A 109,328-nucleotide genomic window follows, 5' to 3' on the forward strand; every position below is an offset into this window, starting at 1 on the left:
GTTCCCAATGTGCTTGTAGATTTGAGGAGGCAAAACATCCGCGTGCTTCGCGATATTTCTGACTGTTGCACCGCCTATCCCAACCTCGGCAATCAGCTTCGCTGTCGCTTCGATAATTGCGACTGCAAGGGGATGGGAGTGAATATGGGATTGGGACATAGTCGTGGTGCTGATGTGGCTGAGCGCGGGACGGCAGATGATACGTTTCGACGCAGATGTGGGCAAACGCTGATAGGCGTTGTCCTATTCGTCTCGCTAAGAGGGAATGACCCGATAGCCCTGGCGGTCAATGTGTGCGCAGGCATCGTCCGATGACCAGGTGGAGTAGCACCATTGTCGCGAATAGCAGCTTACAGTCTCAGCGGCGATCCCCGCTGGGCCTAGGCTCTATACGAAAAGAGATGCCGCAAGCACCACATGGAACAAGCCAGTGAGGCCATGGCGGCGTAGCTTTTCGCAAGCTTGTCAAACCGCGTTACGATCCGACGGCTCTCCTTCAGCCAGCCAAACATGCGCTCAATGTTGCTGTGCTGCCGGTACTTGGGCCCATCAAACAGGTCTGATGCAGGCAGCGTGAAAATAGTGCTCAACGCCGTTGCACATCATCGTCAACATTCTCAAGAGCTTCCAGTCGATGCCGGTAACCCTGACTATCAAGGCGTTGGCTGATGATTGCATCATCCACCGTTTTTCCACCCATGCCCATCCAGCAGGGTTGCCGCAGGCATTTAGGGAGGGGGCACATTCTGCTTGAGCAACGCTTCTTGAGAGCCCGCTGGGCTCAGCTCTAGGAGATTGACCTTGAACCTCAAAGCATCTCTGTCGCGAGATTGACTGACAGTGCACGAGTCTCGTCAGTCGCAATGGCTTCGAAATCTTCGACGCCCAACCGGATTGATGAATCAGCGCTATCTAGCCTGGGCATGGTCACTTCCTAGTCGGCGTTCAACACGGATTGGCTTGAGTTTATGGGTGAGCCTAAGCTTCTCAACTAGATGCCAGTGCTACAAAGGCGGCTAGCCAGGTGAGTCCGCTTGCGCTCAGTACGTCAGCTTTAAGTCGGCTACTAGTCGCCTATGATGAGTGAAATGTAGGGGAAGCAGCCCCTCTTGCAGTCAGGTTTGACATGCTGCGCGACGACCAGAATCAGTTGGAGTAGCCCGCCGGTATGAGCCAGAAAGAGTGGACGGTGTCAGACAACAGCAAGTGCATGATTTTTTTGAGAAATTATAAGTATGCAGTCAGGTGCATGCTTGCCCACCGAGCTGTCCCGGACGGGGAGGCCCCGGTATTGCTGGGCTGGATGGGTTGGTGTAGTATTCTTCCTGCTGGAGCGGTTCCCCGGAATTGAGGGGGTACCTTAGTTAAGGGTTCGAATCTCTACGCTTCCGCCATATTCAAAGCCCTGATTATTCAGGGCTTTTTGCGTTTTTGGGGTATAGAAAAGCCGACCATGGGAACGCCATCGGGAGCCCCATCTCCCCCGGACAGTTCCGCTACCTGACTACCCGTTAACGTCTGGCAGGGCAGGCTTGGTGCTGCTCAAGGTTTTTCAGTAGCGCTTGCTTGGCTAGGGGCGGGCTCTGTGGAAGAAGACGCGGCAGCATGAAGCTTGTCGGTAATCTGCTTGGCCAAGGCATGGTAAAGCGAGACCGGAGACACCCATCCAGAGATGGCCGCCGCCATCAGTGTCGCTGCCAACATGGGAATGGCCAGGTCCGGGCTGTGTGTCAGTTCAAGCACGATGACCGAGGCGGTCAGTGGCGAGCGTGTCACACCGGCCAGGTATGCGCCCATGCCAAGTAGTGCGCCTGCCTGGGGATCAACATCGGGCAGCAAGCTCAACAGGGGCGCAAAGGCGGCGCCGATGCTCAGCGAAGGCGAAAAGAGCCCGCCTGGAATCCCGGAGAGATAGGACGCGACGTTGGCCAGAAACTTCCACAGCAGAAAGCTTGTGTCCGTGATTGGCTGCCCCTCCAGCAACGCACGGGTTTCTTCGTACCCGGTGCCGAATACATGATTGCCAGAGGCGAGCCCCAACGTGGCCAGCAACAAGCCACAGATGGCAGCAAAGCGCACTGGATAGCGTCCGCGTAATGCACAGACCCGACCGAGTAGGCCCTTGTCGGTGGGCAGCACAAGCTTGGCGTAAAAACCACCCAGCAGCCCGCCCAGCACAGCACAGGCAGGCACGACGCTCCAGCCCCAGCCCACCGGCATTCGACCGCTGATTTCTCCAAAATAGGCGTAATGGCCCATCAGCCCCAGCGTGACGACCCCACCGATCAGCACCGCAGTGAGCACCAAGCCGCTGAAACGTTGCTCGAACGTGCGGCTCAATTCCTCAATGGCAAAGACTACCCCCGCTAACGGTGTATTGAAGGCTGCCGCAATACCCGCGGCGCCTCCGGCGAGCACCAGGCCAGCGATGGTGCGCCGGCCGTGCAGGCCTAAACGTCGGCCAAAGGAATAGAGCACAGCGGCGCCGATGTGGACGGTCGGGCCTTCCCGGCCAACCGAACCGCCGACCAGCAGGGCGCCCAACGTCAGGCTCATGCGGGCGGCAGCCACAGGGAGCGAGAGTAATCGGGCGCGCAGGCGGCGAGAGGGCATTTCCAGGGCGGCTATGACTTGGGGAATGCCGCTACCCTTGGCGTTTTCAAACCACCGTTGCGTCAGATAAGCCAGGAGCGCGAAACCAAGCGGAGTGATGAGAAGAGGTGACCAGGGTGCCCATTCCAGCAAGCGCTTGAACGAAGCGAACGCCGCGTCGGCAAGCCAGGCGAATGCCAGCGCAACCAGCCCCACCAGCAATGCCCCGATCCAGAACGCCAGTCGCTGACGCCATTCTCGCCAGCTTGAACGGCGGGAGAGTGAAGGTGCAGGACGGGTAGGTTCGGGCATGGTCCACACATGGCTGACTTGGAAAGCGGTGAGTATGGCGTGTTTTCCCTGGCAGGCCTACCCGACACAGGTTGTAGTCGTGCCAGGCGTGGCGATCCGTTTGCCCACATGCAACGGACCGCCAGTGCCAGAATGTGGCTAGGTGGCCGAACTTGCTTTGGTAGCAGGCGCTGCCTTGCGCATGCTCCACATCCCCCAGGCCAAACCCAGCACGGCCGCGATCAATGATGCGGATAGCACACCGAGTTTCGCTGCCCCGAGCGAGCCAGGGTCGACGAAAGCGAGGTTGGCGATGAAGATCGACATGGTGAAACCGATGCCGGCCAGCAGCCCGACCAGCATGATGCTACGCCAGTTGACCTCGGAGGGAAGCTCGCACCAGCCCAGGCGGACCATCAGCCAGCTGACGCTGACGATGCCCAAGGGCTTTCCTGCGACCAGGGCGACAGCGACGGCGATCATGACCCACTGGGGGCCTTCAGCGGACAGGTCGACACCCGAAAGGCTTACCCCGGCATTGGCCAAGGCAAACACGGGCATGATGCCGTAGGCTACCCAAGGGTGCAGGGTGCCTTGCATGCGCACCACCGGCGGCAGCAGTTCGCGCTGGGCCAGGCGCAGCCGTTTCAAAGGATCAATGAGGTCGCTGGCATCTTGCTCAGGCGCCTTGGCGCGCCCCAGCAATTCGCCGGTGAAGCGGGTAATGGCATCCAGCGGGCGCTCACGCATGGGCATTGCGGTGACAGGTGTCATCAGGCCTAGCACAACACCTGCGAGAGTCGGGTGGGCGCCGGTCAACAAGATGCCCAGCCAGACGATCGCGCCAGGAATGACATAGGCGAAGGCTGAACCCACACCGATCTTCTGAAGCCCGATCACCATGAGCAGGCCGATCAGTGCAACGCCGAAACCGGTGTAATCAAGGCCGCCTGAATAGAAAAACGCGATGATCAGGACTGCGATGATGTCATCGATGATTGCCAGGGCGAGGAGGAACACACGTACGTTGGACGGGATCGACTTGCCGAGCAGTGCCAGTACGCCCACCGCAAAGGCGATATCCGTCGCCGTTGGCACTGCCCAACCTTGTTGGTCTGCTGGCGCGTGACCAAAACTCAGGTAGAGGAGTGCAGGCACGGCTACGCCGCCGACAGCGGCTGCCATGGGGAGCGTGGCTTGGCGCAGGCTGGACAGCGCGCCCTCGTGGATCTCGCGGCGGATCTCCATGCCCACGACCAGGAAAAAGATGGTCATCAAGCCATCATTGATCCAGAAGTGCAGGGACTGCGAATAGACATGCGAGCCCACGCCGAACGTCAACGGCGTATGCCAAAGGGCTTCATAACTGTCGGCAGCGGGGGAATTCGCCCAGATCAATGCAGCGACTGCGGCAATCAACAGAACGATGCCGCTGACCGCTTCAATGTGCAAAAAGCGTTCAAGGTTGGCGAAGGCTCGCTCGGCCAGGTCTTGGGCGCGAGGTAATTCTTTTTTATGCATAGGCGCAGGTGCTCCCGCATGGCGGCCCGACCTGCGCTGTTCTTTAACCTGCCTCACTGCACCGTGCAGCTGGCACCCGTCCGCTAGTCTACCGAATAACCACTCTCAGATGAACAAAAAGCGCCAAACCATTCACTCCAAAGGCGTGTCGGTTTGAGATTTTTTCCTGCAGACGTTAGGGTTTGTGGTTATTTCCGAGCATACGAGGCTTGGCAAACGGGAATTTATCCAACTGCTAGCCTTGGTAAATATCGTCGTGCTCAGGCACGCTGTGCTCATCGCCTTGCAAGGAGAACTGCCGCTATGACTGCAGCCCCCAAACCCAGGAGCACCCTCAACCCACCCGTTTTCTACACCAGTGCGATACTTATCTTTCTGCTGGTCTTGTACGCCACGGCATTTCAGGAGCACGCCCAGACACTGTTCGAGCAAGTCCAGCGATGGATCATCACCAATGCCAGCTGGTTCTACATTCTTGTTGTAGCGCTGGTGTTGATCAGTGTGGTGTTTCTGGCCGTCAGCCGCTATGGCGACATCAAGCTAGGCCCTGACCACAGTGAGCCGGATTACCGCAAGAGCAGTTGGTTTGCCATGCTGTTCTCGGCAGGTATGGGGATTGGCCTCATGTTCTTCGGCGTGGCCGAACCGGTCATGCATTTCTCCACACCGCCCGTGGGCGATCCTGGCACCGTCGCCGCGGCGCGCGAAGCCATGAAAATCACCTTTTTCCACTGGGGTCTGCATGCCTGGGCGATCTATGCCATCGTCGCGCTGATCCTGGCCTACTTCAGTTTCCGCAACGGCCTGCCGTTGACCTTGCGTTCGGCACTCTATCCGCTGATTGGTGAGCGAATCTATGGCCCTATAGGGCATGCCGTGGATGTCTTTGCCATCCTCGGCACGGTGTTTGGTGTGGCGACCTCGCTGGGTTATGGGGTATTGCAGATCAACAGCGGGTTTCATCATGTGTTCGGTTTGCCGGTAAACACCACCGTGCAAGTCATCCTCATCACCGCCACCTGTGCATTGGCGACGCTTTCAGTGGCCAGCGGCCTGGACAAAGGTATTCGCATCCTGTCCGAGCTCAACCTGAGCCTGGCGGTGATTCTGATGCTGTTCGTGCTGCTGCTTGGGCCTACGGTGTTCCTGCTGCAGACCTATGTACAGAATACCGGCGCCTACCTTTCGGACATCGTCAATAAAACCTTCAATCTCTACGCTTACGAGCCCACCGACTGGATCGGTGGCTGGACCTTGCTGTACTGGGGCTGGTGGTTGTCCTGGTCGCCCTTCGTGGGTTTGTTCATCGCACGTATTTCGCGAGGGCGGACCATCCGGGAATTCGTCTGCGGCGTACTGTTCGTACCGGCGGGTTTCACCTTGCTGTGGATGACGGTGTTCGGCGACTCGGCAATCCATATGATCCTCAACGATGGTGTAAAGGATCTGGCTACTGTGGTCAGTGAAGACAGTTCCCTCGCCTTGTTTGCTTTCCTGGAGCATTTCCCGTTCTCCAGCATCATTTCGTTGGTCGCGGTGCTTATGGTGGTCGTGTTCTTTGTGACCTCGGCGGACTCTGGTGCGCTGGTCGTGGATATGCTCGCCTCCTCCGGAAAAGGTCATTCACCCCTGTGGCAACGTATCTTCTGGTCAATCTGCATCGGCGCAGTGGCGATCGCGTTGCTGCTGGCGAACGGCCTCAAGGCGCTGCAGACCGCGACCATTGCGAGCGCTCTGCCGTTCGCGGTCATCTTGCTGGTTGCGATTTGGGGCTTGTTCAAGGCGCTGAGTCTTGATGCGACCCGCCGCGGGTTGCGCAATCAAGCGTTGCCAGGCCCACGCCATACCCGTCACCCACACGGCGGCTGGCAGCGGAGACTGCGTAACATCGCATTGATGCCGCGCCGGGTTCATGTCACCCGCTTTATCGCCGAGGTGGTGCGGCCAGCGTGTGAAGAGGTCGCCCAGGAGTTGCGTAAGCAAGGCTACGAGGTGAGCGTGAATGAGCGCGATGATGGACGGGTATCCCTGGAGCTCTCCCATGCCGGTGAAGGGCGTTTCCTCTACGAGGTGCGGCCACGGGCCTTCAATACGCCAAGCTTCGTCATGCAGGACACCGAAGACGGTGGCGATGCGCGCAAGTATTTCCGTGCGGAAGTGCATCTGCGAGAAGGGGGCCAGGACTACGACATCATGGGGTGGAGCCGCGACGATGTGATTGGTGACATCCTGGATCAGTACGAACGCCACCTGCAATACTTGCACGTGGTGGGCTGAACTGGATTCGGTCCTGCCCTGGCGTAGTCAGGGCAGGGCGGTTCGCCTGCTGTCCAAAGGCGGATTTTCACAGGCCCAGAAGTTTACTGCAGCAATGCGTTCGCTCGGTGGTCCTAACCAATGGGACAGCGGCTGGCACCCGCCTGTCGTGCAGACCTGATAGTCGCCAGCCTCGGGCGTTCGCCCGGCATGCAAGGGCTGCAGCGGTGGCAGATGACGACGATAGTGCCAAGTGCCGTCGCGCAGTAGAGCGTCGTCCGGAATCTCCATGCCGGCCCCGCTGCCTTTGACCCGTGCCTCTACAAGTACCAGGCCAGCCGGGGTCACTTGATAATCCTCTTCCCAGCGGACCTTTTCGATACTGTGCTGCCACGCGAGGGTAAATTCGTGCAGTGGCAGGCTGACCCACACCACACCGGCCAGCCCAACGCAAAGGCTGATCATGCGGGGTGTCCAGAGGCCGGTCGGCTTCGCCAGTAGTGCCAACCCAGCACTGCCGCACCCAAAACAAAACCGACCTCATCGCTGATGGGCAGGGCAAGTATCAATGACACGCCAGCAGTGAACGCCAGCAGGCGCTCCCACCAGGGCATGGGGGCACGCAAATGCCCGATCGACGCACATCCCCAAAGGGCAACCGCGAACGCCGCCTTGATCACCATGTACAGCGTGCTGCCCATGCCTTCACCTTGCATCATCAACGCCGGGTCATAGACCGCCATGAAGGGCACAACGAAACCGGCCAAGGCAATGCGCACCGCCCAGAAACTGATCAACAGGCCTTTTTCCTTGGCAATCGGGGCAGCTGCAAAGCACGCCAATGCCACGGGCGGCGTCAGGTCGGCCAGGATGCCGAAATAGAACACGAACATGTGCGAGACGATCAGCGGAACCCCGAGTTCCAACAGGGCCGGGGCGGCAATGGAGCTGGTGATGATGTAGTTGGGGATGGTCGGGATGCCCATACCCAGTACCAGGCAGGTGAGCATGGTCAACACCAGCGAGAGGAACAGGTTGTCGCGTCCCAGGTCAAGGATGTATCCGGCAAAGGTGGTGGCCAGGCCGGTCAGCGAGATGACGCCGATAATGACGCCGACCAGCGCGCAGGCAATACCCACCGGCACTGCATGACGGGCACCCTCCGCGAGGGCCATGACGCATGCGTGCAGGGTGGCGCGACCGCCCTGGACGAAGCAGCACGCAATGGCCAGGCCGGCAATGACCATCAGGATCACCCCGATCCCCATGCGGAAAAAACCTGAACACAGTATCCCGAGTGCAACCCAGAAAGCCGCGCGTAGCCAGGTTTTTTGAGCGCGCAGGATGATGGCCGAGCCAAGGATGACGATGGCGGTCAGGGCCAGGCCGACCATTCCCGAGTACAAAGGCGTTCGCCCGGAAAACAACAGCGCGACCAAGACCATCAGGGGTACGAGCAGGAACCAACGTTGTCGCAACGCATCCCAGGCACTCGGGCACTGTTCGCGAGGCAAGCCATGCAGATGGCTGCGCCGAGCCTCCAGGTGGACCATCCAGTAGACCGAGCCGAAGTACAGCAACGCTGGGATGAGCGCGGCTTTCGCCACCTCGGCGTAGGGCACGTTGATCGTCTCGGCCATGATGAACGCCACGGCGCCCATCACTGGCGGCATCAACTGGCTGCCCATGCTGGAGGTCGCCTCTACGCCACCGGCAAATGCAGGTTTGTAGCCGAAGCGCTTCATCAGCGGAATGGTGAACTGTCCGGTGGTGACGACGTTGGCCACCCCCGAGCCGGTAATGGTACCCATCAGTGCCGAGGAGAACACTGACACTTTGGCAGGCCCCCCGCTGCGATGGCCGAACAGCCCCATGGCGAAATCGGTGAACAGACGAATCATGCCCGCCTGCTCAAGAAATGCGCCGAACAGGATGAACAGGTAGATGTAGGTGGCTGAGACATAGGTCGGTGTGCCATACAGCCCTTCGGTGCCGAATGCCAACTGATTGACGATCTGATCGAGGCCGTAGCCTCGATGCGCGAGTTCGCCTGGCAAGTATTGGCCAAGCAACCCATAGGCCAGAAACAGCGCGCAAATGATGGGCAACGCTATGCCCATCACGCGCCGCGCGGCTTCAAAGACCAAACCAATAAGCAACAGCCCCACGATCAGGTCGCTGGTGGTCAGCTCGCCGGAGCGTTGAATCAGGTCCCCTTCGAAGTACCACTGGTATGCAGCCGTCGCCATTCCCGCAAGGCCCAGCAGCCAGGCAAGGGGTTGCCACGGCCGACGGTGGCCAACGAATGAATAGCTCAGGTACACCACCAGCAACAGGAACCCCACGTGTACTGCACGCAGTACTTGGGTGGAAATCAGGGGGAAGGCCGCTGTGGCGATCTGGAAAACCGAAAAGACCAATGCCACGGCAAAAAGCGCGGCAGGCCAGCGATCGGTGCTGGCGTGAAGACCTTGCGCGGTATCACTCATACGCTGCTCCATTGCTTGGGGATATCATCAGGGGAGCAGGTTTTTCTCCTTGAAATACCTCTCTGCTCCTGGATGCAGCGGAATGGGCAGGTTCTTGGCGGCATTTTCCGGCTGGATATCCTTCGCTGCAGCGTGGGCCGTGACCAGGCGTGGAAGGTTCTCGAATATCAGCTTGGTCATCTGGTAGGCCAGTTCATCGCTGATATCGGCGCGGGTGACAAGGATATTGGTGATGGCCGCAGTTGAGATGTCCTTGTTCTGGCCATCATAGGTGTTGGCAGGGATGGTGGCGGGTTGGTAGGCGTTGTTGCCAATGCGGGTCACCACGTCGGCAGGGATAGGCACGAACACCACCGGCAAGGTCGCGGCCAAGTCTCGGATAGCCGCTTGACCGAGCCCTGAGGATTGCAGCGTGGCGTCAAGCTGACGGTTCTTGATCAGTTCGACGGACTCCGCATAGGGCAGGTATTCAACTTTTCCCATGTCCTGGTAGGTAAGCCCTGCGGCTTTGAAGATGGCGCGGGCATTGAGTTCGGTGCCGGACTTGGGTGCCCCAACCGAGATACGCTTGCCTTTGAGGTCTGACAGGGAGGTGATCCCTGACTCCTTGCTGGCGACGATCTGGATGTAGTTCGGGTAGGTGCCGGCGATGGCGCGGAGTTTCTTCAAGGGCGTTTTGAATCCAGCCTCTGCATCGCCCTTCCAGGCATCTGCCACCGAATCCCCCAACGCGAATGCCAACTCCCCTCGACCGGCTTGCAACAGGTTGAGGTTCTCTACCGAGGCCTTGGTGGCTTGCACCGTGGTCTTGCTGCCCTCGATGCCGTGGCTGTAGATCTGTGAAATGCCTACGCCTACCGGGTAATAGACACCACTGGTACCGCCTGTGAGGATGTTGATGAAGGTCGGTGCAGCCTGGGCAGCCGCACAGACAGTAAACAAGGTGCTGGCCAATGCCAGGCGAAGGGCTCGGTTCATGGCGTCGTTCTCCGCTTGTTGTTGTTATTCCTGCGCCAGTAAACCTAGAACGAATATGCAGTCCCTGCCCAATTTTATGGCTGATTGGCTGGATGGCCTCTGCTCTAGAATCGCCAGAAGACTGGCGAGACCAGTACCAGTACGGTGAGGATCTCGAGCCGTCCAAGCAGCATGCCAACCGTCAGCAACCATTTCGCTGCGTCCGGCAAGGAGGCGAAATTACCTGCTGGACCGATAAGCGTGCCCAGGCCTGGACCAACGTTGCACACGGCGGTGGCCGCCCCGCTCAACGCCGTCATCCAGTCGAGTCCTATCAAAGACAGGCCCAGGGCGATGACCGCAATGGTGACGGTGAAGAAGAACGAGAACGTCAGCAGTGATCGTACGATCTCTTCATCGATGGGGTGCCCATTGTATTTCTTCGAGATCGTTGCCCGTGGATGGATCAACTGCTTCAGGCTGCTGACAAGCAAGGCAGCGGCCACCTGGAACCGGAATATTTTCAAACCGCCAGCGGTGGAGCCCGAGCACCCGCCGATGAACGTCAGGTAAAAGAACAGCATGATTGCGAAGCTGCCCCAGAGCGTGTAATCACCCACGGCAACGCCCGTGGTGGTCACCACCGAGGTCACGTTGACCGCAACGATACGAAACGCATCCCACCAGGCCAGATCGCTGTGCAGGCAGAGCCAGGTTCCGACGGTGAGCCAGACGAAGACGAGAAAACCAATGAAACCGCGAACCTGATGGTCCTTGAGCAGGATGCCTCGATGGCCACGCAGCGTGGCGACATACAGCGTGAAGGGCAGGCTGCCGAGAATCATGATGACCACCGCTACCCAATGCACCGCAGGCTGCTCCCAATGGCCCAGCGAGGCATCCGAGGTAGAGAAACCGCCGGTTGAAATCAGCGACATCGAATGATTGATGGCTTCGAACGGGGTCATGCCGGCAGCCCACAACGCGCATGTCCCCAATGCTGTCAGGCCCAGGTAGACCAGCAGGATCATCTTGGCTGCCACATGCGAACGCGGCGTCACTTTGTCAGACCAATCCGAAGACTCGGTCTGGAACAGGCGCATGCCGCCCACGCGCAGCAGTGGCAGGATCGCCACGGCCATGCCGATAAATCCAATGCCTCCCAGCCAGTGCAGCAGGGAACGCCATATCAGCAGCCCCGGTGATGCACTGTCCAGGCCAGTCAGCACGGTCGAGCCGGTGGTGGTGATTCCCGACATGGTCTCGAAGAACGCGTCCGTGTAACTGATGTGTCGAATGAACACCATCGGCAGCGCCGCAAACGCGCACACGATGACCCAGCTTGCCGTCGTGAGCAGATACATATCCCTGGTCCGCAGTTGCGGTGTGTCGGGGACGCCGCGGGCTACCATGAGCAGGCCGGCGCACAGAACGATCAGGCTCGACCAGACGAATGCACCGAGGTCGTCGCTGCGGTCGTACACCAGCAGCGTCAGCATCGGAATCACCATGCTGACGGCCAATGTGATCAGGAATACACCAATAATGAAGGCGATGAAACGCAATGCAGGAAGCGGCATTGAGGGAGCTCGTTGGGACAGTGCCGGCAGTATTGCCTGCTTTACGGTAATGTCGAGTAAAAAAGGCGTAAAGTCGTGGGAGGGATTTTTTTACGCCGCTATCTGGCCCCTGCTCAATGGCTCATCGGGCTGATCTGTAGCGGGACCTTGGCGTCTTCTTTGAAGTCCTCGCCGTCGGCTTTTCAGCCCAGCTGCCCACAATCAACCTGGAGGAGGGCAGCTAAGCAAATTCCGGAAGGCCGGCTCAGCGGTTCACGTCGACAATCAATCGGCCACGTATCTTCCCGTCTATCAGCTCCGCAGCGGCGGGAAGGGCAGCCTCAAGGCTAATGTCTTTGGTCATCAACGATAAGGCGTCTAGATTGAGCTGATCTGCCAGTCTTTCCCAGGCCTCGACGCGTCGCTCAAATGGCTGATTGACGCTGTTGATGCCAATCAGGGTCACCCCTCGGAGAATGAAGGGGGCCACGGTTGCCGGAAAATCCATCCCCTGGGCCAATCCACAAGCAGCCACCAAACCTTCAGACATCGTACTTGCGCATGCATTGGCCAGTGTATGGCTACCGACTGAGTCGATGACTGCCGCCCATTGTTCTTTTGCCAATGGACGCCCTGGCGCTGAAAGCGTGGCCCGATCAATGATCGTCGTCGCTCCCAGGCTCTGCAGATAGGCAGCTTCGCTGGCTTTTCCTGTTGCGGCAGTGACTGTATACCCGGCACTGGCCAGAAGGCTGATAGCAAAGCTGCCGACGCCGCCTGTGGCGCCGGTAACCAACACCGGCCCATTGGAGGGTTTCAATCCATGGCGCTCCAGTGCCATCAAGCAGAGCATGGCGGTGTATCCTGCGGTGCCAACGGCCATGGTTTGGCGTTCGTTCAGGCGCGCGGGGTGAGGAATAAGCCAGTCGCCGTTCAGCCTCGCCTTTTGCGCAAGCCCGCCCCAATGGCTTTCACCCACGCCCCAACCATTCAGAAGTACACGATCACCAGGCTTGTAGCGTGGATCGTCACTTGATTCGACAGTACCCGCCAAGTCGATACCGGGCACCATAGGGAAGTTACGAACAACCGGACCCTTGCCGGTGATTGCGAGCGCATCTTTGTAGTTCAGGGTGCTGTAGGCAACCCTCACTGTCACGGTCCCGGATGGTAGCTGGTCGTCCTCCAGTTCGGTGAGTCTGGCCGAATACTTGTCTTCCGGCTTCTCAATCAGAATGGCTTTGAACATTGGTTATCCTCATTTAGACCGGTTGTCTTTAAATTGACCGAGAGGAATCACTTGGTGATTCCAGTCAGAAAGCCTTGAAAAAAAATGTCCAACGGGCGGACATGCTGCGTTAGTCGTGCGCGAAGAACGGCACCCTCCCACCCAACCCAGAAGTAGGCCGCAAGGGCTCTGCAATCATGCTCGGCAGACACCTCTCCCAGCTTGACGGCTTCTTCCAGGCAGCTAGACAAGCGCTGCTCCCAGTCCAGCAGGGTCAGTTCCAGTTGTTCACGGAAACTGTCTGGCAGCACCAATACCTCCTGGCCGAGGTTGCCTACAAGACAGCCTCGCCGGAATTGGTACTTGGCCATCCCGAATTTTGCTTCTTCAACAAAGTTGTACACCCTTCGTAGTGGCGGCACGGTCAGGTCGCTGAAGCAGCGATCGAGCTTTCGAGCAAAGTAGTCTGCATAGCGCTTCAGTACAGCCTGGCCGAATGCCTCTTTGCTGTCGAAGTAGTGGTAGAACGAGCCCTTTGGCACCTGCACGCGTTTGAGTACAGTGTCGATACCGGTAGCGGCAAAGCCCTGTTCGGTGAGGATTTCCATGCCGCAGCGCAGCAAGAGCTCAAGCGTATCGCCGTGCTCACGTGCAACTTTGGGCGGGCGGCCTCTTCGAGGCATGGGTTTAGGGCTATTCATGCGTTGTAATTTAGACTGTTCGTCTCTAATGTCAATCACTGAGCGATTCGATACCCGATGAGCCTAGCGTTGGATGCGTTATGAAAAAGCGTTTACCTCCCCTGAACTGGCTTAGAGCTTTCGAGGTTTCTGCCCGGCTACTGAATTTCACGCATGCCGCTGAAGAGCTCAATCTCACGCAAGCGGCGATCAGTCAGCAGGTAAAGGCCTTGGAGTCCCAGTTGGGCGTGGCTCTTTTCAAGCGCCTACCGCGAGGGCTTGAGCTTACGGAGGTGGGTAAATCGTATTTTCCCGTGGTGAGAGAGTCGGTGGAGCGCCTTGCTGCTTCGACAGATGAGATCTTTGGGCAAGGTCATCGGAGTGCTCTCATCATCCGTAGCAGCCTGGTGTTCTTCACTCATTGGATAGCTCCCCGGTTACCCCGATTTCGAGCAAGGCATCCAGAGGTGAGCATTCGGGTCGCAAGCAACATCTGGGTAGATGAAACAGAGTACGACGCTGATCTCGAAATCAGATATGGGCAAGGGCGCTGGCCTGGCATGAAGGTCGAGCGCCTGACGTGGGACACGCTGGTGCCTGTGTGTTCACCGGCATTGATAACTGGTGAGCGTCCGTTGCAATACCCTCAGGATCTGGCGAAGCACCCGTTATTGCACGTGCTGGGCTATGAGGAGGGATGGGGCTATTGGCTCAAGAAGAACAATGCAGAGAACGTTGATTCGTCTCAAGGGATGCAGTTCGACACCCTGATCTCGGCATTGACGATCGCTGAGTTGGGCCAGGGCGTCGCCTTGGCACGCTCTTCACTGGTCAGGCATCTCTTGGAGGAGGGCCGGCTCGTCGCCCCGCTGGGGTGTAATGTTCCGACGAAGGAAGCTTTCTACCTGGCTTATTCAGCCCACAGCATGGTCAACCCCGATGCAGCGGCCTTTGCCCAGTGGCTGTGCGAAGAGGCACAGGCTTTCAAGGTCGAGCCCGGCGCGGGAGAAGGCGAGCACGCTTAGCAATAAGGAAATTGTCCAAGCAATAAGAAAAATGGCCCCTTAGGGCCATTTTTTATTGCTTTCGCGAAGCCTTCGAATTTCTGAAAGTAGCGAGCACATCGTAAGCCCCTGGATAGTGCAGCTGCCCAGGTGACCGGTTAGTACGAGGTCTCAATAACAACAATAACCGCGCTGGCAATTCTCGCTGGCGCGGGGCTACGTAGGGTTATCGTCATGGAACACTCCAACCAATTGCCTTTGCAAGGCGTCAATGTCATCGATTTTGGACAATACATCGCAGGCCCTGCAGTAGCGATGATCCTCGCTGATCTGGGAGCGACAGTTGTTCATGTCGACCCGCTGGGTGGGCCCCTCTGGGATAGCCCGGCGAATGCCACGCTTAACCGCAACAAATTGTGCATGCGTCTGGATCTGAAAACGCCGGAAGGACTGCATCAAGCGCGTGAACTGATCTCGCGTGCCGATATCGTGATCGAGAATTTCCGGCCGGGTGTCATGTCCAGGTTGGGTCTTGATTTCGGAGAGCTTCGGCGTGCGCGTCCTGAGCTGATCACGTTGTCGATTCCAGGATTTGCCAGTGATGACGAGTTGCGCGCGCAATGGCGTGCTACAGAGGCAGTGATCGCCTCGGCCTCAGGTGTATTCACTGATATGGGCCAAAACCGTGTATTGATGGGCATCAATCCTAGTTTCTCGCCGCTTCCTTTGGCGTCAGCGTATGGGACCATGCTTTCTGTGTCTTCTGTGGTGCTCGCACTGCAGGCGCGTGAAAAGAATGGCGTTGGCGATCAGATCGAAGTGCCGTTGGCTTCAGCGGTGATGGAAGGGCTCTCGTACAACTCGATCAAGATCGACGGGTACCCACTGCGCTATAAAACACTGCGTGAAAAAGAGAGCGAGCGTCGTCGCGCTGAAAACCTGCCGATGAACCTGAGCTACCAGGATCTGCAGGAGTTTCTCGATCCGTTCTACCGGACCTACGCGTGTGCGGATGGCCGTAAATTCTACGCTGTTTGTCCATCGCATCGTGAGCATGCCAAGCGCTGCCTTCAGGCTATGGGCATCTACGAAGAAATGCTTGCCGCCGGCTTGCCAAAGGTTGATGACCCTTATCTGCCGATTGAGCAATGGGAAGGTAATGCATCGCTGGGTGTTTATCCGTTGCCTGCTGATTGGGCCGCGCGTATCTCCACCAGGATGAAAGAAGTATTCCTGACTAAAACAGCGGCAGAATGGGAAGTCATCTTCGGTGAGGGGCGTTTCCCTGGCGCCCCTCACAGGTCGACCCAAGAGTGGCTCCATGATGAGCACTCAAATACTGCTGGGTTGATCATTGAGGTAAATGATCGCGAATTCGGCGTAATGAAACAGCCTGGCCCGATCGCGTGGTTGGAGGGGTGCTCCGAGCCAATGCTGAAGCCTCTTTCGCGTCGCGATGTGAGCTACGAGGAAGCGCTGGCAACACTGTCTGAGCGTTCGGCATGTGCATTGCCGCCTGCCAAGCTCGACAAGCCTGCCGGCTGGCTGGAAGGCGTCAAGATTCTCGACCTGACCAACGTGATTGCCGGGCCGCACTCGACGTCCTTCCTGGGTCGTTTTGGGGCTGACGTCATCAAGCTCGACCCTGTCATGCCCAACTATGATCCTTGGAATACCGTCGTTTTCGGCATGTCTTCGGCGCGTGGCAAGGAAAGTGTCTTGGTCGATCTGCACAAGCCCGAAGGGCGGGATGTCTTCAATCGTCTTGTGCGGGAGGTCGACGTAATCGTCATGAACGCTCCCGATCGCCAATTGGCACCGCTGGGCCTCGACGAGGCAAGCCTTCAGGCGGTCAATCCTGGCGTGATTTTCTGTCAGCTTGATTGTTTCGGCGGCCCACGCCGTGGCCCTCGCACTGATTATCTGGGGTATGACGATCTCATCCAGGCCACAACCGGGATCATGCTGCGTTTTGGTGGTGGGATGGAAACGCCGGAAGAACATGCTCACGTCGGCACCATCGACGTTATGTGCGGATTTGCTGCCGCGTTGGGCATCGCAACAGCGCTGTATCGCAAACACCGCTCCGGCGAAGTTTTCCGAGCACGCACTTCTTTGGCGTCACTCGGGAACCTGGTGCAGATTCCGTTCTGCTATGACTACGCAGGCCGAGCGCCATTCAATGAGCCTTCCGGGCGCGACGCGGTCGGCTACAGCGACCTTTCCCGCTTCTACAAGACGGCGGATGGCTGGATCTACCTGGATGCATCCGAGCCAGAGTTGCACAAGTTCGCGGCTATCCCTGAATTCACGGGGTTGGCGTCTGCACACGATAGAGCTGCCTATCTGGAGGCCGCTATTCGCCGTATGAGCAGCGCCTTCCTTCAAGCGTGTCTTCAGGCCGCCAATATCGCTGCAGCGGTGCCGGACAACATCGATCACCTGCGCGCCCAATACAGCCGACCCGCCGATGGCCTGCCTGGGACTGCGAATGGAAGCTACTCCTTCAGCATCTACAGCGACCATCCAAGTGGTCACCGGGTTACCCAACTGGATCCTTACGCAATTCGTCCGCAGGTGGCGCGTATTCGAGCTCTGCCACCTGCTGAGAAGTTTGGTGCTTCGACGCGCAAGGTGCTGGGTCGCTATGGCTATAACAACGTGCAGATTCAGTCGCTTCTGGACGCCGGTGCAATCGGTGAATCCTGGAGTGAGGAATACCTGCCGAGCTAGCTGCTGAGGGTATGTCGAGGGGGGTAGCCTTTCCAGTACCACCCTTGCACCTCTGTTTACCGATCAAGCGAACACGAGCCCAACGCTGCTCGCGGGCGCGTTCATGCCCAGAAAATGAGATAGAACCATGAATTACAACAGTATTCTGCCGCGCATCCTGCAAACCGGCGCTGGTGCTAGCCAGCAAATTCATCAGATATTGGCCAGCCTCGGCTGCCACAAGCCCCTCATCATCACTGACCGAATGATGGTCGAGTTGGGTTATGCAGGTCGTATCAGCGCGGTGCTGACAGAGCACGGCATAGACGTTGACGTTTTCTCCGATACCGTGCCCGAGCCCACGGTCGCTTCAATTCAAGCGGGCGTGTTGGCCACCAGGGAAGGCGGCTATGACAGCATCATCGCGCTGGGCGGTGGAAGCCCGATCGACAGCGCAAAAGCGATCGGCATCCTGGCCAAGTTCGGCGGTGTAATGCGCGATTACAAGTTCCCGCGCAACGTTACCGAAATGGGCTTGCCGATCATTGCCATTCCAACTACTGCCGGCACTGGCTCCGAAGTGACCCGGTTCACCATCATTACCGACGAGTCGACCGACGAGAAAATGCTCTGCGTCGGCGCAGGCTTCATGCCTGTTGCTGCACTGGTGGACTATGAACTGACACTCTCGTTGCCAGCTCGGGTGACAGCAGATACCGGTATCGATGCGCTGACGCATGCTATCGAGGCTTACGTCAGCAAAAAAGCAAACCTGTTCAGTGATGCTCAGGCACTGGCCGCCATGCGCCTGATCGGCCCAAACCTTCGCAAGGTTTATCACGATGGCACCGACCGTGTCGCGCGGGAGGCCGTCATGTTGGGATCGACCCTGGCAGGTCTGGCTTTCTCAGCCGCGTCGGTTGCCCTGGTGCATGGCATGAGCCGTCCCATTGGGGCGGCATTCCACGTCCCCCATGGCCTGTCAAACGCCATGCTGCTGCCCGAAGTGACTGCATTTTCCATCCCGGCTGCACGTGACCGGTACGCAGATTGTGCTCGGGCAATGGGCGTCGCGACTGAGAGCGACACGGATCAATCTGCAGTTGAAAAACTACTGGAAGAGTTGGTGGCTATCAACGATGAGTTGAATGTTCCCACGCCAGCGCAGTTCGGGATTGATCGCGAAAAATTCTTTGAACTGATGCCAACCATGGCCGCGCAGGCGCTGGCTTCCGGTTCGCCTGGCAATAATCCGCGCGTGCCCACTGAGGCCGAGATGGTCGAGATTTATCGCAGCCTTTGGTAAGGCAACACCAACGCAATATTTGAATAACAAAAAGTGGAGTTTCACATGAATACTGTCGGTCATCTGATTAACGGCGAAGTTGTCCTCGAGTCCAAGCGCACCCAAGATGTTTTCAACCCGGCCACCGGCCAAGTGGTTCGCCAGGTTGCGCTGGCCTCCAGCCAGACAGTAGAGCACGCCATTGCTAGCGCTGAAGCTGCTTTCCCGGCCTGGCGTGATACACCGCCTATCAAGCGGGCCCGCATCATGTTCCGTTTCAAAGAGCTCCTGGAGCAGAACGCAGATGCGATTTGCAAACTGATTGGTGAAGAGCACGGGAAAATTTCCCATGATGCTGCAGGCGAACTGCAACGTGGCATTGAGAACGTTGAGTACGCCTGCGGGATCGCTGAGCTTCTGAAGGGTGAGCACAGTAAGAATGTCGGCCCGAACATCGATGCCTGGAGCGAGTTCCAGCCGCTGGGTGTGGTTGTAGGCATCACGCCGTTCAATTTCCCTGTGATGGTGCCGCTGTGGATGATCCCTGTGGCCATCGCGGCGGGGAACTGCTTCATTCTCAAGCCGTCTGAGCGTGACCCAAGTTCCACCTTGTTCATCGCCCAACTGTTGCAGGAAGCAGGCCTGCCTAACGGTGTGCTGAACGTGGTGAACGGGGACAAGGAAGCGGTCGATATCCTGCTGCGTGACTCGCGCGTTCAGGCTGTCAGCTTTGTGGGGTCGACGCCGGTTGCTGAATATATCTACGCCACCGCCACGGCCCACGGCAAACGCTGCCAGGCACTGGGAGGTGCCAAAAACCACGCGATCGTCATGCCAGACGCCGATATCGACAATGCGGTCAACCAACTCCTGGGCGCTGCATTTGGCTCTTCCGGTGAGCGCTGCATGGCGCTGTCGGTCGCTGTTGCGGTGGGGGATGCGGCAGCCGATGCCCTGATCGCCAAAATGAAAGAAGCCATGAAAAACCTGAAGGTGGGTGCTTATACCGACAGCAAGAACGACTTCGGCCCGGTGATTACCCGGCAGCATCAGCAAAAAGTTGTTGGTTATATCAACAGTGCTGAAGAGCAGGGCGCTAGCGTTGTTGTCGACGGGCGGGAGCCAAACGTTGCTGGCTACGAGGAAGGGTTCTTCGTCGGTGGTACCCTGATCGATCACGTTAGCCCGGAAATGCAGAGCTACAAAGAAGAGATCTTCGGCCCGGTTCTGCAGGTCGTGCGTGTCAAAAGCATGCAGGAAGCCATGGTGCTGATCGACAAGCACGAGTACGGCAATGGGACATGCATCTTCACCCGTGATGGCGAAGCGGCTCGTTACTTCTCTGACAACATCAAAGTGGGCATGGTGGGCATCAACGTTCCTCTGCCAGTGCCCGTCGCTTATCACAGCTTCGGCGGTTGGAAGCGCTCGCTGTTCGGTGATCTGCACGCGTACGGACCGGATGGCGTTCGGTTCTATACCCGACGTAAGACTATCACCCAACGCTGGCCGTCCTCGGGCGTTCGTGAGGGCGTCGAGTTCTCCATGCCGACTATGAAGTAACGACGACCCAAGGTGCGTGCCTGACTGCCAACAGGCACGCACCTTTTGCTATTTCGAGGTGTGCTGGTAGCGGTGATGATAGTCAAGTTTGCCATGTGCGGCTTGGAGGTTGTGTGGCTGTTCCGCTGAAATAATAATTAAATAAAATGAGAGGCGAATATGAATAATAAGCACAATATATGTTCGGGAAAGGCCGGCGGCCTTTCATTTATCCAAGGGACTCGATCGGTTCAAGCAGTGGCGGCAATACGTGCTTGATCTATTCGTATTCAACGGGCTTCTGATGTTGAGTCGACAGTTCTGAGGAGATATGCCAAATGAATAAGTTTAAAGATGGTGCCTCGCTGGATGGTCGCGTGTTTTGGCCGTCGATTGCAGTGATACTCGGTGTCACGATCCCCCTCATCGCATTTCCCGAGGCAGGGAATGCGGTGATAAACCAGATGTTTTCGTTTGCGACCGGGAAGTTTGGATGGCTTTATCTGATTGCCGGTTTGATGACTGTACTATTCCTCCTGTGGATGGCGTTCGGACCTTACGGTAATATTCGTCTAGGCCGGAAGAGTGATGCCCCAGAGTTTTCCTATTTCAGCTGGGTCGCAATGATTTTCTGTGGTGGTATTGGTATAGCCATTGTTAATTGGGCCTGGGTTGAGCCGATTTATTATTTTAACGGACCACCACTGAATGTAGCCGCTCACAGCCGGGAGGCGGCGGAGTGGGCGTTGACGTATGGGCAGTTCCATTGGGGGCTGACCCCGTGGGCAATTTACTGCTTGCCGGCTTTGCCAATTGCGTACTCCATGTATGTGCGTCGACAGCCTGGGGTGAGATTGTCGGTGGCTGCGCGCGGTGTCTTGGGCAATAAGTCGAATGGTTGGCTGGGTATTACGCTTGATACCGTGGTTGTTTTCGGTATTGTTGGCGGTGTGGGGACTTCCCTTGGCCTGGCTGTGCCACTGGTTTCAACCTTGGCGAGCGACATTTTTGGAATCAAGCAGTCCTTCGCATTTGATATGTGCGTCTTGGGGCTCTGGACGCTGATGTTCGGCATGAGTGTGTGGTTTGGTCTGAGCAAGGGGATAAAAATTCTCAGTGATATCAATGTCTATCTGGCATTGCTGCTGCTGGTGTTCGCTGCGGTTGTCGGCCCAACCTTGTTGCTCATCAACGGCTGGGCAAACAGCCTGGGGCTAATGTTCAATAATTTCATCCACATGAGTTTGTGGACTGACCCTGTTGCGAAAGGTACGTTCCCTCAGGACTGGACGATTTTTTATTGGGCATGGTGGATTGCCTATGCGCCCATGATGGGGTTGTTTGTTGCTCGTATTTCTCGAGGGCGGACAATTAAAGAGCTCATTTTGGCAGAGCTTGTGTGGGGGAGCCTGGGGTGCTGGGTTTTCTTTGCGGTCTGGGGCGGCTACTCACTTAATCTTCAGCTTACAGGTGAGCTGGACGTCAGTGCCATCTTGACGGAACACGGGATTCCGGCTGCCGTGCTAGCCATCCTGAAAACGATGCCCTTCTCAAACTTTGTCATTGGCGCTTTTGTACTCCTATGCTTTGTGTTTCTGGCCACAACGCTTGATTCGGCAGCTTATGTACTTGCATCAGTTACATCGAACGAGCTTAGCGGTTATGAAGAGCCTCAGCGCTGGCTGCGCATTGTATGGGCATTGCTGCTGGCGGTCATCGGCATTGGCCTTCTCAAAGTAGGCGGCCTGAAAGCTGTACAAACCTCTACGATTGTCGTTGCGCTGCCTTTGATACCTGTGCTGGGCGTACTGACCTGGTCACTGATTCGCATGATTCGTGCAGACCTGGGTCGTGAACTTGGGTCTACAGAAATTGTTCTAGATGATGCGGCCACGCTTGCCAGTGCGCCTGAGGTCAATGCGCCGCAGACTGGGGAAATGGCTTTGGTCACGACACCTCCAGAGCCTAGGTGTTAAGATTCTTGTTTGCCATTTTCTTACAAAAGCCCAGGGTTCCTGGGCTTTTGCTTTTCTGGCAGGAGCGGGTGCGTGCAGCGGGTAACGTTGTTCAGCCATAAATAAAATACACCCTTTGGGGTGTTTTTTATTGCATCAAGGTAATGGTTTTACTGGTTATTATATTCGGTTTGCCCGGCGGCTCGAATATTGTTTGTGTCGCAAAATTACTTATTGTGTCGCGGCTGGTCAACTGTCTTATTTGCGTTGTGCGCTATGTTCCCTTGAGCCGTTACTTTGCGTTTTTGATAGCGAGCTCGCCATCTCTTTTGGTGAGTTGGCGGTTAGAAGTGGCTTGGGTGCAGCAATGTTTCCAGGTAGATTAAACTCAATGGGAAAATGTTTTTATGCCGCATATCTGGCGAGATAGCAGATGGGTTTTGTTGGGCAGCGCAGTGATATTGTCATTGTCGCTAGGAATACGGCACGGTTTCGGACTTTTTCTGTCGCCTATGAGCATTCAGTTCGGGTGGGGGCGGGAGGTCTTCTCGTTTGCAATTGCAATTCAGAATCTGGTGTGGGGGCTCGCGCAGCCTTTCGCAGGGGCTCTGGCCGACCGATATGGTGCGAGTAAAGTCGTCGGCGTAGGGGGTGTGTTCTACTTCACTGGTTTGGTCTGCATGAGTTTCTCCGACTCACCATCGACATTGATGATGAGTGCGGGCGTACTCATTGGCATTGGTCTTTCCGGCACCTCTTTCTCCGTGATCCTGGGTGTAGTGGCACGGGCACTACCCGCTGAAAAACGTAGTGCGGGGATGGGGCTTGCGAGCGCAGCAGGATCCTTTGGCCAGTTCGCGATGCTTCCAGGCTCTCTGAGCCTCATCCAAGGGCTCGGCTGGGAGAAGGCGCTTTTGATTCTGGCGCTTTTCGCCTCTCTCATCATCCCACTGGTCGCCATGTTGAAAGATGCGCCAACCGAGCGGCAGGCCAGTGATCAGACCATGGCGCAAGCGCTGAGAGCGGCGAGTACCCATCCTGACTTCTGGCTCCTGACGTTTGGCTTCTTCGTTTGTGGATTCCAGGTCGTTTTCATTGGCGTCCATTTACCTGCTTACCTGATGGACAAGGGGCTTACCGCACAAACGGGAACCACTGTTCTCGCACTTATTGGGCTATTCAACATATTTGGGACTTACACAGCCGGCTGGCTCGGTGGGCGCTTGTCCAAGCCGAAGCTGCTGACGGCTCTCTACCTGATGCGCGCAGCAGTCATTGTCGCCTTTGTCTCTTTGCCAGTGAGCAACGTAACGGCTTACTTGTTTGGCATGGCAATGGGCTTCCTTTGGCTTTCAACCGTTCCTTTGACCAACGGCGTGGTAGCCTCGGTATTTGGTGTCCGCAATCTTTCGATGCTTGGTGGGCTCGTTTACCTCTTCCATCAGGTTGGCGCATTCCTGGGCGGCTGGGTGGGGGGGGCGGCTTACGATTTCACTGGAAGCTATGACTTGGTTTGGAAGGCCGCGGTTGTCCTGAGCTTTATTGCTGCAGCAGTTAACTGGGCTGTAAGAGAGAAGCCAATTTCTCTGTTGAGCACCAGCGTCGCCTGACTCGCTGAGTCTTGAGCGTTTTATTCTCAGGGGCTGACTTGCCTTGGGATGGCCTGCAGAAGTCGCAGGCCTTGAGCCTGGCAAGGGCTCTGTGGGAGCGGCCCAAGCGCCGTGCAAGGCCGCCCCACAAAAGCCAGTGCAGGCTGCGTATTTATATTGCCACGCTGGACATGCAGCGCCAGCAGGCTGCCCGGATCACTTGATCAGCGGCACGCCACTGAGTTTCTGCAGCTCGTCAAAATCGATGTCCGCGCAGATCTCGATCACTTTCAGCCCTTCAGGTGTCACTTCCAGCACCGCCAGGTCGGTGTAGATGCGGCTGACGCAAGCAATGCCGGTCAGCGGGTAGGTGCACTCGGGCACCAGCTTGCTTTCGCCGGTCTTGGTCAGGTGGTCCATCATCACGAACACCTGGCGGGCGCCGGTGGCCAGGTCCATTGCGCCGCCTACGGCCGGGATCGAACCTTCGGCGCCGGTGTGCCAGTTGGCCAGGTCGCCCTTGACCGACACCTGGAAGGCGCCCAGTACAGCGATGTCCAGGTGGCCGCCACGCATCATCGAGAACGAGTCGGCATGGTGGAAGAAGGCCCCACCGGTCAGCAGGGTGACGTGCTGCTTGCCGGCGTTGATCAGGTCATCGTCTTCCTCGCCCGGCGCAGGGCTTGGGCCCATGCCCAGCAGGCCGTTCTCGCTGTGCAGGAACACTTCCTTGTCGCCCAGGTAGTTGGCCACCAGGGTCGGTGCGCCGATGCCCAGGTTTACATAAGCGCCTTCCTGGATGTCTGCGGCCACGCGTTGGGCCATCTCGGTGCGGGAGAGCTTTTTGGTGATGGTCATGGCAGGCCTCAGACAGCTTTGGCAATCGAAGAAACGGCAGCACCGGTGACGGCGACCACACGCTGGACGAAGATACCCGGGGTGATGATGTGTTCCGGGTCCAGTTCACCAAGTTCGACGACTTGGTCGACCTGGGCAATGGCGGTCTTGGCGGCCATGGCCATGATCGGGCCGAAGTTGCGGGCGGCCTTGCGGTAGGTCAGGTTGCCCCAACGGTCACCCTTGTGCGCCTTGATCAGTGCGAAGTCGGCGTGCAGCGGCATTTCCAGCACGTACATGCGGCCGTCGATCTCACGGGTTTCCTTGCCCTCGGCCAGCAGGGTGCCGTAGCCGGTCGGTGAGAAGAACGCACCAATGCCGGAGCCTGCGGCGCGGATACGCTCGGCCAGGTTGCCCTGCGGGACCACTTCCAGCTCGATCTTGCCGGCGCGGTACAGCTCGTCGAACACGTAGGAGTCGGACTGGCGCGGGAACGAGCAGACCACTTTGCGCACGCTACCTGCCATGAGCAGGGCGGCCAGGCCGATCTCGCCGTTGCCGGCGTTGTTGCTGATGATGGTCAGGTCGCGGGCACCGGTGGCAATGAGGCCATCGATCAGCTCGGACGGCATGCCAGCCGTGCCGAAGCCACCGACCATGATGGTCGAACCGTCGGTGATCCCTTCCACCGCGCTGGCGATGGACTCGTACGTTTTATTGATCAAGGCGAGCTCCTGGTTGTTCCTGGAGTTGTGGTTGTCGGGCTGGCCGGAGCGCGTGAAGCGATGGGCCTGTCAGCACGTGATTTGGCTTGCTGACTTTCGCTATAGCGTGCCGCAAGATAGGGCAACAGTAGAGAGGGTTTGGCTGAATTTGTGCGATTATCGAACTGTTGTGCGATCTGCGAGCAGTTCTGGAGGCTATGTGCACCCGAGTGGTGGGAGCATCTGGCCGAGCAGATGGCGCGTTCCAACTGCCGGGCAGATATAGATGAGGAGCGCTTGATCATGGGTTACACGATCAAGTTGTTCTGGCGGGGGTAGATGACCCGGCGCCAGCCCGGTTCAAGAAGCTATCTTGCGCTGCGAAGAAGCGATAACTGCCTAATACAGTCGATTGCCTTACTGGCCTCTTCGCTGCGCAAGACTGCTCCTGCAAGGTGATGGGCAAGCCAGCCCGTGGAGCAGGACAATTGCGTGCTCAGGTCACTGCAAGGTGTCGGGCTTCAGGCTATCCGGCAATTGCCGAATAGCCGCCTCAAGCCGCGCGATCGGCCCAGCGAGTTGATCCGCTTCCTTGTCCTTGCCTTCACCTCTCAGGCGATCACACTCAACGCGCAGGTCTAGCAGATTCTTCTGCAGCTTTAGTGCAGAGGTTTTGAACGAGTCCATGCATTTCTCACGCTGTAGGCTTCCGTGCCGTTGTAGGAAAAATGGACCGTAGCAGCTCGAATTTGCCTGAGAAACTGATGTTTCATACAGGCAAGACTCATTGCCACGTCACTTCCTACAGATTGCGGTAAACAATCCTACAAACCGTGTTTCAGATCGTGTCCTCCCAAATAAGCTCAATCTACCGTATTGGCTGGGTTCAGGCGCTTTCGAGAGGCAGCGCACTGAACGCAGGTACTGCGCAAAGCTGGAGGCGTGTTTAGAAACTTCGTGTATCAATTGCCGGCCGCAGCGAGACGTGCTCAGTGTCAACCACTGCGGCTGAATCCAGCCCGGCGGCATCCGCGCATCGCATCTGATCCGCTTTTTTTCCATAAACCTGAATCTGTAACCGTATCAGCCCAAGCTCGACAATATGCCCATTCCCGCATCACAACTGTAGAGGTTCCAATGGGCAAGCTGGCGCTGTTCCTGGGTGGTTTTCTGCTGCTGACCATTCTGATTGGTATTCTTGGCACCATTCCGCCAAGCTGAGTTCAACTGCGTTTTCCCCTGCGCGGCCCGTCCACTTCAAGCGACGGGCCCAATCTATTGGCAAATGGCCGGTAATCCATTGTCATTGCACTGCTGAATCAGCGGTAGGTGCACGTCATTCTCAAGGCAGGAGCGGATCGAGCGGCTCAAGTTGGCCGATTCGGCATTTCTGCTTGTGCGATAAGTCGTTCTTTACGCTGGGAATTCTGTCCACAAAAAACGTGGGTAGGTCTGTGGATAAAGTGCTGCAAGCCAGACCCGCGGCGGGCTCTGTTAAATTGAGCAGAAATTGAACAGTCGTTTCATGGCCTGTTTCAGCTAGGCGAGCCAGCTCGTCGCAGGGCTGCCAGCAAGTCACGTACCCGCGCCGGCAACTCGCCAGCAGGGTATACCGCGTGCATCTGTGGGTCCTGGCCGCTGCTGGATGTCAGGCGGTACTGTGGACACACCCGCACCAGGCGGCCGGCCTTGACCTGTGTTTCGCCGACCCAGGCGGCAAGGCGGGCGATGCCGGCGCCGGCCAGTGTGCTGTGGAATACCGCGCCTCCTGAGCCCAGGCGAAGCCTGGGCCTGGGGCGCAGGCTGGTGATCTGGCCATCGTGGCAGAAGTGCCAGGCCTTGAGGATGCGCGGCGCGGTATGCAGGATCAAGGTGTGTCCATTCAGGTCTTCCGGGTGTTGCGGTGTGCCAGCCAGGGCCAGATATGCCGGGCTTGCATACAGATGGCGCTGGTAGGGCCAAAGCGGGTAGCCAATCAGCTCGCTCGATTGCGGGAAGGCACCGCGCACCACGAAATCGAATCTACCTTGCAGCGGGTCGAGGGCTTCGTCGCTGTACTGGACGTCCAGGGTCACTTGGGGGTGGCAGCGGGAAAACTCGGCAAGCACCTGTGGTAGCACAAGCTCACCCAGCAGTTGCGGCGCGGCAAAGCGAATCCAGCCTTGGGCGCTGCCACTGAGCGCGGCCAGTTCATCGGCAGCATCGCGTTGCACATCCAGCAAGCGTTCGGCATGCGGTAGCAAGCGCTCGCCGGCCTCGGTCAGGGTTACGGCGTTGGCGTTGCGGTTGAGCAATTTGCTTCCCGCATTGTCTTCCAGGGTTTGTACCGCGCGTGTAACTGCACTGGGTGAACGACCCAGCGCGCGGGCGGCAGCAACGAAGCTGCGCTTGTGTGCGACGCTGACGAACGCCTGGATTTCCCGCAGCATGTCCAATGCCATTGCCTGCTCCTTGTTGCAGTTATCGCAATATGGCATTTCAACACAAGTGCGCCACTTTGATTAGCCTTGCAGGCGTCTTCACTGCCTGGAACCGCGTCATGATGGATATTGCTGTGCTTTCTGTGTTCGCCTTCGCCGCTGGGTTGATCGACGCCGCGGTGGGTGGCGGCGGGCTGATCCAGATCCCGGCCTTGTTCAACGTGTTGCCCACCGCGCAACCGGCGGCATTGCTCGGCAGCAACAAGCTGGCGTCCGTGTTCGGCACGGCTTTCGCGGCCCGCTCGTTTATCCGTAAAGTGACGCTGGATTGGGGGTTGATCGTGCCGGCGGCACTCAGTGCCTTTGTCATGTCGTTCGCGGGGGCCGCAACGGTGTCGCTGGTACCGCCCAGCGTGATGCGCCCGGCAGTGCTGGTGCTGATCGTGCTGATGGCTATCTACACCTTCTGCAAGAAGGACTTCGGCACCTTGCACAAACCTGCGCAGATCGGCCGCAAGGAGCAATGCCTGGCAGTGCTGATCGGCGGCGCTATCGGCTTCTACGATGGCCTGTTCGGCCCCGGCACCGGTAGCTTTCTGATCTTCCTGTTCATCCGCTTCTTTGCCCTGGACTTCCTGCACGCGTCGGCTTCGGCCAAGGTGGTGAACATTGCCACCAACCTGGCGGCGCTGGTGTTCTTCGTGCCGACCGGCAACGTGCTGTACGCCATCGCCTTGCCCATGGCGGTGTGTAACATTCTTGGCGCGCTGACCGGTACCTGGCTGGCGGTACGCAAGGGGGCCGGTTTTGTCCGCGGGCTGTTCCTGGTGCTGTTGTGTGTGCTGATCGCCAAGCTGTCGTGGGACTTGCTGGCTGGCTAGTTCAAATCACCAGGCGTTGTGCTTCGGCCTGTTCGACGCGGTTGCGGCCATGGGCCTTTGCCCGGTACAGAGCTTGGTCGGCACTCGCCAGCAGTTCCTCCAGGCCGGGGGCCGGCATGTTCGCGTTGCAGCCTGCCACACCGATACTCACGGTAATCTGCAGGCGCTGGTCGGCCTGCACCACGTGCAGGTCCTGTATGGCGCGGCGCAGGCGTTCGGCGGTGAATGCGGCCCGCTCTGGCGCAAGTCCCGGCAGCATGACAACGAATTCTTCGCCACCCAGGCGTGCTAACAGCTCGTCGTTGTGCAGCTGGTCCTGCAGGGTGCTGGCGAATTGGCGCAGCACCTGGTCACCGACTGCATGTCCGTGGGCATCGTTGATCGACTTGAAGTGGTCGATGTCCAGCATCATCAGGGTCAGAGGCAGCGCCTGGGCGTGCTGTTGACGGCTCTCCAGCAGCGCATTGGCGCGCTGCGTGAAGGCGCTGCGGGTGAGCGCACCGGTGAGGTGATCGACGGTGGCCTGGTGCGCCAGACGGGCCATGAGGCTACGGTTGGCCTGGCTGACGCAGGCCACCACCAGCGGCCCGAGCACCAGCATGGCGATGCCCAGGCGCGCCGACATCAGCGTGGTAACCCCTGGCTCGCTCTGCGGCACGCTGAAGTGCATGAGGTTTTGCGCCACGGCCACGATCAGCGTGCTGCCGGCCGTGAGCGTCAGCAATGAAACCAGGAACGGTGAGTAGGTCCAGGCACACCACAGCAACGCGGCAATCGGGAAGGCAATGGCCCCAGGGCCACCAAAGGCGATGCTGAATGCCAGCGAGGCCAGCAGCACCAGCAACGGCGCCAGGCGGATGGGCTGCGCGCCGCCGCGCATCAAGGCCCGCACCGAGGGCGCTGTAAGCAGCACCGGCAGCACCAGCACGCCGGTCGAGAACTGTTCGCTGAACCAGGCTAGCCAGGTGGCGCGCAACGACTGTTGGAACCACGGTGCGGCCATTGCCGCTGCCATGCTGGCCGCTACCGCGGCAGCGGCGGCGCAGGCGGCGAACACGCGGAGTACGCCATATGGGCTGCGCATGCGCCGGTGCATGCGTGGCAAGCGCGTCAGCAACTGCCAGAGGGTGACCACCACGCCAAGATTGCACAGGTTGAGCCACAGCGCCGGCACCCAAGCGCTGCCGCACAGCAGGTCGGCCCCAACCATGGCCAGCCACACCAGGCTGAAGCCCGTAAACGTGGCTTGACGGGGGTAGCGCAGGAGTACGCCGGCCAGCACCGCATTCACTGGCCAGAACAGCGACAGCGATTCGATCGGGCGTGCCAAAATACCGCCCAGGGTAAGGGCGAAGGTCACGCCAAGTACAACGACATAAGGCAACACGCGCGATTGGGCTGGAAAAACCATGAACTCGACCGGCAAGCGGAAACGAAATCCAGGACAACGCGATACAGCACCTGGGGCAATTACCCGCAGTGTGTTGGGTCAGGGTGGTTGATGTCAATCTGCCGCGATTGGCTGTGATAATGGCAAATTGCCTCTATTTCTGGTTACTTTCATCACAGTCCAAAGAACCACGGCACCATCACGACGGTAACCAGCATCACCAGCACGGTGAACGGTACGCCAATCTTGACGAAGTCAGCGAAGCGGTATTGCCCGGGCCCAAGCACCAGCGTGTTGACCGGTGATGACACCGGCGTCATGAACGCCGCCGACGCGGCCAGCGCTACGGTCATGGCGAACGGGTAGGGCGACATGCCCAGCTGCGCCGCAGTGCTGACAGCCACCGGAGCCATCAGTACTGCGGTGGCGGTGTTGGAAATGAACAGCCCGATCACTGCGGTGACGGCGAACAGGCAGGCAAGAATGGCGCTGGGGCCGGCACCACCCAGCACGTTTACCAGCGCACCCACCGCCAGGTCGATGCCGCCGGTTTTCTGCAGCGCCTGGGCGAAGGGCAGCATGCCGACGATCAGCACCAGGCTTTGCCAGTGGATGGCGCGGTAGGCACTGTTCATGTCGATGCAGCGGCCTGCGCCCATCAGCAGGCAGCCGATCAGCGCAGCAATGACATTGGGTACGGCGCCGCTAACCATTAGCCCGACCATCACTGCCAGGCTGAGTACTGCTTGCGGCGCGCGGGTGCGGGCTGGTGCGACCAGGTCGATCTCGGCGGGCAGGCTCAATACCAGGAAGTCTTTGGGCTTGCTTTGCAACTGGCGTACCGCCTTCCACGGGCCGACTACCAGCAGGGTGTCGCCCAGGCGCAGCTTTTCTTCCAGCAGTTGCTCTTCGATAGCGGCCTGATCGCGGCGCAGGCCGACCACGTTGAGGCCATAGCGGGTGCGAAACGCCAGTTCGAGGATGCACTTGCCGATCAACTGTGAGCCGGGCGGCAGCGAGACCTCAGCCATTCCCAAATCCTGGGACTGGTCGATGAAGTAGGCGGCCTTGAAGTGCAACGGCTCCAGTTGCATGGTTTGGCACAGGCTGCGCAGGTCGTCATGCTTGGCGAATAGGTCGAGCAGCAGCACGTCGCCCTGATGCAACACGGTGCCCGAGTCGGCAGCGATCACGCGGGTGGTGAACTTGTGCTGGCGCTCGATGCCGATCACGTTGGCGCCGTGTCTGGTGCGCAGTTCCAGTTCGCCGAGGTTGTGGCCGATCAGCGGCGAGTGAGGGCGAATGCGCAGGCGTCGTTCACGGCCGCTGAGCTTGTAGTCCAGTACCAGGTCCAGCAAGGTGCGGCGGCTTTCCACCCGGCCATCCTTGCGCACTTCACCGTTGAGCCAGTGCCGGGTCAGCAGCATGTAGCCAATGCCCAGCACCAGCACCACCAGGCCGAACGGGGTAAAGCTGAAGAAGCTGAACCCCGCTTCGCCATGGCGGACCAGCTCGCTGTGCACCACCACGTTGGGCGGTGTGGCGACCAGGCTGAGCATGCCACTGATGAGGCCGGCAAAAGCCAGTGGCATCATCAGGCGGCTGGGTGAAAGCTGCAGGCGTGCAGCGATGCTCAGTACCACCGGGATAAAAATGGCCACCACACCGGTGGAGCTCATGATCGATCCCAGCCCGGCCACCGCCACCATCAGCAGTACCAGCAGGCGTGCCTCGCTATTGCCGGCCCGCTCGCTCATCCATTCGCCGATGCGATAGGCAATGCCGGTGCGCACCAAGCCTTCGCCAATCACGAACAGGGCGGCGATCAGCACCACGTTGGGGTCGCTGAACCCGGCCAGGGCCTGTTCCACGGTAAGGATGCCGAGTAGTGGCAGGGCGAGAATCACCAGCAGCGCGACCACGTCCATGCGTGGGCGGTTGATGACGAACAGGGTAATCACGATGGCCAGCAGGCCGAGGACCCAGAGCAACTCATGGTTCATGGGGAGGGGGTGTTCCTTCACACGGGGACACGATAGACAGTAGCAGTCAGTGTGCCTGCTTGTAGTGAAGGGGGTGTTGATGTGCTGCAACAAAAAGGGCCGCTATGCGGCCCTCTGGTCACGGGGTCAGTGACGGTGGCGGCGGTGCTTCTTGCTGCCGCGGTTGTCGTCGCCCAGATGGTTGCCGAGGGCACCACCGGCTGCGCCGCCCAGGCCGGCACCCACGGTCGAACCGGTCCTGCCGCCTACTGCGCCGCCCAGCAGCGAGCCGCCGGCCGAGCCCAGGCCACCGCCGATGGCGGCTTCGGTGCGGTTGCCCTTGCGCGCACCGACAGCGCTACCGGCTGCGCCGCCAACGCCGGCACCGATGGCTGCGCCGGTCTTGCCGCCGAGCTGTTGACCAACAACGTTGCCCAGGACACCCCCCAGGCCGCCGCCAATGGCGGCAGTACCGTCACCGGCGAAAGCGCCCTGGCACAGCAGCAGGCCGAGGGCAAGGGAAGGCAGAGTCAGACGCATGATACGAACCTCAAAGGAATCATCAGGATAAGTCGCCGCGCAACGGGCGGCAGGTCAGGGCTGAAAGGACGCTTCAGCGGTAGTAGCGGTCACCGCGGTATTGCCGATCGTCATCGTCGTCGCGGTCATGGCGATGGTGGTGGCGATGGTCACGGTCGCGGTCACGCCAGCCGTCGTCATCATGGTAGCGATGGCTATGGCAGCCTGCGGTCAGCAGGACAACAGCAACCAGAGAAAGGCTTGCAAGACGCGTGAGCACGATATAGGTCCTTGATCCGCATAGGTTTACGGGGCACCTTTTAAGACTGGGGCCGATCGATTTGGTTTCCTGGGCGGGCAAAAAAATGTGCTTCACGCGATCAGCGCCAAGGCGTCCGCCTGAAAGAGCGGGCTGTGGCGCTGACCGGCATTGATCAGTCCTGGCGTATCAACGCTTTCCAAGCGTACCTGGTCGGCGGCAAGGTGCTCTGCAATGGCTTGCCTTGACCAGGGCGTGTTGAGTCAGGATGCCGGTTGAATCGCCAGCACCACGCCATTGGTGATCTGTACCAGCACGTAGTGCTTGCCCATGCGCACCCAGTGGCTTTCCTTTTCCGGTTCGGGCAGGCCTTTGGCTTTCCAGTCCTGGATGGCTTGGTCATCGCGTTTGTACTGGTCCGGGGCCTTGTCGCCGACGTTCAGTTCACGGTTGTGGGTTTCGGGGGCGGTGATGCTTTCTTCGCTCGAGGGGGCGGCGCTGACGCTCAGAGGCAGGCAAGGCAGGACGGCGAACAGCAGATAGTGCAGTTTCATGATGCGTTCCTTTTGGCGACATGTGTTATCTGCGACAGCGGCAAGTGCGTGGCAATTCACTCGGGATGCCTGCCAGTGCTAGAGTCGCCTTCTTTTTCGCGACCCCGAGGATGAAACATGCGTGCGATTCTGCCGTTGGCTGCGGTGCTGATGCTGGCCGGTTGCGCTTCTGCGACCATGGAAACCGCGCGTGGCGGCAAGCCGACTGCGCAGCTCGACTCGCACAAGGCACCAGCGCTGGTTGCCCAGTGCATCCAGTTCAGTTGGCAGGAAGAGAAGGTGTTCGGTGATGACGCCAGCGGCTACCTGGAACAGCGCAAGCAGGGCGGGTTCACCGTGTATACCCGTGAGGCCGAAGCGTTCGTGGACGTTTACCCGCAGTCGGGCGGAACGCGTGTGGATTACTACGCGAAGCAGAACGACGGCGTGGCCCTGCAACGCCGGGCTGCTGCTGCAACCTGCCTGTAACGGCTGGCGCCTGTGCTGGCTTTATCACCACTCCTGCAAGGGCCCGCCTATTCAGGGTAATGAGCAAGGCAGTTGTTGCCACAGCAGAGGGCGCGCAGGCTTTACACTTTTTATCAAGACAGCTGTGTTGCAGGGTGCGCGGTGACAGCTAGCATAAGGCGCTTCCACACAAGGACGATTCCATGGACCGCTCACTGCAACTCAACCGCATCAGCTGGGATGAGCGTGCCCCGTTGCACGCCGCTTCGAAGGACTATGAAGTCGAACGCCTGGTCCAGCAACACGGGCACTTGTCCGAAACCGTACGCTTCGACCTGCCACTGCTCGGCGACATCGACGGGCTTGAGACGGTCCATTTGCAGTGCCACATCGGCACCGACACCCTCTCGCTGGCGCGCCTTGGCGCCAAGGTTTGCGGCCTGGATTATTCCAAGGCTTCGCTGGCCGAGGCACGGGCTTTGGCCGAGCGTTGCGCGCTGCCCATCCAGTATGTCGAGTCTGACGTCTATGCCGCCGACAAGGTGCTGCCGGCGGGTACTTTCGACCTGGTCTACACCGGTATTGGCGCGCTCTGCTGGCTGCCCCGCATCGAGCCGTGGGCGCGCACCGTCGCGGCACTGCTGAAGCCAGGCGGGCGCTTGTTCCTTCGCGACGGGCACCCGATGCTGATGGCCGTCAACGAAGATCATCAGGACCGCCTGCAGCTCGAATATCCGTACTTCGAGCACGAATCGCCAACGGTGTGGCACACCGACCAGACCTACGTCGAAACCGAGCAGCGCCTGGCCCACACCGAAACCCACGAATGGAACCACGGCCTGGGCGAAGTGATCACTGCCTTGCTGGCCCACGGGCTGCAGCTGACAGCGCTGGTCGAGCACCAGAGCATCCCTTGGGAGGCGCTGCCGGGGCAGATGGTCAGGGGCGAAGACGGTGAATATCGCCTGCGCGAGCAGCCTGCACGCCTGCCCCTGAGCTACACCTTGGTCGCCGTCAAAGCCTGATCAGGACAGGAAGCCACCGTCGACATTGAGCGTGGTGCCGGTGGTGTAACTGGAGGCATCGCTGGCCAGGTACAGCACCGCGCCCGCCATTTCCTTGGGGTCGGCAACGCGCTTGAGCGGAATCTGCTGCAAGGCGGCGTTGAGGATGGCTTCGTTCTTCACCAGTGCCGAAGCGAACTTGGTGTCGGTCAGCCCCGGCAGTAGCGCGTTGCAGCGAATACCGAACGGCGCACACTCCTTGGCGAACACCTTGGTCATGTTGATGACCGCCGCCTTGGTCACCGAATAGATGCCTTGGAACAGCCCCGGTGAAACACCGTTGATCGACGCCACGTTGATGATGCTGCCGCCGCCGTTCTCACGCATCAGCTTGCCAGCCTCCACCGACATGAAGAAGTAGCCACGGATGTTCACGTCCACGGTCTTCTGGAACGCCCCTGGGTCAGTGTCCAGCACATTACAGAATTGCGGGTTGGTGGCAGCGTTGTTGACCAGCACATCCAGTCGCCCGAACTGTTCGCGAATGCCAGCGAACACCTGCTGAATCTGTTCCAGCTCACCAATGTGGCAGGCCACAGCCGTAGCCTTGCCGCCGGCCGCAATGATGGCATCGGCCACCTGCTGGCACCCTTCAAGCTTGCGGCTGGAAACGATCACATGGGCCCCTTGTTGCGCGAGCAAGTGGGCGATGGCCTCGCCGATGCCTCGGCTGGCGCCGGAAACAAAGGCAATCTTGCCGTCGAGGTCGAACAGGTGGGTCTTGGACATGCTGTTTTCCTTGTTATCCGTCGTCGTGGGCTGTGCTTAGAGGCTGGACTTGGAAATGACCTGCAAGGTCATTTGTTCCAGCAAGCGGTTCATGTGAATGAACTGGGCGAAACGCTTGTCCTGGGTCTGGCCATGGTAGTAGCGGTAGTAGATCTGCTGAACGATGCCTGCCAGGCGGAACAGGCCATAGCAATAGTAGTAATCGAAGTTGTCCAGGCGGATGCCGGCGCGCTCGGCGTAGTAATCGACGAACTGGCGACGGCTGAGCATGCCCGGCGCGTTGCTTGGCTGGCGGCGCATCAACTGCACTGGCGCCGGGTCGCCGGCTTCGATCCAGTAGGCCAGGGAGTTGCCCAGGTCCATGAGTGGGTCGCCCAGGGTGGCCATTTCCCAGTCCAGCACACCGATGATGCGCATGGGGTTGTCAGCATCCAGGATGACGTTGTCGAAACGGTAGTCGTTGTGCACGATGCCTGGGCGCGGGTGGTCGGCGGGCATTTTTTCGTGCAGCCAGGCGGTTACCGTTTCCCAGCGTGGCGCATCGGGTGTCAGGGCTTTTTCATAACGGCTGATCCAGCCCTCGATCTGGCGCTGCACGTAGCCCTCTGGCTTGCCCAGGTCGGCCAGGCCGCAGGCGGTGTAGTCCACCTGGTGCAGCTCGACCAGGCGGTCGATGAAGCTTTTGCACAGGGCTTCGGTCCGGCTGGCGTCCAGGTTCAGTTCGGCCGGGATGTCCGAGCGCAGGATGATGCCCTTGACCCGTTCCATCACATAGAACTCGCCGCCGATCAGGCCGGTGTCGGTGCAGTGTGCGTAGGCCTTGGGGCAGTAGGGGAAGCCGCTGTTCAGCTGGTTGAGGATGCGGAACTCGCGCCCCATGTCGTGGGCCGACTTGGCCTTTTGACCGAAGGGGGGGCGGCGCAGCACGAAGTCGCGGTCCGGGTAGCTGACCAGATAAGTGAGGTTGGAAGCGCCGCCAGGGAACTGGCTGATGCTCGGCAGGCCGTGCAGGCCGGGGATATTGGCTTTGAAGTAAGGGTCGATGACGGCCGCGTCGAGTTCTTCGCCGGGGCGTACCTGGGTGGACTGGTCGGTGAGCGTCATGCGTCTTCCTTATTCTCGATAGCAAGTACTATTGGGTAATCTAATGGTCCGCCAGGGTTGGAACAATCGTCCCATGTGCCAAATAGGTGAGGTTGTTGCTGGTGGATCACTGCACCGAATGCAGGGCAAAAAAAACCGAAGCCGTCAGGCTTCGGTTTTTCGATCATCCGGTATTCCCAGCCTCAGGACGGGAACAGCTCGCTGAGTTTCATCGACAGCATCATGTCGCCCTCAACCCGCAGCTTGCCGCCCATGAAGGCCTGCATGCCGTCGGTTTCGCCGCTGACGATACCTTTCAGGGTTTCGGCGTCCATCACCAGGGTGCAGTTGGCATCCGGGTTTTCGCCTTCCTGCAGGTCGCAGGTGCCGTCCTTGACGATCAGCGCGTAGTGCTTGTCTTCGTCGGTGATGTTGAAGCCGAACACCAGGTCCAGGCCGGCGGCAGCGGATGGGTTGAATTTCTCTTGCATCTTTTTGACGGCATCAGCTACGGAGGTCATGGCGCATTCCTTATAGAGTGATTTACACGTCCCCGCAGGGACACAACAAGCCGGGCTTATCGGTAGGTGACAAGCTCCGGCGCCCTCAACAGCTGCACATGGGCCTGGCTGTTGAAGGAAGCCAGTGCCACGTCGCGGCCGCGAAACTTCAGCTGGCTGAGCGACGTGTTGATGATCTGCCAGTTCAGCGCGAACGCCTGGCTGGGGGTAATACCGGTAACCAGGTGGAGCAGGGCGGCAATGGTGCCCCCCGAGGTGAAGATAGCAACATGATCGCCGCTGCCGGCGGTGTCCAGCACGCGTTGCAGCCCCCCTTGTACGCGTGACGTAAACGAATGCCAGGTTTCCAGGCCATTATCGGCATGCTCGCCATCGTGCCAGCGCTGCACCATCAACGCGAACAGACGCTGAAACTCGCTGCGGTGCTGTGCGGCATTGCGCAGCACATGCAGGGCATCGGGCTCTTCCGGCAGCAGGTCGGGCAACAGGGCACGGATCACACCGTCGGCATCGAACTCATTGAATGCCACGTCGGTCTCAACCGCCGGCACCGGGCAGCCGTTGGCGTGCAGCGCCTGCAGCGCCAGCCGCGCGGTATCCTGCTGGCGGCGCAGGTCGCCAGCCACGCAGCGGTCCAGCCGCACGCCCAACTGGGCCAGGTGTTCACCCAGAGCCTGGCTCTGGCGCACGCCCACGGGCGAGAGGACGTCGTAGTCATCGGCACCGAAGGAGGCTTGGCCATGTCGAATCAGGTAGAGATTGCCCACGAAAGGTTCCGGCCTGTTGGAGGTTGCTGCGAGGTTAGGATGCGGCTCACGGGCTGTCAACGAAAAAACATACAAGCGTTTGAAAGGGTTGTTTGAAAGGTGTTGCCAGCGTTTACACCCGCTGGCAGCACCACAGACGCAACGGTATGCTTGCAACAGTGACGCGCCGTAGTGGCGCAGGTATTTAAGGAGTCAACGTGGAGTTTCTTGCCGAATACGCAAGCTTTCTCGCCAAAACCGCCACCCTGGTCATCGCCATACTGGTGGTGCTGTCGGCCATCGCCGGGCTGCGTGGCAAAGGTCGGCGCAAATCGGGCGGGCAATTACAGGTCACCCGCCTGAACGATTTTTACAAGGACCTGCGTGAGCGTCTGGAGTCCGGCCTGCTCGACAAGGCCCAGCTCAAGGCCCTGCGCAAGCAGCAGGCGAAGGCAGAAAAGCAGCAGAAGAAGGGCAAGGCCGAGGACAAGAGCCGGGTATTCGTGCTGGACTTCGATGGCGACATCAAAGCCTCGGCCACCGAAAGCCTGCGCAACGAAATCACCGCACTGCTGACGCTCGCCACCGCGCGTGACGAAGTGGTACTGCGCCTGGAAAGCGGCGGTGGCCTGGTGCACAGTTACGGCTTGGCTGCATCGCAACTGGCGCGTATTCGTCAAGCCGGCATCCCGTTGACCGTGTGCATCGACAAGGTGGCTGCCAGCGGTGGGTACATGATGGCCTGCATCGGCGAGAAGATCGTCAGTGCCCCATTCGCCGTACTGGGGTCTATTGGCGTGGTGGCGCAGTTGCCCAACGTCAACCGCCTGCTGAAAAAGCACGACATCGACTTCGAAGTGCTGACTGCTGGTGAATACAAGCGCACCCTGACCGTCTTTGGCGAAAACACCGAGAAGGGCCGGGAGAAGTTTCAGGAAGACCTGGACATCACTCACCAGTTGTTCAAGGATTTCGTCTCCCGCTATCGTCCGCAGTTGCACATCGACGAAGTGGCCACTGGCGAAGTCTGGCTGGGCGTGGCCGCCTTGAATCGCAAGCTGGTTGACGAGTTGCAGACCAGTGACGAGTACCTGAGCGAACGCGCACGCAACGCCAACCTGTTCCACTTGCACTATGCCGAACGCAAGAGCCTGCAGGAGCGTATTGGCATGGCCGCCAGCGGTACAGTGGAGAACGCGGTGGTAGGCTTGTGGAGTAAACTCAGCCGCCTGCGCTAACACCTTGAACCCGTTGAAATTTTTTTTCGTTCAGGGGGTTGCAAGGTTAAAAGAATGAAGACATAATGGCGCCCATCGAAACGCAGCAAACTTTGAAAAAGGTTCAGCGTTTCAAGGAGATAGCAAAGCGCAAGCAGCTAGATCCGACCTTTGAGGCCGAGTAGCAAAGTGGTTATGCTCCGGATTGCAAATCCGTCTACGCCGGTTCGATTCCGACCTCGGCCTCCACCATTCGAAAGCCCCGCAGATTAACGTCTGCGGGGTTTTTCTTTGTGGGTCGAAAAAAGCCACGAGTTCCGAAACTTTCGGGGTGGAGTTCTGAAACTTCAGCCTTTCGAGGGCTTTGCGATAGGTCCGACGCGCCGGTAATCATGCTCAGTAATTCCCTCTTTCGAGTGGCCCGGCAGTACGCTTGCCTCGCTAAGGTCGTTGATCTCTGATGCGGCCTTCGGTCGGATATCGCGGAACTGGATGAAGAACGGCGAAAGGTGCTGGCTGGTGTGTCGCGTGACCTTATCGAGCAGCAGGCTTAGGTTGTTCCTCACTCCTTTCATTTCCAGGACGATCCTCAGTCGCTTACCGGTCTTACCCCGAGGTTTCGATCAGTGATTGGGTGATTGCTGAGCGTGGTGAGGCGGCAGAAACCCTGTCGTTCTCCTACGTCAGCGGCCCTTACCAGGCCCGGCGCCTGGCCAACATTGAGTTGCGCCGCCGGGCCTGTGGAGCGCAACGAGGCCGATTGTCTTAGAACTTGAAGCCATCATGAGAAAACGAGTTCAGTTCTGTGCGTTCAAAAATAATGAGAACAGCTCGGACTGAGATTTAATGCCGAGTTTGCTGTACATGTGCTTGCGATGGACCTTCACAGTCTCTGCGGAAATCGCCAGCTTGCGCGCGATCTCCTTGTTCGAGCAGCCGCTAAGCATAAGCCGGCCAACTTCCAGTTCACGGGCGGAAAGCGGCGTATCCAACTGCTGGTCAGTAGAGTCCAGCCAGCTCTGCCAGCTGGGTGCCGGCGACGTGTTCTGCTCCAGCGCTTCCCGCTCGAATGCCATGCGCTGACGCATCAGGGCGGCAACCCAGGACTGGATGAGAGTGAGTAGGGCGGTCTGCTCTGCACTGAAGAGACACTCACTTCCCAGCGAGAGGCTGAGGGTGCGCTCCGTGTCGAGCTGGACGTTGATATGTGCTTCGTCGGCAACGACATTGAGGCGGAAGTAGCGTTGGTAATAGTCGGTTTGCTCGAAGCACTCCGGCGCCACGTCGGCTAGCCAAAACAAACCGCTCTGCGGTGCTTCCCGGTTGGCGAGATAAAAGGGGTCGAGCAGATACAGGCCTTTGAGGTAGTCCTGAAAAAGCGGATCTGGCCCGCCATCCTTGCCTGGGCATTCTGCGAGCACCTGCGGGCGACCATTGCTGAATATCAGTACGACCCAACTGTCCACCGGAATGTATCTATCCAGTTGACGCACCAGAGCCAGCCAGAAATTAGGGCGGTCAAGTGCCTCGATTAGTCTGCCGATGGCCTGGTGCCAGGCCATGTCCTGCAGTGTAATGCTCCCGTTTCTACCCATACGGGGTTACCCCATCGAAGTAATTACTTTCCGTTTTATGGCTCTCCATACTTCGTTTCAGCCCTGGCGGGTGCTGTTCAGTTTGGCGATTGAGCCAACATACACGTGAAAGGATCACCGATGAAGATTGAACTTGTACAACTCTCCGGTCGCGATGGCGATACCGCTTATAACCTGGAACGTACATTGCAGGCCATCGCTACCTGCGCCGTGGATACCGATCTGCTGATTTTCCCAGAGACCCAGCTGATGGGATTTGCCTGCGCCCAACAGCTCGCCGAAATCGCCGAGCCCGTTAACGGGCCGAGTGTGCAGGCCGTGCAACGCGCCGTACACGAACGAAACGTCTCAGCGGTGATTGGTCTGGCTGAGAACGACTCCGGCACCGTTTACAACACCTCCTTGCTGGTCACCCCGCAAGGGATCGCATTGAGTTATCGCAAAACTCACCTTTGGCCGTCGGAGCGCGGATTGTTCCAACAAGGAGACCGCTATGTCACCGCACTGTGGAAGGGCATCCGTGTCGGTATCCTGATTTGCTACGACATTGAGTTTCCGGAAAGTGCTCGGGCGCTCGGCCAACTCGGCGCCGAGCTCATATTGGTCACTAACGGTAACATGGATCCTTACGGCCCTGTCCACCGCACTGCAATCATGGCTCGCGCTCAGGAAAACCAGGCATTCGCGGTGATGGTCAATCGGGTGGGCGACGGCGACGAAGGGCTCGTTTTTGCCGGCGGCAGCGCCGCTATCGATCCCTTCGGGCGCACGCTGTTCGAAGCGGGCCGCGCAGAGTGTCGGCAGGTGGTGGAATTAGATCTCGACCTGCTGCGCACCGCCCGCCACGAATATGACTACCTCAGTGACCGCCGCTTGTTCCTGACCGGCGAGCAGAGTGAGCATGATGATAGTCGACGTGAACTCCTGATCCCCTGAATCAGTTGTGGGGCGCAACTGCAACACAACGATTGTTCCGTCTTAACGCCTGTTTCGACCCTGCCACAACAGTAATTCACAAACTAGCAGGAGCAGTGCTCGTGTCTCTGGACTCAGCGCTAACGCTCCGGAGCATCCCCATGAAACGGATTCGTTACATGCAATTCGCGCTGGTCTCTCTGTTCAGTTTTGGCCTGGTTTGCGCCGAGGCCGGTGACGCTCAAAAGCCAAGTGTCCATATCTACAACTGGTATGACTACATTGCCCCGAACACGGTGAAAGACTTCCAGAAAGAAGCAGGCGTCAGCGCGGTGTACGACGTGTTCGACAACAGTGAGGTCATGCAAAGCAAACTGATGGCTGGCCGCAGTGGTTATGACGTTGTGGTTGCCAGTGCCGACCTGCTACCGAACCTGATCAAAGCCGGCGTGCTGAAAAGACTGGATCGCTCGAAGTTACCCAACTGGTCCCATCTCGATCCCGACGTCCTCGCCAAGTTGCAGAGCAATGATCCCGGAAACAGCTACGCTGCCCCTTATTTGTGGGGGACCACTGGCATCGGCTATGACGCGGACAAGGTTAAGTCACTACTCGGCCCCGATGCGCCAGTCAATTCCTGGGACTTGATTTTCAAGGAAGAAAATCTAGCCAAACTCCGTCAATGCGGTGTGGCCATGCTGGACGCGCCTGGCGAGGTTATTCCTATCGCACTGCACTACCTTGGACTGCCATACAACAGCCATAACCCGGACGATTACAAAAAAGCTCAGGAACTGCTGTTGAAGCTGCGCCCCCATATTGCCTACTTCGATTCTTCCAAGTTCATCTCTGATCTCGCCAATGGCAACGTCTGCGTTGTGCTGGGCTGGGCGGGCGGTGTCTCCGACGCGCAGAAAGCCTCCGAGCTGGCTGGCAACCATCGAAACCTTGTCTACAGCATTCCACGCGAAGGTGCCCCGGTGTGGGTGGAAAGTATGGTGCAGCTCAACGATGCGCCGAACCCGGAGCAAGGGTTGGCCTTCATCAACTACATGTTGCGCCCCGAAGTCATTGCTGAGTCATCCAACTACCTGAGCTATCCGAACGCGAACAAGGATGCCACTGCGCTTGTAGAGAAGAAGATCCGCGACAATCCTGGGGTATATCCGTCCAAGGATGTGCTGTCCACGCTTTTCCCCCTGGAGCCACTGCCGCTGAAGCTGGAGCGCATTCGGACCCGTGCGTGGAACACAGTCAAGACCGGCAATTAATTGGCAGACCCGGTTCTGCTGATGATTGACCAAACCCCAGTCATGAAACAAACCAAAACAAGAGCGAGAGATCATGAAAGACACGATGAAGCCACGTGCCCGTGACCTGAATATTCAGTTCGGCCAACTGCAACCCGGTCCCCTCAACGCCATCACCGATGTGCCGGGCGTTCGGGTCGGTCACAGCAATGTGCGAGGACGCACCGCCAACGGCCGCGACATCCTGACTGGGGTAACAATCATCGAGCCGCGTGTCGGTTCCACCAGCCAGCAACCGTGCTTTGCCGGCGTCCATGTGTTGAACGGCAACGGCGACGCAACGGGTCTGGAGTGGATTCGCGAAGCGGGTCTTTTGACCAGTCCCATCGCCTTCACCAACACCCACAGCCTGGGTGTGGTGCGCGATGCACTGATTGTGCTGGACCGTGAACAACAACCGGATGACGGCCGTATCTACTGGAACATGCCGGTGGTGCTGGAGACCTATGACGGGCTGCTCAACGACATCAACGGTTTTCATGTGAAGCACGAGCATGTGGCCGAAGCCCTGAGTAATGCTGTAATTGGGCCCGTTATCGAGGGCGCGGTCGGTGGTGGCAGCGGCATGATCTGCCACGAGTTCAAGGGCGGTATCGGCACTGCATCGCGGCGCCTGAGTAGCACTCAGGGCAGTTGGACTGTTGGCGCCATTGTCCAGGCGAACCACGGCATCCGTAACGAACTGCGCGTCGACGGCTATCCGGTGGGACGCTACATGGAACAGGCTGACTCCCCGTTCCTCAAGGCTTCGCTACCGCACCCGGGCATGGGTTCGATAGTCGTTTGCCTGGCCACCGATGCGCCGTTGCTGCCACACCAATGTACGCGCCTGGCACAACGCGCCAGCATCGGTCTCGCCCGCACCGGTGGAGGTAACGAAGACCACAGCGGTGACATTTTCGTCGCCTTCTCCACCGGTAATCATGTGCCGCCAGCAGCTTACGAAAGTAAGCGCGCGCCGACCACCGACAACCTTAGCATGGTCAACAACGACCATATCAGCGAGTTGTTTCTTGCCGCCACCGAAGCGGTGGAAGAAGCCATCATCAACGCCTTACTAGCCGCTGACACCGCCGAAGGCAACGGCCATGCAGTACCGGGACTGGATTGTGAGACGCTGCTCAAAGCCTTGCATCAGGCCGGCTGGCCGGGAGCGGCGAACGGTTAACTGATCTCTTCGCATGGCCGCCGGAGCTTCACGACAAGCGCTGAGTCTCTGGCGGGGCTGCTGAATAGCCGATTGTCCGATTCAGCTCACAGATGAGTCAGACGAATTTGCGTAAAACTGCACGTTCGCTATGGTGGCAATAAACCACCTGACTACAACTAAAGTCGTAGGAGCGCCTCATGAGAATACGCGGTGATGTTTTCTGGGCCTGGGCTGACCCGACGCTTCATCACCGAACTCACGACGAGACACTCGACGATGGGACATGCATTGATGTTCAGACGCGACTGTCGCGGACAGGCAAAACGCAGATGTTCATCGGGGTGTATGCCCCTGGTGGCATGGCTATCCTTGAAGAGGCCTTCGATTCTCGCCCTGGCGAGTCGATGACCAGGGCGCTGGCGTGGGGCGTTGGCCGGGCCCGGCGTGTCGCCGCTGAAGGTGCGCCTGCCGCAGACTTTCTGGCGGCCTCGAAATAGCGGCCAGGCGCGCAGCGCCGGAGGTCGAGCGGCGACTTACCGTCATCAGCGAAGACGCAGTGCATGAAATCCCTGCGTCGCCACACTTCCAGCCATCCGTCAGAGTGGGCATCATCAGCCTCGCCCGTCATCCTCGCTGGCCAGCGCCCTCACTTTTGGATTTTTTCATCAAGGAGCCGACATAGCGCACCGTGTTTTCCAGGGCTTGTGTCATGTCGGGATGCGTAAACTGGTACCTGCGCTCCAATTGCCTGCTGTTTCCCATGTCGAAGCGCTGCGTCTGAATAAAGTTCAATGACTCGGCGCTGATCGCCAAGCGGGTCGCCAGTCCCGGAATCGTCAATATTGACCTGAGCAACCCTATGGGTATATGGCGGCGGGGTGCCTTGACCTTTAGCGTGTCTGCGATCTGCAGCAGCATTCCCTGCAAGTTCGGTGTTCGCTCATACAGCGCCAGAACTTGCCGGTTGGCCATGGAGGGGTCGAACGCCACGCAAGTTATCATTTTCACCAGATAATCGACGCTGACTAATGGCAACCAGTGGCTGGCGGAGCCGGGAATAGCTTTGAACCGGCCTTGTGCCAGATTGCGAATGAGTTCGGCAAGCGGTTGTCCGTCCAGGATGTGCCCATTCTCGCTGTGGCCGCACACCGTAGCAGGGTGAACAATCGTGTAATCCGCATCCGCGTCTTGCATATAGCGGATGACTGCAAAATGGGACTCGAGTTTGCTGCCTTCGTAGCCGCCTACACGGGCGTAGACCGCGGGCCAGTTTGTGTTTTCAGGGCACTGAATATCAACCCCGATACTGGCAAGGTGGTTGAGGTTTTGCAGCATGAAGCCGCCTACCATGAGCAATCGGATGCGCTGGCCGGCCGCAAGCCTGGCCACTCTCAAAGCACCTTGGACATTGACTGTGCGGGCGCGCTCTGGTGTCAGCCCCCAGGAAAATTCCGCCGCGAGATGGAAAAATACAGCGGCCGAAGTGACGCGTTCTTTGTCTGATTCGCTGAGGCCAAGCCCCTCCTGGCTGATATCGCCTTCAACGGCATGGATATACTCAGGGTTACCCCCCAGTTGGCCTACCTGCTCCTTGAGGCGCTCGATGTTGCCGGGGCTGCGCATCAGCACCCAGGTCTTGTGCCCTTGCGCAGTAAGACCGGCCAGCAAGTGTTGCCCCACAAAGCCGCTGCCGCCGGTGACAAAGCATTCCGCACTCATGTTTGAACCCTTGTTTGGATGATGGGCGCAGGCTAAGGTGTAGAGTCTGCTCTACAGTCAAGGGTTTTTAACGTGAATATTGGAGAGTTGGAGCGCCGGAGTGGGCTCAGCCGCCATGCATTGCGCTATTACGAACAGCTCGGGCTTATCGAGCCACACCGACAAGCCAACAACTACCGCAGTTACAGTGAACAGACCGTTGTTGACTTGGCCTTCATACAAAGCGCCCAGAGCGGGGGCTTTTCACTTGCTGAGATCAGGGACATCCTTGCGGCCAGGCGGGGTAACACGATCGACTGCGCGCAAGGCGCCGCCTTGGTCGCCGCCAAGATGGCCGAGATTCAAACGAAGATCACCACGCTACAAGCCGCTTATGTTTTTCTGGACGCGGAGCGTGCGAAGCTTGAAGCCAGTGCAATTGCCAATGGGCAGATGATTCCTTGACGTCCTGTCCATGACCCTTTTCGATCGAGCATCAGCCTTCAGGTAAGGTTACACCGCAGATAAACTCATGCGTCCCCAAGCGGTGCGAGCCGAATTCCACCACGTAGCCATCTCCTCTGCGCTGCGCCTCTGCCATGGCCGTTTTCTGGTCAGCATAAACGTCGACGAAATGCCATGGATGTCGGTCTCTCAGGACCCCCCATCCGATTACCCAGCCTTCCCGCGAAGGGTCCGGCGGCAGGTTCTTCGCCAAGCTTCGAATGGACATACCTAGCTCCTCAATATGCACAGGCTCGCCATTGCAGGTTGAGCACTTTTGTTGAACCACAGCTTGCAGGCGTTGGTCTTCAGCATGAAGGATGGGTGATATTTCCAGGTTTACTCATCAAATATTGAAATGTTCGCGGTCTATGGTTGAACGCAAGCCAATTCCAGCAGCAAGGGAGTCAGGAAATGGATTATTCCAGCATGGTTGAATCGTTGGACAAGATGTTGAAAGCCACGGCTGCAACCAAAGGCTGCCTCCAGCCTTCAGATACAGAGTGTCACCCATACCTGCGTAGCCACTCATCCGCGACGTCACCCATGGTTGATGGGGTGCCACTTTTGATCCAAAGCATGAATCCTCGGTCGAACTTGAATGCCGCCCCGCACTCGCTGAGCAGAAACTGACGAACCTTCTGCGTATTGCGGTAATGCTCGTCCAGTGGAGTTGTACGGGTGATCGGCCCGGCGTGCCAGTCTACGGTCATGGTCTGTTCCTTTGACAATTGAGAAAGCAGAAAGCCCGAAGATGTCATCTACGGGCTTTGCTGTGATTCCAAATGGCCTGGCTCGGCCTGTCAGCCTTCGAACTGGATTACCATCCGGCCTTTGATCTTGCCCTCCAGCATCTCGTCAAAGATCTGGTTGATATCCTCGATCGGGCGCAGCGTCACCTTGGGCACCACTTTGCCTTCAGCGGCGAACTGGAAGGCTTCCTGCAGGTCCTGGCGTGTACCTACCAGCGAGCCCACTACTTCGATCCCATCAAGCACCAGGCGGGGAATATTCAGGTCCATGGACTCCGACGGAAGCCCGACGGCCACCAGTCGCCCGCCGGCGCGCAAGGCATCGACGGCCGAGTTGAACGCGCCTTTGGCCACGGCAGTCACGACGGCAGCATGTGCGCCACCGGTCTTGGCCTGGATGACCTTCGCGGCGTCTTCGTTGAGCGGGTTGACGACCAGATCCGCGCCCATCTCGCTGGCGAAGCGCAGTTGCTCTTCGTTGACGTCGATGGCGATCACTTTGGCGTTGAACACATTCTTGGCATATTGCAGGGCCAGGTTGCCCAAGCCGCCGAGCCCGTAGATGGCGATCCATTGGCCGGGGCGGACGTTGGAGATTTTCACTGCCTTGTAGGTCGTGACGCCGGCGCAGGTAATGCTGCTGGCGGCAGCGGAGTCGAGGCCGTCGGGCACTTTAACCGAGTAGTCGGCCTTGACGATGCAGGCCTCGGCCATGCCGCCGTCCACGGTGTAACCGGAATTCTTCACGTCGCGGCACAGGGTTTCGTTGCCGCTGTTGCAATATTCGCAATGTCCGCAACCCTGGTAGAACCAGGCAACGCTGGCTCGGTCGCCTGGCTTGAGCGAGGTGACGCCCGGGCCAACTTCCTGGACCACGCCAATACCTTCGTGGCCCAGTACTACACCGGTCTTGTCACCAAAGTCGCCATTTTTCACGTGCAGGTCGGTGTGGCACACACCGCAGCACTGCATCTTCAGCAGCGCTTCGCCGTGTTCGAGAGGGCGCAGGGTTTTCTCTACCACGTCCACGCGACGGCCTGGTGCAACGACAGCAGCTTTCATAAGAGCCTCCGTGTCTATCCGATGTGAGCTTGGGGTATCGCCGGGACAGCATAGACCTTGCCTGCCCAGGCAAAACTGCTTCAGGTCATGGTCGTGGTGGACGCGCCCATAAAATGCCTGCGTATGCCTGACTGGCATGTGCGGAAAAAAAGAAAAGCCCGCGGCAATGATGCGGCGGGCTGCAAGAACGTACGGAGCAGGGTCAGTGTGCCAATCCGGATGTCGGCATTTCGTGAAGAACCATAAAAAAGCCCGCCATGAAAGGCGGGCAAAAGACGTTTGAAGGGAGAGCTTGCAGGCTGCGCCGTGCCGGTTAACCCAGGATTAAGCGACAACGCATTGACCCGGCACCCTGATCAGCCTATACAGGCCTGCCATTATCCCAGGAGCCAGCATGCGCGACGAAGACGACCTGCACGAACCCGAGCACGATCACCTGCTCGACCACGAATTCCTCTACGACGACGTGGCGCCCGAGGCAGATGCCCAGGGCGCCGAGGATGAAGTGGAGGAGGACGAAGAAACGCTGGACGACCTCGATGACGAAGAGCGCGATCACCCAGCCTGGTTCGACGATTGCGACGACTGACTCAGCGACCATCCACCGAGAACCGGCCGGGCCCGCTTACCGCCAGCAACAGCAGGCCGCCCATGATGCTGAGGTTTTTCAGAAACTGGGTCATGTTGGCGCTGCGCTCGGGGTCGACCATGTTCCAGAACGGGTGGCCAAGCAACGCGGTGCCCAGCACGAACAGTGCGAACAGGAACGCCAGCGGTCGCGTGTAGAAACCGAGGATCAACAGGATTGCGACGACAAACTCCATAATGACGGCAATCCCTGCCGCCAGCATCGGTGCAGGGGCGCCGAGTGAGGTCATATAGCCTACCGTGCCATCGAAGCCGGTCAGCTTGGCCCAGCCGGACAAGACGAACAGGATCATCAGCAGTATGCGGGCGATCAGGATAATGATGTCGCGTTGACCATCGAACAGGGAGTAGCGCATGGCGGCGTTCCAGTGGACGAGTACAAGCTCCACTTTAGCAGCTGCGCAAGACATTGCCGTCAGGCAGCAAAAAGGCGCCGCAAGGGCGCCTTTTCAACGAAGTTTGGTGCGAGTGGCGGGACTCGAACCCGCAAGGCTCACGCCGACAGATTTTAAGTCTGCTGTGTATACCAATTCCACCACACTCGCACGCTTGAAGGGGTCGCAACGACCAGCTCGCTTCTAAGCAGAAGGGCTTCGCAATCAAGCGCGCTTTATAACCCATTGTTATAGTTGAGTCAACTGCAGCACCTATGATCAACAGATAGAGGGGTCGATCAAACGGGCAATTGACACCTTGCCATCATCACGCAACTGTTGCCCGGTAAATGGCCCCGTGGGTGTTCCGCAATGACGCAGGGTGGAGTTGGCGAAGACATGGTGCGTCCACGGTTGTTCTGGCGGCTGCTGTTCGCGCAGGTGCTCGTGCTGGGTGCTTTTCTTTACATCAGCCTGATCAGCCTGGGCGGGTATCTGCTGTTGCTGGGCTTCGATGCAGAGCACTCACAGCAGCAGCGTATGTTGGCCCTGGCCGGCGGTGGTATGATCATGCTGCTTAGCCTGTGGTTGCTGAAAGTGGCCATGCCACGGCGCATCGGCCCGGTGCTGTCCGAGCCGGAACGCTGACTGCCTGTAGTGGTTCAACTGTCTACTGGCAGACACTCCGGGCTACGTTCATTTCCTCCCTCCTGCTGTGCCAGTGGAGTTTGCATGGTTCCAGCTGACTGTCTCGAATCTCCCGTCATGCCTGCCCATCGTTATGAACAGCTGGTTCAGTCGGTGGTGGATTATGCCATCTACATGCTCGACCCCTCCGGCCATGTGGTGTCGTGGAACGCCGGCGCGCAACGGATCAAGGGTTACCGTGGCGATGAAGTGATCGGCAAGCACTTTTCGTTGTTCTTCACCCCACAGGATTGTGCGGATGGCCGCCCCGATCAGTTGCTGCGCCAGGCGCTGGAGCAGGGTGTGGCGCAGGACGAAGGCTGGCGGGTGCGCAAGGACGGCACGCAGTTCTGGGCCCTGGCTGCACTGGATGTGATCCGTGATGAAAATGGCCAGATCATAGGCCTGGCCAAGGTGACACGCGATATCACTGACCGTCGCGAGTCGGCGCTGCAGCTGGACGCAGTGCGCGCCCAGCTGTTCCAGGCGCAGAAGCTTGAAGCCCTCGGCCAGTTGACCGGTGGTCTGGCGCACGACTTCAACAACATGTTGACCATCATCATCAGCTCGGCGCGCCTGGCGCTGGCCACCCAGGACCCGGCACGCGCCCAGCGCATGTTGCAGCACATCCTCGATGCCAGCCAGCGCGGCACCGAACTGACCCAGCAACTGCTCAGCTTTGCCCGGCACCGCAAGCTCGATGTGTCCAGCGTTGCCCCTTCAGACTTGGTTACCGCTACGCGTGGCCTGCTTGAGCATGCTTTGCCAAGCTCAATTGACTTGGAGGTATTGCTGCAACCGGACCTGCCGCTGATCGAGGTGGATGCCGGGCAACTGCAGATGGTGTTGCTCAACCTGTTGTTCAATGCCCGTGACGCCATCGAGGGGCATGGCCGGATCAGCCTGACTGTCGATGTGGTCGAGCTGCTCGGCGAAGTTGAAGGGCTCAAGGGCAGCTTCGTGCGCTTCAAGGTGGAAGACAGCGGCGAAGGTATACCCACAGAAATACTGCCGCGTATCTTCGAGCCGTTTTTCACCACCAAGCCTTTTGGCAAGGGTACCGGCCTGGGGCTTAGCCAGGTCTATGGTTTCGCCCGGCAAAGCGGCGGCGCCATTTGTGTCGATAGTGAGCCTGGCCGGGGAACTTGCATGCAACTGTACTTGCCAATGTATCAGGACCAGACGGATAGCCCACTCGACAGGTAGACAACATGGCACAGGCACTGAAGCGGCTGGTAACGGGGATCGACGGGCTCGACGCGTTGCTCAAGGGTGGCCTGGTAGCTGGCGCCTCCTACATTATCCAGGGGCCACCGGGGGCTGGTAAGACCATCCTCGCCAATCAGTTGGCCTGCGGCCATGTGCGGGGCGGTGGTCGGGTGCTGGTGGCCACCTTGCTGAGCGAGTCGCATGAACGCTTGTTCCAGTACCTGTCCACGCTGGACTTCTTCGATCCGGCGCTGGTCGGCGACCAAATCCAGTTCGTCAGTGCCTTTGATACCCTTGAGCAGGACGGGCTGGATGCGGTGGTGCGGTTATTGCGTCAGGAAATCGCCCGGCAACAGGCCAGCCTGCTGATCGTCGACGGTGTGCTCAATGCCCGGGTACGTGCGGAAACCGCGCTGGATACCAAAAAGTTCGTCTCTGAACTGCAGGGGCATGCAGCCTTCGCCGGCTGCACCGTTCTGCTGTTGACCAGTGCCCGGCTGGACGAAGGCAGCCCGGAACACACCATGGTCGATGGCGTGATCGAACTGGGTGAGCAACTGGTGGGCAGCCGCGCCGTGCGCCATGTTCAGTTGCGCAAGACCCGTGGCAGTGGCGCGTTGTCGGGGCGTCACGAATGCCTTATCGATGAGTCCGGCATGCAGGTCTATCCTCGCCTGGAAGCCTTGTTCAGCCACCCCAGCCAGTTGGGCAGCGGCACCTTGGCGCGCGTCAGCAGCGGTGTGCCAACCTTCGATGAAATGCTTGGCGGTGGCTTGGCCACTGGGTCAGTCAGCCTGTTGATGGGGCCTTCGGGAAGTGGCAAGACGTCATTGGGCCTGGCCTTTCTCGGTGCCAGCACCCCGCAGGCGCCGGGGTTGCATTTCGGTTTTTACGAAACGCCCGAACGTCTGCGCAGCAAGGCCGCTTCGCTCGGTTACGATTTTGCCGCGATGGAGCAGGGTGGTAGCTTGCAACTGTGCTGGCAGCCGACCACCGAGGGCTTGCTGGACCAGGTTGGCGCGCGGCTGCTGGAGCGTGTGGCGGCGCAGGGCAGCAAGCGCGTGGTGATCGACAGCCTTGGTGCATTCAGCCGGCTGGCAATTGACTCGACGCGGCTCAATGCGTTTTTCCGCGCGCTGGCGGGTGAGTTGCGCGCGCGCGATGTCAGTGTGATGCTGACCTGGGAGATGCGCGACATCTTCGGCGCGGAAATCAGCGCCCCCGCACCGGACCTGTCGAGTATCGTCGACAACCTTATGCTGATGCGCTTTGTCGAACTGGACTCGCAACTACGGCGCATGCTGTCGGTCCTCAAAGTACGTGACAGCCACCATGACCCGGCCTTGCACGAGCTGCTGATCGGGCCGCAAGGCATTACCTTGCTCAAGGCGTTCGAAGGTGCCTGCGGTGTGCTTTCGGGAACGCCGACGCCGCAGGAGAGCGGGTGACGGACGAGCTGATGAACACCATCCTGATTGTCGATGACGAATACCTGATCGCCGATATCCTCGGGTTTGCCCTGGAGGACGAAGGTTTTCTGGTGGAAAAGGCGAGCAATGGCTGCAAAGCACTGGAGGCGTTAAAGGAAAAACGCGTGCAGCTGGTGATTACCGACTACATGATGCCGCTACTCAACGGTGAGGAGTTGGCGCGTGCCATCCGCGAGGACCCGGCGTTAAGCGAGTTGCCGGTCATCCTCATGAGCGGCGCACAGGCCAGCCAACGATGCCCGGCCCTGTTTGCCGCAATATTCGACAAGCCGTTCGACATGGATGAGATGATCGCCACTGTGCATCAGTTGCTGGGCACCTGAGACTGGCGGTCGAGCGCATCCATGCCCCTCGGGGGGAGGCTCAGTGGGAGTCTTCGTGCTTCTCCGGCGCCGGGCTACCGGCCTGGATGCGTTTGAAGATCTCTTCTCGATGGACCTGAACATCTTTCGGTGCATCGATACCAATCCTCACCTGCATCCCTTTGACGCCCAGAATGGTGACTTTGATGTCATCGTTGATGACGATGCTTTCGCCAACCTTACGGGTGAGTATCAGCATGTAGTTCTCCTTGGTGATATAAAAATCCGCAGGGCTAGTTGCCCCGGCGGCGGGAGCTTGTCCCTCTTCCTTCTCATTAAAGACGCTTTCGGCGGATATTAATTCCCCGACAGACAAATTCTGTTGCGTGTCTTCAGTTGCAGGTGCCAAAGCAAACCGTCAACGGTTTGTCGGCCAAGGCGCTCGCTGCCAAGAATAGGGGGGTTGGCGGCTAATGGGAAATTTCTTCGCATCATGGGCTGAATAGACAAGCTTAATGGTCCTCCTGTTCCTCGAGAGCCTGAAGAAACAACAGCAAGGCCACTTCCTCCGGGTCCAGGCCTTTGCGCACACGGTTTTTCGGCAAATTGGCCAGGCGCCCCAACGTATAGTGCTCCAGGACTGCCGGGTGGATGTAGCAGCGCCTGCACACTGCCGGCGTATTGCCCAGGCGCGTGGCTACCTGACGGACTATCGCGGCGACCTGGCGTTTGGCTTCACTCTCCGGCTCCCAGGCCAAGGGCCTCAGCAGGTGCAATGCCAGGCTGCTGCCGGCCCAGGTGCGATAGTCCTTGGCGGTGAAGTCGGCGCCGGTCAACTGCTGCAAAAACTGATTGACCTCGCTGGAGCCGACACTATGGCGCTGGCCGTTTTCATCCAGGTACTGAAATAGCGCCTGTCCGGGCAGTTCCATGCAGCGTTTGAGCAAGTTGGCCAGGCGCCGATCGTTGAGGGTGACGTTGTGTTCGACGCCGCGCTTGCCGCGGAACTGGAAGCGAATGTTGCTGCCTTTGACCTGCACATGGCGATTGCGCAGGGTGGTCAGTCCATACGACTTGTTATCGCGCAGGTAGCGCTGGTTGCCAATCCGAATCAGGGTGTGGTCCAGCAGGCTCACTACCAGCGCCATTACCTTTTCCCGGTCCAGCCCTGGCCGCGCGAGGTGGGCTTCCAGCTGTGCGCGCAGCTTTGGCAGGGCCTGGGCGAACGCAAGCATGCGCCCGTATTTGTGCTGGTCGCGCAGTTCGCGCCACTGCGCATGGTAGCGGTACTGCTTGCGGCCACGGGCATCGCGGCCAGTGGCTTGCAGGTGGCCTTGCGGATCGGCGCAGATCCACACATCGGTGTAGGCCGGGGGAATCACCAGTGCGGCGATGCGCGAGAGGGTGTCGCTGTCGCGTACCCGTTGGCCATCGGCATCCAGATAGATGAAACGGTCGCGCCAGCGCCGACGGGTCAGGCCCGGCTGGCTGTCGTCAACGTAGTGCAGGGTGCGCGGCAGGGGGCAGTCGGGCATGGGCTGCAGGCCTCGATCGGGTCACAGCTCAATGGACAATACGCGCGCGAAGGATGCTCAACCCAAAAGGGCCACCGACTTGATCTGGGCGAACAGTACCTGCCCTGTGTGCAAGCCGAGCTGGTCTGCCGAGAAGCGGGTGATGCGTGCAAGCAGGGCATTGCCTCCGGCATCCAGGCTGACCAGCACATGCGCCGGGTTGGCCGCCGGGCGGCTCTCGCGCACACGTACCGGCAGGCGGTTGAGGATGCTCGATGCGCTGTCCGCCGCCAGTGCCAGGCTGACGTCCCGGGCCTGCACCTTGACGCGCAAGGTGCTGCCCATCACCTGTGCCGCGTGGGTGATGCGCAGCAGCGGCCCGCTGCTGCCGGGCAGGCGCAGGTCAAGCAGGCCGTAGTGCGAGTCGTGCCCTACCACCATACCCTCGAACACTACCCCGGCATCGTCGCCCTGGGCCAGCGACAGGTCGAGGCGAGCCAGGGTTTCGCCGATCGGGCCGCTGGCGATCGCCCGGCCTTGTTCCAGCAACACCAGGTGGTCGGCCAGCCGCGCGACTTCATCCTGGGCGTGACTGACATAAATCAGCGGGATGTCCAGTTCGTCATGCAGGCGCTCCAGGAAGGGCAGTATCTCGCGCTTGCGCGGGCCGTCGAGGGCTGCCAGCGGCTCGTCCATCAACAACAACCGTGGGCTGCTGAGCAGGGCGCGGGCAATACCCACCCGCTGCGCCTCGCCACCAGACAGGGTTGCCGGGCGGCGGTCCAGCAAGTGGCCGATACCCAGCAGTTGGCAAGCCTGGTCGAGGCTGACCTTGCGTTCAGCGGGCGCTACCCGGCGCCAGCCGAACGCAAGGTTGCCGCGCACCGACAGGTGCGGGAACAGGCTGGCCTCCTGGAACACATAGCCCACCGGACGCAGGTGCGGTGCCTGGAAGTGGCCACGGGTGCTGTCTTCCCAGACTTCGCCGTTGACCTCGATATAGGCGCTAGCGGCCCGTTCCAGCCCGGCCAGGCAGCGCAGGCAGCTGGTCTTGCCGGAGCCAGAATGGCCGAACAGCGCGCTGATGCCGCGCCCGGGCAGGTGCAGGTCGACGTCCAGGGTAAAGTCGTCGCGCGCCAGTTTCAGGCGCGCCACAATCGATGCGGTCATTTCAGCTCCAGCCAGTTTTGCCGCGGCGTCCAGCGTACAGCAGAAGCAGCACCAGGAAAGAGAACACCAGCATGGCACCGGCCAGCCAGTGGGCTTGCGAGTACTCCATGGCTTCGACGTGATCGAAAATTTGCACTGAAACCACGCGGGTCTTGTCGGGGATGTTGCCACCGATCATCAGTACGACGCCAAACTCGCCGACCGTGTGGGCAAAGCCGAGGATGCTGGCAGTGACGAAACCAGGGCGGGCCAGCGGCAGCACCACATGAACGAAAGTGTCCCATGGGCTGGCGCGCAGGGTGGCGGCGACTTCCAGGGGCCGCTGGCCGATTGCGCCAAAGGCATTCTGCAGTGGTTGTACCACGAACGGCAGGGAGTACACCGTCGAGCCAATCACCAGGCCTGTGAAGCTGAACACCACAGTGCCCAGGCCCAGCGCCTGGGTGGCCTGCCCGAGCCAGCCGTGCGGGCCAAGGGCGATCAACAGGTAAAAGCCGATCACCGTAGGTGGCAGTACCAGCGGCAGTGCCACTACCGCACCCACCGGCCCGCGCAGCCATGAGCGCGTGCGCGCGAGCCACCAGGCGACGGGTGTGCCGATAACCAGCAGGATCAGTGTGGTCAGGCTGGCCAGTTTTACGGTCAGCCAGATGGCACCCAGGTCACTGGCATCCAGTGGCATCAGCGTTCATAACCATAGGATTTGATCACCGCTGCGGCTTTCGGGCCTTTGAGGTATTCGACCAGTGCCTTGGCGGCCGCATTGTCCTTGCCTTTGTTGAGGATGACAGCGTCCTGGCGGATCGGGTCGTGCAGGTCGGACGGCACGATCCAGGCCGAGCCATTGGCCACCTTGCCATCCCTGTAGATCTGCGACAGGGCGACGAAGCCCAGCTCGGCGTTGCCGGTGGAGACGAACTGGAAGGCCTGGGTGATGTTCTGGCCTTCGACGATCTTGCCTTTGGTGGCCTCGGTGAGCTTCAGCCTGTCCAGTACCTGCGTGGCGGCCAGGCCGTAAGGAGCAGCTTTCGGGTTGGCGATGGACAGGTGTTTATATGCGTTCTTCTTCAGCACTTCACCCTTGGCGTCTACGTAGCCTTCCTTCGCAGACCACAGGGCCAGGGTGCCGATGGCGTAGGTAAAGCGCGAACCGGGTACGGTTTCCTTTTCTGCTTCAAGCTTCTTGGGGGTGGTGTCGTCAGCGGCGAGGAACACGTCGAACGGAGCACCATGCTTGATCTGCGCATAGAACTGCCCGGTGGCGCCATAGGCCGCGACCAGTTTGTGGCCAGTGTCTTTTTCGAAGGCCTTGGCGATGGCCTGGACAGGAGCTGTGAAGTTGGCTGCGACCGCGACCTGGACTTCGTCGGCCCAGGCCGTGTTGAGGGCCAGCAGGCTGAGCAGGGCTGTGAAGGTCAACTGGGGTGAGCGCAAGCGCATGAAGACAGATCCTTGAGGTTATCGTTATAGCCATAACTATATAGCGATAAACCAGTTGCCGTGAAGAGGCCTAGCCTGCCTGTCAGAATGCCTGGTGACCGATCACTGCCAGTGCCTTCCCGGCGATCTCCCGGGTCAGCTCACCTGCTGGCATGTGCCGCCCCAGCCGCAATGCCTGCCCCGACCAAAGATTACTGAAGTCACTATTACCCTGCGGGTCGGTGATCGCCCGTAAAGGCATCAATGCCCCACCCGCCAGCGGAAAGCGCGGTGCAAGTTCGCTCATCGGCCCTAGCTCGCGCATGATGCGATTGTTGATGCCGCGCGCCGGGCGGCCGGTAAACAGGTTGGTCAGCGCGGTGTCGCTGGCAGGCGCGCTGTCCAGCGCCCGGCGATGCGCTGGCGACACCTTGGCCTCGGGGCAGAACAGGTAAGCCGTGCCGATCTGCACTGCCGAGGCGCCCAGGGCCAGTGCCGCCAACAGCCCGCGGTGGTCGCCGATACCACCGGCGGCAATCACCGGCACGCCGACGGCATCGGCCACCTGCGGTACCAGAGCGAAGGTGCCTATCTGGCTGGTGATGTCATCGCTGAGGAACATGCCGCGATGGCCACCGGCTTCATAACCCATGGCGATGATCGCGTCGCAGCCATTGCGCTCCAGCCAGACCGCTTCTTCCACGGTCGTGGCGCTGGACAGTACCTTGGCACCGCTGGCCTTTACCCGCTGCAGCAGCTCTGCCTTGGGCAGACCGAAGTGGAAGCTCACCACCTCCGGGCGCAAGGCTTCGACCAGTTGGCAGCTCTGCTCGTCGAAAGGCGCGCGGTTGGACACCGGGGTGGGCGCTGCGAAATCGGCGCCCACTTCGCTGTAATAGGGCTCAAGTGCCTGCTTCCAGCGTGCATCGCGTTCGGCATCGGGCGCTGGTGGCTGGTGGCAGAAGAAGTTCAGGTTCAACGGGTGCCCCGGGCAGCCAGCGCGGAATGCGGCGATCTCGGCGCGCACCTGTTCGCCGCTGAGCATGGCGCAGGGCAGGGCGCCCAGGCCACCTGCCAGGCCCACGGCAATGGCCATGGCTGAGCCGGTGGCCCCCGCCATGGGGGCCTGCAGAATGGGCAGCTCGATGCCCAGCAGATCGAGGATACGGCGGTCGGGCCAATGGCTCATGCGATTCTCCTTGCGTGGGGCGAGCGGTGCGGCGGGGGCTTGCGGCGAGTCTTACAGGGCCTTGCTGACCTGAATGTCGCTGATTTTGTCGGCGTCTTCGCCGTGGATCTTGCGCAGGGCCTCGAGGGCTTGCTCTTGCGAGGCATCGGGCATCAACGCGAAATCCCAGCGACGCTGGCCGTCGAGCTTGTATTTGATGACGTACTTGATGGTCTGGGTCATGGTGGCCTTATCTGAGTTTCGACGACGAGCGACGGATGATCTTGATCTTGTGGGTCAGGGTTGGCTTGCGGGTGACCGAGATCGGGCGAGTGGTCACGGTATCGATGGTGATGTTCCAGAAGCCGGTGCTGGGTACGGTTATCTTCGCCGGAAACTTCTCGAAATGGCCGCCGTGGTAAGTATGACGGCCGCCGTTCTTGAAGCTGCGGAAGTTGGCGTCGTTCATCAGGCGGATATTGCAGCGCTGGGAGCACTCGATGACGACGATATCGTCCTCGTTGAGGTGCTCGCGCTGGTGTACGAATTTCATGTGATGCTCCGCAAGGTTTGGATCTGCAAAAGCAAAAGATACCACGATGTGCCGTTACACTGCCGCGCTGATCACCAGGCGTGGATAATTCTGCCAAAGCAGGGAGCAAAACCGCCTGGATGTGGTCGAAGCGAATTCTTGAAGGCAGAGGTGCTGCAAATGAAGTGGATGGTGGCGGCGTTGTCGGTGGCGCTGGGTGGCTGCGTGAGTGTCGCGGAGCTGGAACAATCGCATGAAACGCTGGATGTGATCTCTGGCAAGAGCCCGCGTGCCTATGCCGATTGCGTAAAGCAGAAGCTGGCCGATACGCGTGACCCGCTGACCGAAGAGCAGCGTGGTGACGGCCTGCGGCTGATCGTACCGCAGAAAATCGCATCAAGTGCTGGCCCAGCGGCGCTGGTGGATATCGACAAGCGGGGCAGCGGCAGCAGCATCAAACTGCACGAGCGGCTGAATAACTTCCCGCTGCGCCTTGGGGATGTGCGCACTGCCGCAACCGAATGCATCTCCGGAAGTTGATCTGAGGCAACGGGTCTTCTTTTCTCTGCTTATATGTTTTAAGCCTAAACATATAACAAAAGAAAAGGAGATTCATGATGACACCGTTGAGACGCGTGATGATCGGCAGCCTGCTGATCCTGGTTTGGCCCACGGCACATGCCGCTGACGGTCAGAAGGTCTTCACCCAGGGGGGAGCCAACCCCGCTGCCATGGCCTGCCTTGGTTGCCATGGCCCGGATGGCAAGGGCATTGCCGCTGCCGGCTTTCCACGGTTGGCCGGGCTTCCGGCCGGTTACCTTGCCAAGCAGTTGCATGACTGGCGCAACGGCAGCCGCAAGCAGCCAGTGATGGAGCCCTTGGCCAAGGCCTTGAGCGACGATGAAATCAAGGCCGTCAGTACCTACCTGGCCAGCCTGCCGGCAGCGCCCGCTGGCGACCTGCGCCGGCAGCAGATTGCCAATGACCCTGCCACCCGCATGGCCCTGTACGGCGACTGGAGTCGGCAGATTCCTGGCTGCGTGCAATGCCATGGGCCGGGAGGCGGCGGGGTGGGCGAACACTTCCCGCCCTTGGCCGGCCAGCCCGCCAGTTACCTGGTGGCACAGCTCAACGCCTGGCGTGACGGCAGCCGCAGCAATGACCCCAATCAGCTGATGGTCGGCGTGGCCAAGGCCATGACCGATGAGGAGGTCAAGGCCGTTGCCGAGTTCTTCGCTCGCCCCGCCAGCCAGGAGGTCACGCCATGAAAACCATGATTCCAGTCTTGTTGCTGCTGACCGTGGGCAGCGCCCAGGCCACGCCGATCGCCATGGAAGACCAGTCGCAGTTGAAGGTTCCCGCTGTGCAGGCGGCACCGCAGTTCGTGCCGCCCGCAGAGAGTGAATTGCCCGATAATGCCTTTGGCAAGATGGTGCGTGAAGGCCATGCCTTGTTTGTCGATACCCGCCGATTGATGCCCGAGGCTGTGGGCAATGGCATGAACTGCAGTAACTGCCACCTCGATCAGGGGCGGTTGGCGCATTCGGCGCCGCTGTGGGGCGCCTACCCGATGTACCCGGCGTATCGCAAGAAAAATGACAAGGTCAACACCTTCGCTGAGCGTATCCAGGGGTGTTTCCAGTTCAGTATGAACGGCAAGCCACCGGCCGCTGACAGCCCGCAGATGACGGCATTGGCAGTGTATTCATACTGGCTGTCGACCAAGGCACCGACCGGTGTGGAGATTGCCGGGCGTGGTTATCCGGAGGTGGCACAACCCAAGGGCGGTTATGACTTCAAGCGCGGCCAGCAGGTTTACCGCGAACAATGCGCGATTTGCCATGGCGATAACGGTGAAGGGCAAAAGGTCGCAGGCGAGTACGTAATGCCGCCGCTTTGGGGCAAGGACTCCTATAACTGGGGGGCTGGCATGCACCGCATCAACACCGCTGCGTCGTTCATCAAGTACAACATGCCGCTGGGCAAGCCAGGCAGCCTAAGCGACCAGCAGGCCTGGGACGTGGCGGCGTGGATCAACCGCCACGAGCGGCCACAGGACCCGCGGCTGGTGGAAGGATCCATCGAGAAAACGCGGGTGAAGTTTCATGCCAATGATGGGGTGAACCTGTATGGTCAGCAGGTCGATGGGGTGCTGATCGGACAAGGGACGGGGAGTTGATGTAAGTCTTAGGCGGCCTCTTTGCGGATGAACCCGTCGACGAGGCCGCCACAGGCACGCTGATTTGCCTGTCATCCAACGGTCATGTATGACAGCAATATTCACGATCCCCCGGAACTATCTACACTGGGATATCTCTATGATGGCAATGGTCGTTATCGGGGGGCATTGTAAGGTGACTGCCGCCTGATTAGACTGCGCCGAATTCCACAGGCCTAGCCTCTTGTAAGGACGTATATGATCAAAAAATGCTTGTTCCCGGCAGCCGGCTACGGCACTCGCTTCCTGCCTGCTACCAAAGCCATGCCCAAGGAAATGCTGCCGGTGGTCAACAAGCCACTGATCCAGTATGGCGTTGAAGAAGCATTGGATGCTGGTCTGAACGAGATCTCCATCGTTACCGGGCGCGGCAAGCGGGCCCTGGAAGACCACTTCGACATCAGCTACGAGCTGGAGAACCAGATCAAGGGCACCGACAAGGAAAAATACCTGGTCGGTATCCGTCGTCTGCTCGACGAGTGCTCGTTCTCGTACACGCGCCAGACCGAAATGAAAGGCCTCGGTCACGCCATCCTCACTGGCCGCCCACTGATCGGCGACGAGCCGTTCGCGGTGGTGCTGGCGGACGACCTGTGCGTCAACCCGGAAGGTGACGGCGTGCTGACGCAGATGGTCAAGCTGTACAAACAGTACCGCTGCTCGATCGTCGCCATCCAGGAAGTCGACCCGCAGGAAACCAACAAGTATGGTGTGATCGCCGGTGAAATGATCCGCGACGACATTTTCCGTGTGACCAACATGGTCGAAAAACCGGCTCCGGAAGACGCGCCTTCGAACCTGGCGATCATCGGCCGTTACATCCTGACCCCGGATATCTTCGACATCATCGCCAATACCAAACCAGGCAAAGGCGGTGAAATCCAGATCACCGATGCCCTGCTGCAGCAGGCCAAAGATGGCTGCGTGATTGCCTATAAGTTCAAAGGCAAGCGTTTCGACTGCGGTGGTGCCGAAGGCTACATCGACGCGACCAACTTCTGCTTCGAGAACTACTACAAGACTGGCAAGGCTTACTGACAAGCCCTGCTGGCCTCAAAGCCATCCTTCGGGGTGGCTTTTTTGTTTGCTGCGGCCAACGGCGGTATGCTGGACGCCTGCCTAGGAGAGTGAATACATGGCCTTCGATTTTGATCTGTTCGTGATTGGCGCCGGGTCCGGTGGTGTACGCGCAGCGCGTTTTGCTGCCGGTTTTGGCGCCAAAGTGGCAGTGGCTGAAAGCCGCTACCTGGGGGGGACCTGCGTCAACGTCGGTTGTGTGCCGAAAAAGCTGCTGGTGTACGGCGCGCACGTTGCCGACGAGCTGGAGCAGGCCGCAGGTTACGGCTGGACGTTGGAAGAGGGGCATTTCGACTGGGGCACCCTGATTGCCAACAAGAATCGGGAAATCGAGCGCCTTAACGGTATCTACCGTAACCTGCTGGTCAACAGCGGGGTGACCCTGTTGCAGGGCCACGCGCGTCTGACGGGTGCCAATGAAGTGGAAGTGGACGGTCAGCGCTACACCGCCGAGCACATTCTCATCGCTACCGGTGGCTGGCCGCAGGTACCGGACATCCCCGGCAAGGAACTGGCCATCACCTCCAACGAAGCCTTCTACCTCAAGAGCCTGCCGCGCCGCGTGCTGGTGGTAGGCGGGGGGTATATCGCCGTCGAATTTGCCGGCATCTTCCAGGGCCTGGGTGCCGACACCTCACTGCTGTACCGTGGCGACCTGTTCCTGCGCGGCTTCGATGGCTCGGTGCGCACCCACCTGAAGGAAGAGCTGGAAAAGCGCGGCCTCGACTTGCAGTTCAACGCCGACATCCAGCGCATCGACAAGCTCGAAGATGGCCGCCTCAAGGCCACGCTCAAGGACGGCCGCGAGCTGGTAGCCGACTGTGTGTTCTATGCCACTGGCCGGCGCCCGATGCTGGACAATCTGGGCCTGGAAAACACCGGCGTCGAGCTGGATGCGCGCGGCTACATCCGGGTTGATGAGCAGTACCAGACCACCGCGCCCTCGATACTTGCCATTGGCGATGTGATCGGCCGTGTGCAGTTGACTCCAGTAGCCTTGGCTGAAGGCATGGCCGTGGCGCGGCGCCTGTTCAAACCCGAGCAATACCGCCCGGTGGATTACCAGAACATCCCCACTGCGGTGTTCAGCCAGCCGCCAATCGGTACCGTGGGCCTGACCGAAGAGCAGGCGCTGGAGGCCGGGCACAAGGTGCAGGTATTCGAAAGCCGCTTCCGAGCCATGAAACTGACCCTGACCGACATTCAGGAAAAGACCCTGATGAAGTTGGTGGTGGACGCCGAGACCGACAAGGTATTGGGCTGCCACATGGTCGGTCCTGACGCTGGCGAGATCATTCAGGGCCTGGGCATTGCGCTTAAAGCCGGTGCGACCAAGCAGCAGTTCGACGAAACCATCGGCGTGCACCCGACGGCGGCTGAAGAGTTCGTGACCATGCGCACAGTCACCCGCTGATAACGCGGAGCCTGCTGTACAGCCTGTAGAAGCAGCCTTGTGCTGCGATGGGGCCCTTGTTCGGGCCTCTTTGCAGCAAAAAGGCTGTTACAGGGATGTGTACAGGGCCGGATCAATACACCCACACTTCGACCCGCCGGTTGCGCAGCCGGCCTTGCTCCAGTTCATTCCCGGCCACTGGCAATTCATCGCCCATCCCGGTCACCTGCAGCACCTCCACCCCTCCGCGCGCGAGTTCGCGGCGCACCGCTTGCGCGCGCAGGCGGGAGAGCAGGGCTGCGCGCCCGGGGGTTTCCTTGGGGTCGCCGAACCCCACCAGCACTGCCTTGCCCTGTAGCTTCCCGGCCTGGCGCAGGTACTCTGCCACCCGCTGCACATCGCGCAGGGCCTTGTTGTCCAGGCTGGCGCTTCCTTCCTGGAAGCGGAAGTTCACACTCAGGCGCTGCGCTTGCTGGGCCAAGGTACGATAGCGCGGTGGCATGTCACGTTGGGGGGCGACAGACAGGGCCTTGACCTGCTGCGAAACGAAACCCTGCCGGGCGATGATCGCCTGGCCGGCCGGGCTCTGAGCGAAATCGGCCAGGGCCTTGGCCTGAGGCTTGGGGTTGGCTGGCAGGTAAAAGTACAGGCGCCGCGAGAGCGGGTAGTCCTCGCTGGCCACCCGTGCGCGCTCCGGCAGCATGGCCGGCGCGTCGCCCTCGGCCACCGCGAGCACCTTGGCCCCGTGTACGGCGGCCAGGCTGCTGAAACCGATGGCCTGGCGGTCGTTACCCACGCGCTCCGCCAGTTCGTCGCTGGACTCGAAGCGCCTGGCTTTGGCCGAAAGCTCGCCGTGCTGAGGTTCCAGCACCAGTGCCTTGAAGGTCTCGAAAGTCCCGGAACGGTCGTCTCGGGCATACAGGTGAATGGCCCCGCCCGGTATGCCCAGTTGTTCCCAGCGCTGGATCTGCCCGGAAAAAATTTGCGCCAGTTGCCGAGTGTTCAGTTGGGGAATTGGGTTGTCGGGGTGGACGAAGACTGCGACGCCGTCGAGGCCGATCACGTGTTCGGCGCCTGCTGCGCGCAGGTCACCCAGCGCCTGCAACTGGCGGACTTCACTGTCGTTGATCGGCCGCGAGGCAGCGGCCAGGTCCGCTTCGCCACGGCCCAGCGCGACAAAGCCGGTGCTTGAGCCGTGGGCGGCAATGTCGATGCGCAAGGGCCGGCCGTGCTCGTCGCGGGCGGTAATCACCCACTCGTTGGCAACCTTGCCCGGCTGTTGTTCGATGGCTGTGGCCTGCTGCGCGCGCAATTGCCCCTGTACCAGCGCCGGCAGCAAGGCCGCGCCGATGGTGTTGGAGCCTTGCACGCGCAGGTGCAGGGGCTCAGCCAAGGTCGCGAGTGGTAGCAGGGTGAGCAGCAAGACAAGCAGGCGGAGCATGCCGGGTGGCCTGTGGCATAGAGTTGGCCGGCAGATTACGACAATGGCGTGATGATAATGTGACGGGGCGTACGCCTCCAATCGTGCAGCGCCTGCCAGGTCGAGCACCGCGCGGACGGTGCTCGATCTGGCAGGCGCTGCAACGCAGAAGAGCGTTAATGCGCCCCGGCCGACTTGCTCAGGTCACTCTCGGCCCATTCGGTATAAATGCAAGCGTCGGCCACTGCCCAGCGCACCTTCACGTTGTCGCCCGGCTGCATCGGCATGCCCGCCGCCGACAGTGCCTTCACGGTCAACTCGGTACCCCCTGCAGTTACCACATGGCAGGTCTGGCTTTCACCCAGGAACAGCACTTCACCAACCTTGGCACTGACCTCGTTCCAACCCGCCGGCAGCGGCTCGCGCGTGGCCTGCTCAGCGGTCAGGGCCACGGCTTTTTCCGGGCGCACCATGATCAGTGCATCCTGCGAGGCGGTCAGCCCCGGGGTCAAGCGAATGGCCACTGGCTGGCCTTCGAAGCTGCCCGCGCCGTTGCTGCTGGCCTTGATCCGCAGGAAGTTGGAGTTGCCCAGGAACGATGCGACAAAGGCATTCGGTGGGTTCTGGTACAGGTCGTAACCGGTGCCCAGGCCGACGATCTTGCCGTGGCTGAAAATGGCGATGCGCTGGGACAGGCGCATGGCTTCTTCCTGGTCGTGGGTGACATAGACGATGGTGATGCCCAGGCGGCGATGCAACTGGCGCAGTTCGTCCTGCAGGTCTTCACGCAGTTTCTTGTCCAGCGCGCCGAGCGGCTCGTCCATCAGCAGGATACGTGGTTCGTACACCAGCGCCCGGGCAATCGCCACGCGCTGCTGCTGGCCGCCCGACATTTGCGAGGGTTTGCGGTGGGCGAACTGTTCCAGTTGCACCAGCTTGAGCATGGCGTCGACGCGCTTGGCGGTTTCGGCAGCGCCGAGTTTGCGAATGGCCAGTGGGAAGGCGATGTTGTCACGCACATTCAGGTGCGGGAACAGCGAGTACCGTTGGAACACCATGCCGATGTCACGCTTGTGCGGTGGCACGTTGACCAGCGACTGGCCGTCGACCAGGATCTCGCCGCTGCTCGGTGTTTCGAAGCCGGCCAGCATCGACAGGGTGGTGGACTTGCCCGACCCGCTGGAACCGAGGAAGGTCAGGAACTCGCCGTCCTGGATCTCCAGGTCGAGGTTGTCCACGGCGGTGAAGTCGCCGTAGTGCTTGTTCAGGCCGCGCAGGCTGACCAGGGCCTTGCCGTGCGCGTTGTCTTTGATCACTGCACTCATTGTTGTTATCTCCGCGCGCTCAGGCGTTGGTTTCGGTGCGCCGGCGCAAGGCGGCGGCAATGAACATGACAAGCAGCGACAGGCCAATCAGCAGGGTCGAGGCCACGGCGATCACCGGGCTGAGGTCCTGGCGCAGGGTGGTCCACATCTTCACTGGCAGGGTCTGCAGGTCGGGGCTGGCCATCATCACGCTCAGCACCACTTCATCCCATGACACCAGGAAGGCGAACAGGCCACCGGCGATCATGCCGGGGCGAATGGCCGGGAAGGTCACCTTGAAGATGGCCTGCAGGCGCGAGGCGCCGCAGATCACCGCGGCATCCTCTATCGACTGGTCGAACAGTTTCAGCGAGTTGATGATCGAGATGATGGTGAACGGCAGGGCGACGATCACGTGGCTGACCACGAACGCAAACAGCGTGCCGGTATAGCCAAGCTTGAGGAACAGCGCGTACACCGCCACGGCAATGATCACCAGCGGTACGATCATCGGCATGGTGAAGAGCCCGTACAGCAGCTCGCGGCCCGGGAAGCGGCCACGCACGAGGGCGAACGCGGTGGGCAGGCCCAGCAGCACGGCGGCGACCGTGGTCAGCATGGCCACCTTCAGGCTGGCCAGCGCGGCCTCCATCCACTCCGGGTTGGAAAAGAACTGGCCGTACCACTTGAAGGTCCAGCCCGGTGGCGGGAACACCAGCCACTGTGACGAGCCGAATGACAGCAACACGATGAACACCACCGGCAGCAGCAGGAAGGCCGCGATGACCCCGGTGGTCAGGTACAGGCCCGTACGCAGCGGGCGGCCCATGGCATTGGGAGACAGGAGCATGGCGGTTTACCTCGCGTTGCCAACCGGGGATTCCGGCTGCAGCTTCAGGTACAGGTAGAAGAGCACCAGGGTGATCGCTACCAGGAGTGCGGCGGCGGCGCTGGCCAGGCCCCAGTTGAGGAACGACTGCACCTGCTGGATGATGAATTCGGGCAGCATCATGTTCTGCGCACCCCCCAGCAGCGCCGGGGTGACGTAGTAACCGAGCGACATCACGAACACCATCAGTGCCCCGGAGAACAGCCCCGACCGGCACAGCGGCAGAAACACCTTCCAGAAGTTGGTCCACGGGCTGGCGCCACAGATCGAACCTGCCTGCAGCACCATCGGGTCGATGGCGTGCATGGTCGCCTGCAGTGGCAGCACGATGAACGGGATCATGATGTAGCTCATGCCGATCACCACGCCGGTGAGGTTGTGCACCATTTCCAGCGGGGCATCGATGATGCCCATGGCCATCAACGCCTTGTTGATCACCCCCGAGCCTTGCAGCAGCACCAGCCACGAGTAGGTGCGCGCCAGCAGGCTGGTCCACATCGACAACAGCACGATGTTCAGCAGCCAGCGGCCCCAGCCCTTGGGCACCAGGGTGATCGCCCAGGCCAGCGGGAAGCCCAGCAGCACGCTGATCAGGGTAACCACGCCGGCCACCGAAAAGGTGTTGAACAGCACGCGCGCGTAGGCCGAGTTGGCAAACAGCTGCTCGTAATTACCCAGCCCCGGGGTGGGTTCCAGCACCCCGCGCAGCAACAGGCCGATCAGTGGCGCGAAGAAGAACACGCCAAGGAACAGCAGGGCGGGCAGCAGGTTGCGGCTGCCTTTCCAGCGCTGGCTCAGGCTTGCGCGGCGCGGGACGGTGCCTGGGGCGCCGGCACCCGTGGGGGCACCTTGCGCATTGTGCAGGGCGTTGATGGCGACTTTCATTTGACCAACCACTCATTCCAGCGGGCCGCGATGGCTTGACCGTTTTTGGCCCAGTAGGCGAAGTCGAGGGTGACCTGGTCCTGGGCGTAGGCAGTTGGCAGGTTTGGCGCGAGGTCTTTGTCCAGTTTGGCCACGCTGTCGACGTTGACCGGCGCGTAGGCGGTCTTGTTGGCGAATTCGGCCTGGCCTTCGGCGCTGCTGGCGTTGGCCAGGAATTTCATGGCCGCGTCCTTGTTCTTGGCGCCTTTGGGGATGACCAGGAAGTCGGCCATGACCAGGTTCTGCTTCCAGCTCACGCCCACCGGTGCACCGTCTTGCTGCAGGGCGTAGACGCGGCCATTCCAGAACTGGCCGAGCGAAGCTTCACCTGAGGCCAGCAACTGCTGCGACTGGGCGCCACCGCCCCACCAGACGATATCTTTCTTGATGGTGTCGAGCTTCTTGAAGGCGCGGTCCAGGTCCAGCGGGTACAGCTTGTCGGGGGCTACGCCGTCGGCCAGCAGGGCCAGTTCCAGCACGCCTGGGCTGGGCCATTTGTACAGGGCTCGCTTGCCGGGGTAGGTCTTGGTGTCGAACAGCGCGGTCCAGTCCACCGGCTTGTTGGCGCCGAGCTTGCCTTCGTTGTAGCCGAGCACGAAGGAGAAGAAGAATGAGCCGACGCCATGATCGGAGACGAAGCGTGGGTCGATCTTGTCGCGCTTGATCTGGGTGAAGTCGAGGGGTTCGAGCAGGCCTTCGCTGGCGGCACGCAGGGCAAAGTCGGCTTCGACGTCGACCACGTCCCACTGCACGTTACCGCTCTCGACCATGGCTTTGAGCTTGCCGTAGTCGGTGGGGCCGTCTTGCACGACCTTGATGTTCGTGGCTTTGGTAAACGGTACAGCCCACGCTTCTTTCTGGGCGTCCTGGGTCGTACCGCCCCAGCTGACGAAGTTGAGGCTGTCGGCGGCCTGGGCGGCCTGACATGCCAGGGTCAGCAGGCTGGCAGACAGCACTGCGGTTACACGTTTGCTTAACAGCATGGTTACGCCCTCGTTGCTTTTGTTATTCGAGGCGGGGCTTTTGGTGCGCCCGCCAATAGTGTTCGGGGAGCAGCTAAAACAAAGTGTTCTGGTGGCCGTTTTTAATTGTAGATTCCGACCTGCAGACTCAAGGTCTACGGGATATCATATTATGGTATTCCAAGATTTTGGCAAGAGGTATGGGGCGACCGGCCATCACTCCGCCCTGTCAAAAGCACCAAGGGCCCTGTAGGAGCGGGTTTACCCGCGAATGCGTCGGTGGTGTCACCCTCGCATTCGCGGGTAAGCCCGCTCCTACAGGGCCCCGCTAAATCAATTGCTTGTGTGTTCTCAGCCATCCATCCCCGGGTCGAACGGGATGCTCTGCACCACCTCCAGCTCATAGCCCGCTAGCCCCGCGTATTTCAGCGGTGGCCCCAGGTGACGCAGCTTGCCCACGCCAAGGTCCTGCAGAATCTGCGCCCCGGTACCCACTTCGGAATACACCTTGGACTGGCCACGTTGATAGGGCCGCACAGGGTGGGTCAGTTGTGGCACGCGCTCAAGCAAGGCCTGGGAGGATTCGTGGTTGGCCAGGATCACCACCACGCCAGTACCTTCCTCAGCCACCTTCTGCAGCGCTGCCCACAACGTCCAGTTGGCGGGGCCTGCGTATTCGGCACCGACCAGGTCGCGCAGCGGGTCAATCACATGCACCCGCACCAGGGTTGGCTGTTCGCGGCGAATGTCGCCCATGACCATGGCCATGTGCACGCCACCTTCGATGCGGTCTTCATAGGTGACCAGGCGGAAGGTGCCATGCACGGTCGGAAGCTCGCGCTCGCCGATGCGTTTAATGGTCTGCTCGGTGCTCAGACGGTAGTGGATCAGGTCGGCGATGGTGCCGATCTTGATGCCATGCCGGGCGGCGAACACCTCCAGATCGGGGCGGCGGGCCATGGTGCCGTCGTCGTTCAGCACTTCAACGATGACCGAGGCCGGGCTGAAACCGGCCAGTCGTGCAAGGTCGCAGCCGGCTTCGGTGTGGCCGGCACGCGTCAGCACGCCGCCTTCGCGGGCGCGCAGGGGGAAGATGTGGCCAGGTTGTACCAGGTCTTCGGGGCGAGCGTTGGGGGCCATGGCCGCTGCCACGGTGCGAGCCCGGTCAGCGGCGGAAATGCCGGTGGTGACCCCGGTGGCCGCCTCGATCGACACGGTGAACGCGGTGCTGAACACGCTACCGTTGGCCGGAACCATCTGCTCCAGGCCCAGGCGCTGGCAGTGATCGTCGGTCAAGGTCAGGCAGATCAGCCCGCGCGCCTCGCGGGCCATGAAGTTGATGGCCTGGGCGTCGCAACGCTCGGCGGCGATCAGCAGGTCGCCTTCGTTTTCCCGGTCCTCGTCATCCACCAGCAGGACCATCTTGCCTTGCCGGTAGTCCTCGAGAAGTTCCTCGATGGTGTTGAAAGCCATGGTGCACGCTCACTGTGGTGGGGTGAATTTTATGGTATACCATAATACACAAATATCGCCGTAACAGGAGAGCAGCACATGAAGGCCTACTGGATCGCCCATGTGGACGTGACCGACCCCGAGCAATACCAGCAGTACACCCAGCGCGCCCCGGCTGCCTTCAAGGCATTCGGCGGTCGCTTCCTGGCCCGTGGCGGGCGCAGCGAGGCGATGGAAGGGAGGGCTACGCCTCAGCGTAGCGTGGTGATCGAGTTCGATTCGTACGCGCAGGCCGTCGCCTGTTACCGCTCCGCGCTGTACCAAGAGGCATGCAGCCATCGCCAAGGGGTGGCGAAGGCTGAGGTGATCATTGTGGAAGGGTTTGAGCCCTGAACAGGATTTGCCGGCCCTTTCGCACCGATGGCAGATTCATTGAAGCCTGCGGGCCGTTTCCGCAAATAGAAGCAAAAGACCCGCCCAGGCGGGTCTTTTGCTCATCGCCTCACTGCAGATGCACTTTAAGTTCGTTGCCCGCCTGCCGCAGCGCCGCCTTTACTGCCGGCACTTGGCTCAACGGGTTGAGCAGCCCATAGTCATGAATCATTCCGTTGTAGCGCACCGAGGTTACTGTCACGCCCGCCGCATTCAACTTGCGGGCATACGCCTCACCTTCATCCCGAAGCACATCGAACTCAGCCGTTTGCACCAGGGCCGGTGGCAAGCCCTTCAGCTGTTCGGCGGACGCCCGCAGCGGCGAGGCGTAAATCTGCGCCCGTGCCTTTGCATCAAGGGTGTAGTTGTTCCAGAACCACTTCATCATCCCGGTGGTCAGGAAGTGTCCTTCGGCAAACTGCTTGTACGACGCTGTCTCGAAGCTGGCATCGGTCACCGGCCACAGCAGCAACTGAAAGCGCAGGGCAGGGGTGCCGGCTTCTTTGGCCTTGAGTGCAACCACCGCCGCCATGTTGCCGCCGACGCTGTTGCCGGCTACAGCCAGGCGCTTGCCATCCACGCCGATCTCCTTGCCATGCTCGGCCACCCAGCGGGTCGCGGCGTACGCCTGGTTGATCGCCGTCGGGTAGTGCGCTTCTGGTGACGGGGTGTAGTCCACATAGACCGCCACTGCACCCGAGCCGACCACCAGGTCGCGGATCAGTCGCTGGTGGGTCGGGAAGTCGCCCAGCACCCAACCGCCGCCGTGGAAGAACATGAACACCGGCAGATCACCTTTGACATTGGTCGGGCGTACCACTTGCAGCTTGATCGACTGGCCGTTGGCCTCAATGGTGCGTTCCTTCACTTCGATGCCTGAGAGGTCGACCTTGACCGAGGCCTGGGCGCCGGTCAGTACTGCGCGGGCGTCGTTCGGGGTGAGCTGTTCCAGCGGCTTGCCACCCCCTTTCTCCAGGGCTTCGAGGAAGGCCTGGGTGTGTTGTTCGACACCTGGGCTGCCTGCGGCGAAGGCACTGGAAACGGACAGGGCCAGGAGGGAAGTGGTGAGGGCTTTGTGGACAATGTTCATGAGCGAATCCTTTTCTGTACAAGTGTTGGTAGTGGGCGTCTTGCCTGGCCTGTGGGGCCATCGCTGCGACTTGTGCGTAGATTAGGCAGATGCACTCGTGGGAAAAAGCCGCTATAAAGTGTTTGACTGTCAGCAAGAGCGAGACAATGAACCCTTACGAAGACATGCGGATCTTTGCCCAGGTGATGGAGGCCGGCAGTTTCACTGCTGCCGCCGACCGTCTGGGCATGTCCAAGCAATCGGTCAGCCGGCGTCTGATGCAGCTTGAAGAGCGCCTGGGCGTACGTCTGCTCAACCGCTCCACCCGGCGCCTCGATGCCACGCCACTGGGGCAGCACTACTACCAGTCGGCCCTGCGCTTGCTGGGTGAAGTGCAGCAGGTCGAGCACGACATCAGCGGTCAGGCCCAGGTCCTGCGCGGCACCTTGCGCCTCAGCGCGCCACTGTCGTTTGCCATGGCGCACCTGGGCTGCCTGCTGACCGAGTTTCTGCAACTGCACCCCCAGGTCGATGTGGAGGTAGACCTGAGCGACCGCGCCGTGGACCTGATTGGTGAAGGCTATGACCTGGCGCTGCGGATTGGTGCACTGGAGGACTCCAGCCTGATCGCCCGGCGTATCGCCAGTGTCGAGCGCGTCTACTGTGCAAGCCCGGCGTATTTGCAAGCACGGGGAGTGCCGGAAAAACCGGATGAGCTCGCCGCACATGACTGCCTGCCCTATGGGCATTCGCGGCAGGTGCAGTGGCAGTTCCACAAAGGTGGTAAAGCCCAGGCAATTCAGGTGACCGGGCGCATGCGGGCGAACAATGGCGAGTTGCTGCGGGGCGCTGCGATTGCCGGGATGGGGGTTACTTACCTGCCGACCTTTATCGTTGGGCAGGCGTTGGCGGAGGGGCAACTGGTGACGGTTCTGGATGGGTGGCGCCCGCCCGCGCTGCAGCTGTCGGCGGTGTATCCGCAGCACCGGCAGGTGGCGCGGCCGGTGCAGGGTTTTGTCAGCTTCCTGCGTGCGCGGCTGGCGCAGCTCTGACCGTCGGTACAGGCTATGCTTGCCCTATGAGTACCCCTGTCCCTTTACGCCAACCTTGCCCCCCTGGCGCCTGCGACTGCGGCCGCGAACAGCTGGCCGACCATCCGCAGGCGGCCCAGCGTATCCTCCTGCTGACCCGGCAGGAGGAAAAACGCCTGCTCGAACGCCTGGAAAACCTGAGGGATCTGGAAGACCTCCAACGTCTGCAGCAGCGCCTGTACGAAAACCTCGGCATCCGCGTGCACATCACCCCCGGTTACAACGAGGTACGGACCATGCGCGGCATCGTCATCGAACTGGACGACCAGCCCGGGCTGTGCCGCAAGACCCGGCAGTCTATCCCGGCGGCGATCCGGCGTGGGCTGGAGCGTAATCCGCAGGTTGCGTTCCGGTTGCTCGATACGCACGACCTGTTGCGTGATACCTGAGCGTTGATACCGCGACCGGCCGCGCCCGCATGGGAGCGAGTCAATTCCGTTAATTTTTACACCGCTTGCTACGTCTACTTGAAAGCCACCCTGCGCCAGGCGCGCAGCGGCATCATCATTTAAGGAGACAGGCAATGACTTCCGTTTTCGACCGCGACGATATCCAGTTCCAGGTAGTGGTCAACCACGAAGAGCAGTACTCGATCTGGCCCGACTACAAAGCCATCCCCAACGGCTGGCGAGCCGTGGGCAAAAGCGGCCTGAAGAAGGACTGCCTGGCCTACATCGATGAAGTCTGGACCGACATGCGCCCGCTGAGCCTGCGCCAGAAAATGGCCGAAGCTGCCGCCCAGTGACCGTGCTGAACCTGCTGTGCCTGCCGTACTCCGGGGCCAGCGCCATGGTCTACAGCCGCTGGCGGCGCAAGCTGCCGGCCTGGTTGCAGGTGCGCCCGGTAGAGTTGCCCGGGCGGGGTGCGCGCATGGGCGAGTCGCTGCACACCGACATGCAAGGTCTGGCCTGGCAACTGGCCAGCGAGCAGCGGCTGGCGGCAAGTGCTCCTTATGCGCTGCTCGGCCACAGCCTGGGTGCACTGCTGGCCTTCGAGCTGGCCCATGAGCTGCAGGCGTTGGGCTGCCCGGCGCCGCTGGCCTTGTTCGCCTGCGGCACCGCTGCACCTACCCGGCGTGAAGACTACGACGGCAACAAATGGCGCGAGCCCAAGAGCGACGCTGAGCTGATCAGCGAGTTGCGCGAGCTGCAGGGCACGCCTGAGGAAGTGTTGGCCAACGCGGAGCTGATGAGCCTGACCTTGCCGACCTTGCGTGCCGATTTTCTGTTGTGCGGCACTTATACATACCGCCAGCGACCGGCGTTGCAGTGCCCCCTGCATGTGCTGGGTGGCGTGGATGACCGGGCCAGTGATGAGCAACTGCGGGCATGGCGCAATGAAACCCACGGCGCGTTCTCGCTGCAGATGTTCCCAGGTGGCCATTTCTTCATCCATGAGCAGGAAGACCGTGTGCTCGCTGCGCTTACCGCGTCACTGCAGCCGCTTCGGCTGTCCGCCTGATTGACGTCACCGCTTGCCTGGGGGAGGCTAGGGTTTTTCCCAGGCAAGAGGCAGGCAATGCTGATCGATCCACTCAAGGCCACGCTGCTGGTCGTCGACATCCAGGAAAAACTCATCGGTGCCATGAGCGACCCCGAAGGCACTCGGGCGCGGGCCTGCTGGTTGCTGGCGGCGACTGCCGAGCTGGCGCTGCCGACGGTGATTTCCGAGCAGTACCCCAAAGGCCTGGGCCATACCCTGGCCGAACTGCTGGCCGCAGCCCCGACAGCCGACGTGGTGGAGAAAAGTCACTTTTCCTGCGTGGCCGCCGAGTGCCTGCCAGCCAGCCTGATGGCGCGCGATCAAGTGATCGTCTGCGGCATGGAAACCCATGTTTGCGTGCTGCAAACCGTGCTTGGCCTGCTGGCGCTGGGCAAGCAAGTGTTCGTGGTCGAGGATGCCTGCGACAGCCGCACCCCGGCCAGCAAGGCCGCAGGCCTGGCGCGCATGCGTGCCGCCGGCGCGCAGGTGGTGACCCGCGAGATGGTGTTGTTCGAATTGATGGGCAGTGCCGGGCACCCGCAGTTCCGCCACATCAGCAAAACCTATCTGGTCGGTGAACAGCCCTGAACGGCCGGTTACTGGCCATTTCGGTGATGGCCCTGGTGCTGTTGCAAGGCTGTGCCGGGCGCCGCGAAGAAGCGCCCGAAGCGGACCCGGCGAGAGTCCGTGCGCAGCTGTTGCGGCTGTTACCCGCCCAGGTCAAGGACCGCGAGGGTTGGGCCAAGGATATCCAGGCAGCCTTCGAAGCCCAGCGCATAGCGCCCAGTAAAAGCAACCTGTGCGCAGTGCTGGCGGTGACCGAACAGGAGTCGACCTTCACTGCGGACCCGCAGGTGCCCAACCTTGGGCGTATCGCGCGCCAGGAGATCGACCGCCGCGCTGCGCGCCTGCATATTCCCAAACTGCTGGTCGACGGTGCGCTGAAGACGCCGTCGGGCAACGGCAAGAGCTACCAGCAGCGGTTGCAGACGGTGCGCAGCGAAAAGCAGTTGAGTGAACTGTACGACGAAGTCGTTGCACGCCTGCCGCTGGGCAAGACCTTGCTGGACGGGCTGAATCCGGTGCACACCGGCGGGCCGATGCAGGTCAGCATCGACTTCGCCGAAAAGCATGCAAGGGATTACCCCTACAGCCATGAAGGCACGATTCGCCAGGAAGTGTTCAGCCGGCGCGGCGGCATGTACTTCGGTATTGCCCACCTGTTGGGCTACCCGGCCAACTACGAGCGCCAGCTTTACCGTTTCGCCGATTTCAACGCAGGCTGGTACGCCAGCCGCAACGCGGCGTTCCAGGCGGCATTGAGCAAGGCGACCGGCGTGCCGCTTGCCCTGGACGGCGACCTGATTGCACCGGGGGCGATCATGCCAGGCACCACCGAGCAGGCCGCGAGAAAGTTGGGGGTGAAGCTGGGGCTGCGTAACCCGCAGATCCGAAGCCAGTTGGAGGAGGGTGACAGCCTGGCGTTCGAAGACAGCAAGCTGTACAGCGGGGTGTTTGCCCTGGCGGATGCCAAAGCCGGCAAACCGGTGCCCCGCGCAGTGCTACCGGGCATCGAGCTGAAGAGCCCGAAGATTACCCGCAAGCTGACCACGGCATGGTTTGCCGGGCGGGTGGATGAGCGTTATCAGCGGTGCATGAAGCGTTAGTCATGTGTTGCCTCTGCCGGCCTCTTCGCGGGTAAACCCGCTCCCACAGGGTTAGCACTGACCATGAGGTCAGTGCAGTACCTCAAGGCCTTTGCAGGGATACCATTGGCTCGGAAGGCAGTGAGGTCCCTGTGGGAGCGGGTTTACCCGCGAAGAGGCCGGCGCAGGCACCATCAGCTTTCGCCCAATGCCCCCACCACCTGGTCGACACTGGCCTTCAACCCTGCAAACGCATCGTCAGGGTCACTCTCCACCACCACCAGCTTGGCTCCGGCTGCCTTGATCACTTCGGCCACCGCCGCGTCCGGCTGGCGGTGGTCCAGCACCAACGCGACATCCTGCGCTTTAAGATTTTCCTCCAACGCCTTGAGCGCGGCAGCATCCCACTCGGCCGGCAGCGGCTGCTCCACCACGTCCAGATTCAACCCGCTGGCGAGGTAACCCAGCCGGTCGGACAGGCTCACCACAGTCAGGTTGTCGACCTTGGCCAGGCGTGTCTGGCTGCTGGCCGAAAGCTCCAGCAACTGGCGTTTGAGGCCCGCCAGGTTGCCCTGGATCTTCGCTTTGTCACTTGGGGCCAGGCGCTCCAGATCGTTGGCCACCACATCGGCCATACGCCCCAGGTTGGTCGGGTTGAGCCAGGGGTAGGCGCCATAGGCGTCATCACCCGAGACCGCAATCCCTGGCAGCGCACCGTCCACCGGCCGTGCGGCATCGATCTCGACAATGCGGATATTGCTGCGCCGGGCCATCGGGTACAGCGGGTCGTCACGCCAGATAGAGCGCACGCCGATCACTGCATCTGCCTGCTGGGCGGCCTTTTGCAGGCCAGCGCCACCGCGCCCGCTGAAATACGACGGTTGGCGGCTGGCAGGCAGGTTGGCCGGTGCTGCCCGCTGGAGCTGCACTGCAGTGCCGTCGAGCAGGGCGCTGGCCAGGCTGTGGGTGACGGGCAGGGTGGTCAGCACTTGTGTGGCAAAAGACAGCGACGGCAGGCCGGCCAGGGCCAGCGCCAGGGTCAGGTGTTTGAAGTTCATGCCGGGTTTCCTTGCAGGCGGGGAACGAGGGCGCGGGCCAGGGCGGCCAGGGCAAAGCAGATGCCGGCGACCAGGATGATCGCGGCCCCTGAGGGTACTGGCAGGTCGAAAACGATCGGCAGCAGGATGCCGAACAGGGTACTGATGGTGGCAATCAGCACCGACAGGAAGAAAAAGCCCTTGAGCGACTGGCTGACCAGGCGAGCGGCGGCGGCCGGGATGACCAGCAGCGCACCGACCAGGATGGCCCCGATCACCTTTACCGCAGCCACGGTCACCAACGTGACCAGCACCACGAACAGATAGTCCAGGGTCTTTACCGCTACCCCGCGCACAGCCGCCAGCTGCGGGTTGAAACTGGCCAGCATGATGCGGTTGTACAGCGGCAGGGCCAAGGCCAGCACTAGCACCGCGACGATGCCCAGCACAAGCAGGTCCTGGGCGCTAACGGTCAGCACCGAGCCGAACAGTACGTTTTCGAGGATGTGCACGTTGATCTTGCCCGCCAGCATCAGCAGCAGGCTGGCGCCCAGCGCCAGCGACACCGACAGGAACACGCCAATCAGCGTGTCCGGTGACAGCCCGGTGCGGTTGCGCAGGAAGTTGAGCAGGATGCCGAACAGCAGGCAGTAGCCGAAGAGGCTGCCGTAAGGGCCGGTATAGGGCTCACCCAGCAGGATACCGATGGCCACGCCGGTCAGCGCCGCATGGCCGACCGCTTCGGAGAAGAAGGCAAACCGCTTGACCACCACCAAGGTGCCCAGGCCGCCTAGCACCGGGCCGATCATCAGGCCGGCCAACAGGGCGTTGACCACGAAGCCGTAGGCCAGCGCCTCGGGCAGATAGCCGGCAGTGGCCCAGTCCTGGACCGTTTGGCGAAAGAATTCAAAACTCATCAGGCAAGGCTCTCGCTACGCGGGTGAACGGAGAACAGGCCAAGCAGGCGCTCCGGGGTCAGGGCTTGGGCAGGCGGCGCATCGAACAGCACCTGGCGGTTAAGGCCTGTTACCCGGTCCGCCAGACGCAACACGGCTTCCAGGTCATGCTCGATCCACAGAACGGTAGTGCCGGCCTGGCGCCAGCCCTGCAATAACTGTTCGAACACCTGGATACCGGCTTCATCGAGGGCCGACATCGGCTCGTCCAGCACCAGCAACTGCGGCTCGGGGATCAGGCCTTGGGCCAGCAGCACGCGCTGGCGCTCACCGCCGGACAGTGCACCCATGCGCCGCGTGCGCTTGTCGAGCATGCCAACCTGAACCAAGGCTGCATCAATGGCTGGCTTCACGCGCCGCGACAGGCCGAGGAAGGCCGGGCGGCGCTGGCACATGGCGGCCATGAAGTCGTCCACGGTCATTGGCAGGCCGCGGTCGAACTCCAGTGCTTGCGGCACGTAGCCAATCACTTCGCGCTCACCTGGCCAATGCAGGGTCAGCTGCCCCTGGTGTGGCATCTGCCCGAGCAGGGTCTTGATCAACGAGCTCTTGCCGCCGCCGTTGGGGCCGACGATGGCGTGCACGCTGCCTGCTGCCACGCTGAAACTGACCTGTTCGAGGATGCGTGTGCGGCCCAAGGTCAGGTCGATGCCGGCGAATTCGATGCGCGGCCCGCAGGCGGTCACCAGCTTGGCGGCAGCGGTCATGCGCGGTTCTCCTGAATGGCGCGGACTACCGTGTCGAGGTTGCGCTTCATTTCCACCTCGTACTTGTCCTTGGTGTAATCGCCGTAGGAGATATGCGTCAACGGATACAGGCGCACGCCGGACTCACGCTGAATGGTTTCGACATAGGCCGACGGGAAGTCCATTTCCGAGAAGATCACCCGCACGTCCAGTGCCTTGAGCTGGTCGATGGTCTTTTTCAGCTGTGCCGGGCTGGGCTCGATGCCATGGGCAGGCTCGACGACGGCCGTCACCTCTAGACCGAAGTCGCGCACCAGGTAGTCATAGGCAGCATGGATGGTGGCGACCCGGAACGTTGCGCCAGGGGCTTCGGTGACCTTGGCCAGGGCGTCGGCACGCAGGGCGCGCAGGCGCTTGGCGTAGGCACGGGCGTTTTGCGTGTAAAGCCTGGCGTTGTCCGGGTCGAGTTTGCCCAGTTCACGGGCGATGTTGTTCACCTGGGCGATGGTGGTGCTGATCGACAGGAAGGTGTGCGGGTTGACCACCTTGCCGGCACCGCGCGCGGCAATGCCGGTGGCCGCCAGCAACGGCACGTTCTGATTGGCTTCGATAGTGGCGATGTCGGGTTTTTCGCTGGTGGCGATCATGCGGTCTGCGAAATCGTCATGGCCAACACCGTTGAGCACCACCACGTCCAGGGTGCCGATGCGCTTGATGTCCTCGGCCCGCGGCTCGTAGGCGTGCGGGTTGAAGCCCGCCGGAATCAGGGGAACCACCTCGGCCTTGTCGCCGACAATATTGCTCACGTAGCTGTAGTAGGGGTGCAGGGTGATGCCGATACGCAGCGGCTTGCTGTTATCGGCCAGGGCCAGTGCCGGCAGGGCAAGGGCCAGGAGCAGGGCGAGGGCGGAGCGAAACATGGGCGAGTCCTTGGGTTCAGTGACGGTGTTCGCGGGTGACCCCGGCGTCGTAGTGGCTGACCACTTGTTGCCAGCCAGCGGCGATCAGGGCGGCCTGGCCGAGGTCGTCCGGGATCACGGCGGCGCTGTCGCGGCGTAGCCAGACATCGGCTTGGCCTGAACTGTCGGGTGGCAGGATCAGCAGCAGGCTGCCGGCAATTTCCGGGGCCTGGCTGCGGCCCAGGTAAGTGCCGGGTTCCAGCCATGACCATTGGTGGCCGCCACGGCTCTGGCTGCTGGCGTCGACCACGAACGGCGGCAGGCCTTCTTCGGCCAGGGTTTGTACGCTGGGGGCGACGGCGTTTTCTTCGCGCAGTAGCTGGATCTCGTCGAAGGCCACCCACAGGTCGGTGTACAGGCCTTGCTCGGCGGCGGTGAGGTCGCGGCGGGCGTCGATCTGGTGGCTGGCGATGGCCTGTTCGTCCTCGCGCTCACCGCGCAGCAGGACCACGCTGGCGGCGAGCACCACGATCAGCAAGCTTGCCAGCAGCACGTACAGGGTTTCGTGCCCGGCACCGGCCGGGCGAATGACGTGGGCGCGGCTCATGGCTGGGCGATATCGGCGTAGTCCACTTCCACCACGTGCCCGGGGCCAGCATCGAACAGCACGTAGAATTCGCCGTCCGGGCGTTTGAAGGTCAGCGTCGAGTCGTCGCCAAGCTTGCCGCCGACCAGCACCTGTTCGTCATAACCGATCACGTCCAGGGTCACTCCGGGGGCACCGCTGCCGTCCGAGAAACCGCCGGTGCACTTGACCTGGCCGCTGGCCAGTTCTTCGCATTCGCACATCGGGTTGTGCGCCAGCGCAGGGCCGGCGGCCAGTACCAGGACGGGCAACGCCAGAGTGCGCATCAGGTGATTCATTTGTTTTCTCCTTGTTTCTCGAGCCATGCCACAGTGGCTGGCGATGCCTTGGTCAGGGGGATCGACGCCTGGTGCAGGGTGCCGTCCCAGCCTTCCAGGGTGATCCAGATGTGCGCGTCGGGTTTGGTGCGCGGTGGGATCGGCAACGAGGTACCCATGCTGTACGGTGCACCGAAGAAAAGGGTGCCGGCGGCGCGCAGGCTGCGTGGCTTGCCGATGCGCAGGTAGGCTGCCTTGACGTCCTTTATGCAGGCCTTGCACAGCGATGCATTGAACGATTTGAAGTAGCCGGCCGGGCCGTCGGCGCGTGGCGCCTCGTCACGCAGTTCGGCAAGGTCGAGGCTGTAGGGGCCGACCTGAATGTCACTGATCAGGTTGGCGCCAAGGCCGGCGTCACCGCGAAACAACCTGGCGTCGGCGAAGTACTTGGGCATGAAGCCCAGCGGGATCAGGATCAGCAGGATGTTCAGGTGAAAACGCCACTTCAGCCAAAGCTGCTTCAGCCGGCTGGTGGGCAGGGCCTTGGCCTGGCTCATGTGTGGGCCTCCACGGTGGTTTCACTGCGTAACGCACGCGGTGCGCGCTCGGTGCGCTTGAGGGCTGCGGCGGTGGCCTGGGCGGTGCGTTTGGTCCAGATCAGCAGGCCGCTGAGCACCATCAGGGTGAGGATCAGGCCGAAGAAGAACCACACCAGCTTGATCGGCAAACCGCCAAAGTCGCCGGTGTGCAGCGGGCGCATGGACTCGGTGACGAACTCCAGGGCCGAACGGTCGCTGATCAGGAACTGGCTGTCGACATTGCGTGTGTACGGATTTACCGAAGCACTCTGGAACATCAACGGGTACCAGCCCGGGCCTGACAGCGTGACATGGCTGTAGGCGGTGGCGGGGAGCGAGATGGCGCTCACTTCCAGCCCCGGGATCGCCAGCCCGGCAAGGCGTGCCGCTTCATCCAGATCGATGCGCGAGGCGGGGCTGCCATCTGGCGTTTGTGGCACCTGTTCACGGGCGATCACCGGCACGTTGGGCCGGCTGGAAAGGGTGATGTGGTTGTCGGACAGGATCGCCTGGATCAGGAACCAGGTGCCGGTGACGGAAATGACTGCAATGAACCAGATTGACCACACCCCGGACAGACGGTGCAGGTCACCCCAGAAAATTCGCGAACCATGGCCGGTACGCACGGGTTTGAAAAAGCCTTTCCAGAACTTCTTGTAAACCACCAGGCCGGTGACCAGCGAGGCCAGCATCGGCAGGCCGAGCAGCGAGACCAGGTACCAGCCCCAGCTGAAACCGTTGGTGAACGGCACCAGCCACCAGCCGTGCAGGGCGCGGGTGAAGGCTTCGAAGTTGAAGTCCGGGGTCTTGCCCTGAATGGTTCCGGTGTAGGGGTTTACGTACAGCGTCGGGCTGGTGCCGTCAGGCAGGGTGACATTGGCTTTTACCGAGAAGTGCGAACCATCCGGCTGGCTCAGGCGCTCCACCACCATGTCCGGCTCGGCCTTGTTCAAGGCCTCCAGTACCTGCTGAAAGCTCATGCGCTCGGTGTCCGCGTCTGGCTTGTTGGCGCGCACAGCCGGATCGGCGAGCCAGACGATTTCCTGGCTGACCACGGCGAGCATGCCGGTGAAGCAGACGATCAGGACAAAGAACCAGATCGGCAAGGCGAGCCAGCTGTGGACCAGGAACCACAGCCTGGATTTGGATTTTTTCGGTGATTGGGCCATCAGACGGTCTTCTGCCATGGGTGGTCGAGCGTGTGCCAACCAAAGAGTGCTGTACTGATAAGGACGAATGAGAATCGAAAACCTGCAGGTTAAAATGAAAGCAAATGTTTCAAAGCACAAACACCGGACTGCGCACGAGGCACCAGTCCGGCCTTGATGGCTGGTTGGAGAGAGGGGTCAGGCGCGGGTCAGTGCCACGGCTGCTTGGGGCTTTTCGTGCAACTGCTCCAGGTCCTGGTACAGCGCTCGGCCAATTTCCGCAGCGCGTGCCGGCAGGACCGAAAGCAGGGTGTCACTCAGGCCGTGGCTGTTTTCGCAGAAGCCCTGCAGGTACACCGAGGCTTGCAGGTCCGGGCTGGCCAGTACGCGGTAGTTGCGGTCGACGCTGAAGTCCTCCAGGTAATCGGCCAGCGGCGCGAGTAATTCGCGGTGCGAGCGGCGCTCGTAACCGGTGGCGAGGATAACGGCATCGTAGCGGTGGGTTTGCTGCTGGCCGGTGGCGAGGTCGCGCAGGGTCAGCTCCAGGCCTTCGCGGGTGGCCACCACCGCTTCCACCTGGCGCCGGCACAGCACGTTGTGGCGGTGCTGATGGGCAACCTTCTGCCGGTAGAGGATGCCGTAGATGCGCTCGATCAGGTTGAGGTCGACCACCGAGTAGTTGGTGTTGTGGTATTCGCCCAGCAGTTTGCTGCGCTGTTCGGCCGGTTCGTTGTAGACCAGGTCGGTATAGTCGGGCGAGAAGATCTCGTTGACGAAGGGGCTGTCGTCGGCGGGCTTGAGGGCCGAGCCGCGCAGAATCATGTCGACCTTGACTGACGGGTAGCTGTCGTTGAGGTCGATGAACGCCTCGGCGGCGCTCTGGCCTGAGCCGATCACGGCAATGCGCATGGGTTTGCCAGCCGTGCACGGCAGTTTGGTCAGGCTGCTCAGGTACTGCGAGTGGTGGAAGACTCGTGGGTCGTCCTTGAAGGCACCGAAGTTTTCCGGGATTTTCGGCGTGCCACCGCTGCCCACCACCACCGAGCGAGTGGGGCGGCTGTATTCGCGGCCTCGTCTGTCACGCGTGATCACGCGCAGGTGTTGGGCCCGGCCTGCATGCACATACGGTTCGATGCGCAACACCTCCTGCCCATACACCGCCTGGGAGGCGAAATGCTCGGCGGCCCAGCGCAGGTAGTCGTTGTACTCCAGGCGGCAGGGGTAAAAGGTGCCGAGGTTGATGAAGTCGGCCAGGCGCTGCTTCTGGTGCAGGTAGTTGACGAAGCTGTAAGGGCTGGTCGGGGTGCGCAGCGACACCAGGTCCTTGAGGAACGAGATCTGCAACTCGCTCTGGGTAGCCAAGGTCTCGCCGTGCCAGTGGTAGTCTTGCTGCTTGTCGATGAACACTGCGTCGAGCGCATGGCCCCGGGATTCGGCGAGTTCTTCCAGGGCGATGGCCAAGGCCAGGTTGGAAGGGCCGAAGCCCACGCCGATCATGTCTTTGATGGTTTCCTGCTGTGAGGACTGGCTCATGGCTGCGATTCCCTGAATGGTCGAATATGACGCCCGCCGGGGCTCCGGCCCCTGCGCAAGTACATGAGTTGGAACGAGCCAACCGGGGGGGAATTTAAGCGGGCTAAAGAACAGCGCGAGGCGGCCGATGTGGTGGTTACGGCAAGGACCAGTCTTTCAGGCAAGGAATCGACATGAGCGGCATCACGGCAAGCAACCTGATGATCAATGGTGTTTCAGCGCAGACGCTGAGCGCGAACGCTGCCACCGAGCGCGAACAGGCGAAACAGGCCGGTGAGGCGGTGGGGCCGGTGAGCGTCAGCAGTGACAGCATGAAGGTGTCGGCGGGTAGCCAGGCGCAATCTGCCGACACTCAAAGCAGTGGCGAGTCGGTGGCGGTGGCCGAGCTGCGTCAACTGATCAAGGATCTGCAGAAGCAACTGGCAGAAGAGCAGAAACAGTTGGCTGCATTGCAGGACAGGAAGATGGACGAGGCTTCCAAGGCGGCAGCGGTTGGTGCCAAGCAGGCGAGCGTTGCCACCCTCAACGGGCAGATCATGGCGGCCACGGCGCAGTTGCTGGAGTTGTTGCAGCAAGAGGGCGGCAGCAGTGCGGGCGGGATGGTCAGCGCTACGGCCTGACAGTGATCTTGCTCAAAATTTGAAAAGCCTGCGCGGTCGCCTGTAGGGGAGGGTTCACCCGCGAAATGGCCGGGACTGGTGGCCAATTTCCACCCGCCGTTCACCGTTGCCGCCGCTACCGTATTCGCGGGTAAACCCGCTCCCACACGTTCCAGGATATGGCGGTTATTCGACCGCCAACCGCCCCTTGTTCTGCCGCTCTGCCTTGTACTGCATGGCCACTGCCGGTGCCGGCTTGGCGGCACCGGTTTCCAGCCATTGACGCATGCGGCTGGCATCGGCGAAGTGGGTGTACTTGCCGAAGGCATCGAGAATGACCATGGCCACCGGGCGGTTGTCCATGCGGGTCAGCAGTACCAGGCAGTGCCCGGCTTCGTTGGTGAAGCCGGTCTTGGTCAGCTTGATATCCCAGTTGCTCTTGTTCACCAGGTGGTCGGTGTTACGGAAGCCCAGGGTGTAGTTGGGCTTGCGGAAGGCCACGGTCTTTTCGCGGGTGGTCGACAGCTCGCTCAGCATCGGGTATTTGCGCGAGGCCATCAGCAGCTTGGCCAGGTCGCGGGCAGTGGAGACGTTCTGCGTCGACAGGCCGGTCGGCTCGACATAGCGGGTGTGGGCCATGCCCAGGCTGCGGGCTTTGGCATTCATTGCCTTGATGAACGCCGGATAGCCGCCGGGATAGGCGTTGGCCAGGCTGTTGGCCGCACGGTTTTCCGACGACATCAAGGTAATCAGCAGGGTTTCGCGGCGGTCCAGCTGGCTACCCAGGCGCACGCGCGAGTACACGCCTTTCATTTCCGGGTTGTTAGCGATGGTCATGGTGAGCATTTCATCCATGGGCAGCTTGGCATCCAGCACCACCATCGCCGTCATCAGTTTGGTGACCGAAGCGATTGGCACTACGCGGTCCGCGTGGCTTGAATACAGCTCCTTGTTGCTGTTCAGGTCGATCAGCAGAGCGCTGCCTGAAGCCAGATGCAGTTTGGACGGGTCTCGTTGAACCTGGGCCGGGGGTTGTGCAGCAGCAGTCGACGGAAGGGTCGCGGTACCTGTGAGCAACAGCAGCAGGCTGAGGATAGACAGGGATGTTTTCACGTTGAGGCTCACTAAAAGTTTGTATGTCGTTGGCTGTGCAAGGGTTTTCCCCCTTAAAACCGATGCATTCTGGAGTATGGCTGATTTGCTGTCGAATGCCTTATGACTAAAGGGCGCAAGGTGAACGATATTTAATCCTGTACCCCTTCTGTACCCATAACGTTCTTTTCCAGTTTCGCCGGTTCCGCCCAATCGTTGGCAGAGTTCAACCACTTGGCGCGGGTCGAGAGAAGCACCTGCATCGAGTGTCCAAGCTGCCCTGCAATGAATGCCGGATTCGTGGTGACGAGCCAGAAGGCTGGAAGGTGAATGGCGACTCCGTCGAGGATCGTGTCCCGGGAAGTGGTGTAACTCATCATGGCTCTGGCCGCTGAGTTCGCCGTTTAGTTGATCACGGCCGACAGCTTGGCCTGTGGATTATCGCTGACTGCCTCAAAGGCCTCCAACTGCATGTAACGCCGTTGCATGCACCATTTGTCGTTCTGCTCCAGCAGCATCGCGCTTACCAGATCGAGCGCCGCCCGCGCGGCGCATCGCGAGCTGGCGCTCGCTCCTACGTTTTTTTCGGGCCAATTGTTCCTGAGGATTTTGCGCGCGAACGCCTTGGCGCATGGCTCGATAGCGCGTCGTACAAACCAGGCGGTCGCGCGCGCCCGCACAGGCGTTACTGGCCCGAAAAAAACGTAGGAGCGAGCGCCAGCTCGCGATGCGCCGCGCGGGCGGCGCTCGGTCTGATAACCACCAAAAACCCCATGACAAACAACTCCAGGCCCCACCGAACCCAACGCCATGATCGTCTGCTTCGAGTCCAGGCTGCGCACCGAACGTTCTCACACAGCCTGGGTCGATAGCCGCAAACCGCACCTGAGCGCATTCGACCCTTCGCAGCCGTTCGAGGTGTCCAGGATACCTGTGGCGATTCAAATCAACGGCCAGGGGCGGCCTCCGAAGTCAGCGCTAATCAGGACGGGACAACTATCCGTCGAGTCAATATGGCCTAGTTCGAAGTCGCAATCTTGGTTCTGTCAGGCAGGGCCATGCATCACTACAGTGGGCACCGACAACACCTTTCCACTGCGAGCAACTACCCATGAAAAGCCGTATCGATTACTTCAAACTGTCCCCCCAGGCGTCCAACAAGTTGGTGGACCTTACCCTGCACCTGAGCAAGAAGCCGCTACTGGCCGAGCTTGCTCACCTCGTCATGCTTCGGGCGTCCCAGCTTAATGGCTGTGCGTTCTGCGTGGACATGCATGTGAAAGAGGCCAAGATTCATGGCGAGCGCGAGTTGCGTCTTCACCACGTTGCCGTCTGGCGTGAGTCGCAGCTGTTCTCGCCTGTCGAGCGCGCCGCGCTGGAGTGGGCCGAAGCTCTGACCCAGTTGCCACCCCATGGCATTCCTGAAAGCTTGTATGCGAAGGTGCGTGAACACTTTTCCGAACAGGACTTGTCGGATTTGACGTTCCTGATCGTCGCGATCAATGGTTGGAATCGCCTGAACGTGGCCTTTCAGGCGATCCCGGGTTCGTCCGATGAGGCATTCGGTTTGACCAAGGCCAACCTCAACTGAGCATCTTGCTGATCAAAGCGCCAAGCTGCTCGCTTTGGGCAGCCGTGGCGCAGTTTGTAAAGCTCAGCAGCAGCCCCGAATGACGTTGAGACGATAAATACCAGCGCGACAATGCCTGTACCGACATGCCCCTTGCCAACAATTGCTCGGCCAGGGCCGTGTCGCTTGTCTCTTCTGGTAGACGCAGCAGCAAATGCATGCCGCCTGGGGAACGATCAACCTGAATGCGCTTCGGCAAACTTCGTTCCAGCGCTTCAATGGTCATCACTCGTCGTTCGTTATAGAGCCGGCGCATGCGCTGGATATGGCGGGTGAAATGACCCTCTGCGATGAACTCCGCCACCAGGGCCTGGGTAATCGATGGTGAACCGGCGGAAAATAACGTCCGACCCACGCGTTCAAACGCCGCTACCTGCGCCTGGGGCACCACCAAGTAAGCCAGGCGGATACCGGGAAACAGCACCTTGCTGAATGTGCCGGCATACAGAACCCTCCCATTGCGATCCAGACTGGCGAGCGCCGGAAGCGGACGACTGACATAGCGATACTCGCTGTCGTAGTCGTCCTCGACAATCCAGGCGCCGGTGCGGGCCGCCCAATCCAGGAGCAGCTGCCGTCGAGGCAGCGACAAGGCCATTGACAGCGGGCTCTGATGCCCCGGTGTAACCGTGGCTACCTGCGCAGGCTTGGACGTAGCGATAGCCTGTTCCACATTCATACCATCACCATCAACCGGGACTGCCTCCAAGTCCATCCCGAACTGGCGAAGTACCTGGCGCGTAATGGGATAACCCGGGTCTTCCACCCACGCGCGCTCGCATGACTGCAACAACGTCTGAGCGACGAAGGACAGGCTGTTTCGCCAACCACTCGTGATAAATACCTGATGGGCACCGCAATCGATACCTCGGGACATCTGCAAATACGAGGCGATGGCGCTGCGCAATGCCGGCAGACCGTGGGGCGCCGGATAATCCAGATCGCCCAGACGCATGCCGCGTAGATATCGAGCACCGAGACGTGCCCATATCTTTCGCGGAAATGCATCCATTGCGGGCACACCCATCTGGAACGGCAAAAGCTGGAGCGGTCGACGTATGGAGTCAGAATCGTCTGTAACCTCCAGCGTAGGGGGCATTGCGCTGACCGACCTTTCAGGCGTGCGCAACTCGGGATTGACCACTGTGCCTCTCTGCCCGAGCGCCAGTAGGTAGCCCTCACTGGTCAGTAAAGAATAGGCAAGTTCGACGGTGCCGCGCGCAACACCTAATTCCTTTGACATGGCACGCGCGGACGGCAAGCGATCACCGGGAGACAGGGTGCCGGCAGCGATAGCGGTCAGCACTCGGTGGTAGAGCTGACGATACAAAGGAGAGCTGGATAGCTCATCCAGAGGCGCGAAAGGAGGCGAAGAAGAATTCGTCATGGCCTAGTTCATATTCCATTTCTTGGCTCAATCAAGTGGGCTAATCCTAGTTCAAGATAGCGCCATCACCTACTGGCAGAGGCTGGCTTTCATGACACTCACTCCTCACCAATTTGTACCCAGCGTGCTTGATCTGGCTGACGCCAACCTGCGCCCTCTGGATACCTCTCACGACCTGCACGCCGCGTTTCCGGTGATGCAGCAATTGCGCCCCCACCTGGCTAGCGAAGCCGACTTCATCAGTCGTGTCGAGCGTATGCGCACCGAGGGATATCTTCTGGTTGGTGCCTTCGACTCAGGCAGTCTGGTGGCGCTGGCTGGTTACCGCCTCCAGGAGAATCTGGTCTACGGCACATTTCTGTATGTCGACGATCTCATAACCGCTGAAACCCAGCGAGGTCATCAATGGGGAGCGCGGTTATTGAAGGCCTTGGAGCGGTTGGCGCGCGCCAGTGGCTGTGCCCGCCTTGTGCTTGATACCGGTTTGGCCAACGCCCGAGCCCAACGCTTCTACTCCCGTGAAGGCCTGCATAACAGTGCACTGCGCTTTCAAAAACAGTTCGACGCACCATGACTCTCGCCGTTATCAAACTGAGGCAATTACATGACTTCCCAGAAGCAGCCAATTGTTCCGTTGAGAGTTCTTCGCCTGGTCGCCAGCCCCAATGGTGACAGTTCGGAAAGTCTCAAACTGTCCCAACAAATTCTGTTTGCCTTGGCCCTCCATGCTGGCAGACGCGGTATCGAAGTGACGGATTTCGATCTCCACACATTAGCTCCAGTCGATGCCTCATACGCTCGGACTCTGGCCAATCAGCGAGCGGTCTCAGCGGGAGAACAAGAGGGGACGCTGAACCGTTCGAACGCACTCATCAATCAATTGCAGGAGTGTGACGTACTGCTGATTGCCACTCCAATGCACAACTACAGCGTGCCCGCCCCGCTCAAGGCCTGGATTGACCATGTAGTGCGCGTGGGCAAGACGTTCCTGAGCACCAGCGAAGGGAAGGTCGGTACGTTGGTGGATCGACCGGTCTATGTCGCCATTGCTTCCGGTGGCTACATCAATGGGCCGAGTGCCCGACAGCCCGACTTTCTGCGCCCCTACCTGACCGCCGTCCTTGCGACCATCGGCCTCAACCAAGTGCATTACTTCAGCGTTGAAGGTACTGCCAAGGGAAAGGCGTCCCTGGATGCTGCTAGAGAGCGTGGATACGGTGAGGTACAGGCTTTCTTCTCCAGTGTCACTAACGCTTTGCAAGGACAACGCCTATGAGTCGCCTCAATTGGTTTGCAGCATCGCCCGGCGCCGCCAAGGCCCTCGGGGGACTGCATCATTTCGTAACCACTGGCACAGACCTGCCAGCGCCATTGATCCATCTGGTTTTTCTCAGGGTTTCTCAACTCAACGGTTGCGCACATTGTATTGATCTGCATTCACGTGATTTGATCAAAGAAGGCATGTCGGTGGACAAATTGCTGCTGATACCGGTGTGGCATGAGGTGCAGTATCTGTTCTCGGAGCAAGAGCGCTCGGCATTGGCCTGGGCTGAGGAAGTCACGCGGGTAAGTGAAACTCACGTCTCTGATGAAGCATATGCAGCCGCATCGGCGGTATTTGCAGAAAAGGATCTGGTCGACCTGACAACGGCGATTGCCGCAATGAACGCTTTCAACCGTATGGGCGTCAGTTTCCGTGTACGGCCTGCTGCCAAGGCGTGATGGCTATGTTGGGGCCGCGCAGCGGCCTTGACCAAGATGTCTGCAATGGGTTGATTGCGGTCAGTTGCGGTTTTCCGCTATCGACCCATAGCTGCCCTCCGCGAAAGGCAGCTACCGGCCAATAGCGGCCGTTCTGGAATGGCAGGAAACGACCGATAACGGCCTTCGATACGCGACTTTCGCCCGCCAGCGGCTCGATTGTAAGAATATGGCGGAGAGCTGCAAAACCGCCTACGCTTATAGAATGATTCCTCGAACGCCTTGCCCATCTGGTGGTATAGAACCGAGAGATCTGACTTCCTTTGACCGTCCGCTTAACACCCACCCGGACCAACCCGCGCCTATCGCCAGCAACTGCCCCCTGAGTCCGGTCCACACGACCAGCAGTACGGCGCAACGGGTAAAAGCCAGACCCAGTCCCCCCACTGCCGTTCAAAAGCGACCGATGCCGCAGCACCTCTGGAAACGGGGGCGCTGTTCACGTTCTGCCATGAGGTCAATCCGTATGTATCGGCCGAGCACGATTCCTTACCAGAAGCATCGAGGGTTCAGCCGAACCTTCACTCAGGGGCATTTGAGCCTTGGATTATTCTTTCCCATGGAGGCGTTCGACGGGGACACTCCGAGCATGCTCAACCAGGTCACACTGGCTAAACAAGCCGAGGCGCTGGGCTTCTGCGCGCTCTGGTTTCGCGACGTGCCGCTTCGCGACCCTGGCTTCGGCGATGTCGGCCAAGTCTTCGACCCCTGGGTTTACCTGGGTTATATGGCCGCCCATACCTCGGAGATTGCACTTGGCACCGCCTCCATCGCCATCCCGCTGCACCATCCCCTGCACACGGCCAAGGCGTCAGCCAGCGTAGATCAGTTGAGCACTGGTCGCTTGATTCTGGGGGTTGCTTCGGGAGATCGGCCAGTGGAGTTTTCGGCGTTTGGCGTCGATCCAGAAAGGCGTGGAGAGATCTTTCGAGAACACTACGAAGTGATTCGCCGCGCCCACAGCACCAGTTTTGAGCCCATCCACTGGAGCACTGGTGAAATGCAAGGCGCAGACCTGATTCCGAAACCGACCACCCAATTCATTCCAATGCTCGTGACCGGCAACAGTCGCCAGTCACTGGATTGGATCGCGCGTGAGAGCAACGGATGGATCAACTATCCACGCATTCCGAACATGCAGCGGCTGGTCGTGGAAGATTGGCGACTGGAGGTCACGAAACAATGTGGTTCTGTGTATAAGCCCTTTACTCAGTCGCTGTACATCGATCTCGATGAGAATCCGTCAACGCCACCCACACGTATCCATTTGGGGTTCAGACTTGGACGTTACCATCTACGTTTTTTGCTGGAGTCGCTTGAGGAAATCGGCGTGGACCACGTCATTCTCAATCTCAAATACGGCAAGCGCCCTGCGGTGGAAGTTATTGAGGAATTGGGTACGCACATCGTTGCGCAGTTCGGAGTGCAGCCGCGTCAGGCAGCTCATTGAACATCGGTCACTGCTACGCCGACGAATGCTCACTTGACGAAACCATAAGGTGTCACGGCGCGGATGACCTCCGGTTCTATATCAATGATGGAGATCTTCGCGCCATGAGCGACCGGTGCCCGGCAAACAATCTACCCTACCCAGCCTAAACCCGTGATGAGCACGTTGCCTTGCAGATTCTGTGCGGCTTCCACGCCGTCCCTGGACACGATTTGCGCGCGTATCCTTTCACTTATACCGAGCGCGCAAGCATGGCATGAATCCTGGACACGGCACTTTAGCCATGACATTTATCTTCAATACAAGTGTTTTGATTGATCACCGCCCGGAACAGCAGCAGGCCCAAGCTATCCTGATTTTCACAAAATACATCGTGGGCCTCCCAGTACTGACTGGAGCTTCCTATTGGGTTTGCTTAGCCGGGTAGCTTGGCCGCAAGGACGTCAACCTTCTCGATTGATGGCGGTTCGGCAAATAGCTCGGCAGCGTTTGCCATAAGCGCCGCCGCGACCTTGCCCGAAAGATGAGCCTGCCGGCCCGCTTCATCCGGGAATGCGTCAAAGATGCCAAAGGTGGACGGCCCCAAGCGGATTCCAAACCAGGCTGTAGTGGCTGGCTCCTCCTCCACTAACGGAAGGCCACCCAAAAGAAAGCTCTCTACATCCTTTTCTTTCCCGGGTTTTGCTTCTAGGCGAACGAACAACGCTACTTTGACCATGATGTGGCTCCTGTTGTTACGATGCGGCTGGCGCTATCAGATCGCGATAGCTAAGAGGGGCATCCGAGACTCTTAACTATGGTCGACGATACCAGGATTACAAACCCAAATAGACCAAGGGTAGCGGCGAGTAGCGCACGAGCAGTGAGAACGACGTAGTGGGCAGCATGTAACCGCAAGTCAGCCACTTGCTCACTTGGTCCCACCCTCTGGTCTGATAATGATGATTCAACGATATCTGAAATTTAGAAAAACATAAGAGATCATGGTTGCTGTCAGGCCGACCAATATGTACTCGACGCGGGGTAAAAACACGACTAACCCGCCCAAAGAAAACACTATCAACGTGTTTTGTAGGATGTATTTCCTTATTCTACTCACGGCTATGAAATAGCCATATTGCTTACCTAGGAAAAACAAGGCCATGCCGGTGATCGACATAATCTGGAAATCGCGTATCGCAATGTCGTTCAGGATCGCATGCCTAATCAAATTTGCCAGAAGTGCCAGCCCCATAAAAAGAAAAAGGTGCGAGTAGATTAAGGCGTGTCCACTCATACTGCTTTGATGTTTGTTCAGCAAGTAAAAACTATCAAAATAGATCCACCAGATACTGCAAATCATGATAAATCCGGTGATGGCTGCCATCACATTATAATAACCCCATTGAATGTTAGATAAGCCTCCGGAAAGGCTAATAATTGACTCCCCCAATAAGATTAGGGTGAGTAGGCCTATGCGCTCAACCAAGTGCTCTGTGTGTGCTGGCAACGGTTTTAGTTTAGTCCAGAAAAATACAGGAAACAGAATATCAAGAACAATCCCAATATAAGCAACAAGGTAACGCAAGGGCGGGTCAAAAATAACGGATGAAAGGCTAATAACTGCGCTAACTAATAGGGCGAAGCCAAGCCTTGAGGAAAGTTCGCCGCGAGAATCGAGTTTACTAATGGATGAAATATACATAACACTGATGATTGCACGTATACCAAAATAGCAGGCAATAATGAGCGGGTAGTTCACTTCCAAGTCTTCCCCGATCCGTGCCGATAGCACAATGAGCAGGAGCATTATGAATAATGTTGCCAAACGGTGAAGATTGCTGTCTGTATCGAACCTGTTGGAGTAAATCGTGTGACTGGACCAGATCCACCACAACGGCACAAAAAGCAGTAAGAATGTCCATAATTGCTTATGTTCAAAGTGCCCATCATGAACATGTCCGAGAGTGTGCGTAACTTGGCCTATCGTAACAACGAAAGTCAGGTCAAAAAACAACTCCAGCCATGTGGCGTGTCGATTTTCTTCATAATACTTCAAAGATTTCATTAGTTGCCGGCTCCGTGCCCACCTCTTTAATGTAAAAGGAAGCTAACGTTGGTTTTTCCTCGGCTCCGATGTTGGTGATGCCAAGCCGATTTGGCTCTCTAGCGATTTCGTCCACGCACTAACAAAAGCTCAATCATCTGACTTATCCCGATGAACTCTGGAACTCCGTCATAGCGAAGCCCGTCAATGTAAAACGCTGGGGTGCCATTCACGCCGCTGCGTACACCGCCATTGAAATCGGCTTGTATTTTGGGAATGTAAGTATCCTCTTGCATTGCAAGATCGAATTCCTCCCTGGAAAGGCCGTGTTTGAGAACGATGGCGCGATACAGCGGCAGGCCCAATCGATCCTGATTTTCGTACAATTCGTCGTGGGCCTCCCAGAATAATCCTCGACTCCCGGCATACTCAGCGGTGACCGCTGCACCCAATGCATGGGGGTGAGCGGTGGTCAGAGGGAAGTTACGGAACACAAACAGCAAGTCATCGCGAAAATGCTGTTGCAGATTCTTGACCATCCAATAAGCTTCACCGCAATAGGGACATTCATAGTCGCCAAATTCGATCAAGGTGACCTTGGCATGCGCACTTCCCTGGCGATGGTCGTTGGCACTTACCGGGACTTTGAGAGTGGCCATCTAATCACCTGTTAATTTTTGGTTGGCGTGCTTTGTGGCGAATTCGCCAAAGCATCCAGCGCATCCAGAATACCGTCCGCACCAGGGTTGATTGCCATCGGGGAGACGTAGCTCCAGGCAACCCCCCCGTCCTTGTCAATCACGAACAGCGCACGCTTACAAACCCCGAGCTGGGACTGGTACGCTCCATACTGTCGTGCCACAGCCCCTTTGGGCTCGAAATCGGCCAGCAGGCTGAAGTGAAAATTCCTATCTTTGGCAAAGGCCTGATGACACCAGGCGCTGTCAACCGAGATACCCAGTAGCGCCGCACCGTATTCTCTGAATGTGGGTAGCAACTGGTTGTACAAAGTCAGTTGGTCACCACACACGGAAGTCCAGTCAGCGGGATAAAACGCCAATATCACGGGATTTCCCTTTAGCTCACGCAGCGACAACTGTTGATCAGGGGTTGCGTGAAGAGTGAAGTCGGGCGCGACAGTGCCGGCCGGCAGCGGCCCCTGAACCAGGTCGCCATTGGTTTTTTGTGCATCATCGAACTCTAAAGTATTCATTGCTTGAACCTTGATAGATGGGTGGTTGGGACGTGCTCAGTGGGATGCGACGTGCCCGGTGGGATAACTCCATCCACCATCAAGGGGTTCAAAAAAAGACAACGCTGCCTCGATCTCAGCCTGAGCCTGAGTGATTTCGGCAGCGAAACGTTCACGTTCCGCATCAAGGAACACAAGAAGATCCGCCGTGTAATCGCGGAATTGGATTAGGCCAGGTTGGCAGGGGAATGGTCAGATTCGCTCTGGCTCACCAATGACTATAGTCGTTGATGACGCTTACCGTAGTAGCTGAACGATTTTTCGCTACCCTCCAGTGCCAACAACACTCACGCGCTTATCTTGCTGCCATTTCAGGCGGCGTTTTAACACGATGATTTTGGCAGCTATTTCGCCACTTCAGACAAATTTACATCTGCTTTCTAGACGACAACTGCTGCCCCTTACGACAAGCAGAAATCGACCAGAGGCAGACACTGAAACCGCTTTCAGGTCTACAGAATGAAGGTTGATATGGGAAATGCTCTGGACAAACGAGTCGTTGTCATTAGTGCCGGCATCGTGGGCGCTTCGCTGGCGTAACACCTGGCTGATAAAGGCGCGAATATCACCTTGGTTGAGGCTGAAGGTATCGCGTCGGGAGTGTTTGGAGATTCACTCGCATGGAGCAACATCCTATACGGATAACGTGACCCCATTGCAGCACTGCGCGGAGCAGCAGTCAAAGATGCGGCTCGCGCAGCGATGGTGCTGTACCTAACGAATAGTCGAGATCGGTCTTCGGGAAGCTGAGCGGTAGACTTTGCGAATATTGTCACTGACCGCTTTTGGCCGTTAGCTGCCCTCCGCCAAGGGCAGCTATGGGTCGGTTGCAGCCATTCGCGAGTGACCGCTAACGACCCAAAGCTGCCCGTGGCAACAGGTAGAAAACGGCCAGTAGCGGTCCCTCGCAACCGGTAGCTTTCGACCCTTTGCAGACGTTTGAGGTGGCTACCAAACCGAGGGCGATTCATCCGACGCCTGGTAAAGCTTTCGATACTCCGCGCTCAGTTGCTCCCGGTTGAAAGCCAGGTTGCGTCCGCTTGGGTTCGGCAAAATCCATACTGAAGCGCTGCCGAATGACTCTGCCTGCAAACCCCATTGCAGCTCCTTGCGCCCGGATAACCCGGCATAGGCAGCCTTGCCGAGGAAGGCAACGTAGCGGGGCGCATACCGGGCGATCTTTTGCTCGAAGCGGGCGGCTACCGCGCTGAACTCACTTGCTGAAACCTGATCCGCTCGGGCGGTGGGGCGCTCGACCACGGCCGTCAGCCCGCAACCGTAATGCAACAGCGAACGATCCTCCTGGGGGCTCAGTTCGTGGGGCGTAAACCCGGCCAGGTAAAGCGTGCGCCAGAACCGATTGCCGCGGCCTGCGAAATGATGCCCCTCCCGGGCGGCCAGCAGCCCCGGGTTGATCCCGCAGAACACCACCGAAAGGCCCTCGGTCAGAATATCCGCCAGGCCTTCCCCGGCCGCGTTGCCGTTCAACCGCAGATTACCCGCACGGCATGGCGGACCTGAGCGCTCAGCTCTTCCCGGGATTTGCCCGCGCGCGCGCGAATCGAAATGCTGTGCAGCAGCGACGAGGCCAGTATGGCCAGTGCTTCAGCGTCGGCGCCCTCTGGCAATTCGCCGGCTTCGACTGCCTTGCGCACCCGCGCTTCCACGTCAGCGTCCAGCTGGCTCAGCCTCAGCGACAGCAGGTCGCGAATCTGCGGGTCTTCCACGGCTTCGGTGGTCGCCGTACCAATAGCAAAACAGCCCCGAGGCTGGCCTTTGCCAGAGAAGTAGATCGCCAGCTGGCCTTCATAAAACCCGGTCAGGGCCTGCTCCAGGGTCAGGCTGCTGTCGCTCAGCGCAGCCTGCATGGCCGCGTGGGCGGTCTCCCAATATTGGTCGAGGGCCTTGAGGTAAAGCGCGTGTTTGTCGCCGAACGCGGCGTAAAGGCTGGGGCGATTCATGCCCGCGGCGCTGGCGATGCTGTCCAGCGAGGCGCCGGAGTAACCCGTATTCCAAAACACGCCCAGTGCTTGCTCCAGCGCTGTGTGCGGGTCGTACGCCCGTGGGCGGCCGCGGCTTTTTCCTTCTGTCGGTTTATTTTGTGCCATGTCGTACAAAATCCTTGCAAGGGGAGGGGGTCACTCATATTCTTACACTATCGCACAAAATTAAGGAGCCAGAAATTCCTTGATGGAAAGGCGGGTTGCAGCAGCGCTCGAAACGGGTCTGGCGGCGACTGAAACAGCGGTACGGAGTGATCCTCCCGGCCGCCAATGCACTGGATGAATCACCGCATTTAACGACGCATTTGAAGAGAGCCGCCATGACCCAGCATTTAGATCTCACCGCAGAACAAGCCCGCGCGTACCCTCTGGAGAGGGCGCCGAAAAAGCCGCTCAAGCAGAAGCTGCGGCCGGTACTGATGTTCGGAGTTCCCGCCCTGTTCGCAGCGATTGGCTATGGCAAGTACATCGCCAACGAGCCTTTCGTCTCCACCGACAATGCCTACGTCCGCGTGGCCAAGGCGTCGATCAATGCCCGGGTTGCCGGGCAGGTGGTCGACATCGCGGTCGACGACAACCAGCCCGTGCACAAGGGCCAGGTGCTGTTCCGTATCGACCCCAAGCCGTTGCAGATCGCGGTTGAACGGGCGCAGGCCCAGCTGGCGAACGCCCGGCTGCGCATCGACGGCCTCAAGGCCAGCTATCGGCAGCAACAGGCCGAGCTGCAATCGGCCCAGGCCTCGGCGCAATACGACCAGAAAGAGTTCGCCCGCAAGAAAGCCCTGATCGCGACCGAGTTCGTGTCCAAGGCCCTGTACGAGCGCGCCGAAACTGACCTGAAAGTGGCTCGCCAACGCATCGCCTCCATCCAGCAGCAAATCGCCAGCACCGTTGTTGCCCTGAACGGCGACCCGGACATCGCCGCCGACCGCCACCCGACCGTGCGCGAGGCCCAGGCGCACCTCGACGAAGCGCAGTTGTACCTGTCCTACGCCACGGTGACCGCGCCAGCAGACGGCATCGTCGCCAAGGTCGATGAGTTACAGGTGGGCAACTTCGTGAACAATGGTTCGCCGGCGTTCGCGTTGATTTCCGACCGGGAAATCTGGGTCGAGGCCAACTTCCGCGAGACGCAGCTGACGCATATGCGCCCTGGCCAGGCGGCGACCATTACCCTCGACACCTACCCGGACCGGCCGTTCAAGGCACATGTAGTCAGCATGAGCCCCGGCGCCGGTGCCGACTTCGCGCTGCTGCCGCCCGAGAACGCCACCGGCAACTGGGTGAAGGTGGTGCAGCGGGTACCGGTTCGCCTGGAACTGGACGACGCCGACCCCGCGTTGCCGCTGTTCTCCGGCACCAGTGCTACGGTGCGGGTCGATACCGAGCACCGCACCCCATGGTGGCATCCGCTCAAATCGTGGTTGTCCGCAGGTAACTCGTGATGAGCACTTCAACAGCAGATGCGCGGGCGCTGAGGTTTGTTGCCTTGCTCGCCACCTACCTGCAGTCGGTCAACCTCCCGTTGCCCAATGCAGGACTGCGCTTGATCCAGGGCAGCCTGTCGATGACCGACGACCAGGCCGGGTGGATTTTCACCGCGTACCTGGCGGCGAGCGCGATCACGATGCCGGTGGCGCAATGGCTGGCCGGGCGCTTCGGCTTGAAGCGGGTCTACCAGGCTGCGCTGGTGGCGTTCGCCATCGGCCTGTGGCTTTGCACACTGGCCGACACGCCGCTGGAATTCATCGCCGCGCGGGTACTGCAGGGTTTGGCCAGCGGTGTGATAGCACCGCTGTCGATGGCCATCGCGCTGCAGACCTTGCCCGCTGACCGTCGTCCGGCATTCGGCCCGAAATGGACGGCGCTGGTGCTGTTCGGCATTGTCAGCGGCCCCGGCATCGGTGGCCTGGTGTGCGAGTACCTCGACTGGCGCCCGATGTTCTACCTCAGCCTGCCGCTGATCGCGTACATCCTGATGGTGGTCAGCTCGCTGCTCGCCGAAAGCAAGGCGGATGCACGCCCGGCGTTCGACTTCCTTGGCTTTGGCAGTTTCACCGTCGGCATGATCGGCCTGCAGATGCTGCTCGACCGGGGTGAACGGCTGGACTGGTTCGACGCGCCGGAAATCTGGATCGAAGCGCTGGCCAGCGCGCTCGGCCTGTACCTGTTCGCTGTCCACATGCTCACGCGTGACACGCACTTCCTCGGCAAGGGCCTGATCGGCGACCGTAACTTCGTGCTGTCGACGGTCATGTTCTTTGCCCTGGGTTTCGTGTTGCTGTCGACTATGGCCCTGACCTCGCCCATGCTCGATGAAATCCTCGGTTACCCGCCGGACACCACTGGCTTGCTGACCGTGCCGCGCGGTGTCGGGCTGGTGGGCGCATTCCTGTTGATGGGGCGTGCGCCGGCGTGGGTCGACGCCAGACTCTTGGTCGCCGCCGGTATCGCCCTGGTGGTGTACGCCAACGGGCTGATGCTCGGTTACTCGCCGCTGATGGACTGGACGCCGGTGGCCGTCACCGGATTCATCCAGGGCGTGGGGCTCGGCATCCTGATGCCAGCGCTGAGCAAGACCGCGTTCAGTACCCTCGACCCGAAACTGCGGCCCGAAGCCTCCGGCTTCTTCAACCTGATGCGGGTTTACGGCAGCACCCTGGGCGTGGCCGTGGTGCAGATCTTTTTCTTCAACAACACCCAGGCGATGCATTTGGCGCTGGCCAGCCAGCTGACGCCTTATCGCGTGGCACTGCCGACTTCGCTGCCGGCACTTGAAGGGCTCAACCACCTGATCACCCACCAGGCGGCGTTCGTCGCGGTGATGGGCCAGTTCAAGGTCCTGATGCTGGCGATGCTCGTGGTGAGCCCGCTGGTGCTGTTCCTGCGCAAGCCTGCTGCAGCCAACTGATGACGTGGAGTCCGAACCATGAACGCTTCTCTGCACTTCACCTCGCTGGCACTGCTGGCGATGCTCTCTGCCTGCACCGTCGGCCCTGATTTCCAGCGCCCGGCGCCCAGCCCCTCACAGCATTACGATCAAGCGGCCGAACAACACTTCGCCATGGGCGAACAGCTCAAGGGTGACTGGTGGTCGGCGTTTCGTTCGCCCAAGCTCGACCAGGTGGTACGTCGCGCCATCGACGGCAACCTGGAACTGTCGGCCGCTGATGCGACGCTCCGGCAGGCTGCGGCGTCGGTCGCGGCGGCGGAAGGGGCGTTGTACCCGCAGGTGGATTTCGCTGCGGCCGGTGGTCGCCAGCGCACCCACAACGGCGCAGAGCCGAGCGTGGCGAATGTCTACGCCATCGGCCCGCGCGTCGCGTTTGACCTGGATGTGTTCGGTGGCAACCAGCGGGCGGTCGAACAACAGCAGGCGCTGGTCGACCTGCAAAAGCATCGCTATGAAGCGGCTTACCTGACGCTGACCGGCGAGGTCGCCAGCCAGGCATTGTTGCTGGCTTCGGCCAACGCACAGATCCAGGCCGTGCAGACGCTGCTGGCTAACGACGGGAAAAACCTCGACCTGGTGCGCTCGGCCCAGGTGAGCGGCGCCACCACGCAGGTCGACGTCTCGCTGGCTGAAACCCGCCTCGCCCAGGACCGTACCTTGTTGCCACCCTTGGCCCAGCAGCGTGATGCGGCGCGCCACTCGCTGTCACTGCTGGCCGGCAAGGGGCCGGCGGACTGGATAGCCCCGGACTTCAGCCTGGATGAATTCGCGCTGCCGTCGAACATCCCGGTCAGCCTGCCCTCGGCACTAGCCCGCAGCCGGCCGGACATCCTCCAGGCCGAGGCCGAACTGCACCTGGCCAGCGCGGCGGTCGGTGTCGCGACCGCCCATCTGTATCCGCAGGTGGTGCTGTCGGCTTCGCTGATGCAGGCCGCGTCCGGCAATGGCGGAGCGGCACTGTGGGGGTTCGCCGCCGGGCTGACGGCGCCGGTCTTCAATGGCGGCACGCTCAAGGCTGAACGCCAGGGTGCGGTCGAAGGCTACAACGCATCGCTCGCCCGGTATCAACAGACTGTCCTGGAGGCCTTCGGTCAGGTCGCGGACACCCTGCAGGCGCTCAACCATGGCGCCGAGCACAGCCAGGCGCAAAACGACGCCCTGCGCGCCGCCGACACCAGCCTGCGCCTGAACCGCCAGGCCTACGCCCAGGGCGAAACCAGCCTGCTGCAGGTGCTGGAAGCCGAACGCGCCTATCAGCAGGCCTTGCTGGGCCAGATCCAGGTGAAGACCGCCCGTTATCTGGACTCGGTGCGCCTGTTCGTGGCGCTGGGCGGCAATTCGGCCGGTGTCCTGGACCAGGCCGTCGCGCTGCGCCGGACCTCGAAAACCCTTTGACGCAACTACCTGGAGCACGACATGACCTACGAAGCCTTTCACGACGAACTTCGCGACACCCGCATCCCCCTCAACAATGGCGCCGGCTCGATGCCGGCCGTGGGCTTCGGCACCCTGTTCCGCGACCTCAGCATGACCACTGAAGCCGTCAAATGCGCACTGGAGACCGGCTTTCGCCACTTCGATTGCGCCGAACGCTATCGCAACGAAACACAGATCGGCGACGCCTTTGCCCAGGTGTTTTCTGCCGGTTCGATCAGTCGCGAGGAGGTGTTCATCACCACCAAGTTGTGGAACACCAACCACCGCCCCGAGCGGGTGAGGCCGGCTTTCGAGGCGAGTTGCCAGCGCTTGCAGGTCGACTACATCGACTGCTACCTGATCCACACGCCGTTCGCCTTCCAGGCCGGTGATGACCAGGACCCGCGGGACGTGTTCGGGCATGTGCTCTACGACGCCGACGTCCAGTTGATGGACACTTGGCGCGCCCTGGAAAGCCTGGTGGATGAAGGCCGCTGCAGGTCCATCGGGCTTTCGGACATCGGTCTTGAGGCACTGAAGGACATCGTTGCCAACGCGCGCATCAAGCCGGCGGTGGTGCAGATCGAGTCCCACCCGTACCTGCCGGAGTGGGAAATGCTGGAGTTCTGCAAAGCGCACGGGATCATCCTGCTCGCGTTCGCGCCGCTGGGGCATGGCATGGAGCCGAATGTGCTGGAGGACTCGGTGATCACCGCGATTGCCCGCCAGGTGCAGAAAACCCCGGCGCAGGTAGCGCTTGCCTGGGCGGTGCAGCGGGGCACGGCGTTCCTGACCACTTCGGTGAACCCGGGGCGGATTCAGGAAAACATCGACATTGAGACCTTGCCGCATCGGGCGATGCATGAAATCAGGAAAGAGATCACCACGCGGGTGCGTTTCAACGCTGTGGTGGAGACTGGTGTACCGGGGTTCATTCCGCGCAAGCACTGACATGCGAGAGGGGGACTCCATCAGGAGCCCCCCCCTGTTCTGAGCTACTTTCCGGGAGCACTCCGATGGACATCTTCCAGAGCATGCGTTTCTTCATCGCCGTCGCCCAGAGCGGTAGTTTCACCGCTGCAGCGCAGTCGCTGGCGACCACCACCACGAACGTTTCGAAAAGCATCACCGCCCTCGAAGCACGCCTGCACACTCGCCTGATCAATCGCACCACCCGACGCCTGGCACTGACCGAAGCTGGCCTGCGTTACCTGGAGCGTTGCGGGAAAATTCTGGATGACGTGCGCGACGCCGACGAAGAGGCGGGTACAGCTCGCACCCAGCCCGTCGGCCGCTTGAAGATCCACACCTTGTCGGCCATCGGTAACCACTACCTGATTGACGCCATTGCCCGCTACCGCAGGGTTCATCCCACGGTGATGTTCGACCTGACCCTGACCAATCGTATCCCTGACCTGCTTGAAGAAGGCTTCGACATGTCCGTCGTCCTGGCCCGCGACCTGCCCGATTCCGGGTTCGTCGCGCAGCGGCTCGGCATGACCTACAGCATCCTCTGCGCCTCGCCGGCTTATCTGCAAGCCCGCGGCGTGCCGGCTTCTCCCGCCGATCTCTCGGCCCACGAGTGCCTGCGTATCGTCAACACGGTAATGCCGGTGGAGAACTGGACGTTCGACGGGCCTGAAGGCATGGAAAGCGTCACCATTCCCGTATCGCCCTTGCACATCAACACCGCCGACGGCATGACTATCGCGATCAAGAAAGGCATGGGAATTGGCGTACAGCCGATTGTGTCGGCCGTGGAGGGCCTGCGGGTGGGGACGCTGGTGCGGGTATTGCCGGAGTACCGGCTGGAAGCGTTGAACCTGTTCGCGATCTATCCATCGCGTAAGTTCGTTGATGCGAAGACCAGAACCTGGGTGGAGTTTCTCAAGCAAGCGATTCCGGAACTGCTGGCAGCGGATGAAGAAGTGGTGTGTGGCTGAATGGAGTGTCGACCCTCCATTGCCTGCGCCAGGCTCAATTGGTGCAGCCGGTGCCCATCATTTGATACGCCAGGATGTGGCGTTTGCCTTTGGAGTCTTCGTACGTCATCTGAACCGGTACTGGCGCGCAGGTGTTGGCCGGTTCGGTAATGGAGATGACCCGTGTGATATCCAGTCTGGTTGCGTAAGTGTAGGTTTCGACTGCGGCAGCGTCGGGTGTGGTGTTGTCCATCGCGTAGGTGTGCGTAGCGATACTGCCCAGGAACAACAGCAGGAGTGAATGCTTCGCCTTCATGAGGGTTACCTTCCGATTCAGGATACCACGGACCAGGATGGCGGGTGGCTTGGCCTAATGTTAGGAGGGCGGGTGTGAGGGAAAAACCGGGAGTTTAAACAAACACTGTTGCCGGAATTGGTATGAATGGTGCGCAATACGGCATCAAACTCAGAAAGCTCTCTTGCCAGTGCCGGCGATGGGCACCCCCACATACAAATGTCTGCTATCGACCCAAAGCGGCCCTTGGCGAAGGGTAGCTAACGGCCATGAGCGGACTTTCGGTTACCGTCGTGCGACTGATATCAGTACGGCGGATCTTTCAGGGTTGTGGGATCAGCGCTCGCGGATGATTTGTCAGTACGTGGGCCAGTGCAATGCTGGCGACGCTTCAGGATGTGCGGACCTCGCGGTGTTCCCGTAGCGCCAAAGGCCAGTTCAGCATCACGATCAAACCCAGCGCAGGCACTGTCGAACGATTCATACAGAGTCTGATCGCGGTAATGCATTTCTAACTCCCGTTTCGCACACTGGACCTGATGGTAATAGAACGCCATGGAATGGATCGCATTGTTCATGGCGGGAATCATTGAAATGTTGAGAAGCTCCAAGTGTGCAAGGTCCTTGTCACGATAAACCTTCATCTGCTCGCGAAATTGCTTGAACTCATCTAAGGAAACATCCATCCAGGTGAGCATGCCTTCTCGAAACGCTTCTTCATCATTCGGAAACACTTTCTTCCAATGCAACGCATCTTTTTGTTGGCCGAAAGCGTGGCACCAGTCCAGAACCGCTAGGTCGAGCGCATTTCGGGAGATTTGGCTCCAAAAATTACTAAGAACCCTGCCTCTTCCGAGCTGCTCCCGCGTAGCTCCAGAAAGTGCCAAGTTCCTCACGAAGCTCAGGCAGTTCATTTCGGCACGGGTGAGCAGCTTAGTCCGGTTCATTGAGATCCTGGTTTAGGGGGCATTAGGGGATTCAGCGTAGCGCTCTGCCCACATCCCCTTCAACCTCGGAGGTTGCGGTTCTGTATGAGGATCCCTATGGCGGGTTGCTAGGACTCAAATGCAGTTTTATGACCGTTGTGGGTCGAAATCGGCCGCTGGTGAGCGGCTGCTCCCGACCCAGGCTGTGTGAAAACCTCCCGACCGATGTGGCTGTTCAAAAAACATCCTAAAAATCGCGCGTCTACGCAAAATCTGGGGCTGCTGACCCGCCATCTCTTTTCAGATTTCACGTACGAGCGCGCTCATCGAAAAGCAGCGGGGGTTTTCACACAGCCTGGACCCAAAGCTGCCATTCAAACTGGTGGCTGCACCGCTGGCACTCTACTTTTCGCAAGTGAGTATGGGGGATGGCGACTAGCCGTTTAGCAGCACCCTGGCTGTCATTCACTGCATCATAGAATAGAGGCAATTTGAGCCTGCCCCTGTGTGGCCGTCAGTTTTTGAGTGGGATGTACAACTCGGTCACGCTGTCCGGGTGCATGGGGCCCAGGAAGCGCTCACCGCTGTATTCGAACTCCACCCCTTCGTCTGGCTCCATGCCGGCAGCAGGCAGCCATTCACTGTAGGCGGCGCGGAAAGTCTCCGGCAGCGTAGTGACTATGCCGTGATGCTCGACCCTGGCGTAATAGCGTGCGGGTATCTGCAACTCCACCATGCCGGTCACCAGTGGTACATCGGCACCTACGGGCAAACCAGCAACATAACGCCATCGTCCGTCATCCAATGGCTGACAGACGCCGAAGGTTCCGACCGGGTCCTGCAAACGATCGATTTCCTTCTCCCGTGGAAAGAAGCGCTCCCACATCTGGCCAATAGTGCCTTCGTCTTGCTGTTGCCAGCTCATCCCCATGATTCGGAGCGCGGGATAATAGATGCGCTCAGGGATTTGCATCGCCGGCATGCAACGCTCCGGCTGAGCCAGGTAACGAGTGAGATGGTCGAGCACCTGCTGGTCGCGGGCAATGGCAGCTTTGAGCTTGCGAGCATGCGCTTGAAGGGACTCACGGAGGCTGACGACACTGTCCAACCCACCGCTGTTCGCCAGTATGCGGATATCCTCCAGTGGCATACCTAGTTGCTTGAGCCAGACAATTCGGCCCAGAGTAACAATCTGTTCGGGCCGATAATATCGATAGCCGTTATCGCGCCCGGTAAGGGCCGGGGTGAACAAACCAATGCTGTCGTAGTGGCGAAGCGTCTTGGTAGTAAGTCCTTGGCAACGTGCCATTTGCCCGATGGTAAGCATGGAAACTCCTGTTTCTACTGGTGAAGACGTAGGTTATTCCTTGACGTAGGGGAAAGCTCAAGCCTAGGTGTGTCAGACCTTGCATTTTATAGATCTGTCTTGACCGGCTAATTGTCTGCTTTCGACCCATTGCCGTCGTTCGGGACAGGTGGCAACCGGCCAGAAGCAGACGACCAACGCCGCGCGCCCGACTTTTACGCTCACGCAACCGCCGCGGAGCAGCGGCGGCTGCACAAGTCCATCAGACGGCCAAGTGCGTCTTGAAGAACGGTACGACCTTTTCCAGCGCCTTCGCGGTGGCTTCCGGCCGATCATACAACTCGTAGTGTGAGGTATCCGGCAGCACGAGCAGTTCCTTGGCTTTCGATGCCGCGCGGCCGTAAATTTCCTGGCCGTCGCGATAGGCGCCGAAACCGCCGGGTCTGTCGCCGATCACGACTAGCAACGGCTGGGTCAGCAACACTTCGGCAAGGTGGAACGCATCCCAATCCACTGCGGCCGCTCGACGCGAGAATAGAAAGCTCGTCAGTCCGTGAGCGGCTTGGCCCCGCGACGTCTTGTAGTAATCGGTGGCTTCCAGGACATCAATGTCCGTGACACCCACCTGCTTGGCCGCGTCCACCGAAGGCGGCAGCACGTCATCCACACGCAACCTGCTGCCACGCGCTTCGATGGTTCTCTGCTGGGCGATAGCCTCCAGCGTACCGACGGGATCATAGCCACCGAAGCCCTCGCGGCTCATTCGTCCGAAATTGACTCCGGTAATCGAAACCACCGCCTTTATCCGGCGTTCGGATTTCGCCGCGCTGATGGAATAGCCGCCACCACCGCACACGCCCAGCACGCCGATGCGATCGGCATCCACGTAGGGTAGCGTGACCAGGTAATCGGTCACTTGGCGGAAGTCCTCCACGCGCTGGCCCGGATCTTCGATGAGGCGTGGCTCGCCGCCGCTCGCGCCCTGGTAGCTGGCATCGAAGGCGATCACCACGAAGCCCTCCTTCGCCAGCGCGGCGCCGTACACGTTGCCCGAAGTCTGCTCCTTGCAACTGCCGATGGGGTGCGCGCTGATGATGGCCGGATACGGTTTTGTCTTGTCAAAACCCGGTGGGAAATGGATGTTCGCGGCGATGTCCCAGGTCATGCCCGGATTGCGGATGTTGACGGTTTCGATGGCGGTGGCCATGGCTGACTCCTCGTAGAGTTGTCGATGGATTCGTGATTTCACGCGCTCGGCGGTTGTAGGCGTGACGCATACGATAGAACTTGGCCAATCTGTTGATAATCCGTCAGAATACGAATTCCATCATTAGGCTGGCTAATCAATGGACGGGCGTCGACTGCAAGACCTAGTGGCCTTCCTTGCCGTGGCCGAGGAGGCCAGCTTCACTCGCGCCGCGGCGCGTCTGGGCATCTCGCAATCGGCGCTGAGCCAGGTCATCCGAGGGCTGGAGGAACGACTTGGCCTGCGGCTGTTCGCGCGCACCACGCGTAGCGTTTCGCCCACCCCGGCCGGCGAACGGCTTCTGGCGCTGATCGGCCCGTCGATGGGGCAGATCGAGTCCGGGCTGGAGGAGATCACTGCACTGCGAGACAAGCCCGCCGGGACGATCCGCCTGACCGCGGACGAGTACGCGGTGCACAGCGTGCTGCAACCGGCGATTGCGCGCTTCCTGCCGGAGTACCCGGACATTCGCATCGAACTGACCATCGACTATGGCCTTACCGACATCGTCAGCGGACGCTTTGATGCCGGCATTCGCCGCGGCGGCCTGGTGGCGAAGGACATGATCGCGGTGCGGATCAGTGGGCCGCATCCGATGGCTGTGGTCGGTGCACCGGCCTATTTTGCCCGGAGGCCGCCGCCCAGGCATCCGCACGACCTCACCGAGCATTCATGTATCAACCTGCGCTTGCCCACACACGGCGAACACTTCGCCTGGTTGTTCACCAAGGCGGGAAAAGAGCAGCGCGTGAAAGTGGAAGGTTCATTGGTCACGAACAGCATCGCCTCCGTACGTGATGCTGCGCTGGCTGGACTCGGCCTGGCCTACCTACCGCAGGCGTACTTCCGCGAATCGCTGGCGTCTGGAGATCTGGTCGAAGTTCTAGGGAGCTGGCGCAAGACCTTCGAGCCTTACCATCTCTATTACCCAAGCCGCCGCCACGCTTCGCCTGCGTTCTCATTGCTGGTCGATGCGTTGCGCCACACGGAATAGCGGCCATTTGCGGTGTCCGCTCAGTTGTTCGCGAGCGTCCGCTTTCGACCCAAAGCGGTCGGCCACGGTCTATCTTTTAAGACTTGAGTCAGATTGATCGAGGCCTTGATGCATGAATTCTCTCTGGATCGCAGTGGCCATTTTTGGGTGCTTGGTTGCCGCCTCGCTTCTCATGATGCAGTGGTACCCAAAGCTGGCATCCCACCATAGAGATGAAGACACAAATACAGTAATTCGCCTGGTAGCTAACATTTTTGTGGTTATGACATCGCTGGTCTTTGGATTGATGATCAATTCTGCCAAAAATACCTTCGAGTCCATTGACGCGAACTTTCATGGGTATGCAACCAGCATGATCATATTTGATCGGACACTGCGGGGCTATGGCGATTCGGCACAAGACACCCGCAACCGACTGGTCACCTATCTTGAGCACGCTATCGAGACGCCATACCGGGGGGACGAGTCGCTGCAACATCGTAACAGCGAGGCAGCTAAATACTTGGATGACATAGGAAAGTCTTTGGCTGCCATAAAGCCGCCGGACCGCTACCATGAAACCATGCTTCAGGATATTCGTCAGCAATATCATTCGCTTATCGAGCAACGCTGGAGGATCGTCGAGCAGTCAGAGGGGGCAATTCCCGGCCCACTCATTGGGATGCTTGTTGCTTGGTTGACGCTCATTTTCGCCAGTTTTGGATACCGAGCGCCACGTAATTCAATGGTGACAGGAATGTTCGTCGTTTCTTCAATGCTTATCGCGGCTTCCGTGTACCTGGTATTGGATATGGACGTGCCATTTCACGGTCCTATCCAGATATCCGACGAGCCTCTGCGCAGGGCGCTCGCCGTAATGCAGCTTTAAGGAAGCAGGGCGCGCCTGTGTTCTGGATGATGTCCTCGTGGCGGACCACATCGAAGTTCGATATTGGCCGATAGCTACCCCTGGAGAATTTCTGCAATGGGTCATAGCGGCGGCTTTCAACGCGCTGTGCAGTGCATTTCCGGCTCCTGATAGCCCCACACCACGATGGCCTCGCCATGGTGCTCCCATAAACTCTCATTTTGTCCCTGGTAGCGCTCGCCACTTGCGGTCTGTTCTAGGTGCATCAGCGAGCTGCGGTCACCGAACTCGACGATGGCCGTGGGCGGCTCGGTGCGGAAGAAGCGGGCAACCACTTCCTTAGCCGGGTTGCCGTCACACTGGTAGAACACCTGGCCGGTGGTCTCGACCAGTCGGTAGCGCGCCTGCAGTTCGGCGATGCGCAGGCGGTAGCTGTCGGCGATGCAGGCGGGCTGGTCCGCGCTTTTCCAGCAATCGTTGCGGCCTTTGATCCAGCCCCGTTGCTCGGTCTTGAGCACCGGCGGATGTTCATTGCCGGCCTTCTGCTGCGCGGCTGTGTAGACCTCGGCCATTTTCCGGTCCAGTGCCGAGAGCGGCTCGCTCTGGCAGATC

The 109,328-nt window shown here is 59.9% G+C and carries 112 protein-coding genes, 2 tRNA genes and 6 pseudogenes (1 of these 120 running past the window's edge); 49 read left to right on the forward strand and 71 right to left on the reverse strand.

The window, feature by feature from the left end:
- The 4 genes and pseudogenes from ACF8EA_RS21675 to nhaA all read right to left on the reverse strand — a co-directional run.
- Positions 1 to 159 (reverse strand): helix-turn-helix domain-containing protein (locus ACF8EA_RS21675; protein WP_392523314.1); only part of this gene is annotated, 159 nt, incomplete at its 3' end.
- 221 nt (positions 160 to 380) lie between these two features.
- Positions 381 to 557, reverse strand: a pseudogene (locus ACF8EA_RS21680) (IS5/IS1182 family transposase); the annotation flags it as partial.
- Between the two features lie 985 nt (positions 558 to 1,542).
- Positions 1,543 to 2,904: a chloride channel protein gene (locus ACF8EA_RS21685; protein WP_392523166.1), complete on the reverse strand. Its 1,362-nt coding sequence runs from the start codon at positions 2,902 to 2,904 to the stop codon at positions 1,543 to 1,545.
- Between the two features lie 138 nt (positions 2,905 to 3,042).
- Positions 3,043 to 4,404 carry a Na+/H+ antiporter NhaA gene (nhaA, locus tag ACF8EA_RS21690; RefSeq protein WP_021782169.1) on the reverse strand — a complete coding sequence of 454 codons (1,362 nt, stop codon included), beginning with the start codon at positions 4,402 to 4,404 and terminating at the stop codon, positions 3,043 to 3,045.
- A gap of 303 nt (positions 4,405 to 4,707) precedes the next feature.
- Here nhaA and ACF8EA_RS21695 point away from each other — a divergent pair, with 303 nt between their 5' ends.
- Positions 4,708 to 6,681, forward strand: a complete 1,974-nt coding sequence (locus ACF8EA_RS21695) for a choline BCCT transporter BetT (RefSeq protein WP_021782170.1) — start codon at positions 4,708 to 4,710, stop codon at positions 6,679 to 6,681.
- Positions 6,682 to 6,708: 27 nt separating this feature from the next.
- Here ACF8EA_RS21695 and ACF8EA_RS21700 read toward each other — a convergent pair whose 3' ends face one another.
- The 6 genes from ACF8EA_RS21700 to ACF8EA_RS21725 all read right to left on the reverse strand — a co-directional run bounded on the left by ACF8EA_RS21700 (position 6,709) and on the right by ACF8EA_RS21725 (position 13,594).
- Positions 6,709 to 7,125, reverse strand: coding sequence for a DUF1850 domain-containing protein (locus ACF8EA_RS21700; RefSeq protein ID WP_392523168.1), 417 nt, complete (start codon positions 7,123 to 7,125; stop codon positions 6,709 to 6,711).
- Positions 7,122 to 9,149, reverse strand: a complete 2,028-nt coding sequence (locus tag ACF8EA_RS21705; RefSeq protein ID WP_274101810.1) for a TRAP transporter permease — start codon at positions 9,147 to 9,149, stop codon at positions 7,122 to 7,124. The genes ACF8EA_RS21700 and ACF8EA_RS21705 overlap by 4 nt, the downstream gene beginning before the upstream one ends.
- Before the next feature lie 27 nt (positions 9,150 to 9,176).
- On the reverse strand, positions 9,177 to 10,127 hold the full coding sequence (locus ACF8EA_RS21710; protein WP_392523170.1) for a TAXI family TRAP transporter solute-binding subunit: 951 nt from the start codon (positions 10,125 to 10,127) through the stop codon (positions 9,177 to 9,179).
- A 104-nt stretch (positions 10,128 to 10,231) separates the two neighbouring features.
- Complete coding sequence (locus ACF8EA_RS21715) at positions 10,232 to 11,686, reverse strand: TrkH family potassium uptake protein (RefSeq protein ID WP_392523172.1); 1,455 nt, start codon at positions 11,684 to 11,686, stop codon at positions 10,232 to 10,234.
- Between the two features lie 244 nt (positions 11,687 to 11,930).
- Positions 11,931 to 12,914 carry an MDR family oxidoreductase gene (locus tag ACF8EA_RS21720; RefSeq protein ID WP_252458720.1) on the reverse strand — a complete coding sequence of 328 codons (984 nt, stop codon included), beginning with the start codon at positions 12,912 to 12,914 and terminating at the stop codon, positions 11,931 to 11,933.
- Positions 12,915 to 12,961: 47 nt separating this feature from the next.
- Complete coding sequence (locus tag ACF8EA_RS21725) at positions 12,962 to 13,594, reverse strand: TetR/AcrR family transcriptional regulator (protein ID WP_392523174.1); 633 nt, start codon at positions 13,592 to 13,594, stop codon at positions 12,962 to 12,964.
- An 80-nt stretch (positions 13,595 to 13,674) separates the two neighbouring features.
- Between ACF8EA_RS21725 and gcvA the strand changes: the two genes are divergently transcribed.
- The 6 genes from gcvA to ACF8EA_RS21755 all read left to right on the forward strand — a co-directional run bounded on the left by gcvA (position 13,675) and on the right by ACF8EA_RS21755 (position 23,681).
- Positions 13,675 to 14,598 carry a transcriptional regulator GcvA gene (gene gcvA, locus ACF8EA_RS21730; protein ID WP_392523176.1) on the forward strand — a complete coding sequence of 308 codons (924 nt, stop codon included), beginning with the start codon at positions 13,675 to 13,677 and terminating at the stop codon, positions 14,596 to 14,598.
- 213 nt (positions 14,599 to 14,811) lie between these two features.
- The gene (locus ACF8EA_RS21735; protein WP_392523178.1) at positions 14,812 to 17,310 is read left to right on the forward strand and encodes a CoA transferase; all 2,499 of its coding nucleotides are present in this window, start codon (positions 14,812 to 14,814) and stop codon (positions 17,308 to 17,310) included.
- A 127-nt stretch (positions 17,311 to 17,437) separates the two neighbouring features.
- Positions 17,438 to 18,595, forward strand: a complete 1,158-nt coding sequence (locus ACF8EA_RS21740) for an iron-containing alcohol dehydrogenase (protein ID WP_392523179.1) — start codon at positions 17,438 to 17,440, stop codon at positions 18,593 to 18,595.
- Between the two features lie 45 nt (positions 18,596 to 18,640).
- Complete coding sequence (locus ACF8EA_RS21745; RefSeq protein WP_392523181.1) at positions 18,641 to 20,137, forward strand: CoA-acylating methylmalonate-semialdehyde dehydrogenase; 1,497 nt, start codon at positions 18,641 to 18,643, stop codon at positions 20,135 to 20,137.
- 317 nt (positions 20,138 to 20,454) lie between these two features.
- Positions 20,455 to 22,092: a BCCT family transporter gene (locus ACF8EA_RS21750; RefSeq protein WP_392523182.1), complete on the forward strand. Its 1,638-nt coding sequence runs from the start codon at positions 20,455 to 20,457 to the stop codon at positions 22,090 to 22,092.
- Between the two features lie 386 nt (positions 22,093 to 22,478).
- Entirely contained in the window at positions 22,479 to 23,681 is a 1,203-nt protein-coding gene (locus tag ACF8EA_RS21755) for an MFS transporter (protein WP_392523183.1), read from the forward strand.
- 195 nt (positions 23,682 to 23,876) lie between these two features.
- Here ACF8EA_RS21755 and ACF8EA_RS21760 read toward each other — a convergent pair whose 3' ends face one another.
- From ACF8EA_RS21760 to ACF8EA_RS21770, 3 genes are all read right to left on the reverse strand, one after another.
- Complete coding sequence (locus ACF8EA_RS21760; protein WP_252458713.1) at positions 23,877 to 24,518, reverse strand: 3-oxoacid CoA-transferase subunit B; 642 nt, start codon at positions 24,516 to 24,518, stop codon at positions 23,877 to 23,879.
- Positions 24,519 to 24,526: 8 nt separating this feature from the next.
- Positions 24,527 to 25,222 (reverse strand): 3-oxoacid CoA-transferase subunit A, encoded by a 696-nt coding sequence (locus ACF8EA_RS21765; RefSeq protein WP_103469815.1) that lies wholly within the window; start codon positions 25,220 to 25,222, stop codon positions 24,527 to 24,529.
- A 480-nt stretch (positions 25,223 to 25,702) separates the two neighbouring features.
- Positions 25,703 to 25,888: a hypothetical protein gene (locus ACF8EA_RS21770; protein ID WP_103469814.1), complete on the reverse strand. Its 186-nt coding sequence runs from the start codon at positions 25,886 to 25,888 to the stop codon at positions 25,703 to 25,705.
- 255 nt (positions 25,889 to 26,143) lie between these two features.
- Between ACF8EA_RS21770 and ACF8EA_RS21775 the strand changes: the two genes are divergently transcribed.
- Positions 26,144 to 26,422 (forward strand): hypothetical protein, encoded by a 279-nt coding sequence (locus ACF8EA_RS21775; protein ID WP_392523185.1) that lies wholly within the window; start codon positions 26,144 to 26,146, stop codon positions 26,420 to 26,422.
- Positions 26,423 to 26,736: 314 nt separating this feature from the next.
- Here ACF8EA_RS21775 and ACF8EA_RS21780 read toward each other — a convergent pair whose 3' ends face one another.
- On the reverse strand, positions 26,737 to 27,642 hold the full coding sequence (locus ACF8EA_RS21780; protein WP_392523186.1) for a LysR substrate-binding domain-containing protein: 906 nt from the start codon (positions 27,640 to 27,642) through the stop codon (positions 26,737 to 26,739).
- 98 nt (positions 27,643 to 27,740) lie between these two features.
- Here ACF8EA_RS21780 and ACF8EA_RS21785 point away from each other — a divergent pair, with 98 nt between their 5' ends.
- Entirely contained in the window at positions 27,741 to 28,502 is a 762-nt protein-coding gene (locus ACF8EA_RS21785; protein WP_021782178.1) for a TSUP family transporter, read from the forward strand.
- Between the two features lies 1 nt (position 28,503).
- Here the strand turns inward: ACF8EA_RS21785 and ACF8EA_RS21790 are convergent, their stop codons facing one another.
- The 5 genes from ACF8EA_RS21790 to ACF8EA_RS21810 form a co-directional block, all read right to left on the reverse strand.
- Positions 28,504 to 29,928, reverse strand: coding sequence for a diguanylate cyclase (locus ACF8EA_RS21790; protein ID WP_392523188.1), 1,425 nt, complete (start codon positions 29,926 to 29,928; stop codon positions 28,504 to 28,506).
- Between the two features lie 137 nt (positions 29,929 to 30,065).
- Positions 30,066 to 31,895, reverse strand: coding sequence for an SLC13 family permease (locus ACF8EA_RS21795; RefSeq protein WP_392523190.1), 1,830 nt, complete (start codon positions 31,893 to 31,895; stop codon positions 30,066 to 30,068).
- 126 nt (positions 31,896 to 32,021) lie between these two features.
- A complete protein-coding gene (locus tag ACF8EA_RS21800) occupies positions 32,022 to 32,414 on the reverse strand; it encodes a glycine zipper domain-containing protein (RefSeq protein ID WP_103462316.1) in 393 nt (130 codons plus the stop codon).
- 73 nt (positions 32,415 to 32,487) lie between these two features.
- Entirely contained in the window at positions 32,488 to 32,673 is a 186-nt protein-coding gene (locus ACF8EA_RS21805) for a hypothetical protein (protein WP_004577263.1), read from the reverse strand.
- A 242-nt stretch (positions 32,674 to 32,915) separates the two neighbouring features.
- Positions 32,916 to 33,206 carry an RcnB family protein gene (locus tag ACF8EA_RS21810; RefSeq protein WP_021782182.1) on the reverse strand — a complete coding sequence of 97 codons (291 nt, stop codon included), beginning with the start codon at positions 33,204 to 33,206 and terminating at the stop codon, positions 32,916 to 32,918.
- A 117-nt stretch (positions 33,207 to 33,323) separates the two neighbouring features.
- Between ACF8EA_RS21810 and ACF8EA_RS21815 the strand changes: the two genes are divergently transcribed.
- Positions 33,324 to 33,674 carry a hypothetical protein gene (locus tag ACF8EA_RS21815; protein ID WP_021782183.1) on the forward strand — a complete coding sequence of 117 codons (351 nt, stop codon included), beginning with the start codon at positions 33,324 to 33,326 and terminating at the stop codon, positions 33,672 to 33,674.
- 182 nt (positions 33,675 to 33,856) lie between these two features.
- Positions 33,857 to 34,678: a class I SAM-dependent methyltransferase gene (locus tag ACF8EA_RS21820; RefSeq protein ID WP_392523191.1), complete on the forward strand. Its 822-nt coding sequence runs from the start codon at positions 33,857 to 33,859 to the stop codon at positions 34,676 to 34,678.
- On the opposite strand, the gene ACF8EA_RS21825 is transcribed toward ACF8EA_RS21820, so the two are convergent.
- From ACF8EA_RS21825 to ACF8EA_RS21840, 4 genes are all read right to left on the reverse strand, one after another.
- Positions 34,679 to 35,446, reverse strand: a complete 768-nt coding sequence (locus tag ACF8EA_RS21825) for an SDR family oxidoreductase (RefSeq protein WP_021782185.1) — start codon at positions 35,444 to 35,446, stop codon at positions 34,679 to 34,681. It lies immediately after the preceding gene.
- Between the two features lie 36 nt (positions 35,447 to 35,482).
- On the reverse strand, positions 35,483 to 36,550 hold the full coding sequence (locus ACF8EA_RS21830; RefSeq protein WP_392523193.1) for a phosphotransferase family protein: 1,068 nt from the start codon (positions 36,548 to 36,550) through the stop codon (positions 35,483 to 35,485).
- A 182-nt stretch (positions 36,551 to 36,732) separates the two neighbouring features.
- The gene (locus ACF8EA_RS21835; protein ID WP_003251077.1) at positions 36,733 to 37,050 is read right to left on the reverse strand and encodes an SCP2 sterol-binding domain-containing protein; all 318 of its coding nucleotides are present in this window, start codon (positions 37,048 to 37,050) and stop codon (positions 36,733 to 36,735) included.
- Positions 37,051 to 37,106: 56 nt separating this feature from the next.
- On the reverse strand, positions 37,107 to 37,817 hold the full coding sequence (locus ACF8EA_RS21840; protein ID WP_392523195.1) for a histidine phosphatase family protein: 711 nt from the start codon (positions 37,815 to 37,817) through the stop codon (positions 37,107 to 37,109).
- A 197-nt stretch (positions 37,818 to 38,014) separates the two neighbouring features.
- Between ACF8EA_RS21840 and sohB the strand changes: the two genes are divergently transcribed.
- Both sohB and ACF8EA_RS21850 read left to right on the forward strand, forming a co-directional pair.
- Positions 38,015 to 39,034, forward strand: coding sequence for a protease SohB (gene sohB / locus ACF8EA_RS21845; protein WP_004577258.1), 1,020 nt, complete (start codon positions 38,015 to 38,017; stop codon positions 39,032 to 39,034).
- A gap of 154 nt (positions 39,035 to 39,188) precedes the next feature.
- Positions 39,189 to 39,262, forward strand: a tRNA-Cys gene (locus ACF8EA_RS21850).
- A 98-nt stretch (positions 39,263 to 39,360) separates the two neighbouring features.
- Here ACF8EA_RS21850 and ACF8EA_RS21855 read toward each other — a convergent pair.
- Both ACF8EA_RS21855 and ACF8EA_RS21860 read right to left on the reverse strand, forming a co-directional pair.
- Positions 39,361 to 39,627: pseudogene (locus ACF8EA_RS21855) on the reverse strand (integrase); the annotation flags it as partial.
- Positions 39,628 to 39,810: 183 nt separating this feature from the next.
- A complete protein-coding gene (locus tag ACF8EA_RS21860; RefSeq protein ID WP_021784530.1) occupies positions 39,811 to 40,608 on the reverse strand; it encodes a helix-turn-helix transcriptional regulator in 798 nt (265 codons plus the stop codon).
- Positions 40,609 to 40,728: 120 nt separating this feature from the next.
- Between ACF8EA_RS21860 and ACF8EA_RS21865 the strand changes: the two genes are divergently transcribed.
- The 4 genes from ACF8EA_RS21865 to ACF8EA_RS21880 all read left to right on the forward strand — a co-directional run bounded on the left by ACF8EA_RS21865 (position 40,729) and on the right by ACF8EA_RS21880 (position 44,480).
- Positions 40,729 to 41,544 (forward strand): carbon-nitrogen hydrolase family protein, encoded by an 816-nt coding sequence (locus ACF8EA_RS21865; RefSeq protein WP_392523196.1) that lies wholly within the window; start codon positions 40,729 to 40,731, stop codon positions 41,542 to 41,544.
- Positions 41,545 to 41,684: 140 nt separating this feature from the next.
- Positions 41,685 to 42,794, forward strand: a complete 1,110-nt coding sequence (locus ACF8EA_RS21870; RefSeq protein ID WP_274101793.1) for a polyamine ABC transporter substrate-binding protein — start codon at positions 41,685 to 41,687, stop codon at positions 42,792 to 42,794.
- Positions 42,795 to 42,879: 85 nt separating this feature from the next.
- On the forward strand, positions 42,880 to 44,001 hold the full coding sequence (locus ACF8EA_RS21875) for a P1 family peptidase (protein ID WP_028697658.1): 1,122 nt from the start codon (positions 42,880 to 42,882) through the stop codon (positions 43,999 to 44,001).
- 179 nt (positions 44,002 to 44,180) lie between these two features.
- Positions 44,181 to 44,480 carry a hypothetical protein gene (locus tag ACF8EA_RS21880; RefSeq protein WP_392523197.1) on the forward strand — a complete coding sequence of 100 codons (300 nt, stop codon included), beginning with the start codon at positions 44,181 to 44,183 and terminating at the stop codon, positions 44,478 to 44,480.
- A gap of 127 nt (positions 44,481 to 44,607) precedes the next feature.
- Here ACF8EA_RS21880 and ACF8EA_RS21885 read toward each other — a convergent pair whose 3' ends face one another.
- Positions 44,608 to 45,702 (reverse strand): SDR family oxidoreductase, encoded by a 1,095-nt coding sequence (locus tag ACF8EA_RS21885; RefSeq protein ID WP_392523198.1) that lies wholly within the window; start codon positions 45,700 to 45,702, stop codon positions 44,608 to 44,610.
- A gap of 72 nt (positions 45,703 to 45,774) precedes the next feature.
- On the opposite strand from ACF8EA_RS21885, the gene ACF8EA_RS21890 reads away from it, so the two are divergent.
- Complete coding sequence (locus ACF8EA_RS21890) at positions 45,775 to 46,146, forward strand: MerR family transcriptional regulator (RefSeq protein WP_392523199.1); 372 nt, start codon at positions 45,775 to 45,777, stop codon at positions 46,144 to 46,146.
- A 31-nt stretch (positions 46,147 to 46,177) separates the two neighbouring features.
- Here ACF8EA_RS21890 and ACF8EA_RS21895 read toward each other — a convergent pair whose 3' ends face one another.
- The 3 genes from ACF8EA_RS21895 to adhP form a co-directional block, all read right to left on the reverse strand.
- A complete protein-coding gene (locus tag ACF8EA_RS21895; protein WP_003250935.1) occupies positions 46,178 to 46,414 on the reverse strand; it encodes a hypothetical protein in 237 nt (78 codons plus the stop codon).
- A 277-nt stretch (positions 46,415 to 46,691) separates the two neighbouring features.
- Positions 46,692 to 46,898, reverse strand: coding sequence for a DUF6434 domain-containing protein (locus tag ACF8EA_RS21900; protein ID WP_252458399.1), 207 nt, complete (start codon positions 46,896 to 46,898; stop codon positions 46,692 to 46,694).
- Between the two features lie 90 nt (positions 46,899 to 46,988).
- On the reverse strand, positions 46,989 to 47,999 hold the full coding sequence (gene adhP / locus ACF8EA_RS21905; RefSeq protein ID WP_047603476.1) for an alcohol dehydrogenase AdhP: 1,011 nt from the start codon (positions 47,997 to 47,999) through the stop codon (positions 46,989 to 46,991).
- 394 nt (positions 48,000 to 48,393) lie between these two features.
- Here adhP and ACF8EA_RS21910 point away from each other — a divergent pair, with 394 nt between their 5' ends.
- Complete coding sequence (locus tag ACF8EA_RS21910) at positions 48,394 to 48,588, forward strand: hypothetical protein (RefSeq protein WP_021784522.1); 195 nt, start codon at positions 48,394 to 48,396, stop codon at positions 48,586 to 48,588.
- Position 48,589: 1 nt separating this feature from the next.
- On the opposite strand, the gene ACF8EA_RS21915 is transcribed toward ACF8EA_RS21910, so the two are convergent.
- Together ACF8EA_RS21915 and ACF8EA_RS21920 are read right to left on the reverse strand one after the other, a co-directional pair.
- Entirely contained in the window at positions 48,590 to 49,003 is a 414-nt protein-coding gene (locus tag ACF8EA_RS21915; RefSeq protein WP_021784521.1) for a DoxX family protein, read from the reverse strand.
- 104 nt (positions 49,004 to 49,107) lie between these two features.
- Positions 49,108 to 49,192, reverse strand: a tRNA-Leu gene (locus ACF8EA_RS21920).
- A gap of 201 nt (positions 49,193 to 49,393) precedes the next feature.
- On the opposite strand from ACF8EA_RS21920, the gene ACF8EA_RS21925 reads away from it, so the two are divergent.
- The 4 genes from ACF8EA_RS21925 to ACF8EA_RS21940 all read left to right on the forward strand — a co-directional run bounded on the left by ACF8EA_RS21925 (position 49,394) and on the right by ACF8EA_RS21940 (position 52,730).
- Positions 49,394 to 49,669, forward strand: a complete 276-nt coding sequence (locus tag ACF8EA_RS21925; RefSeq protein WP_028697657.1) for a hypothetical protein — start codon at positions 49,394 to 49,396, stop codon at positions 49,667 to 49,669.
- An 84-nt stretch (positions 49,670 to 49,753) separates the two neighbouring features.
- The gene (locus ACF8EA_RS21930) at positions 49,754 to 50,914 is read left to right on the forward strand and encodes a nitrogen regulation protein NR(II) (RefSeq protein ID WP_392523201.1); all 1,161 of its coding nucleotides are present in this window, start codon (positions 49,754 to 49,756) and stop codon (positions 50,912 to 50,914) included.
- A 5-nt stretch (positions 50,915 to 50,919) separates the two neighbouring features.
- Positions 50,920 to 52,365 carry an ATPase domain-containing protein gene (locus ACF8EA_RS21935; protein WP_392523203.1) on the forward strand — a complete coding sequence of 482 codons (1,446 nt, stop codon included), beginning with the start codon at positions 50,920 to 50,922 and terminating at the stop codon, positions 52,363 to 52,365.
- 11 nt (positions 52,366 to 52,376) lie between these two features.
- On the forward strand, positions 52,377 to 52,730 hold the full coding sequence (locus ACF8EA_RS21940) for a response regulator (protein ID WP_392523205.1): 354 nt from the start codon (positions 52,377 to 52,379) through the stop codon (positions 52,728 to 52,730).
- Positions 52,731 to 52,770: 40 nt separating this feature from the next.
- Here ACF8EA_RS21940 and csrA read toward each other — a convergent pair whose 3' ends face one another.
- The 8 genes from csrA to ACF8EA_RS21980 form a co-directional block, all read right to left on the reverse strand.
- Complete coding sequence (gene csrA / locus ACF8EA_RS21945; protein WP_012051904.1) at positions 52,771 to 52,968, reverse strand: carbon storage regulator CsrA; 198 nt, start codon at positions 52,966 to 52,968, stop codon at positions 52,771 to 52,773.
- A 253-nt stretch (positions 52,969 to 53,221) separates the two neighbouring features.
- The gene (locus ACF8EA_RS21950; protein ID WP_021784256.1) at positions 53,222 to 54,244 is read right to left on the reverse strand and encodes a DNA topoisomerase IB; all 1,023 of its coding nucleotides are present in this window, start codon (positions 54,242 to 54,244) and stop codon (positions 53,222 to 53,224) included.
- A 57-nt stretch (positions 54,245 to 54,301) separates the two neighbouring features.
- Positions 54,302 to 55,393: a molybdenum ABC transporter ATP-binding protein gene (modC, locus tag ACF8EA_RS21955; protein ID WP_323601289.1), complete on the reverse strand. Its 1,092-nt coding sequence runs from the start codon at positions 55,391 to 55,393 to the stop codon at positions 54,302 to 54,304.
- A 1-nt stretch (position 55,394) separates the two neighbouring features.
- Positions 55,395 to 56,075: a molybdate ABC transporter permease subunit gene (gene modB / locus ACF8EA_RS21960; RefSeq protein WP_103444200.1), complete on the reverse strand. Its 681-nt coding sequence runs from the start codon at positions 56,073 to 56,075 to the stop codon at positions 55,395 to 55,397.
- Positions 56,075 to 56,833 carry a molybdate ABC transporter substrate-binding protein gene (gene modA / locus ACF8EA_RS21965; protein ID WP_392523207.1) on the reverse strand — a complete coding sequence of 253 codons (759 nt, stop codon included), beginning with the start codon at positions 56,831 to 56,833 and terminating at the stop codon, positions 56,075 to 56,077. The genes modB and modA overlap by 1 nt, the downstream gene beginning before the upstream one ends.
- 82 nt (positions 56,834 to 56,915) lie before the next feature.
- On the reverse strand, positions 56,916 to 58,001 hold the full coding sequence (locus ACF8EA_RS21970) for a nitronate monooxygenase family protein (protein WP_021784252.1): 1,086 nt from the start codon (positions 57,999 to 58,001) through the stop codon (positions 56,916 to 56,918).
- Positions 58,002 to 58,052: 51 nt separating this feature from the next.
- The gene (locus ACF8EA_RS21975; RefSeq protein ID WP_021784251.1) at positions 58,053 to 58,223 is read right to left on the reverse strand and encodes a hypothetical protein; all 171 of its coding nucleotides are present in this window, start codon (positions 58,221 to 58,223) and stop codon (positions 58,053 to 58,055) included.
- A 7-nt stretch (positions 58,224 to 58,230) separates the two neighbouring features.
- Positions 58,231 to 58,533 (reverse strand): DUF1883 domain-containing protein, encoded by a 303-nt coding sequence (locus tag ACF8EA_RS21980; RefSeq protein ID WP_003250918.1) that lies wholly within the window; start codon positions 58,531 to 58,533, stop codon positions 58,231 to 58,233.
- A gap of 159 nt (positions 58,534 to 58,692) precedes the next feature.
- Between ACF8EA_RS21980 and ACF8EA_RS21985 the strand changes: the two genes are divergently transcribed.
- The 5 genes from ACF8EA_RS21985 to gorA all read left to right on the forward strand — a co-directional run bounded on the left by ACF8EA_RS21985 (position 58,693) and on the right by gorA (position 63,221).
- Entirely contained in the window at positions 58,693 to 59,052 is a 360-nt protein-coding gene (locus ACF8EA_RS21985) for a hypothetical protein (protein ID WP_021784250.1), read from the forward strand.
- 77 nt (positions 59,053 to 59,129) lie between these two features.
- Entirely contained in the window at positions 59,130 to 59,780 is a 651-nt protein-coding gene (locus ACF8EA_RS21990; protein ID WP_367250760.1) for a cytochrome c, read from the forward strand.
- A complete protein-coding gene (locus tag ACF8EA_RS21995; RefSeq protein ID WP_021784248.1) occupies positions 59,777 to 60,691 on the forward strand; it encodes a c-type cytochrome in 915 nt (304 codons plus the stop codon). The genes ACF8EA_RS21990 and ACF8EA_RS21995 overlap by 4 nt, the downstream gene beginning before the upstream one ends.
- Before the next feature lie 237 nt (positions 60,692 to 60,928).
- Complete coding sequence (gene galU / locus ACF8EA_RS22000; protein ID WP_014590484.1) at positions 60,929 to 61,768, forward strand: UTP--glucose-1-phosphate uridylyltransferase GalU; 840 nt, start codon at positions 60,929 to 60,931, stop codon at positions 61,766 to 61,768.
- A gap of 97 nt (positions 61,769 to 61,865) precedes the next feature.
- Positions 61,866 to 63,221: a glutathione-disulfide reductase gene (gene gorA / locus ACF8EA_RS22005; protein ID WP_021784247.1), complete on the forward strand. Its 1,356-nt coding sequence runs from the start codon at positions 61,866 to 61,868 to the stop codon at positions 63,219 to 63,221.
- A gap of 112 nt (positions 63,222 to 63,333) precedes the next feature.
- Here gorA and ACF8EA_RS22010 read toward each other — a convergent pair whose 3' ends face one another.
- The 6 genes from ACF8EA_RS22010 to ribBA all read right to left on the reverse strand — a co-directional run bounded on the left by ACF8EA_RS22010 (position 63,334) and on the right by ribBA (position 70,172).
- Positions 63,334 to 64,641 carry a substrate-binding domain-containing protein gene (locus ACF8EA_RS22010; protein WP_392523209.1) on the reverse strand — a complete coding sequence of 436 codons (1,308 nt, stop codon included), beginning with the start codon at positions 64,639 to 64,641 and terminating at the stop codon, positions 63,334 to 63,336.
- A 155-nt stretch (positions 64,642 to 64,796) separates the two neighbouring features.
- Complete coding sequence (locus ACF8EA_RS22015) at positions 64,797 to 65,945, reverse strand: ABC transporter ATP-binding protein (RefSeq protein WP_021784245.1); 1,149 nt, start codon at positions 65,943 to 65,945, stop codon at positions 64,797 to 64,799.
- A 19-nt stretch (positions 65,946 to 65,964) separates the two neighbouring features.
- Positions 65,965 to 66,774, reverse strand: coding sequence for an ABC transporter permease (locus ACF8EA_RS22020; protein ID WP_021784244.1), 810 nt, complete (start codon positions 66,772 to 66,774; stop codon positions 65,965 to 65,967).
- Between the two features lie 6 nt (positions 66,775 to 66,780).
- Entirely contained in the window at positions 66,781 to 67,698 is a 918-nt protein-coding gene (locus ACF8EA_RS22025) for an ABC transporter permease (protein ID WP_021784243.1), read from the reverse strand.
- Positions 67,695 to 68,720 carry an ABC transporter substrate-binding protein gene (locus ACF8EA_RS22030; protein WP_021784242.1) on the reverse strand — a complete coding sequence of 342 codons (1,026 nt, stop codon included), beginning with the start codon at positions 68,718 to 68,720 and terminating at the stop codon, positions 67,695 to 67,697. The genes ACF8EA_RS22025 and ACF8EA_RS22030 overlap by 4 nt, the downstream gene beginning before the upstream one ends.
- Before the next feature lie 330 nt (positions 68,721 to 69,050).
- Positions 69,051 to 70,172 (reverse strand): bifunctional 3,4-dihydroxy-2-butanone-4-phosphate synthase/GTP cyclohydrolase II, encoded by a 1,122-nt coding sequence (gene ribBA / locus ACF8EA_RS22035; protein ID WP_012051917.1) that lies wholly within the window; start codon positions 70,170 to 70,172, stop codon positions 69,051 to 69,053.
- Between the two features lie 78 nt (positions 70,173 to 70,250).
- Between ribBA and ACF8EA_RS22040 the strand changes: the two genes are divergently transcribed.
- Positions 70,251 to 70,544 carry a DUF1330 domain-containing protein gene (locus tag ACF8EA_RS22040; RefSeq protein WP_003256229.1) on the forward strand — a complete coding sequence of 98 codons (294 nt, stop codon included), beginning with the start codon at positions 70,251 to 70,253 and terminating at the stop codon, positions 70,542 to 70,544.
- Between the two features lie 109 nt (positions 70,545 to 70,653).
- Here ACF8EA_RS22040 and ACF8EA_RS22045 read toward each other — a convergent pair whose 3' ends face one another.
- The gene (locus ACF8EA_RS22045) at positions 70,654 to 71,673 is read right to left on the reverse strand and encodes an alpha/beta hydrolase (RefSeq protein WP_103444207.1); all 1,020 of its coding nucleotides are present in this window, start codon (positions 71,671 to 71,673) and stop codon (positions 70,654 to 70,656) included.
- A gap of 146 nt (positions 71,674 to 71,819) precedes the next feature.
- Here ACF8EA_RS22045 and ACF8EA_RS22050 point away from each other — a divergent pair, with 146 nt between their 5' ends.
- The 6 genes from ACF8EA_RS22050 to ACF8EA_RS22075 all read left to right on the forward strand — a co-directional run bounded on the left by ACF8EA_RS22050 (position 71,820) and on the right by ACF8EA_RS22075 (position 75,892).
- On the forward strand, positions 71,820 to 72,704 hold the full coding sequence (locus ACF8EA_RS22050; RefSeq protein ID WP_028697654.1) for a LysR family transcriptional regulator: 885 nt from the start codon (positions 71,820 to 71,822) through the stop codon (positions 72,702 to 72,704).
- A gap of 26 nt (positions 72,705 to 72,730) precedes the next feature.
- Positions 72,731 to 73,132, forward strand: a complete 402-nt coding sequence (locus ACF8EA_RS22055) for a hypothetical protein (RefSeq protein ID WP_392523211.1) — start codon at positions 72,731 to 72,733, stop codon at positions 73,130 to 73,132.
- A 134-nt stretch (positions 73,133 to 73,266) separates the two neighbouring features.
- A complete protein-coding gene (locus ACF8EA_RS22060) occupies positions 73,267 to 73,488 on the forward strand; it encodes an MbtH family protein (RefSeq protein WP_003256222.1) in 222 nt (73 codons plus the stop codon).
- Entirely contained in the window at positions 73,485 to 74,204 is a 720-nt protein-coding gene (locus ACF8EA_RS22065) for a thioesterase II family protein (RefSeq protein ID WP_392523212.1), read from the forward strand. The genes ACF8EA_RS22060 and ACF8EA_RS22065 overlap by 4 nt, the downstream gene beginning before the upstream one ends.
- Before the next feature lie 57 nt (positions 74,205 to 74,261).
- Entirely contained in the window at positions 74,262 to 74,813 is a 552-nt protein-coding gene (locus ACF8EA_RS22070) for a hydrolase (RefSeq protein ID WP_392523213.1), read from the forward strand.
- A 26-nt stretch (positions 74,814 to 74,839) separates the two neighbouring features.
- Positions 74,840 to 75,892: a DUF1615 domain-containing protein gene (locus ACF8EA_RS22075; protein ID WP_392523214.1), complete on the forward strand. Its 1,053-nt coding sequence runs from the start codon at positions 74,840 to 74,842 to the stop codon at positions 75,890 to 75,892.
- Between the two features lie 173 nt (positions 75,893 to 76,065).
- Here ACF8EA_RS22075 and ACF8EA_RS22080 read toward each other — a convergent pair whose 3' ends face one another.
- From ACF8EA_RS22080 to ACF8EA_RS22120, 9 genes are all read right to left on the reverse strand, one after another.
- Entirely contained in the window at positions 76,066 to 76,929 is an 864-nt protein-coding gene (locus ACF8EA_RS22080; protein WP_392523216.1) for a metal ABC transporter substrate-binding protein, read from the reverse strand.
- Positions 76,926 to 77,825 (reverse strand): metal ABC transporter permease, encoded by a 900-nt coding sequence (locus tag ACF8EA_RS22085; RefSeq protein WP_021784232.1) that lies wholly within the window; start codon positions 77,823 to 77,825, stop codon positions 76,926 to 76,928. The genes ACF8EA_RS22080 and ACF8EA_RS22085 overlap by 4 nt, the downstream gene beginning before the upstream one ends.
- Positions 77,825 to 78,571 (reverse strand): metal ABC transporter ATP-binding protein, encoded by a 747-nt coding sequence (locus ACF8EA_RS22090; protein ID WP_021784231.1) that lies wholly within the window; start codon positions 78,569 to 78,571, stop codon positions 77,825 to 77,827. Before ACF8EA_RS22090 ends, ACF8EA_RS22085 begins: the two co-directional genes overlap by 1 nt.
- The gene (locus tag ACF8EA_RS22095) at positions 78,568 to 79,470 is read right to left on the reverse strand and encodes a metal ABC transporter substrate-binding protein (protein WP_021784230.1); all 903 of its coding nucleotides are present in this window, start codon (positions 79,468 to 79,470) and stop codon (positions 78,568 to 78,570) included. Before ACF8EA_RS22095 ends, ACF8EA_RS22090 begins: the two co-directional genes overlap by 4 nt.
- Positions 79,471 to 79,486: 16 nt before the next feature.
- Entirely contained in the window at positions 79,487 to 80,056 is a 570-nt protein-coding gene (locus ACF8EA_RS22100) for a DUF6162 family protein (protein WP_392523217.1), read from the reverse strand.
- Positions 80,053 to 80,373 (reverse strand): hypothetical protein, encoded by a 321-nt coding sequence (locus ACF8EA_RS22105; RefSeq protein WP_103444212.1) that lies wholly within the window; start codon positions 80,371 to 80,373, stop codon positions 80,053 to 80,055. Before ACF8EA_RS22105 ends, ACF8EA_RS22100 begins: the two co-directional genes overlap by 4 nt.
- Positions 80,370 to 80,909 (reverse strand): hypothetical protein, encoded by a 540-nt coding sequence (locus ACF8EA_RS22110; RefSeq protein ID WP_021784227.1) that lies wholly within the window; start codon positions 80,907 to 80,909, stop codon positions 80,370 to 80,372. The genes ACF8EA_RS22105 and ACF8EA_RS22110 overlap by 4 nt, the downstream gene beginning before the upstream one ends.
- Entirely contained in the window at positions 80,906 to 82,099 is a 1,194-nt protein-coding gene (locus ACF8EA_RS22115; RefSeq protein WP_392523316.1) for a PepSY-associated TM helix domain-containing protein, read from the reverse strand. Before ACF8EA_RS22115 ends, ACF8EA_RS22110 begins: the two co-directional genes overlap by 4 nt.
- Before the next feature lie 177 nt (positions 82,100 to 82,276).
- Positions 82,277 to 83,611, reverse strand: a complete 1,335-nt coding sequence (locus ACF8EA_RS22120) for a lysine N(6)-hydroxylase/L-ornithine N(5)-oxygenase family protein (protein ID WP_103469800.1) — start codon at positions 83,609 to 83,611, stop codon at positions 82,277 to 82,279.
- A 173-nt stretch (positions 83,612 to 83,784) separates the two neighbouring features.
- Between ACF8EA_RS22120 and ACF8EA_RS22125 the strand changes: the two genes are divergently transcribed.
- On the forward strand, positions 83,785 to 84,231 hold the full coding sequence (locus tag ACF8EA_RS22125) for a hypothetical protein (protein ID WP_103469799.1): 447 nt from the start codon (positions 83,785 to 83,787) through the stop codon (positions 84,229 to 84,231).
- A gap of 165 nt (positions 84,232 to 84,396) precedes the next feature.
- Here ACF8EA_RS22125 and pbpG read toward each other — a convergent pair whose 3' ends face one another.
- The 3 genes and pseudogenes from pbpG to ACF8EA_RS22140 form a co-directional block, all read right to left on the reverse strand.
- Entirely contained in the window at positions 84,397 to 85,323 is a 927-nt protein-coding gene (gene pbpG, locus ACF8EA_RS22130) for a D-alanyl-D-alanine endopeptidase (protein WP_021784223.1), read from the reverse strand.
- A gap of 131 nt (positions 85,324 to 85,454) precedes the next feature.
- Positions 85,455 to 85,601: pseudogene (locus tag ACF8EA_RS22135) on the reverse strand (integrase); the annotation flags it as partial.
- A 105-nt stretch (positions 85,602 to 85,706) separates the two neighbouring features.
- Positions 85,707 to 85,832, reverse strand: a pseudogene (locus ACF8EA_RS22140) (IS256 family transposase); the annotation flags it as partial.
- Positions 85,833 to 86,413: 581 nt separating this feature from the next.
- On the opposite strand from ACF8EA_RS22140, the gene ACF8EA_RS22145 reads away from it, so the two are divergent.
- Positions 86,414 to 86,893 carry a carboxymuconolactone decarboxylase family protein gene (locus tag ACF8EA_RS22145; RefSeq protein WP_021784220.1) on the forward strand — a complete coding sequence of 160 codons (480 nt, stop codon included), beginning with the start codon at positions 86,414 to 86,416 and terminating at the stop codon, positions 86,891 to 86,893.
- Here the strand turns inward: ACF8EA_RS22145 and ACF8EA_RS22150 are convergent.
- Positions 86,886 to 88,319 carry a PLP-dependent aminotransferase family protein gene (locus tag ACF8EA_RS22150; RefSeq protein ID WP_367250743.1) on the reverse strand — a complete coding sequence of 478 codons (1,434 nt, stop codon included), beginning with the start codon at positions 88,317 to 88,319 and terminating at the stop codon, positions 86,886 to 86,888. The genes ACF8EA_RS22145 and ACF8EA_RS22150 overlap by 8 nt on opposite strands.
- Positions 88,320 to 88,410: 91 nt before the next feature.
- On the opposite strand from ACF8EA_RS22150, the gene ACF8EA_RS22155 reads away from it, so the two are divergent.
- From ACF8EA_RS22155 to ACF8EA_RS22170, 4 genes are all read left to right on the forward strand, one after another.
- Positions 88,411 to 88,893 carry a GNAT family N-acetyltransferase gene (locus ACF8EA_RS22155; RefSeq protein ID WP_103444213.1) on the forward strand — a complete coding sequence of 161 codons (483 nt, stop codon included), beginning with the start codon at positions 88,411 to 88,413 and terminating at the stop codon, positions 88,891 to 88,893.
- A gap of 30 nt (positions 88,894 to 88,923) precedes the next feature.
- Positions 88,924 to 89,595: an FMN-dependent NADH-azoreductase gene (locus ACF8EA_RS22160; protein ID WP_367250741.1), complete on the forward strand. Its 672-nt coding sequence runs from the start codon at positions 88,924 to 88,926 to the stop codon at positions 89,593 to 89,595.
- Entirely contained in the window at positions 89,592 to 90,041 is a 450-nt protein-coding gene (locus tag ACF8EA_RS22165; RefSeq protein ID WP_392523220.1) for a carboxymuconolactone decarboxylase family protein, read from the forward strand. The genes ACF8EA_RS22160 and ACF8EA_RS22165 overlap by 4 nt, the downstream gene beginning before the upstream one ends.
- A gap of 505 nt (positions 90,042 to 90,546) precedes the next feature.
- Positions 90,547 to 91,530, forward strand: coding sequence for an LLM class oxidoreductase (locus ACF8EA_RS22170; protein ID WP_019751022.1), 984 nt, complete (start codon positions 90,547 to 90,549; stop codon positions 91,528 to 91,530).
- Between the two features lie 38 nt (positions 91,531 to 91,568).
- Here the strand turns inward: ACF8EA_RS22170 and ACF8EA_RS22175 are convergent.
- The 5 genes and pseudogenes from ACF8EA_RS22175 to ACF8EA_RS22195 all read right to left on the reverse strand — a co-directional run.
- Positions 91,569 to 91,751: pseudogene (locus tag ACF8EA_RS22175) on the reverse strand (potassium transporter); the annotation flags it as partial.
- Positions 91,752 to 91,945: 194 nt separating this feature from the next.
- Positions 91,946 to 92,248, reverse strand: a complete 303-nt coding sequence (locus ACF8EA_RS22180) for a putative quinol monooxygenase (protein WP_023047152.1) — start codon at positions 92,246 to 92,248, stop codon at positions 91,946 to 91,948.
- 228 nt (positions 92,249 to 92,476) lie between these two features.
- Positions 92,477 to 93,577 (reverse strand): low temperature requirement protein A, encoded by a 1,101-nt coding sequence (locus ACF8EA_RS22185; RefSeq protein WP_064493025.1) that lies wholly within the window; start codon positions 93,575 to 93,577, stop codon positions 92,477 to 92,479.
- Positions 93,578 to 93,675: 98 nt separating this feature from the next.
- Positions 93,676 to 94,215: a DsbA family protein gene (locus ACF8EA_RS22190; protein WP_392523221.1), complete on the reverse strand. Its 540-nt coding sequence runs from the start codon at positions 94,213 to 94,215 to the stop codon at positions 93,676 to 93,678.
- Positions 94,216 to 94,226: 11 nt separating this feature from the next.
- Complete coding sequence (locus ACF8EA_RS22195; RefSeq protein WP_392523223.1) at positions 94,227 to 94,769, reverse strand: redoxin domain-containing protein; 543 nt, start codon at positions 94,767 to 94,769, stop codon at positions 94,227 to 94,229.
- A gap of 510 nt (positions 94,770 to 95,279) precedes the next feature.
- On the opposite strand from ACF8EA_RS22195, the pseudogene ACF8EA_RS22200 reads away from it, so the two are divergent.
- A pseudogene (locus tag ACF8EA_RS22200) lies at positions 95,280 to 95,450 on the forward strand (FAD-dependent oxidoreductase); the annotation flags it as partial.
- A gap of 306 nt (positions 95,451 to 95,756) precedes the next feature.
- On the opposite strand, the gene mug reads toward ACF8EA_RS22200, so the two are convergent.
- Positions 95,757 to 96,296, reverse strand: coding sequence for a G/U mismatch-specific DNA glycosylase (mug, locus tag ACF8EA_RS22205; RefSeq protein ID WP_274103486.1), 540 nt, complete (start codon positions 96,294 to 96,296; stop codon positions 95,757 to 95,759).
- The gene (locus ACF8EA_RS22210) at positions 96,293 to 96,916 is read right to left on the reverse strand and encodes a TetR/AcrR family transcriptional regulator (RefSeq protein ID WP_274103489.1); all 624 of its coding nucleotides are present in this window, start codon (positions 96,914 to 96,916) and stop codon (positions 96,293 to 96,295) included. The genes mug and ACF8EA_RS22210 overlap by 4 nt, the downstream gene beginning before the upstream one ends.
- A gap of 215 nt (positions 96,917 to 97,131) precedes the next feature.
- Between ACF8EA_RS22210 and ACF8EA_RS22215 the strand changes: the two genes are divergently transcribed.
- From ACF8EA_RS22215 to ACF8EA_RS22235, 5 genes are all read left to right on the forward strand, one after another.
- Entirely contained in the window at positions 97,132 to 98,256 is a 1,125-nt protein-coding gene (locus ACF8EA_RS22215) for an HlyD family secretion protein (RefSeq protein ID WP_392523224.1), read from the forward strand.
- Positions 98,256 to 99,722: a DHA2 family efflux MFS transporter permease subunit gene (locus ACF8EA_RS22220; RefSeq protein ID WP_392523226.1), complete on the forward strand. Its 1,467-nt coding sequence runs from the start codon at positions 98,256 to 98,258 to the stop codon at positions 99,720 to 99,722. The genes ACF8EA_RS22215 and ACF8EA_RS22220 overlap by 1 nt, the downstream gene beginning before the upstream one ends.
- Positions 99,723 to 99,740: 18 nt before the next feature.
- Positions 99,741 to 101,159, forward strand: a complete 1,419-nt coding sequence (locus tag ACF8EA_RS22225; protein ID WP_392523227.1) for an efflux transporter outer membrane subunit — start codon at positions 99,741 to 99,743, stop codon at positions 101,157 to 101,159.
- Between the two features lie 21 nt (positions 101,160 to 101,180).
- Positions 101,181 to 102,131: an aldo/keto reductase gene (locus tag ACF8EA_RS22230; protein WP_392523229.1), complete on the forward strand. Its 951-nt coding sequence runs from the start codon at positions 101,181 to 101,183 to the stop codon at positions 102,129 to 102,131.
- 65 nt (positions 102,132 to 102,196) lie between these two features.
- The gene (locus ACF8EA_RS22235) at positions 102,197 to 103,123 is read left to right on the forward strand and encodes a LysR family transcriptional regulator (protein WP_392523231.1); all 927 of its coding nucleotides are present in this window, start codon (positions 102,197 to 102,199) and stop codon (positions 103,121 to 103,123) included.
- Between the two features lie 34 nt (positions 103,124 to 103,157).
- Here the strand turns inward: ACF8EA_RS22235 and ACF8EA_RS22240 are convergent, their stop codons facing one another.
- The 4 genes from ACF8EA_RS22240 to ACF8EA_RS22255 form a co-directional block, all read right to left on the reverse strand.
- Complete coding sequence (locus ACF8EA_RS22240) at positions 103,158 to 103,418, reverse strand: DUF2790 domain-containing protein (RefSeq protein WP_392523233.1); 261 nt, start codon at positions 103,416 to 103,418, stop codon at positions 103,158 to 103,160.
- A 284-nt stretch (positions 103,419 to 103,702) separates the two neighbouring features.
- Complete coding sequence (locus tag ACF8EA_RS22245; RefSeq protein ID WP_392523234.1) at positions 103,703 to 104,344, reverse strand: hypothetical protein; 642 nt, start codon at positions 104,342 to 104,344, stop codon at positions 103,703 to 103,705.
- 493 nt (positions 104,345 to 104,837) lie between these two features.
- Positions 104,838 to 105,650: an effector binding domain-containing protein gene (locus tag ACF8EA_RS22250; RefSeq protein WP_392523236.1), complete on the reverse strand. Its 813-nt coding sequence runs from the start codon at positions 105,648 to 105,650 to the stop codon at positions 104,838 to 104,840.
- Positions 105,651 to 105,891: 241 nt separating this feature from the next.
- Entirely contained in the window at positions 105,892 to 106,878 is a 987-nt protein-coding gene (locus ACF8EA_RS22255) for an alpha/beta hydrolase (RefSeq protein ID WP_392523238.1), read from the reverse strand.
- A 97-nt stretch (positions 106,879 to 106,975) separates the two neighbouring features.
- Here ACF8EA_RS22255 and ACF8EA_RS22260 point away from each other — a divergent pair, with 97 nt between their 5' ends.
- Together ACF8EA_RS22260 and ACF8EA_RS22265 are read left to right on the forward strand one after the other, a co-directional pair.
- Positions 106,976 to 107,869, forward strand: coding sequence for a LysR family transcriptional regulator (locus tag ACF8EA_RS22260; RefSeq protein WP_392523239.1), 894 nt, complete (start codon positions 106,976 to 106,978; stop codon positions 107,867 to 107,869).
- Between the two features lie 112 nt (positions 107,870 to 107,981).
- A complete protein-coding gene (locus tag ACF8EA_RS22265; RefSeq protein WP_392523241.1) occupies positions 107,982 to 108,737 on the forward strand; it encodes a hypothetical protein in 756 nt (251 codons plus the stop codon).
- A 116-nt stretch (positions 108,738 to 108,853) separates the two neighbouring features.
- On the opposite strand, the gene ACF8EA_RS22270 is transcribed toward ACF8EA_RS22265, so the two are convergent.
- Positions 108,854 to 109,328, reverse strand: partial view of an MliC family protein gene (locus ACF8EA_RS22270; protein WP_392523243.1) — the 3' portion only. It continues 107 nt past the right edge of the window; 475 of the gene's 582 nt are visible here — the last part of the coding sequence; the start codon falls outside the window, past its right edge; it ends in the stop codon at positions 108,854 to 108,856.

It is taken from the genome of Pseudomonas sp. YQ_5 (genome assembly GCF_043103305.1).
GTDB lineage: Bacteria > Pseudomonadota > Gammaproteobacteria > Pseudomonadales > Pseudomonadaceae > Aquipseudomonas > Aquipseudomonas putida_Y.

Bases quoted from the DNA above. Each gene is read 5' to 3' on its own strand.
- ACF8EA_RS21685 (WP_392523166.1), bottom strand. From the start codon at position 2,904: ATGCCCGAACCTACCCGTCCTGCACCTTCACTCTCCCGCCGTTCAAGC.
- nhaA (WP_021782169.1), bottom strand. From the start codon at position 4,404: ATGCATAAAAAAGAATTACCTCGCGCCCAAGACCTGGCCGAGCGAGCC.
- ACF8EA_RS21695 (WP_021782170.1), top strand. From the start codon at position 4,708: ATGACTGCAGCCCCCAAACCCAGGAGCACCCTCAACCCACCCGTTTTC.
- ACF8EA_RS21700 (WP_392523168.1), bottom strand. From the start codon at position 7,125: ATGATCAGCCTTTGCGTTGGGCTGGCCGGTGTGGTGTGGGTCAGCCTG.
- ACF8EA_RS21705 (WP_274101810.1), bottom strand. From the start codon at position 9,149: ATGAGTGATACCGCGCAAGGTCTTCACGCCAGCACCGATCGCTGGCCT.
- ACF8EA_RS21710 (WP_392523170.1), bottom strand. From the start codon at position 10,127: ATGAACCGAGCCCTTCGCCTGGCATTGGCCAGCACCTTGTTTACTGTC.
- ACF8EA_RS21715 (WP_392523172.1), bottom strand. From the start codon at position 11,686: ATGCCGCTTCCTGCATTGCGTTTCATCGCCTTCATTATTGGTGTATTC.
- ACF8EA_RS21720 (WP_252458720.1), bottom strand. From the start codon at position 12,914: ATGTTCAAAGCCATTCTGATTGAGAAGCCGGAAGACAAGTATTCGGCC.
- ACF8EA_RS21725 (WP_392523174.1), bottom strand. From the start codon at position 13,594: ATGAATAGCCCTAAACCCATGCCTCGAAGAGGCCGCCCGCCCAAAGTT.
- gcvA (WP_392523176.1), top strand. From the start codon at position 13,675: ATGAAAAAGCGTTTACCTCCCCTGAACTGGCTTAGAGCTTTCGAGGTT.
- ACF8EA_RS21735 (WP_392523178.1), top strand. From the start codon at position 14,812: ATGGAACACTCCAACCAATTGCCTTTGCAAGGCGTCAATGTCATCGAT.
- ACF8EA_RS21740 (WP_392523179.1), top strand. From the start codon at position 17,438: ATGAATTACAACAGTATTCTGCCGCGCATCCTGCAAACCGGCGCTGGT.
- ACF8EA_RS21745 (WP_392523181.1), top strand. From the start codon at position 18,641: ATGAATACTGTCGGTCATCTGATTAACGGCGAAGTTGTCCTCGAGTCC.
- ACF8EA_RS21750 (WP_392523182.1), top strand. From the start codon at position 20,455: ATGAATAAGTTTAAAGATGGTGCCTCGCTGGATGGTCGCGTGTTTTGG.
- ACF8EA_RS21755 (WP_392523183.1), top strand. From the start codon at position 22,479: ATGCCGCATATCTGGCGAGATAGCAGATGGGTTTTGTTGGGCAGCGCA.
- ACF8EA_RS21760 (WP_252458713.1), bottom strand. From the start codon at position 24,518: ATGACCATCACCAAAAAGCTCTCCCGCACCGAGATGGCCCAACGCGTG.
- ACF8EA_RS21770 (WP_103469814.1), bottom strand. From the start codon at position 25,888: ATGGACTCGTTCAAAACCTCTGCACTAAAGCTGCAGAAGAATCTGCTA.
- ACF8EA_RS21780 (WP_392523186.1), bottom strand. From the start codon at position 27,642: ATGGCATTGGACATGCTGCGGGAAATCCAGGCGTTCGTCAGCGTCGCA.
- ACF8EA_RS21785 (WP_021782178.1), top strand. From the start codon at position 27,741: ATGATGGATATTGCTGTGCTTTCTGTGTTCGCCTTCGCCGCTGGGTTG.
- ACF8EA_RS21795 (WP_392523190.1), bottom strand. From the start codon at position 31,895: ATGAACCATGAGTTGCTCTGGGTCCTCGGCCTGCTGGCCATCGTGATT.
- ACF8EA_RS21800 (WP_103462316.1), bottom strand. From the start codon at position 32,414: ATGCGTCTGACTCTGCCTTCCCTTGCCCTCGGCCTGCTGCTGTGCCAG.
- ACF8EA_RS21810 (WP_021782182.1), bottom strand. From the start codon at position 33,206: ATGAAACTGCACTATCTGCTGTTCGCCGTCCTGCCTTGCCTGCCTCTG.
- ACF8EA_RS21815 (WP_021782183.1), top strand. From the start codon at position 33,324: ATGCGTGCGATTCTGCCGTTGGCTGCGGTGCTGATGCTGGCCGGTTGC.
- ACF8EA_RS21820 (WP_392523191.1), top strand. From the start codon at position 33,857: ATGGACCGCTCACTGCAACTCAACCGCATCAGCTGGGATGAGCGTGCC.
- ACF8EA_RS21825 (WP_021782185.1), bottom strand. From the start codon at position 35,446: ATGTCCAAGACCCACCTGTTCGACCTCGACGGCAAGATTGCCTTTGTT.
- ACF8EA_RS21830 (WP_392523193.1), bottom strand. From the start codon at position 36,550: ATGACGCTCACCGACCAGTCCACCCAGGTACGCCCCGGCGAAGAACTC.
- ACF8EA_RS21835 (WP_003251077.1), bottom strand. From the start codon at position 37,050: ATGACCTCCGTAGCTGATGCCGTCAAAAAGATGCAAGAGAAATTCAAC.
- ACF8EA_RS21860 (WP_021784530.1), bottom strand. From the start codon at position 40,608: ATGGGTAGAAACGGGAGCATTACACTGCAGGACATGGCCTGGCACCAG.
- ACF8EA_RS21865 (WP_392523196.1), top strand. From the start codon at position 40,729: ATGAAGATTGAACTTGTACAACTCTCCGGTCGCGATGGCGATACCGCT.
- ACF8EA_RS21870 (WP_274101793.1), top strand. From the start codon at position 41,685: ATGAAACGGATTCGTTACATGCAATTCGCGCTGGTCTCTCTGTTCAGT.
- ACF8EA_RS21875 (WP_028697658.1), top strand. From the start codon at position 42,880: ATGAAGCCACGTGCCCGTGACCTGAATATTCAGTTCGGCCAACTGCAA.
- ACF8EA_RS21880 (WP_392523197.1), top strand. From the start codon at position 44,181: ATGAGAATACGCGGTGATGTTTTCTGGGCCTGGGCTGACCCGACGCTT.
- ACF8EA_RS21885 (WP_392523198.1), bottom strand. From the start codon at position 45,702: ATGAGTGCGGAATGCTTTGTCACCGGCGGCAGCGGCTTTGTGGGGCAA.
- ACF8EA_RS21895 (WP_003250935.1), bottom strand. From the start codon at position 46,414: ATGTCCATTCGAAGCTTGGCGAAGAACCTGCCGCCGGACCCTTCGCGG.
- ACF8EA_RS21900 (WP_252458399.1), bottom strand. From the start codon at position 46,898: ATGACCGTAGACTGGCACGCCGGGCCGATCACCCGTACAACTCCACTG.
- adhP (WP_047603476.1), bottom strand. From the start codon at position 47,999: ATGAAAGCTGCTGTCGTTGCACCAGGCCGTCGCGTGGACGTGGTAGAG.
- ACF8EA_RS21910 (WP_021784522.1), top strand. From the start codon at position 48,394: ATGCGCGACGAAGACGACCTGCACGAACCCGAGCACGATCACCTGCTC.
- ACF8EA_RS21915 (WP_021784521.1), bottom strand. From the start codon at position 49,003: ATGCGCTACTCCCTGTTCGATGGTCAACGCGACATCATTATCCTGATC.
- ACF8EA_RS21925 (WP_028697657.1), top strand. From the start codon at position 49,394: ATGACGCAGGGTGGAGTTGGCGAAGACATGGTGCGTCCACGGTTGTTC.
- ACF8EA_RS21930 (WP_392523201.1), top strand. From the start codon at position 49,754: ATGGTTCCAGCTGACTGTCTCGAATCTCCCGTCATGCCTGCCCATCGT.
- ACF8EA_RS21935 (WP_392523203.1), top strand. From the start codon at position 50,920: ATGGCACAGGCACTGAAGCGGCTGGTAACGGGGATCGACGGGCTCGAC.
- ACF8EA_RS21940 (WP_392523205.1), top strand. From the start codon at position 52,377: ATGAACACCATCCTGATTGTCGATGACGAATACCTGATCGCCGATATC.
- csrA (WP_012051904.1), bottom strand. From the start codon at position 52,968: ATGCTGATACTCACCCGTAAGGTTGGCGAAAGCATCGTCATCAACGAT.
- ACF8EA_RS21950 (WP_021784256.1), bottom strand. From the start codon at position 54,244: ATGCCCGACTGCCCCCTGCCGCGCACCCTGCACTACGTTGACGACAGC.
- modC (WP_323601289.1), bottom strand. From the start codon at position 55,393: ATGACCGCATCGATTGTGGCGCGCCTGAAACTGGCGCGCGACGACTTT.
- modB (WP_103444200.1), bottom strand. From the start codon at position 56,075: ATGCCACTGGATGCCAGTGACCTGGGTGCCATCTGGCTGACCGTAAAA.
- modA (WP_392523207.1), bottom strand. From the start codon at position 56,833: ATGCGCTTGCGCTCACCCCAGTTGACCTTCACAGCCCTGCTCAGCCTG.
- ACF8EA_RS21970 (WP_021784252.1), bottom strand. From the start codon at position 58,001: ATGAGCCATTGGCCCGACCGCCGTATCCTCGATCTGCTGGGCATCGAG.
- ACF8EA_RS21975 (WP_021784251.1), bottom strand. From the start codon at position 58,223: ATGACCCAGACCATCAAGTACGTCATCAAATACAAGCTCGACGGCCAG.
- ACF8EA_RS21980 (WP_003250918.1), bottom strand. From the start codon at position 58,533: ATGAAATTCGTACACCAGCGCGAGCACCTCAACGAGGACGATATCGTC.
- ACF8EA_RS21985 (WP_021784250.1), top strand. From the start codon at position 58,693: ATGAAGTGGATGGTGGCGGCGTTGTCGGTGGCGCTGGGTGGCTGCGTG.
- ACF8EA_RS21990 (WP_367250760.1), top strand. From the start codon at position 59,130: ATGACACCGTTGAGACGCGTGATGATCGGCAGCCTGCTGATCCTGGTT.
- ACF8EA_RS21995 (WP_021784248.1), top strand. From the start codon at position 59,777: ATGAAAACCATGATTCCAGTCTTGTTGCTGCTGACCGTGGGCAGCGCC.
- galU (WP_014590484.1), top strand. From the start codon at position 60,929: ATGATCAAAAAATGCTTGTTCCCGGCAGCCGGCTACGGCACTCGCTTC.
- gorA (WP_021784247.1), top strand. From the start codon at position 61,866: ATGGCCTTCGATTTTGATCTGTTCGTGATTGGCGCCGGGTCCGGTGGT.
- ACF8EA_RS22010 (WP_392523209.1), bottom strand. From the start codon at position 64,641: ATGCTCCGCCTGCTTGTCTTGCTGCTCACCCTGCTACCACTCGCGACC.
- ACF8EA_RS22015 (WP_021784245.1), bottom strand. From the start codon at position 65,945: ATGAGTGCAGTGATCAAAGACAACGCGCACGGCAAGGCCCTGGTCAGC.
- ACF8EA_RS22020 (WP_021784244.1), bottom strand. From the start codon at position 66,774: ATGCTCCTGTCTCCCAATGCCATGGGCCGCCCGCTGCGTACGGGCCTG.
- ACF8EA_RS22025 (WP_021784243.1), bottom strand. From the start codon at position 67,698: ATGAAAGTCGCCATCAACGCCCTGCACAATGCGCAAGGTGCCCCCACG.
- ACF8EA_RS22030 (WP_021784242.1), bottom strand. From the start codon at position 68,720: ATGCTGTTAAGCAAACGTGTAACCGCAGTGCTGTCTGCCAGCCTGCTG.
- ribBA (WP_012051917.1), bottom strand. From the start codon at position 70,172: ATGGCTTTCAACACCATCGAGGAACTTCTCGAGGACTACCGGCAAGGC.
- ACF8EA_RS22040 (WP_003256229.1), top strand. From the start codon at position 70,251: ATGAAGGCCTACTGGATCGCCCATGTGGACGTGACCGACCCCGAGCAA.
- ACF8EA_RS22045 (WP_103444207.1), bottom strand. From the start codon at position 71,673: ATGAACATTGTCCACAAAGCCCTCACCACTTCCCTCCTGGCCCTGTCC.
- ACF8EA_RS22050 (WP_028697654.1), top strand. From the start codon at position 71,820: ATGAACCCTTACGAAGACATGCGGATCTTTGCCCAGGTGATGGAGGCC.
- ACF8EA_RS22055 (WP_392523211.1), top strand. From the start codon at position 72,731: ATGAGTACCCCTGTCCCTTTACGCCAACCTTGCCCCCCTGGCGCCTGC.
- ACF8EA_RS22060 (WP_003256222.1), top strand. From the start codon at position 73,267: ATGACTTCCGTTTTCGACCGCGACGATATCCAGTTCCAGGTAGTGGTC.
- ACF8EA_RS22070 (WP_392523213.1), top strand. From the start codon at position 74,262: ATGCTGATCGATCCACTCAAGGCCACGCTGCTGGTCGTCGACATCCAG.
- ACF8EA_RS22075 (WP_392523214.1), top strand. From the start codon at position 74,840: ATGGCCCTGGTGCTGTTGCAAGGCTGTGCCGGGCGCCGCGAAGAAGCG.
- ACF8EA_RS22080 (WP_392523216.1), bottom strand. From the start codon at position 76,929: ATGAACTTCAAACACCTGACCCTGGCGCTGGCCCTGGCCGGCCTGCCG.
- ACF8EA_RS22085 (WP_021784232.1), bottom strand. From the start codon at position 77,825: ATGAGTTTTGAATTCTTTCGCCAAACGGTCCAGGACTGGGCCACTGCC.
- ACF8EA_RS22090 (WP_021784231.1), bottom strand. From the start codon at position 78,571: ATGACCGCTGCCGCCAAGCTGGTGACCGCCTGCGGGCCGCGCATCGAA.
- ACF8EA_RS22095 (WP_021784230.1), bottom strand. From the start codon at position 79,470: ATGTTTCGCTCCGCCCTCGCCCTGCTCCTGGCCCTTGCCCTGCCGGCA.
- ACF8EA_RS22100 (WP_392523217.1), bottom strand. From the start codon at position 80,056: ATGAGCCGCGCCCACGTCATTCGCCCGGCCGGTGCCGGGCACGAAACC.
- ACF8EA_RS22105 (WP_103444212.1), bottom strand. From the start codon at position 80,373: ATGAATCACCTGATGCGCACTCTGGCGTTGCCCGTCCTGGTACTGGCC.
- ACF8EA_RS22110 (WP_021784227.1), bottom strand. From the start codon at position 80,909: ATGAGCCAGGCCAAGGCCCTGCCCACCAGCCGGCTGAAGCAGCTTTGG.
- ACF8EA_RS22115 (WP_392523316.1), bottom strand. From the start codon at position 82,099: ATGGCCCAATCACCGAAAAAATCCAAATCCAGGCTGTGGTTCCTGGTC.
- ACF8EA_RS22120 (WP_103469800.1), bottom strand. From the start codon at position 83,611: ATGAGCCAGTCCTCACAGCAGGAAACCATCAAAGACATGATCGGCGTG.
- ACF8EA_RS22125 (WP_103469799.1), top strand. From the start codon at position 83,785: ATGAGCGGCATCACGGCAAGCAACCTGATGATCAATGGTGTTTCAGCG.
- ACF8EA_RS22145 (WP_021784220.1), top strand. From the start codon at position 86,414: ATGAAAAGCCGTATCGATTACTTCAAACTGTCCCCCCAGGCGTCCAAC.
- ACF8EA_RS22150 (WP_367250743.1), bottom strand. From the start codon at position 88,319: ATGACGAATTCTTCTTCGCCTCCTTTCGCGCCTCTGGATGAGCTATCC.
- ACF8EA_RS22155 (WP_103444213.1), top strand. From the start codon at position 88,411: ATGACACTCACTCCTCACCAATTTGTACCCAGCGTGCTTGATCTGGCT.
- ACF8EA_RS22160 (WP_367250741.1), top strand. From the start codon at position 88,924: ATGACTTCCCAGAAGCAGCCAATTGTTCCGTTGAGAGTTCTTCGCCTG.
- ACF8EA_RS22165 (WP_392523220.1), top strand. From the start codon at position 89,592: ATGAGTCGCCTCAATTGGTTTGCAGCATCGCCCGGCGCCGCCAAGGCC.
- ACF8EA_RS22170 (WP_019751022.1), top strand. From the start codon at position 90,547: ATGTATCGGCCGAGCACGATTCCTTACCAGAAGCATCGAGGGTTCAGC.
- ACF8EA_RS22180 (WP_023047152.1), bottom strand. From the start codon at position 92,248: ATGGTCAAAGTAGCGTTGTTCGTTCGCCTAGAAGCAAAACCCGGGAAA.
- ACF8EA_RS22185 (WP_064493025.1), bottom strand. From the start codon at position 93,577: ATGAAATCTTTGAAGTATTATGAAGAAAATCGACACGCCACATGGCTG.
- ACF8EA_RS22190 (WP_392523221.1), bottom strand. From the start codon at position 94,215: ATGGCCACTCTCAAAGTCCCGGTAAGTGCCAACGACCATCGCCAGGGA.
- ACF8EA_RS22195 (WP_392523223.1), bottom strand. From the start codon at position 94,769: ATGAATACTTTAGAGTTCGATGATGCACAAAAAACCAATGGCGACCTG.
- ACF8EA_RS22210 (WP_274103489.1), bottom strand. From the start codon at position 96,916: ATGGCACAAAATAAACCGACAGAAGGAAAAAGCCGCGGCCGCCCACGG.
- ACF8EA_RS22215 (WP_392523224.1), top strand. From the start codon at position 97,132: ATGACCCAGCATTTAGATCTCACCGCAGAACAAGCCCGCGCGTACCCT.
- ACF8EA_RS22220 (WP_392523226.1), top strand. From the start codon at position 98,256: ATGAGCACTTCAACAGCAGATGCGCGGGCGCTGAGGTTTGTTGCCTTG.
- ACF8EA_RS22225 (WP_392523227.1), top strand. From the start codon at position 99,741: ATGAACGCTTCTCTGCACTTCACCTCGCTGGCACTGCTGGCGATGCTC.
- ACF8EA_RS22230 (WP_392523229.1), top strand. From the start codon at position 101,181: ATGACCTACGAAGCCTTTCACGACGAACTTCGCGACACCCGCATCCCC.
- ACF8EA_RS22235 (WP_392523231.1), top strand. From the start codon at position 102,197: ATGGACATCTTCCAGAGCATGCGTTTCTTCATCGCCGTCGCCCAGAGC.
- ACF8EA_RS22240 (WP_392523233.1), bottom strand. From the start codon at position 103,418: ATGAAGGCGAAGCATTCACTCCTGCTGTTGTTCCTGGGCAGTATCGCT.
- ACF8EA_RS22245 (WP_392523234.1), bottom strand. From the start codon at position 104,344: ATGAACCGGACTAAGCTGCTCACCCGTGCCGAAATGAACTGCCTGAGC.
- ACF8EA_RS22250 (WP_392523236.1), bottom strand. From the start codon at position 105,650: ATGCTTACCATCGGGCAAATGGCACGTTGCCAAGGACTTACTACCAAG.
- ACF8EA_RS22260 (WP_392523239.1), top strand. From the start codon at position 106,976: ATGGACGGGCGTCGACTGCAAGACCTAGTGGCCTTCCTTGCCGTGGCC.
- ACF8EA_RS22265 (WP_392523241.1), top strand. From the start codon at position 107,982: ATGAATTCTCTCTGGATCGCAGTGGCCATTTTTGGGTGCTTGGTTGCC.